At 69.8% G+C, this 94,370-nt stretch carries 81 protein-coding genes and 1 pseudogene; 48 read left to right on the top strand and 34 right to left on the bottom strand.

Going from position 1 to position 94,370, the window contains the following annotated elements; all coding sequences use genetic code 11:
• Positions 1 to 97 precede the first annotated feature (97 nt).
• From ACWC09_RS25655 to ACWC09_RS25605, 11 genes and pseudogenes are all read right to left on the bottom strand, one after another.
• On the bottom strand, positions 98 to 733 hold the full coding sequence (locus tag ACWC09_RS25655) for a hypothetical protein (protein WP_450852939.1): 636 nt from the start codon (positions 731 to 733) through the stop codon (positions 98 to 100).
• Positions 734 to 801: 68 nt separating this feature from the next.
• On the bottom strand, positions 802 to 2,526 hold the full coding sequence (locus tag ACWC09_RS25650; protein WP_450852938.1) for a S8 family peptidase: 1,725 nt from the start codon (positions 2,524 to 2,526) through the stop codon (positions 802 to 804).
• A gap of 257 nt (positions 2,527 to 2,783) precedes the next feature.
• On the bottom strand, positions 2,784 to 3,776 hold the full coding sequence (locus ACWC09_RS25645) for a PAC2 family protein (RefSeq protein ID WP_450852937.1): 993 nt from the start codon (positions 3,774 to 3,776) through the stop codon (positions 2,784 to 2,786).
• A gap of 165 nt (positions 3,777 to 3,941) precedes the next feature.
• Positions 3,942 to 4,613, bottom strand: a complete 672-nt coding sequence (locus ACWC09_RS25640) for a FadR/GntR family transcriptional regulator (RefSeq protein ID WP_450852936.1) — start codon at positions 4,611 to 4,613, stop codon at positions 3,942 to 3,944.
• Positions 4,614 to 4,712: 99 nt separating this feature from the next.
• Entirely contained in the window at positions 4,713 to 6,008 is a 1,296-nt protein-coding gene (locus tag ACWC09_RS25635; RefSeq protein WP_450852935.1) for an amidohydrolase, read from the bottom strand.
• Positions 6,005 to 6,757, bottom strand: coding sequence for a nucleoside phosphorylase (locus ACWC09_RS25630; RefSeq protein ID WP_450852934.1), 753 nt, complete (start codon positions 6,755 to 6,757; stop codon positions 6,005 to 6,007). Before ACWC09_RS25630 ends, ACWC09_RS25635 begins: the two co-directional genes overlap by 4 nt.
• Positions 6,754 to 6,971: pseudogene (locus ACWC09_RS25625) on the bottom strand (ABC transporter permease); the annotation flags it as partial. The pseudogene ACWC09_RS25625 and the gene ACWC09_RS25630, both read right to left, overlap by 4 nt.
• Positions 6,972 to 7,310: 339 nt before the next feature.
• Positions 7,311 to 8,927, bottom strand: coding sequence for an FAD-dependent oxidoreductase (locus ACWC09_RS25620; protein WP_450852933.1), 1,617 nt, complete (start codon positions 8,925 to 8,927; stop codon positions 7,311 to 7,313).
• 51 nt (positions 8,928 to 8,978) lie between these two features.
• Positions 8,979 to 10,520: a glycerol kinase GlpK gene (glpK, locus tag ACWC09_RS25615; protein ID WP_450852932.1), complete on the bottom strand. Its 1,542-nt coding sequence runs from the start codon at positions 10,518 to 10,520 to the stop codon at positions 8,979 to 8,981.
• Between the two features lie 49 nt (positions 10,521 to 10,569).
• The gene (locus ACWC09_RS25610; RefSeq protein ID WP_450852931.1) at positions 10,570 to 11,370 is read right to left on the bottom strand and encodes an MIP/aquaporin family protein; all 801 of its coding nucleotides are present in this window, start codon (positions 11,368 to 11,370) and stop codon (positions 10,570 to 10,572) included.
• Positions 11,371 to 11,764: 394 nt separating this feature from the next.
• The gene (locus ACWC09_RS25605) at positions 11,765 to 12,529 is read right to left on the bottom strand and encodes an IclR family transcriptional regulator (RefSeq protein WP_450852930.1); all 765 of its coding nucleotides are present in this window, start codon (positions 12,527 to 12,529) and stop codon (positions 11,765 to 11,767) included.
• Between the two features lie 286 nt (positions 12,530 to 12,815).
• Here ACWC09_RS25605 and metH point away from each other — a divergent pair, with 286 nt between their 5' ends.
• The 4 genes from metH (at position 12,816) to ACWC09_RS25585 (ending at position 20,879) form a co-directional block, all read left to right on the top strand.
• A complete protein-coding gene (metH, locus tag ACWC09_RS25600) occupies positions 12,816 to 16,331 on the top strand; it encodes a methionine synthase (protein ID WP_450852929.1) in 3,516 nt (1,171 codons plus the stop codon).
• A gap of 193 nt (positions 16,332 to 16,524) precedes the next feature.
• On the top strand, positions 16,525 to 17,220 hold the full coding sequence (locus ACWC09_RS25595; RefSeq protein ID WP_450852928.1) for an HAD family hydrolase: 696 nt from the start codon (positions 16,525 to 16,527) through the stop codon (positions 17,218 to 17,220).
• A 408-nt stretch (positions 17,221 to 17,628) separates the two neighbouring features.
• A complete protein-coding gene (locus tag ACWC09_RS25590) occupies positions 17,629 to 19,233 on the top strand; it encodes an ABC transporter substrate-binding protein (RefSeq protein ID WP_450852927.1) in 1,605 nt (534 codons plus the stop codon).
• Positions 19,234 to 19,298: 65 nt separating this feature from the next.
• The gene (locus tag ACWC09_RS25585; RefSeq protein ID WP_450852926.1) at positions 19,299 to 20,879 is read left to right on the top strand and encodes an ABC transporter substrate-binding protein; all 1,581 of its coding nucleotides are present in this window, start codon (positions 19,299 to 19,301) and stop codon (positions 20,877 to 20,879) included.
• A gap of 68 nt (positions 20,880 to 20,947) precedes the next feature.
• Here the strand turns inward: ACWC09_RS25585 and ACWC09_RS25580 are convergent, their stop codons facing one another.
• Together ACWC09_RS25580 and ACWC09_RS25575 are read right to left on the bottom strand one after the other, a co-directional pair.
• Positions 20,948 to 21,619 (bottom strand): response regulator, encoded by a 672-nt coding sequence (locus ACWC09_RS25580; protein ID WP_450852925.1) that lies wholly within the window; start codon positions 21,617 to 21,619, stop codon positions 20,948 to 20,950.
• A 14-nt stretch (positions 21,620 to 21,633) separates the two neighbouring features.
• Positions 21,634 to 22,635 carry a RecB family exonuclease gene (locus ACWC09_RS25575; protein ID WP_450852924.1) on the bottom strand — a complete coding sequence of 334 codons (1,002 nt, stop codon included), beginning with the start codon at positions 22,633 to 22,635 and terminating at the stop codon, positions 21,634 to 21,636.
• Between the two features lie 174 nt (positions 22,636 to 22,809).
• Between ACWC09_RS25575 and ACWC09_RS25570 the strand changes: the two genes are divergently transcribed.
• From ACWC09_RS25570 to ACWC09_RS25560, 3 genes are all read left to right on the top strand, one after another.
• Entirely contained in the window at positions 22,810 to 24,444 is a 1,635-nt protein-coding gene (locus ACWC09_RS25570) for a site-2 protease family protein (protein WP_450852923.1), read from the top strand.
• A gap of 77 nt (positions 24,445 to 24,521) precedes the next feature.
• Positions 24,522 to 25,421, top strand: coding sequence for a tRNA (adenine-N1)-methyltransferase (locus tag ACWC09_RS25565; protein ID WP_450852922.1), 900 nt, complete (start codon positions 24,522 to 24,524; stop codon positions 25,419 to 25,421).
• 219 nt (positions 25,422 to 25,640) lie between these two features.
• A complete protein-coding gene (locus ACWC09_RS25560) occupies positions 25,641 to 26,216 on the top strand; it encodes a hypothetical protein (protein ID WP_450852921.1) in 576 nt (191 codons plus the stop codon).
• 58 nt (positions 26,217 to 26,274) lie between these two features.
• Here ACWC09_RS25560 and ACWC09_RS25555 read toward each other — a convergent pair whose 3' ends face one another.
• Positions 26,275 to 26,580 (bottom strand): ferredoxin, encoded by a 306-nt coding sequence (locus ACWC09_RS25555; protein ID WP_450852920.1) that lies wholly within the window; start codon positions 26,578 to 26,580, stop codon positions 26,275 to 26,277.
• A 243-nt stretch (positions 26,581 to 26,823) separates the two neighbouring features.
• On the opposite strand from ACWC09_RS25555, the gene arc reads away from it, so the two are divergent.
• The 6 genes from arc (at position 26,824) to prcA (ending at position 33,023) form a co-directional block, all read left to right on the top strand.
• Entirely contained in the window at positions 26,824 to 28,590 is a 1,767-nt protein-coding gene (gene arc / locus ACWC09_RS25550; protein ID WP_450852919.1) for a proteasome ATPase, read from the top strand.
• A 245-nt stretch (positions 28,591 to 28,835) separates the two neighbouring features.
• On the top strand, positions 28,836 to 30,347 hold the full coding sequence (gene dop / locus ACWC09_RS25545) for a depupylase/deamidase Dop (RefSeq protein ID WP_450852918.1): 1,512 nt from the start codon (positions 28,836 to 28,838) through the stop codon (positions 30,345 to 30,347).
• 189 nt (positions 30,348 to 30,536) lie between these two features.
• On the top strand, positions 30,537 to 30,755 hold the full coding sequence (locus ACWC09_RS25540) for a ubiquitin-like protein Pup (RefSeq protein ID WP_450852917.1): 219 nt from the start codon (positions 30,537 to 30,539) through the stop codon (positions 30,753 to 30,755).
• A 50-nt stretch (positions 30,756 to 30,805) separates the two neighbouring features.
• Positions 30,806 to 31,411 carry an endonuclease VII domain-containing protein gene (locus ACWC09_RS25535; protein ID WP_450852916.1) on the top strand — a complete coding sequence of 202 codons (606 nt, stop codon included), beginning with the start codon at positions 30,806 to 30,808 and terminating at the stop codon, positions 31,409 to 31,411.
• Positions 31,363 to 32,208, top strand: coding sequence for a proteasome subunit beta (gene prcB / locus ACWC09_RS25530; RefSeq protein WP_450852915.1), 846 nt, complete (start codon positions 31,363 to 31,365; stop codon positions 32,206 to 32,208). The genes ACWC09_RS25535 and prcB overlap by 49 nt, the downstream gene beginning before the upstream one ends.
• Positions 32,209 to 32,267: 59 nt before the next feature.
• The gene (gene prcA / locus ACWC09_RS25525; protein ID WP_450852914.1) at positions 32,268 to 33,023 is read left to right on the top strand and encodes a proteasome subunit alpha; all 756 of its coding nucleotides are present in this window, start codon (positions 32,268 to 32,270) and stop codon (positions 33,021 to 33,023) included.
• Between the two features lie 59 nt (positions 33,024 to 33,082).
• Here the strand turns inward: prcA and ACWC09_RS25520 are convergent, their stop codons facing one another.
• Complete coding sequence (locus ACWC09_RS25520) at positions 33,083 to 34,099, bottom strand: LacI family DNA-binding transcriptional regulator (RefSeq protein ID WP_450852913.1); 1,017 nt, start codon at positions 34,097 to 34,099, stop codon at positions 33,083 to 33,085.
• Between the two features lie 88 nt (positions 34,100 to 34,187).
• Here ACWC09_RS25520 and ACWC09_RS25515 point away from each other — a divergent pair, with 88 nt between their 5' ends.
• The 11 genes from ACWC09_RS25515 to ACWC09_RS25465 all read left to right on the top strand — a co-directional run bounded on the left by ACWC09_RS25515 (position 34,188) and on the right by ACWC09_RS25465 (position 45,671).
• Positions 34,188 to 35,447, top strand: a complete 1,260-nt coding sequence (locus tag ACWC09_RS25515; protein WP_450852912.1) for an MFS transporter — start codon at positions 34,188 to 34,190, stop codon at positions 35,445 to 35,447.
• Between the two features lie 9 nt (positions 35,448 to 35,456).
• Positions 35,457 to 36,818 (top strand): Pup--protein ligase, encoded by a 1,362-nt coding sequence (pafA, locus tag ACWC09_RS25510; RefSeq protein ID WP_055517796.1) that lies wholly within the window; start codon positions 35,457 to 35,459, stop codon positions 36,816 to 36,818.
• A gap of 127 nt (positions 36,819 to 36,945) precedes the next feature.
• Entirely contained in the window at positions 36,946 to 37,950 is a 1,005-nt protein-coding gene (locus ACWC09_RS25505; RefSeq protein WP_450852911.1) for an FKBP-type peptidyl-prolyl cis-trans isomerase, read from the top strand.
• Positions 37,951 to 38,010: 60 nt separating this feature from the next.
• Positions 38,011 to 38,382: an FKBP-type peptidyl-prolyl cis-trans isomerase gene (locus tag ACWC09_RS25500; RefSeq protein ID WP_232654253.1), complete on the top strand. Its 372-nt coding sequence runs from the start codon at positions 38,011 to 38,013 to the stop codon at positions 38,380 to 38,382.
• 130 nt (positions 38,383 to 38,512) lie between these two features.
• Positions 38,513 to 39,466, top strand: a complete 954-nt coding sequence (locus ACWC09_RS25495; protein WP_450852910.1) for a helix-turn-helix transcriptional regulator — start codon at positions 38,513 to 38,515, stop codon at positions 39,464 to 39,466.
• 19 nt (positions 39,467 to 39,485) lie between these two features.
• A complete protein-coding gene (locus tag ACWC09_RS25490) occupies positions 39,486 to 40,523 on the top strand; it encodes a helix-turn-helix transcriptional regulator (RefSeq protein WP_450852909.1) in 1,038 nt (345 codons plus the stop codon).
• Positions 40,524 to 40,652: 129 nt separating this feature from the next.
• Positions 40,653 to 40,946, top strand: coding sequence for a hypothetical protein (locus ACWC09_RS25485; protein WP_450852908.1), 294 nt, complete (start codon positions 40,653 to 40,655; stop codon positions 40,944 to 40,946).
• Positions 40,947 to 40,976: 30 nt separating this feature from the next.
• A complete protein-coding gene (locus ACWC09_RS25480) occupies positions 40,977 to 41,171 on the top strand; it encodes a hypothetical protein (RefSeq protein WP_450852907.1) in 195 nt (64 codons plus the stop codon).
• A 262-nt stretch (positions 41,172 to 41,433) separates the two neighbouring features.
• Positions 41,434 to 41,721 (top strand): Sec-independent protein translocase subunit TatA, encoded by a 288-nt coding sequence (tatA, locus tag ACWC09_RS25475; protein WP_450852906.1) that lies wholly within the window; start codon positions 41,434 to 41,436, stop codon positions 41,719 to 41,721.
• Between the two features lie 47 nt (positions 41,722 to 41,768).
• Positions 41,769 to 42,728: a twin-arginine translocase subunit TatC gene (gene tatC, locus ACWC09_RS25470; RefSeq protein ID WP_450852905.1), complete on the top strand. Its 960-nt coding sequence runs from the start codon at positions 41,769 to 41,771 to the stop codon at positions 42,726 to 42,728.
• A gap of 87 nt (positions 42,729 to 42,815) precedes the next feature.
• On the top strand, positions 42,816 to 45,671 hold the full coding sequence (locus ACWC09_RS25465) for a DEAD/DEAH box helicase (protein WP_450852904.1): 2,856 nt from the start codon (positions 42,816 to 42,818) through the stop codon (positions 45,669 to 45,671).
• An 81-nt stretch (positions 45,672 to 45,752) separates the two neighbouring features.
• Here ACWC09_RS25465 and atzF read toward each other — a convergent pair whose 3' ends face one another.
• From atzF to ACWC09_RS25445, 4 genes are read right to left on the bottom strand one after another with little or no spacing between them, the layout of a single operon-like run.
• The gene (atzF, locus tag ACWC09_RS25460; RefSeq protein WP_450852903.1) at positions 45,753 to 47,420 is read right to left on the bottom strand and encodes an allophanate hydrolase; all 1,668 of its coding nucleotides are present in this window, start codon (positions 47,418 to 47,420) and stop codon (positions 45,753 to 45,755) included.
• A 19-nt stretch (positions 47,421 to 47,439) separates the two neighbouring features.
• Entirely contained in the window at positions 47,440 to 50,952 is a 3,513-nt protein-coding gene (locus tag ACWC09_RS25455; protein WP_450852902.1) for a 5-oxoprolinase/urea amidolyase family protein, read from the bottom strand.
• The gene (locus tag ACWC09_RS25450; protein ID WP_450852901.1) at positions 50,949 to 51,572 is read right to left on the bottom strand and encodes an urea amidolyase associated protein UAAP2; all 624 of its coding nucleotides are present in this window, start codon (positions 51,570 to 51,572) and stop codon (positions 50,949 to 50,951) included. The genes ACWC09_RS25455 and ACWC09_RS25450 overlap by 4 nt, the downstream gene beginning before the upstream one ends.
• Positions 51,569 to 52,393, bottom strand: coding sequence for an urea amidolyase associated protein UAAP1 (locus ACWC09_RS25445; protein WP_450852900.1), 825 nt, complete (start codon positions 52,391 to 52,393; stop codon positions 51,569 to 51,571). Before ACWC09_RS25445 ends, ACWC09_RS25450 begins: the two co-directional genes overlap by 4 nt.
• Positions 52,394 to 52,564: 171 nt before the next feature.
• On the opposite strand from ACWC09_RS25445, the gene ACWC09_RS25440 reads away from it, so the two are divergent.
• From ACWC09_RS25440 to ACWC09_RS25415, 6 genes are all read left to right on the top strand, one after another.
• A complete protein-coding gene (locus ACWC09_RS25440) occupies positions 52,565 to 53,191 on the top strand; it encodes a TetR/AcrR family transcriptional regulator (RefSeq protein ID WP_450852899.1) in 627 nt (208 codons plus the stop codon).
• Between the two features lie 280 nt (positions 53,192 to 53,471).
• The gene (locus ACWC09_RS25435; RefSeq protein WP_450852898.1) at positions 53,472 to 55,067 is read left to right on the top strand and encodes an ATP-binding protein; all 1,596 of its coding nucleotides are present in this window, start codon (positions 53,472 to 53,474) and stop codon (positions 55,065 to 55,067) included.
• Positions 55,064 to 55,471 carry a roadblock/LC7 domain-containing protein gene (locus tag ACWC09_RS25430; RefSeq protein ID WP_450852897.1) on the top strand — a complete coding sequence of 136 codons (408 nt, stop codon included), beginning with the start codon at positions 55,064 to 55,066 and terminating at the stop codon, positions 55,469 to 55,471. Before ACWC09_RS25435 ends, ACWC09_RS25430 begins: the two co-directional genes overlap by 4 nt.
• The gene (locus ACWC09_RS25425; protein WP_450852896.1) at positions 55,468 to 55,878 is read left to right on the top strand and encodes a DUF742 domain-containing protein; all 411 of its coding nucleotides are present in this window, start codon (positions 55,468 to 55,470) and stop codon (positions 55,876 to 55,878) included. The genes ACWC09_RS25430 and ACWC09_RS25425 overlap by 4 nt, the downstream gene beginning before the upstream one ends.
• Positions 55,859 to 56,479, top strand: coding sequence for a GTP-binding protein (locus ACWC09_RS25420; protein ID WP_450852895.1), 621 nt, complete (start codon positions 55,859 to 55,861; stop codon positions 56,477 to 56,479). The genes ACWC09_RS25425 and ACWC09_RS25420 overlap by 20 nt, the downstream gene beginning before the upstream one ends.
• Positions 56,480 to 56,539: 60 nt before the next feature.
• Positions 56,540 to 58,006 carry a cytochrome P450 gene (locus ACWC09_RS25415; RefSeq protein WP_450852894.1) on the top strand — a complete coding sequence of 489 codons (1,467 nt, stop codon included), beginning with the start codon at positions 56,540 to 56,542 and terminating at the stop codon, positions 58,004 to 58,006.
• A gap of 19 nt (positions 58,007 to 58,025) precedes the next feature.
• On the opposite strand, the gene ACWC09_RS25410 is transcribed toward ACWC09_RS25415, so the two are convergent.
• Positions 58,026 to 58,970: an RluA family pseudouridine synthase gene (locus ACWC09_RS25410; RefSeq protein ID WP_450852893.1), complete on the bottom strand. Its 945-nt coding sequence runs from the start codon at positions 58,968 to 58,970 to the stop codon at positions 58,026 to 58,028.
• Positions 58,971 to 58,981: 11 nt separating this feature from the next.
• On the bottom strand, positions 58,982 to 59,182 hold the full coding sequence (locus ACWC09_RS25405; RefSeq protein ID WP_450852892.1) for a hypothetical protein: 201 nt from the start codon (positions 59,180 to 59,182) through the stop codon (positions 58,982 to 58,984).
• A gap of 1,035 nt (positions 59,183 to 60,217) precedes the next feature.
• Here ACWC09_RS25405 and ACWC09_RS25400 point away from each other — a divergent pair.
• From ACWC09_RS25400 to ACWC09_RS25385, 4 genes are all read left to right on the top strand, one after another.
• Positions 60,218 to 61,261, top strand: a complete 1,044-nt coding sequence (locus ACWC09_RS25400) for a terpene synthase family protein (protein ID WP_450852891.1) — start codon at positions 60,218 to 60,220, stop codon at positions 61,259 to 61,261.
• Between the two features lie 26 nt (positions 61,262 to 61,287).
• Positions 61,288 to 62,616, top strand: a complete 1,329-nt coding sequence (locus ACWC09_RS25395) for a cytochrome P450 (RefSeq protein ID WP_450852890.1) — start codon at positions 61,288 to 61,290, stop codon at positions 62,614 to 62,616.
• A gap of 197 nt (positions 62,617 to 62,813) precedes the next feature.
• Entirely contained in the window at positions 62,814 to 63,395 is a 582-nt protein-coding gene (locus ACWC09_RS25390) for a GNAT family N-acetyltransferase (RefSeq protein ID WP_450852889.1), read from the top strand.
• 277 nt (positions 63,396 to 63,672) lie between these two features.
• On the top strand, positions 63,673 to 64,104 hold the full coding sequence (locus tag ACWC09_RS25385; protein WP_450852888.1) for a peptidoglycan-binding domain-containing protein: 432 nt from the start codon (positions 63,673 to 63,675) through the stop codon (positions 64,102 to 64,104).
• A 19-nt stretch (positions 64,105 to 64,123) separates the two neighbouring features.
• Here the strand turns inward: ACWC09_RS25385 and ACWC09_RS25380 are convergent, their stop codons facing one another.
• Positions 64,124 to 64,720, bottom strand: a complete 597-nt coding sequence (locus tag ACWC09_RS25380; protein ID WP_450852887.1) for a hypothetical protein — start codon at positions 64,718 to 64,720, stop codon at positions 64,124 to 64,126.
• A gap of 402 nt (positions 64,721 to 65,122) precedes the next feature.
• Positions 65,123 to 66,688 (bottom strand): amino acid permease, encoded by a 1,566-nt coding sequence (locus ACWC09_RS25375; RefSeq protein ID WP_450852886.1) that lies wholly within the window; start codon positions 66,686 to 66,688, stop codon positions 65,123 to 65,125.
• Positions 66,689 to 66,916: 228 nt separating this feature from the next.
• Here ACWC09_RS25375 and ACWC09_RS25370 point away from each other — a divergent pair, with 228 nt between their 5' ends.
• From ACWC09_RS25370 to ACWC09_RS25360, 3 genes are all read left to right on the top strand, one after another.
• Positions 66,917 to 67,534 (top strand): PadR family transcriptional regulator, encoded by a 618-nt coding sequence (locus ACWC09_RS25370; RefSeq protein ID WP_450852885.1) that lies wholly within the window; start codon positions 66,917 to 66,919, stop codon positions 67,532 to 67,534.
• A 165-nt stretch (positions 67,535 to 67,699) separates the two neighbouring features.
• Positions 67,700 to 68,716, top strand: coding sequence for an ATP-binding cassette domain-containing protein (locus ACWC09_RS25365; protein ID WP_450852884.1), 1,017 nt, complete (start codon positions 67,700 to 67,702; stop codon positions 68,714 to 68,716).
• Positions 68,713 to 69,489: an ABC transporter permease gene (locus ACWC09_RS25360; protein WP_450852883.1), complete on the top strand. Its 777-nt coding sequence runs from the start codon at positions 68,713 to 68,715 to the stop codon at positions 69,487 to 69,489. Before ACWC09_RS25365 ends, ACWC09_RS25360 begins: the two co-directional genes overlap by 4 nt.
• A gap of 34 nt (positions 69,490 to 69,523) precedes the next feature.
• Here ACWC09_RS25360 and ACWC09_RS25355 read toward each other — a convergent pair whose 3' ends face one another.
• The 3 genes from ACWC09_RS25355 to ACWC09_RS25345 form a co-directional block, all read right to left on the bottom strand.
• Entirely contained in the window at positions 69,524 to 70,369 is an 846-nt protein-coding gene (locus ACWC09_RS25355; protein WP_450852882.1) for a siderophore-interacting protein, read from the bottom strand.
• 101 nt (positions 70,370 to 70,470) lie between these two features.
• On the bottom strand, positions 70,471 to 71,400 hold the full coding sequence (locus tag ACWC09_RS25350; RefSeq protein ID WP_450852881.1) for a 5'-3' exonuclease: 930 nt from the start codon (positions 71,398 to 71,400) through the stop codon (positions 70,471 to 70,473).
• A gap of 21 nt (positions 71,401 to 71,421) precedes the next feature.
• On the bottom strand, positions 71,422 to 71,775 hold the full coding sequence (locus ACWC09_RS25345) for a hypothetical protein (protein WP_450852880.1): 354 nt from the start codon (positions 71,773 to 71,775) through the stop codon (positions 71,422 to 71,424).
• A gap of 140 nt (positions 71,776 to 71,915) precedes the next feature.
• On the opposite strand from ACWC09_RS25345, the gene ACWC09_RS25340 reads away from it, so the two are divergent.
• The 3 genes from ACWC09_RS25340 (at position 71,916) to ACWC09_RS25330 (ending at position 76,470) form a co-directional block, all read left to right on the top strand.
• Positions 71,916 to 72,965 (top strand): quaternary amine ABC transporter ATP-binding protein, encoded by a 1,050-nt coding sequence (locus ACWC09_RS25340; RefSeq protein ID WP_450852879.1) that lies wholly within the window; start codon positions 71,916 to 71,918, stop codon positions 72,963 to 72,965.
• Entirely contained in the window at positions 72,958 to 75,570 is a 2,613-nt protein-coding gene (locus ACWC09_RS25335; RefSeq protein WP_450852878.1) for an ABC transporter permease/substrate binding protein, read from the top strand. Before ACWC09_RS25340 ends, ACWC09_RS25335 begins: the two co-directional genes overlap by 8 nt.
• 321 nt (positions 75,571 to 75,891) lie before the next feature.
• Entirely contained in the window at positions 75,892 to 76,470 is a 579-nt protein-coding gene (locus ACWC09_RS25330) for a helix-turn-helix domain-containing protein (protein ID WP_450852877.1), read from the top strand.
• Positions 76,471 to 76,551: 81 nt separating this feature from the next.
• Here the strand turns inward: ACWC09_RS25330 and ACWC09_RS25325 are convergent, their stop codons facing one another.
• Positions 76,552 to 77,676, bottom strand: coding sequence for a TDT family transporter (locus tag ACWC09_RS25325; protein WP_450852876.1), 1,125 nt, complete (start codon positions 77,674 to 77,676; stop codon positions 76,552 to 76,554).
• Between the two features lie 70 nt (positions 77,677 to 77,746).
• Here ACWC09_RS25325 and ACWC09_RS25320 point away from each other — a divergent pair, with 70 nt between their 5' ends.
• Positions 77,747 to 78,685: a LysR family transcriptional regulator gene (locus ACWC09_RS25320; protein ID WP_450852875.1), complete on the top strand. Its 939-nt coding sequence runs from the start codon at positions 77,747 to 77,749 to the stop codon at positions 78,683 to 78,685.
• Positions 78,686 to 79,069: 384 nt separating this feature from the next.
• Here the strand turns inward: ACWC09_RS25320 and denD are convergent, their stop codons facing one another.
• The 4 genes from denD to ACWC09_RS25300 form a co-directional block, all read right to left on the bottom strand.
• Entirely contained in the window at positions 79,070 to 80,074 is a 1,005-nt protein-coding gene (gene denD / locus ACWC09_RS25315) for a D-erythronate dehydrogenase (protein ID WP_450852874.1), read from the bottom strand.
• 18 nt (positions 80,075 to 80,092) lie between these two features.
• Entirely contained in the window at positions 80,093 to 80,236 is a 144-nt protein-coding gene (locus ACWC09_RS25310; protein ID WP_450852941.1) for a CGNR zinc finger domain-containing protein, read from the bottom strand.
• 197 nt (positions 80,237 to 80,433) lie between these two features.
• Positions 80,434 to 81,120 (bottom strand): gamma-glutamyl-gamma-aminobutyrate hydrolase family protein, encoded by a 687-nt coding sequence (locus tag ACWC09_RS25305; protein ID WP_450852873.1) that lies wholly within the window; start codon positions 81,118 to 81,120, stop codon positions 80,434 to 80,436.
• A 115-nt stretch (positions 81,121 to 81,235) separates the two neighbouring features.
• The gene (locus ACWC09_RS25300) at positions 81,236 to 81,970 is read right to left on the bottom strand and encodes a FadR/GntR family transcriptional regulator (RefSeq protein ID WP_450852872.1); all 735 of its coding nucleotides are present in this window, start codon (positions 81,968 to 81,970) and stop codon (positions 81,236 to 81,238) included.
• An 85-nt stretch (positions 81,971 to 82,055) separates the two neighbouring features.
• Here ACWC09_RS25300 and ACWC09_RS25295 point away from each other — a divergent pair, with 85 nt between their 5' ends.
• Genes ACWC09_RS25295 through ACWC09_RS25285 form a run of 3 tightly spaced genes read left to right on the top strand, consistent with a single transcriptional unit; the run spans position 82,056 to position 85,606 of the window.
• Entirely contained in the window at positions 82,056 to 83,429 is a 1,374-nt protein-coding gene (locus ACWC09_RS25295; protein WP_450852871.1) for a glutamine synthetase family protein, read from the top strand.
• An 8-nt stretch (positions 83,430 to 83,437) separates the two neighbouring features.
• Positions 83,438 to 84,817: an aldehyde dehydrogenase family protein gene (locus ACWC09_RS25290; RefSeq protein ID WP_450852870.1), complete on the top strand. Its 1,380-nt coding sequence runs from the start codon at positions 83,438 to 83,440 to the stop codon at positions 84,815 to 84,817.
• Between the two features lie 6 nt (positions 84,818 to 84,823).
• The gene (locus ACWC09_RS25285) at positions 84,824 to 85,606 is read left to right on the top strand and encodes a 3-oxoacyl-ACP reductase (protein WP_450852869.1); all 783 of its coding nucleotides are present in this window, start codon (positions 84,824 to 84,826) and stop codon (positions 85,604 to 85,606) included.
• A gap of 270 nt (positions 85,607 to 85,876) precedes the next feature.
• Here ACWC09_RS25285 and ACWC09_RS25280 read toward each other — a convergent pair whose 3' ends face one another.
• Positions 85,877 to 87,079 (bottom strand): amino acid deaminase/aldolase, encoded by a 1,203-nt coding sequence (locus ACWC09_RS25280; RefSeq protein WP_450852868.1) that lies wholly within the window; start codon positions 87,077 to 87,079, stop codon positions 85,877 to 85,879.
• Positions 87,080 to 88,509: 1,430 nt separating this feature from the next.
• Positions 88,510 to 88,872: a hypothetical protein gene (locus ACWC09_RS25275; RefSeq protein ID WP_450852867.1), complete on the bottom strand. Its 363-nt coding sequence runs from the start codon at positions 88,870 to 88,872 to the stop codon at positions 88,510 to 88,512.
• Between the two features lie 178 nt (positions 88,873 to 89,050).
• Here ACWC09_RS25275 and ACWC09_RS25270 point away from each other — a divergent pair, with 178 nt between their 5' ends.
• Together ACWC09_RS25270 and mycP are read left to right on the top strand one after the other, a co-directional pair.
• Positions 89,051 to 89,866, top strand: coding sequence for a hypothetical protein (locus ACWC09_RS25270; protein ID WP_450852940.1), 816 nt, complete (start codon positions 89,051 to 89,053; stop codon positions 89,864 to 89,866).
• Complete coding sequence (gene mycP, locus ACWC09_RS25265; RefSeq protein WP_450852866.1) at positions 89,863 to 91,029, top strand: type VII secretion-associated serine protease mycosin; 1,167 nt, start codon at positions 89,863 to 89,865, stop codon at positions 91,027 to 91,029. The genes ACWC09_RS25270 and mycP overlap by 4 nt, the downstream gene beginning before the upstream one ends.
• 13 nt (positions 91,030 to 91,042) lie before the next feature.
• Here mycP and ACWC09_RS25260 read toward each other — a convergent pair whose 3' ends face one another.
• Positions 91,043 to 92,044, bottom strand: a complete 1,002-nt coding sequence (locus ACWC09_RS25260) for a serine hydrolase (RefSeq protein WP_450852865.1) — start codon at positions 92,042 to 92,044, stop codon at positions 91,043 to 91,045.
• Positions 92,045 to 92,205: 161 nt separating this feature from the next.
• On the opposite strand from ACWC09_RS25260, the gene ACWC09_RS25255 reads away from it, so the two are divergent.
• Complete coding sequence (locus ACWC09_RS25255; RefSeq protein ID WP_450852864.1) at positions 92,206 to 92,961, top strand: SseB family protein; 756 nt, start codon at positions 92,206 to 92,208, stop codon at positions 92,959 to 92,961.
• A 52-nt stretch (positions 92,962 to 93,013) separates the two neighbouring features.
• Complete coding sequence (locus ACWC09_RS25250) at positions 93,014 to 94,291, top strand: IS701 family transposase (protein WP_450852863.1); 1,278 nt, start codon at positions 93,014 to 93,016, stop codon at positions 94,289 to 94,291.
• Positions 94,292 to 94,370 lie beyond the last annotated feature (79 nt).

Here is a 94,370-nt window from a genome sequence, read left to right as displayed (position 1 = left end):
GTGCTTCTCGAGTAGGCCCTGTGCGCGGGGCTGTCCCGGTCGGGGGGCCGCCCCCCCGCGGGGGGGCCCCCCGCCCCTTCCGTCTGTCACGCGCCGGTCAGATCCGCTGGATCCGTACGCTGCGCAGGACGTTCGGGGACTGGGTGTCCCAGACGCCGATCACCTGGTGGCCGAAGGCGAAGGCCTCCTGGATCTGCTGGTGCAGCTGCGGGATCGGGTTGTTGAGGACCCGGAACTGACCGTTGATGCGCAGGAACACCTGCTGCGGCTGGCCCTGCAGCGGTTGCAGGATGTCGACGAAGCCGTTCGCCACGCCGGAGGCCAGCGACTGCGCCTGGACCTGCTGGATGACCTGCTGGACCACGGTCTGCGCGAGCTGCGTCAGCTGCTGCTGCGTCTGCTGCTCCTGCTGCTGCGCCTGCTGGTCCTGCTGCTGGCCGTACTGCTGCTGTTGCTGCTGCCCGAACGGCTGCTGCTGCTGACCGAGTTGCTGCAGCAGTTGGTGGAACGGCTGCTGCTGGCCGAGCTGCTGGAGCTGCGGCATCATGCCGGCGCCCGGCCAGCCGGAGGACTGTGCCTGCTGCTCCTGCGGCTGCTGTTGGCCGTAGCCCTGCTGCTGCCCGAAGCCCTGCTGACCGAACGGCTGTTGCTGGTGCTGCTGGTAGGGCGACGTGCTCGGGAACTGCTGGCCCTGCTGTTGTCCCAGTTGGCTCATCTGCGGGGTGGTGCTCATGCGGGTGTCACCTTCCCTTGATGGAGACTTGCCTTGATGGGGTCGGTCTTCGATGGTTCTGCGACACGTCAGCCCGTGACCACCAGGCCGACGATCTCGTCGTCCGAGAACCAGACCCGGACGTCGGGCCGTCCCCCCGCGAAGGCGGTGTGCACCGCCTGGCGGATCTCGGGGGACGGATGGTTGAGGTTGCGCCAGGCGCCGGCCACGAACAGCCGGATCCTGGGCGGGAGTTCACGGGGGTAGGGCAGCAGCTCGTCCCAGTACCGTTCGGCCCGGCCCGAGCCGACCGCCTGCGGCAGCAGGTGGGTGACCGCCGCCTTGATGTCGGGCCGGTTGCCGATCCGCTGCGAGGCGGGCCGGTCCGGCGCGTCCTGCTGCGGGGAGCCCGTGGCCCGCAGCGTCAGCCGGGCACGCTCCGGGGACATCGGGGGCTGGCCGGCCGCCTTCAGCATGCCCTGCAGCGCGGCCAGCGCGCCGACCACCACCGGGGAGGCGGAGGAGGTCCCGGAGAACGTGTCCGTGTACCAGGCGATCTCCTCGGGCCCGCCCTGCAGATCGCCGGGCCGGTCCCAGAAGCCACCGGTGGTCGTGACCTCGCGTCCCCAGCCCTGGGCGTCCACGCGGAAGCCGTAGTTGGAGAACGCCAGCCTCGACCGGTCCGGGCCGTGGTCGCGGCCGTGCGTGCCGGGCGGCGGCGCGCCCGCGCCGACCAGGACCGCGCCGGAGGACTGGTTGGACGGGTTGAACGGGTTGCGCCACCACGCCGGGAACTCGTCCGGGCGGCGCTCGTAGACCGCGCCGTCGAGCGACTCGGCGCCGTTGCCGGCGGCCTCCACGACCAGCACGCCCCTGGCGGTGGCGTACCGGATGGCCGCGAAGTCGTCCGGCCACCACTCGATCGCGATGTAGCCGCGCTGGTCGTCGCGTTCCGCGTACTCGAACCGCGGTCCGGGGCGGTGGAGTTCGACGAGTACGACGTCCCCGGGGCCGAGCCGGTCGGCCGCCGCGTGGATCGCGGCCGCCGTGCCGATGCCCTGGAAGGAAGCGGCCGCGGTCACCGCGTCGGGCACGATGCCGTTGACGCCGTGCTCGCCCGGGTCGCCGCCGATCACGCCGATCACGGCGGTGCCGTGATTGCGCCAGGCGAGGTCGGTCAGGGGAGTGCCGACCACGACGCCGGCGAGCCTGGCGGCCAGGTCCTCGTGGCCCAGCTGCCAGGCGCCCTCGACATCGATGATCGTCACCCCCTGACCGGACCCACCGGGCCGCTGCCATGCCCAGTGGGCGTCCACCCCCTCCGGCGCGGCGCGCAGATAACCCTGCCGGCTGCTGAAGTCCGGGGTGACCGGGGCGCCTTCCTTGAGCCGCCCGCCACCGTCCGTCACCGTCGCGGGCACCGCGCCCGGCTTCACGTACGCCGTGTCGATCCCCGGCAGCGCGGCGATCCGCGAACGCAGCTCCTGCGCACGGCTCTCGCCGCCCCGCACCCGGTAGAACAGCGCGAGGTCGGGCACGTTCTCCTCGCCCGGAACGACGGTGGACTGCTGCAGCCGCTCCTCGCTGCCGAACAGCGGCTCCAGCGTGAGCTGTTCGTCGCCGAGGAACATGTTGAGCGAGGAGACGTCGGCGCCCGCGGCCGAGCGGACCCCCTCGGCCTGGGCGCGCAGCCGGGCCTCGGGGCGGGCGACGGCGATCAGTTCCTGCTCGGTTCCTCGATAGGTGAATCCCGCTCCGTCGGGCCCGGGCCCGGATGTTCCCGGATCTTGCGGCGGCTGTACCTGGTCGCTCATCGGGTACCGCTCCCTTCGGTCCGTGCGGGTGGCCTTCCGTGCCCAACCAAGCACTCCCCGGGCACCGCGTCCAGAGCGTCTTCACCAACTCGGTTTGAAAACAAGTTGAATTGGGTAACGTGTGCAATCTGTCTCGAAGTGCGTGTCACGCCGAAATCAGGCCAAACACTGCCGAGACAACGGTCAAGTGATGGGGCAGGAGCGCAGTGAGGGCGGTGCGCCGTTCGCGCACCGCCCTCACCGACACAACCGCCGGCTCACTCCTCCGAGGACTCGTCGTCCTCCGCATCCGGCTTCGGGGGCTTCGACGGCTTCGTGCGACCACTCGGGTTGTCCCGCAGATACGACGCCGACGGGCCGTCGCCGCCGTCCGCCGTGGCGTGCCCGCCCGAGCCGGATGGGCCCGACCCGCCGTCCCGGCGGCGCAGATACCGCTCGAACTCACGCGCGATCGCCTCGCCCGACGCCTCCGGCAGCTCCGCGGTGTCCCGGGCCTCCTCCAGCGTCTGCACGTACTCGGCGACCTCGCTGTCCTCCGCGGCCAGCTGATCCACGCCCACCTGCCAGGCGCGCGCGTCCTCGGGCAGCTCGCCCAGCGGGATGCGTACGTCGATCAGGTCCTCCAGGCGGTTGAGCAGCGCCAGCGTCGCCTTCGGGTTCGGCGGCTGCGACACGTAGTGCGGTACGGCGGCCCAGAGGCTGACCGCCGGCACGCCCGCGTGCGTGCACGCCTCCTGGAGGATGCCGACGATGCCCGTGGGCCCCTCGTACTTGGTCTCCTCCAGGTCCATGCGCTGCGCCAGGTCCGGGTCGGACGTGGTCCCGCTGATCGGGACCGGACGGGTGTGCGGGGTGTCGCCGAGCAGGGCGCCCAGAATGACCACCAGCTCCACGCCCAGCTCGTGGGCGAAGCCCAGCAGCTCGTTGCAGAACGAACGCCACCGCATGGACGGCTCGATACCCCTCACGAGCACCAGGTCGCGCGGCTTGTCACCGCCGACCCGGACCACCGACAACCTCGTCGTCGGCCAAGTGATCTTGCGCACGCCGCCGTCCAACCACACCGTGGGGCGGTTCACCTGGAAGTCGTAGTAGTCCTCGGCGTCCAGCGCCGCGAACACCTCGCCCTTCCACTCCCTGTCCAGATGCGCGACCGCGGTGGAGGCGGCGTCGCCGGCATCGTTCCAGCCCTCGAACGCGGCCACCATGACCGGGTCGATCAGCTCGGGAACCCCCTCGAGCTCGATCACCCAGGCCTCCTTCCGACGTGCCCTCGCTTGACCCACCAACCTTACGGCGTCCGGCGGGGGCGCCCGCAGCCCCCTTGCACGGGGGAGTGAACGGATCACTGCCCCGTCCGAGCCCCTCGAACACCCAAGATCGCCACCCCGGACCACCCCCCGGAGCCATGATCCTCAGAGCGACGACCTGAGCCACTGCTCCACGCTCGCGATGTGCACCGTCGCCCAGGACCGCGCCGCCTCCGCGTCCCGGTCCCGCAGGGCCGACAGGATCGCCCGGTGTTCCCGCAGGGTGCGGCTGACCGCGTCCTCCTGGGTCAGGCCGCGCCAGATGCGGGCGCGGGTGGTGGGGCCGGAGAGGCCGTCGAGGAGGGAGCAGAGCACCGAGTTGCCGGAACTCTGCACGATCCCGCGGTGGAAGTCCAGGTCGCAGGCGACCAGTTCCTCCACCGACGGGGCCTCCCCGAGCCTGTCCAACTGGGCCGAGAGCGCGTCCAGTTGCTGCTCGCTGATCCGCGAGGCGGCCATCGCCGTCGCGGCCGGCTCCAGGATGCGGCGCACGGCCAGGAACTCCAGGACCGTGTCGTCGCGGTGGAAGTCGACGACGAAGCTCAGCGCCTCCAGCAGGAGCTGCGGGTCCAGGCTGGTGACATATGTGCCGTCGCCCTGCCGCACGTCCAGGATCCGGATCAGCGACAGGGCCCGCACCGCCTCCCGCAGGGAGTTGCGGGAAAGCCCCAGCTCGGAGGCGAGTTCACTCTCCTTGGGCAGCCGGTCGCCGGGGCGCAGGGCACCGGAGACGATCATGCCCTTGATCTTCTCGATCGCCTCGTCGGTGACTGCCATGGCCGGGCCTCCCTGTGGTTCACGCATGCCGTAAAGACATCCGATGTCTCACGCCATTATGGGGGTTCAGTCTGGTGAACGGGACGGCAAACGCTCAGGTCAGACCAGCGCTTCCAGGTCCACGACCACCGCCGCCTCGTCCAGCGTGGTCAGCGTCCGGTCCCGCATCAACACCCGCCCGTCCACGACGGTGTCCCGCACGTCCGCCGAGTGCGCCGCGTACGCCAGTGTCGACCAGGGGTCGTGCAGCGGCCGCAGATGCGGGGCGCCCAGGTCGAGCACGATCAGGTCGGCCCGCTTGCCCGCCTCCAGCGAGCCCAGCCGGTCGCCGAGCCCGAGCGCCCGCGCACCCTCGATCGTCGCCATCCGTACGGCCTGTTCGGCACCCACGGCCGTGGGGTCGCCGCCCGCCTTGTGCACGAGCGCCGCCTGCCGAACGGCGCCCAGCACGTCCAGCGTGTTGGAGCTGACGGCCCCGTCGGTGCCGAGGCCGACGGTCACGCCCGCGCTCAGCAGCCGCGGCACCGGCGCGATGCCGCAGCCCAGCTTGAGGTTGGACACCGGGCAGTGGGCGACGGACGTGCCGGTGCGGGCCAGTGCCGCGATCTCCGAGCCGGTGAGATCCACGGCGTGCGCGAGCAGCAGATCGGGGCCGAGCAGTCCGAGGGAGTCGAGGAGTTCGACGGGTCGCTTGCCGTACTTGACCTCGACGGTGGCGACTTCGGTGGCGTTCTCGGCCGCGTGGATGTGCAGGAGCGCCCCGAACTCCCTTGCCAGCGCCGCGATGTCGGTGAGCTGGTCGGGGGAGAGGGTGTAGGTGGAGTGCGCGAAGACGACGGGGCGGTGGCCGGGACGGGCCGGTCCACGAGCCTCCAGGTCCCGGCGGGCCCACTCCAGCCGGTCCTCGTAGGCGATGCCGTCCGGCGGCTCCGGTACGTCCATGAAGGTGGGGCCGGAGTGCAGCCGCCAGCCGGTCTCGCGGGCCGCTTGCTCGGCCGCCTCGTGGAACCAGTACATGTCGAGAGCCGAGGTCACCCCCGCCCGTACGCTCTCGGCCACCGCCAGCCGCACCGCCGCCGCCACGTTCTTCGGCGCGAGCAGCTCGGCCTCCGCGGGCAGCACCCGCTCAAGGAACCCCTGCAGGGTCACGTCGTCGGCGCGACCGCGCAGCAGGGTCATCGCGAGGTGGGTGTGCGTGTTGACGAGCCCGGGCAGGACAAGGCAGCCCGCGGCGTCCATGGCCTCCGTGGCTGTGAACCGCGCTTTCAGCTCCTCGGCCGGTCCTACGGCGACGATCTCACCCTCGTGGACGGCAACCGCCCCGTCCCGTACGACGGTTCCGGCCTCGTCGACGGTCAGTACGTCCCCGCCGTGCACCAACAGGTCGATGTTCACGCCGCACACCCCTCGGCCAGCAGTCGCAGCGCCTCCAGCGACACCACGGCACCCCGCTCGACGCCCGCCGCGACGACCTCGCGATGCGGGTCGTATCCGCCGGTGCTCTCCTCGTCGACCAGCTCGTCCGCGTTCGCCCCGTCCACGACCAGCACGCCACCGGCGACCAGGCCCCGCAGCGACGCCGTGACCAGCAGTGCGGACAACTCCATCTCGATGGCGGCGAGTCCGGCACCGTCGTAGGAGAAGAGCGGGATCAGTCCCGGCTGGAAGGCCGCCCGCGTCCAGACGATCCCCCGATGGTGCGGGGCACCCGCCTCGCGCGCCGCCCGCTGCAGCGCGAACACCGCCTCAGGGGAGGAGACCGCTGGGTACTCGGGCGGCAGCAGCTGGTGGGTGACCCCGTCGTCCCTTACGGCGGCTTCCGCGATGACGAGATCGCCGTCCCCGATACCGGGTTTCATCGCACCCGCCGTACCGAACCGCAGGAAGGTGCGGACCCCCGCGTCCGCCAGCTCCTGGAACAGCAGGATCGCACCCGGCGCACCCACCCCGTGCGAGGCCACCGTGACCGCAAGTCCCTTCCAACTCCCGCTGAACACACGGTACTCACGGTGGTACGACACCTCTTCGGCGCCGTCGAGCAGCGCGGCGACGGCGGCAGCGCGCGCCGGGTCGCCGACGACGATCGCGCGCTCGGGCAGCCCTGTGCGCGGTATTCGGGTGATGGGCAGCAGGTCCTGCGTCATGAGGCGACTCCGGTGGAAGGACGGGTACGGCGACGGCGGGCCGTCGAGAGGAACAGGGCGCCGAGCGTGACGACGTACGGCGCGGCGTCGGCCGCCTCGGCGAGACCGAACAGCAGCGCGGCGAGCAGCACACCGACGGGCGCGGCACGGCCCAGCATGACGGCCACGACGGCGATCCAGCGCGTCCCGCCGTCAGGTTCTCGGGAACGGCGGTTTCTGCGGTGCATCGGGGACCTTCCGGGGGTACGGCGAAAGAACGCTTGGCGGTGAGCGGGTGAGGGAGAGACGTGCGACGGGGCGGTGGGGGAAGGCTCAGCGTCGACAGCCGTCGCCGGATGCTGGACTGTAACACCCGTTTCCGGACACCCGCCTGACTGTCTCCCGGACCCGGTCCCGGCGTCCCGCAGGGCACTGCTGCTCGGACGCGAACTGATCGTGTGCCACGAGGAGTTGAGGAACGTGGCAGCAGTAAGGGCGCTGGCCGAAACCCCCTGGGGCACGTGAAGGGGGCGGCTCCCTGACCAAGGAACCGCCCCCTTCGACGTCGTACCGCCTACTTCTTGTCGAGCAGATCCTGCACCTTCGCCCGCACCTCGTCCGTCGCCAGCCCCCGAATGGTCAGCGTCGTCCGCCGCCGCAGCACGTCGTCCTGCGTCTGTGCCCACTCGTTGTCCCGGGCGTACACCACCTGCGCCCAGATCTCCGGAGCGTCCGGGTGGACGCGCTCGCCCAGTTCGGGGTTCTCGTTGGCCAGACGAGCGATGTCGAAGGCCAGCGAGCCGTAGTGGGTCGCCAGGTGCTTCGCCGTGTCGGCGCCCATGCGCGGCCCCGGGGCCGGATTGTCGACCAGTAGCCGATGAGCAACCGCACGCGGATTCGCGACGCCCGGCAGCGGCAGCTTCTTCGGCAGCGAGGAGATCGGCTCGAAGTCCTCGCCCAGCGGATGACCCGGCAGAGCCTCCAGCTTCTTCATGACCGTACGGCCAATGTGCCGGAAGGTGGTCCACTTGCCGCCCGCGACGGACAGCATCCCGCCACGGCCTTCCGTGACCACGGTCTCGCGCTTGGCCTTGGCCGTGTCACCGGGACCGCCCGGCAGCACGCGCAGACCCGCGAAGGAGTACGTGATCAGGTCACGGGAGAGCTGCTGGTCGCGGATGGAGAAGGCGGCCTCGTCGAGGATCTGGGCTATGTCCTTCTCGTTGACCGCGACATCCGCAGGGTCGCCCTCGAACTCCTCGTCGGTGGTGCCGAGAAGCAGCATGTCCTCCCAGGGGAGGGCGAAGGTGATGCGGTACTTGTCGATGGGGGTGGCCAGGGCGGCCTTCCAGGGGGCCGTCCGCTTCAGGACCAGGTGCGCGCCCTTGGACAGGCGGATGGACGGAGCCGCGTCCGGGTCCTCCATCCTGCGCAGGTGGTCGACCCATGGGCCGGTCGCGTTCAGCACCAGACGGGCGTTCACGCCGAACTCGTCGCCGCTCGTGCGGTCCTTCAGGTCGGCGCCCGTCACCCGCCCCTTGGTGAACCGCAGCCCGGTCACCTCGGCGTGGTTCAGGACGACCGCGCCCGCCTCGACGGCCGCACGGACCGTCATCAGGGCCATCCGGGCGTCGTTCATCTGGTCGTCGCCGTAGACGGCGACGGCCTTGAGGTTGTCGGTGCGCAGCTCGGGCACGTCCTGCGCCGCCTTCGCGGGGGACAGGAGGTGGCCGACGCCGTCACCGAACGCGGAGAGCGCGGAGTAGGCGAAGACGCCCGCCCCGAGCTTCGCGGCGCCGTGCGGTCCGCCCTTGTACACGGGGAGGTAGAACGTGAGCGGGTTCGCCAGGTGGGGAGCCACCTGACGGGACACCGCACGGCGCTCGAAGTGGTTCTCCGCCACCAGCTTCACCGCACCGGTCTGCAGGTAGCGCAGACCGCCGTGGAGCAGCTTGGAGGAGGCGGAGGAGGTGGCGCCGGCGAAGTCGCCGGCGTCGACCAGAGCCACCCTGAGGCCGGACTGCGCGGCGTGCCAGGCGGTGGAGATGCCCAGGATGCCGCCGCCGATCACGAGAAGGTCGTACGACGCCTTGGCGAGCTGCTCCCGGGTCTCGGCGCGGCTCGGGTTGGAGCCGGAGGCCGGGCGCGTACCGAGGGCAGGCACGGACTGCAGGGTGGTCTGACTGGTCATTTCGGGTTCTTACTCCTCATCAGAGCGTGCTGAGCCGTCGGGTGGCTCTCGTCAGCTCTCTTCGTCCTCGAGCCAGCCCATCGTCCGCTCGACGGCCTTGAGCCAGCTCTTGTACTCACGGTCGCGGGCGTCCGCGTCCATGCGGGGGGTCCACTCGGCGGCCCGCCGCCAGTTGGCGCGCAGGTCGTCGGTGCTGGTCCAGAAGCCGACGGCGAGACCGGCGGCGTAGGCGGCACCGAGGCAGGTCGTCTCGGCGACCATCGGGCGCACCACGGGGGCGTCCAGGAAGTCCGAGAGGGTCTGCATCAGCAGGTTGTTGGAGGTCATGCCGCCGTCGACCTTGAGGGCCGCGAGCTCGACGCCCGAGTCCTTGGTCATGGCGTCCGTGATCTCACGGGTCTGCCAGGCGGTGGCCTCCAGGACGGCGCGCGCGAGGTGCGCCTTGGTGACATAGCGGGTCAGACCGGCGATCACACCGCGGGCGTCGGAGCGCCAGTACGGGGCGAACAGACCGGAGAAGGCCGGCACGAAGTAGGCGCCGCCGTTGTCCTCGACCGAGAGCGCGAGCGTCTCGATCTCGGCGGCGGTGGAGATCAGGCCCATCTGGTCGCGCATCCACTGCACCAGCGAACCGGTCACGGCGATGGAGCCCTCGAGGGCGTAGACCGGCTTGTCGTCACCGATGCGGTAGCCGACCGTGGTCAGCAGGCCCGAGTACGAGTTGATGATCTTCTCGCCGGTGTTCAGCAGCATGAAGGTGCCGGTGCCGTAGGTCGACTTGGCCTCGCCCTCGGCGAAACAGGTCTGGCCGAACAGGGCCGCCTGCTGGTCGCCGAGCGCGGACGCGACCGGGATGCCGCCGAGCAGGTCGCCCAGCTTGCCGCCGGTGACCTCGCCGTAGACCTCGGCGGAGGAGCGGATCTCGGGGAGCATCGCCAGCGGGACGCCGATGGACTCGGCGATCTTCTCGTCCCACTCCAGCGTGTGCAGGTTCATCAGCATGGTGCGGGAGGCGTTGGTGACGTCGGTGTAGTGCTTGCCGCCGTCGACACCACCGGTCAGGTTCCAGATGACCCAGGTGTCCATGGTGCCGAAGAGGATGTCGCCCGCCTCGGCGCGCTCGCGCAGGCCCTCGACGTTGTCGAGCAGCCAGCGGGCCTTGGGGCCGGCGAAGTAGGAGGCCAGCGGAAGGCCGGTCTCGCGGCGGAAGCGGTCCTGGCCGACGTTGCGGCCGAGCTCCTTGCAGAGCGCGTCGGTGCGGGTGTCCTGCCAGACGATGGCGTTGTGGACGGGCTCACCGGTGTTCTTGTCCCAGAGGAGAGTGGTCTCGCGCTGGTTGGTGATACCGATGGCCTTGATGTCGTCACGCGTGATGCCGGCCTTCTGGATGGCCCCGGCGACGACCTCCTGGACGTTGGTCCAGATCTCGTTGGCGTCGTGCTCGACCCAGCCCGGCTTCGGGAAGATCTGCTCGTGCTCCTTCTGGTCGACGGAGACGATACGTCCGTCGCGGTCGAAGACGATGCAGCGGGAAGAGGTGGTGCCCTGGTCGATGGCGGCGATGAAGGGGCCGGCGGTGTGGGCGTCGGTCACTGTGTACTCCTGGGGTTCCGTGGGTTGAGAGGACTGTTCTACCGATGCTTCAGGCGAAAGCGACGTTGTAGATGCCTGCCGCGATGGCGCCGCCGATCAGCGGACCGACCACCGGGACCCAGGCGTAGCCCCAGTCGGAGCCGCCCTTGTTGGGCAGGGGCAGGACGGCGTGCACGATACGCGGACCGAGGTCACGGGCCGGGTTGATCGCGTAACCGGTCGGACCACCGAGGGACAGACCGATGGAGACGACGACCAGCGAGGTGATCAGGGCGCCCAGGACGCCCAGGCCGTTGCCGTTGTCGTTCAGGCCCTGCGTGAGGACCGCGAGGACCAGCACGATCGTGCCGATGACCTCCGTGGCGACGTTCTGCCAGGCGACCCGCACCTCGGGGCCGGTGGAGAAGATGCCCAGAACCGGTCCCGCGCCCTTCTCCTGCGCCTCGACGGCCTTGGCCGCGGTGGCCTGCGCACCCGGACCGCCGACGATCTCCTTGTCGGTGAGGTGCGCGTGGAACTGGCCGTAGTAGGCGACCCACACCAGGGCCGCACCGATCATGGCGCCGAGCAGCTGCCCGCCCCAGTAGACCGGGACCTGGCTCCACTCGATGCCGTTCTTCTTGAGCGCGAGCGCGAGCGTCACGGCGGGGTTGAGATGGGCGCCGGAGAGCGGCGCCGAGGTGTAGACCGCCGTGAGCACTGCGAAGCCCCACCCGAAGGTGATGGCGAGCCAGCCGGCGTTGCGGGCCTTGGAGGCCTTCAGCGTGACGGCGGCGCAGACGCCACCGCCGAGCAGGATGAGTACGGCGGTACCGATGGTCTCGCCGATGAAGATGTCGGAGCTGGACACCCGCGACTCCTTTGTCCTTCGTCCAGGGACCGAACCCCGGGTCCCTCCGGAGGTTCGAGCTGCCCTCGGGGGTGAGAGCGATGGCCGGCCCTTGGCGTTGTCACACTCTAGCGCGTATTGCCGGTAGGTGTTCGACAATGCCGACCGATGGACGGGAGTCTTGCTGCGGCGTTACACGCACGTCAAGAGTTCTGTTGTCGAAAACACGATCGTTACTGATTGCTGCGAGGTGTCGATCTTGCTGGTCAGATGCGTACCGCCGGGTAACAGCCGCTGCCCGTACCGGCTGGACGGTCCGCCCGTTATGTCAGGGTACGGAGAAGGCCGGAACGCGCCACCGCGTCCCGGCCTTCCCTGTGTGTCTCTCAGGCCGCCCAGACTGTTCCGCGACCGCTCAGAACCGTCCCGCCCCCAGGTCCCGGGAGACCGCGCGGGCGCAGTCCCGCACCGCCGCGATCAGCTCCGGCCGCAACTCGCCGTCCCGGCACAGCCGCTCCACCGCGCCCGTGATGCCCACCGCGCCCACCGGCATCCGCCGCCGGTCGTGGATGGGCGCGGCGACGGACGCGACGCCGTCCCAGGTCTCCTCGACGTCGGCCGCGTAACCACGCGCGCGCGTGATGTCGAGGATGTGCTCGAAGTCCTCCAGCTCGCACGTGGTGCGGTCGGTGAAGGGCTTGCGGTCGGCCTCGATGACCTCGCTGTGGGCGACCGGGTCGTAGGCCGACAGGACCTTGCCCAGGGCCGTGGAGTGCAGGGGCTGCATGGCCCCTATCTCCAGCACCTGCCGGCTGTCGTCGGGCCGGAAGACGTGGTGCACGATCAGCACGCCCTGCTGGTGCAGGACACCGAGATAGACGCTCTCGCCGCTGGACCGGGCCAGGTCGTCCGTCCACACCAGGGCACGCGCGCGCAGCTCGTGGACGTCCAGGTAGGTGGTGCCCAGGCGCAGCAGCTCGGCGCCCAGCTGATAGCGCCCGGAGGCGTCGTCCTGCTCGACGAAGCCCTCCTGCTGGAGCGTGCGCAGTATGCCGTGGGCGGTGCCCTTGGCGAGGCCCAGCGACGAGGCGATGTCCGAGAGGCCGAGCCGCCGCTCGCCGCCCGCGAGCAGCCGCAGCATCGCGGCCGCCCGTTCGAGCGACTGGATGTTCCGTGCCATCGCCGTACTGCCTCCGTCCCCGTCGACCGCCGACGTAACGCCGTCGATACTGTCGTTCGGCAATGTCGAACACTACCGGTCCATGCCGACCCACCGCTAATACTCGTACGGCATCTGTTGTGTCACGCGTCTCCCCCCAGGTGCCTGTCCGCCATCCCGGTCCGTCTCGTGGACGCTCCGACCACCGGGGAGCGGACCCGGTTACCCTGGCCAGGTGCGCCCACCGGGGAGAGTTCCACGGGCCGCGCAAAGCCGACAGCCGTCGCACTATAAGGGAGCCCCTTTCATGGCCTCGTCGCCACTGACCCCTTCCGCCGACAGCCGGACCCGTGCGTCCGCGCTCCGGGACGCGCTCGCCACCCGAGTGGTGGTGGCCGACGGAGCGATGGGAACGATGCTCCAGGCCCAGGAGCCGACCCTGGAGGACTTCCAGCAGCTGGAGGGCTGCAACGAGGTCCTCAACGTCACGCGTCCGGACATCGTCCGTTCCGTGCACTCCGCCTACTTCGACGCGGGCGTCGACTGCGTCGAGACCAACACCTTCGGCGCCAACCTCACCGCCCTCGGCGAGTACGACATCCCCGAGCGCGTCCACGAGCTCTCCGAGGCCGGTGCCCGCATCGCCCGCGAGACGGCCGACGAGTACGCCGCCCGGGACGGCCGGCAGCGCTGGGTGCTGGGCTCCATCGGCCCCGGCACCAAGCTCCCCACCCTCGGCCACACCACGTTCACCGCGATCCGCGACGCCTACCAGCAGAACGCCGAGGGCCTGCTGGCCGGCGGCGCCGACGCGCTGCTCGTGGAGACCACCCAGGACCTGCTGCAGACGAAGGCCTCGGTCATCGCCGCCCGCCGGGCGATGGAGAGCGCCGGCTACGAGGTCCCCCTGATCGTCTCCGTCACGGTCGAGACCACCGGCACCATGCTCCTCGGCTCCGAGATCGGCGCCGCGCTGACCGCGCTCGAGCCGCTCGGCATCGACATGATCGGCCTGAACTGCGCGACCGGCCCCGCCGAGATGAGCGAGCACCTGCGCTACCTCGCCCGCCAGGCGCGCATCCAGCTGTCGTGCATGCCGAACGCCGGCCTGCCGGTCCTGGGCAAGGACGGCGCCCACTACCCGCTGACCGCGCCGGAACTCGCCGACGCCCAGGAGACCTTCGTACGCGAGTACGGCCTCTCCCTGGTCGGGGGCTGCTGCGGCACCACCCCGGAGCATCTGCGCCAGGTCGTCGAGCGCGTCCGCGCCCTCGCCCCGACCGAGCGCCACCCGCAGCCCGAGCCAGGCGCCGCCTCTCTCTACCAGACCGTGCCGTTCCGTCAGGACACCTCGTACCTGGCCATCGGCGAGCGCACCAACGCCAACGGCTCGAAGAAGTTCCGCGAGGCCATGCTGGAGGCCCGCTGGGACGACTGTGTGGAGATGGCCCGCGAGCAGATCCGCGAGGGCGCCCACATGCTGGACCTCTGCGTGGACTACGTCGGTCGCGACGGCGTCGCCGACATGGAGGAGCTGGCCGGTCGCTTCGCCACCGCCTCCACCCTTCCGATCGTCCTCGACTCCACCGAAGTCGACGTGATCCGGGCCGGGTTGGAGAAGCTCGGCGGCCGCGCGGTCATCAACTCCGTCAACTACGAGGACGGCGACGGCCCGGAGTCCCGCTTCGCGCGCGTCACCGAGCTGGCCCAGGAGCACGGCGCCGCGCTGATCGCGCTGACCATCGACGAGGAGGGCCAGGCCCGCACCCCGGAGAAGAAGGTCGAGATCGCCGAGCGGCTCATCGACGACCTCACCGGCAACTGGGGCATCCACGAGTCGGACATCCTCATCGACACCCTGACCTTCACCATCTGTACCGGTCAGGAGGAGTCCCGGGGGGACGGCATCGCCACCATCGAGGCGATCCGCGAACTCAAGCGCCGCCACCCGGACGTCCAGACCACGCTGGGCCTGTCGAACATCTCCTTCGGCCTCAACCCGGCCGCCCGCGTCCTGCTCAACTCCGTCTTCCTGGACGAGTGCGTCAAGGCGGGCCTGGACTCGGCGATCGTGCACGCGTCGAAGATCCTGCCGATCGCCCGGTTCAGCGAGGAGGAGGTGCAGACGGCCCTCGACCTGATCCACGACCGCCGCAGCGAGGGCTACGACCCCCTCCAGAAGCTCATGCAGCTCTTCGAGGGCGCCACCACCAAGTCGCTCAAGGCGGGCCGGGCCGAGGAGCTGGCCGCCCTCCCGCTGGAGGAGCGTCTCAAGCGCCGCATCATCGACGGCGAGCGCAACGGCCTGGAGGCCGACCTCGACGAGGCACTCCAGGAGCGCCCCGCCCTCGACATCGTCAACGAGACCCTCCTGGACGGCATGAAGGTCGTCGGCGAGCTGTTCGGCTCCGGCCAGATGCAGCTGCCGTTCGTCCTCCAGTCCGCCGAGGTCATGAAGGCCGCGGTCGCCCACCTCGAACCGCACATGGAGAAGTCGGACGCCGAAGGCAAGGGCACCATCGTGCTGGCCACCGTGCGCGGCGACGTGCACGACATCGGCAAGAACCTCGTCGACATCATCCTGTCCAACAACGGCTACACCGTCGTCAACCTCGGCATCAAGCAGCCGGTCTCCGCGATCCTGGAGGCCGCCGCCGAGCACCGGGCCGACGTCATCGGCATGTCCGGGCTCCTGGTCAAGTCCACGGTGATCATGAAGGAGAACCTGGAGGAGCTCAACCAGCGCGGCCTGGCGGCGGACTACCCGGTCATCCTGGGCGGCGCGGCCCTCACCCGCGCGTACGTCGAGCAGGACCTGCACGAGATCTACGAGGGCGAAGTCCGTTACGCCCGCGACGCGTTCGAGGGCCTGCGCCTGATGGACGCCCTGATCGGCGTGAAGCGGGGCGTGCCCGGGGCGAAGCTGCCCGAGCTCAAGCAGCGCCGGGTGCGGGCCAGTGCCGTGGCGGTCGAGGAGGAGCGCCCCGAGGAAGGGCACGTCCGCTCCGACGTCGCCACCGACAACCCGATCCCCGAGCCGCCGTTCTGGGACACCCGCGTCATCAAGGGCATCCAGCTCAAGGAGTACGCGTCCTGGCTGGACGAGGGCGCGCTGTTCAAGGGCCAGTGGGGGCTCAGGCAGGCCCGCACCGGTGAAGGACCGTCGTACGAGGAACTCGTCGACACCGACGGCCGGCCGCGCCTGCGCGGACTGCTGGACAAGCTGCAGACCGAGAACCTGCTCGAAGCGGCCGTGGTCTACGGCTACTTCCCGTGCGTCTCCAAGGACGACGACCTGATCATCCTGGACGAGCAGGGCAACGAGCGCACCCGCTTCACGTTCCCGCGCCAGCGCCGTGGCCGCAGGCTGTGCCTGGCGGACTTCTTCCGGCCGGAGGAGGCGGGGGAGACCGACGTCGTCGGCCTCCAGGTCGTCACCGTCGGTTCGAGGATCGGCGAGGAGACCGCGAAGCTCTTCGAGGCGAACTCCTACCGCGACTACCTCGAACTGCACGGCCTGTCCGTCCAGTTGGCCGAGGCGCTCGCCGAGTACTGGCACGCGCGCGTGCGTTCGGAGCTGGGCTTCGCCGGGGAGGACCCGAACGAGATCGAGGACATGTTCGCCCTGAAGTACCGTGGCGCCCGGTTCTCGCTCGGCTACGGAGCATGCCCGAACCTGGAGGACCGCGCCAAGATCGCCGACCTGCTCCGGCCCGAGCGCATCGGCGTCCAGCTGTCCGAGGAGTTCCAGCTGCACCCCGAGCAGTCCACGGACGCGATCGTGATCCACCACCCCGAGGCGAAGTACTTCAACGCCCGCTGATCCCGGCTTCCCGAGGGCACGTCTGCGCACATCGGCGCACGTCAGAGCGTCCCCCGGCGGTCTACACGGTGTGCCCCGGACCGCGCCGGATAAACGAGGCGCTTCGCTCGCGGGCGACGTACACTGGTCGGTCCACTGCAGGCCGGTTCCCCAGCGGGAACCGGCCTGCTCGTCCCTCAAGGAGGTGCGTCGGATGACCAGTACGGTCCCCGCGCTCGGAACCCGTACGGCCGAAGGCTCAGCCCTGCAGGCCGTGCTCCTCGACATGGACGGAACCCTGGTGGACACCGAGGGCTTCTGGTGGGACGTCGAGGTAGAGGTCTTCGCGTCCCTCGGCCACGCCCTCGACGACTCCTGGCGCCATGTGGTGGTCGGCGGTCCCATGACCCGCAGCGCGGGGTTCCTGATCGAGGCCACCGGCGCCGACGTCGCCCTCGCCGAGCTCATGGTCCTGCTCAACGAGGGGTTCGAGGACCGTATCGCCCTTGCTCTGCCGCTGATGCCGGGCGCCGCCAGGCTGCTCGCCGAGCTCGCCGAGTACGAGATCCCGACCGCTCTGGTCTCCGCCTCGCACCGGCGCATCATCGACCGGGTGCTCGGCTCGCTGGGGTCCCAGCACTTCGCCCTGTCGGTCGCCGGCGACGAGGTGCGCCGCACCAAGCCGCACCCCGACCCCTATCTGGTCGCCGCCGCCGGACTGGGAGTGGATCCGGCCAGATGCGCGGTCGTCGAGGACACCGCGACCGGTGTCGCGGCGGCCGAGGCCGCGGGCTGCCATGTCGTCGCCGTGCCCTCGGTGGCCCCCATCGCGCCCGCCGTCCGACGCACCGTCGTGACCTCTCTCGAAGAGGTCGACCTGGCATTTCTGCGCGGATTGATCACCGCCTGATCGTCCTCTGCGGATCGGGAATTGGCGGCGCGGCGTACGAAGGAATTCGAACCGCACAGGACGGCTGAATTCCGCTGCCGATACGCGCCTTTGGACATGTGAGGTTCCCCACTTGCGCGAGGGTCGACAGGTGGGGGGACGTGTGCTGCCCGCCCCGGTTTCGGGGGTCGTGCCGTGCCCTTGTGTCCCGATTGGTGGAATGCTGCACTAATCCTTCCTCCGTCGGGTTTTCGGTCTGTCCACGCCCGGTTTCGCTGCGTGATGGCATCTCAACTCCGGTGACCTCGGGCCCCCGTGCAGGTGCGGACTAATCTCGTCGCGAGAACCACCGCCCTTACCCCCGTGTTCCGCCGCGACACCCCTGCATGCCGGATACACGGACCTGAACAGCTCTGGAGAAACACGAGCATGAACCGCAAGACTTTGGTGCTGCCGGCCGTGGTCGGTCTGCTCGCGCCCGTGCTCGCCGCCTGTGGCGGCTCCGACAGCGGCAGCGGTGGTGGAAGTGCGATCGTCGTCGGTACGACCGACACGTTCGCCGCGACCAAGGACGCCCCGGCACCGCTCGACCCGGCCTACGCCTACGACGTCGGTTCCTGGAACATCCTGCGCCAGACCGTGCAGACCCTGATGATCCAGCCCAAGGGCGAGGGCGACCCGGTGCCCGAGGCCGCCGAGAAGTGCGGCTTCACCGACAGCGGCAACGAGCGCTACGCCTGCACCCTGCGTGACGGCCTCGAGTTCTCCAACGGTGACAAGATCACCGCGGCCGATGTGAAGTACTCCATCGATCGTGCGCGTGCCATCAACGCCGAGGGCGGTCCGGTCGGCCTGCTGTCGACCATCGACACCGTCGAGACACAGGGCGACAACGAAGTCATCTTCCACCTCAAGACCGCCGACGCCACCTTCCCGTACAAGCTGTCGACCCCGGTCACCGGCATCGTCAACCCCGACGACTACGAGAAGAACAAGCTGCGCGACGGCTTCGACGTCGACGGCTCCGGCCCGTACACGCTGTCGGCCGACGTCAAGGACGACGCGATCGTCAAGGCCACCTTCACCAAGAACCCCAACTACAAGGGGACGTTGAAGGTGAACAACTCCAAGGTCGAGATGGTGTCCTACAAGGACGCCGCGGCCATGGGCGCCGCCCTGGACAAGGGTGAGATCGACGTCATGACCCGCACGATGTCGCCGGAGCAGATCCAGAAGCTGTCCGATGGTGCGAACGACAACGAGGACCTGGTCGAGATGTCCGGCCTGGAGATCCGCTACCTCGCCTTCAACACCGACGCGGTCTCGGTCAAGGACAAGGCCGTCCGCCAGGCGATGGCCCAGCTGATCAACCGCGGCGAGCTCGTCTCCAAGGTCTACGGCACTCAGGCCGAGCCGCTCTACTCCCTGGTCCCGGCGAGCATCACCGGTCACTCCAACTCGTTCTTCAACAAGTACGGCGACCCGAGCACCGCCAAGGCCAGGGCCCTGCTGACGAAGGCGAACATCACCACCCCGGTCAAGCTGACCCTGCACTACACGACCGACCACTACGGCTCCGCCACGGAGAAGGAGTTCAAGGTCCTGCAGACGCAGCTCAACAGCAGCGGGCTGTTCGACGTCAGTATCAAGGGCGCGCTCTGGAAGAGCTTCGTGCCGGCAGAGCGCAAGGGCGAGTACGACGTCTGGGGCATGGGCTGGTTCCCGGACTTCCCGGACGCCGACAACTACCTCGCGCCGTTCCTCGACACGGACAACTTCCTCAAGCTGCCGTACAAGAACAGCAGGATCATCAACACCCTGATCCCGGAGTCCCGCCGCGTGGCCGACCGGCTCGCCGCCTCCTCCAGCCTCACCACGATCCAGGACCTCGTCGCCGACGACGTCCCGATCCTTCCGCTGTGGCAGGGCAAGCAGTACGTCGCCGCCCGCGACGACGTCACGGGCACCGCGTACGCGCTGAACTCGTCCTCCACCCTCCAGCTGTGGGAGCTCGGCCATGGCGTGAGCGGCTGATCTCCCGTGCCCGTGGCCTGGGACGTGGCCTCGGGGTCCAATTAACCGACGACAAAGGCATATGCATGCGTTTGCGCAACCAGTGGCCAGTCCTGCCCATCGTGGCGGGGCTGGCTTCCGGCCTGCTGACCGGCTGCGGAACGGACAGCGGCGATTCCGGGGGAACCGGCTCCAAGGTGGTCATGGGGATGTCCGACGACGTCCTCGCCACCGACCCCGCCTCCGGCTACGACCCCGGCTCCTGGCTGTTGTTCAACAACGTGTTCCAGTCGCTGCTCAGCTTCCCCAACGGAGGCACCGAGCCCGAGCCGGAGGCCGCCAAGTCGTGCGCCTTCACGGACGCCTCGACCAAGGTCTACCGGTGCACGCTGAAGGACGGCCTGAAGTTCAGCAACGGTGACTCGCTCACCTCCGAGGACGTCAAGTTCTCCTTCGACCGGATGCTGAAGATCAACGACGACGCCGGTCCGGCGATCATGTTCCCCATGCTGGACAAGGTCGAGACGCCGGACGAGAAGACGGTCCTCTTCCGGCTGAAGGTCCCCGACGCGACCTTCCCGAGCAAGATCGCCTCCGGCGCGGGCTCCATCGTCGACCACAGCCAGTACGACGGGAACAAGCTGCGCAAGGACGGCAAGGCGATCGGCTCCGGCCCCTACAAGCTGGACTCCTACGGCCACGACGAGGCCGTCTTCTCGGTCAACGAGAACTACAAGGGCACCGCCAAGGTGAAGAACTCCGGCGTCACCCTCAAGTTCTTCCACGGCGACCAGGCCAAGCTGAAGAAGGCCCTCCAGGACGACAAGATCGACATCGCCTACCGGGGTCTGACCGCGAACGACGTGGCCGACATCCAGAACGCCGACAACAACTCGGGCGTCGAGGTCGTCGAGGGCAGCAGCGCCGAGGTCCAGCACCTGGTCTTCAACATGAAGGATCCGGTCGTCGGAAAGCTCGGCGTACGCAAGGCCATCGCCTACCTGCTCGACCGCGACGCCCTCATCAAGGACGTCTACCAGGGCACGGCCACCCCGCTGTACTCGATCATCCCGGCGGGCATCGCCGGCCACAACACGGCCTTCTTCGACACCTACGGCGCCAGCCCCTCACCGGCCAAGGCCGCCGCGGCCCTGAAGGCCGAGGGCGTCAGCGGCAAGGTCAAGCTGACCCTCTGGTCCACCCCGTCCCGCTACGGCCCGGCAACGGACCAGGAGTTGAAGGAGATCGCCAAGCAGCTCAACGCCAGCGGCCTGTTCGACGCCGACGTGAAGTCGGTCGCCTTCGGCCAGTACGAGAAGGACATCGCCGACGGCAAGTACGGCGTGTACGTGAAGGGCTGGGTGCCGGACTACCCCGACGCCGACAACTTCACGGCGCCCTTCTTCGGCAAGGGCAACGTGCTGAGCAACAACTACAGCAACAACACGATCACCGGCACACTGATCCCGCGCACCGCCGCCGAGAGCGACCGGGCCGCGACCGACCAGGACTTCGCCCAGCTGCAGGACATCGTCGCCGACCAGCTGCCCGTCCTCCCGATCTGGCAGGCCAAGCAGTACGCGGTCACCCGCGAGAACGTCTACGGCCTCGAGTACTGCCTGGACGCCTCGACGGTCTTCCGCTTCTGGGAGCTCAGCAAGGGCTGACGGACGGTCCCGTACGACGACGGAGGGCGCCCCTTTTCCACCAGGGGCGCCCTCCGTCGTCGTGGGCCCTACTGCGCGCCGGGGCGCACCAGCCCGCTCTCGTACGCGTACACCGCGGCCTGCACCCGGTCGCGCAGCCCCAGCTTGGTGAGCACGTGCCCGACATGCGTCTTGACCGTGGTCTCGCTGACGAACAGGTCGGCGGCGATCTCGGCGTTGGACAGCCCGCGCGCCACCAGCTTGAGCACCTCCACCTCGCGCTCGGTGAGCGTGTGCAGTGTGTCCGGCACGGGCTCGTCGCCGGACGGCAGGTGGGCGGAGTACTTGTCGAGCAGCCGCCGCGTGATGCTCGGCGCGAGCATGGCCTCGCCCGCCGCGACCACCCGGATCGCCTGGACGAGCTCGTTGGCCGGCGCGTCCTTGAGCAGGAAGCCGCTCGCCCCCGCCCGCAGGGCCTCCACCACGTACTCGTCGAGGTCGAAGGTGGTCAGGACCAGCACCTTCGCCGGGCCGTCCCGCCCGGGTCCGGTGATCTGCCGGGTCGCCTCCACGCCGTCCATCCGGGGCATCCGGATGTCCATCAGGACCACGTCGGGCTGCAGCGCCCGCACCTGGTCCAGAGCCTGGAGGCCGTCTCCGGCCTCGCCGACGACCGCGATCTCCTGCTCCGCCTCCAGAATCATCCGGAAGCCGGTGCGCAGCAGCGGCTGGTCGTCGACCAGTAGGACGCGGATGGCCACGTAAGTCTCCTTCGCTAGTCCGGCCCCATTCTGCCCTGCGGCACGTCACCCGACCCGACCGCCCTCACCGGCAGGGGGTAGGGCGGGGGAGTGCCGCCGAACTCCGGGCAGTGCGCCTGGTGGTCGCACCAGCCGCACAGCTTGGTCTGCCGCGGCCGCCAGTCGCCGGACTCGGTGGCCTGGCGGATCGCGTCCCACAGCGCGAGCAGCTTGCGCTCGACCCGCTCCAGGTCGGCGAGGACGGGGTCGTAGGTCAGGACGTCCCCGCTGCCGAGATACACCAGCTGGAGCCGGCGCGGGATCACCTTCTTCAGGCGCCACACCACCAGGGCGTAGAACTTCATCTGGAACAGCGCGCCCTCGGCGTACTCGGGCCGGGGCGCCTTGCCCGTCTTGTAGTCGACGATCCGCACCTCGCCCGTGGGCGCCACGTCCACCCGGTCGATGATCCCGCGCAGCGTCAGCCCGGAGTCCAGCTCGGCCTCGACGAACAGCTCCCGCTCGGCGGGCTCCAGCCGGGTCGGATCCTCCAGGGTGAACCAGCGCTCGACGAGCTGCTCGGCCTCGCCGAGCCAGCGCGCGAGCCGCTCCCCTTCCGGATCGTCGGCGAACAGCTCCACGACCTCAGGCCGATGCTCCCGCAGCCGGTCCCACTGCCCCGGAATCAACGACTTGGCGCGCGGCGCCGTCCGCTCCGTGGCCGGGGCGTCGAAGAGCCGCTCCAGCACCGCGTGCACCAGCGTGCCCCGGGTCGCCGCCTCGCTCGGCTTCTCGGGCAGCCGGTCGATGACGCGGAAGCGGTAGAGCAGGGGGCACTGCATGAAGTCACTGGCACGGGACGGGGACAGACTGGCGGGCGGTATGGCGGGGCGGTCCGCGCCGGCCGTCCCGGTCGTCGCCGCCGCCGTCACCGTCGTAGTCGCTGTCGCTGTCGTCGGTTCGGCCGCGACGGACTCGTCCGCCGGCACCGCACCCCCGTCGTGGGCCTCCGCCACGCGCTCCGCACTCGTCTCCATGCCCCAGACCTTACGACCCGCCACTGACAGTGACCCACTCGCGGCCGTGACAGCTGAGACGGGTGGTGAAACACAGGGGGTGCCGGGGCGGAACGTGATGCGACGGCCGCATACCATCGACCCCAGACCCTTCCGCCCGGCAGGCGCGGGAGACGCTTCGAACGAGGGGACATCGTGGACGAGAGCGGCGGGAGCGGGCAGCCGCGCCCCGGCACCGACGAGCCGACGCCGGCCGACGCGCAGCCCACGGACGCGCGACGGCCCACCACGACCAGGGACGCCGCCAAGGGAGACCCCTCGATGGGCCACAGCACGGAAGCGCCGACCACGCCCACCGACGACACCCCCACCGACGGCGCCCCTGCCGACGACACCCTCGTGGACGGCACAGAACCTCCGGACACGGGCAACTCGGATCACCGTGACCGCGTCGTACAGGGCGTGGACAGTACGAACGCCGGTGAGACGGTCTCCCAGGACGCGGACGACGTCGATTCCGACAACACTCCGACGCACCCCGCAGACACCCCCACCGACGCCCCCTCGGCCCCCCGGACGCCAGTCGGCGACGCCGATCACCACGTCACCTCCGACCTCCACCCCGACCGCACCCTCGCCCACTCCGGCGCCAAGACCCCGCCACCCCAGCGCCCCGAATCCCCGCGAGGCGGCCTCCTGATGGGCCGCCCCTTCGGTGTGCCGGTCTACGTCGCCCCCAGCTGGTTCCTCGTCGCCGCCCTGATCACCTGGGTGTTCGGCGGACAGCTCGACCGTGTGCTGCCCGAACTCGGCGCCGCCCGCTACCTGGTCGCCCTCTTCTTCGCGGTCGCCTTCTACGCCTCCGTGCTCGTCCACGAACTCGCCCACACCATCGCCGCCCTCCGCTTCAAGCTCCCGGTCCGCCGCATCCAGCTCCAGTTCTTCGGCGGTGTCTCCGAGATCGAGAAGGAGGCCGAGACCCCGGGCCGCGAGTTCTGGCTGGCCTTCGTCGGGCCGCTGCTCTCCCTCGTCCTCGCCGGGATCTTCTACGTCGCCATGCAGCCCGTCGAGCCCGGCACCGTCCCCGGCGTCCTGCTGGCCGGCCTCATGATCTCCAACCTCATCGTGGCCGCCTTCAACCTCCTGCCCGGCCTCCCCCTCGACGGCGGCCGCATGCTCCGCGCCGTCGTATGGAAGATCACCGGCAAGCCCATGAGCGGCACCATCGCCGCCGCCTGGGTCGGCCGCGCCCTCGCCGTCTCCGTCCTGATCGGCCTCCCGCTGCTCACCCAGTCCGGCGCCCTCGGCTCCACCGCCGAGGACAGCGTCGGCATGGACACCGTCACCGACGCCCTGCTCGCCGCGATCCTCGCCGCGATCATCTGGACCGGCGCCGGCAACAGCCTCCGTATGGCCCGGCTGCGGGAGCACCTGCCGGAGCTGCGCGCCCGCAATCTCACCCGGCGCGCGGTCCCGGTCGAGACCGACACCCCCCTGTCCGAGGCCCTGCGCCGCGCCAACGCCGCCGGCGCCCGCGCCCTGGTCGTCGTCGACTCCGACGGCAACCCCCTCTCCCTGGTCCGCGAGGCCGCCATCGTCGGCGTACCGGAACACCGCCGCCCCTGGGTCGCCGTCAGCGGCCTCGCTCAGGACCTCACCGACGGCATGCGGGTCTCCGCCGAACTGGCGGGCGAGGACCTCCTCGACGTCCTGCGGGCCACCCCGGCCACCGAGTACCTGGTGGTCGAGGAGACGGGCGAGATCTACGGCGTGCTGTCGGCGGCGGACGTGGAGCGGGCCTTCGTCAAGGCCATGGCCCGCCCCAACTGAGACAACCGCTCTCCCGAAGCGGTTCTCCGGCCTTCTCCGTGGTCGGCGGCCCCCACAAACCCCGGTAGTCTGTTCACATGTCCGAACCGACCGGTGCCGCCCGCAGGCGCGGGCCCTTCAAGGTCGGGGACCAGGTTCAGCTGACCGACCCCAAGGGCCGCCACTACACGTTCACGCTCGAGGACGGGAAGAACTTCCACACCCACAAGGGTTCCTTCCCGCACGACGAGCTGATCGGCGCTCCCGAGGGCAGCGTTGTCCGCACCACCGGTAACGTCGCCTATCTCGCGCTGCGCCCCCTGCTCCCCGACTACGTCCTGTCCATGCCCCGCGGGGCAGCCGTCGTCTACCCGAAGGACGCGGGGCAGATCCTCGCCTTCGCCGACATCTTCCCCGGCGCGCGCGTCGTGGAGGCCGGCGTCGGCTCAGGCTCGCTCAGCAGCTTCCTGCTGCGGGCCATCGGCGACCAGGGCATGCTGCACAGCTACGAGCGCCGCGAGGACTTCGCGGAGATCGCCCAGCAGAACGTGGAGCGCTACTTCGGCGGCCCGCACCCCGCCTGGCAGCTCACCGTCGGTGACCTCCAGGACAACCTGTCCGACACCGACGTCGACCGCGTCATCCTCGACATGCTCGCCCCCTGGGAGTGCCTGGAGGCCGTCTCCAAGGCGCTCGTCCCCGGCGGCATCCTGTGCTGCTACGTGGCGACCACCACCCAGCTCGCGAGGACCGTCGAGTCCATCCGCGAGATCGGCTGCTTCAACGAGCCGACCGCCTGGGAGACGATGATCCGCAACTGGCACATCGAGGGCCTGGCCGTCCGCCCGGACCACCGGATGATCGGCCACACCGGCTTCCTGCTCACCGCCCGCCGCCTCGCGGACGGCGTCGAGCCGCCCATGCGCCGCCGCCGCCCCGCCAAGGGCGCCTACGGTGAGGACTACGCCGGACCCAACGCCGACGCAGGCGGCCGCTGACGCAGCCGCGTACGCAGCCAACACACGGGCGCTGCGGCCGAGTTCCCGGAAACCCACCGGAACTCGGTCGCAGCGCCCTTTGGTTGACACAGTGCCACAAACCGGACCATCCCGGTGGGTCGTGTTCGTCATCCCGCACCCCGCCGTTCCACCGCACTGTGACGTGTGGCACGATGCGTGCCACCCCCACCGGCACAGCCCTCACAGGAGACACTCCTAGTGCAGCAATCCGCCGTCCCGGAACTGGCACACACGCACACCCGTCCGATCCACTGGGTCGCCACCGCCACAGCCGTGGCCGGAGTGATGGCCCTCTCGTCGGTCCTGCAGCCCAACTCGGCGACGGCGGCCCAGACGGCCGGCCACCAGACCAAGACCGCCGCCCATACCGCGGCCGCGCCCGGCACCACGGGCGTCGACTTCCCCATCACCTGCGGCCCGGTGAAGGCCGTCGTACAGAAGAAGGCCACCGGGGACCTCGACGGCGACGGCAACCCGGAGACGGTCGCCGTGGTCCACTGCGACGCCCCCATGGGCACCCCACCCGACGGCGTCTACGTCATCACGCGCGCGTCGGACGGCAAGCCCCGCGTCGTGGCGACCCTGATCGCACCCAAGACCGGCGACACGGTGAGTGACTTCGCCGTACGCGACGGAGCCGTCACCGCCACCCTGCTCGGCTACTCGTCCGAGGACATACCGCGCTGCTGCCCGGACGTCACCGACCACGCTAAGTGGCAGTGGAAGAACGGCGCGTTCGTGCGCTCGACACCCGCCGGCGCCCACAACGTCTGAGTAATGCCCCCGAGGTGTGTGAGAAATCAGACAGTCATAACGCGCCGTACCCGGCAGGTCACTCCGCGTCCGGACCGTAGACCTCGACCTTGTCTGAAACCCGCCGTACGTGGATGCAGTCGCCCGGACACTCCTTCGCCGAGTCCACCACATCCGTGAGAAGCGGCAGCGGTACGGGCGTTGTGGCGCCCCTGTCCTGCAGCAGTTCGTCGTCCGCGCCCTTCACATAGGCCAGACCGTCGATGTCGAGCTCGAACACCTCGGGCGCGTACTGCGCGCAGATGCCGTCGCCGGTACAGAGGTCCTGATCGATCCAGACCTCCAGCTCCGCGGCGCCGATTCCGGCCTCCTTCTGCACGCTCATGTCTCCTGCCGTTTACAGGTCGAGCCGACGGGAATCCCACCAGCTCTGACGGGTGTTGAACAGTTCGACCCTACCTCCGGCAGCTTTCCAATCATGTTCGGTGGGTATTGAGCTGGCGTGAGGGAGAGCGCAAGGGTGAAGATCGGACACACCTCGACAGTCTTTGTGATCTAGGGGTTTCAATCGACACCCACCCAGGTAGGGTCTGGAAGCGTCCAGCTCCCCTTGGAGGAGGTGAGGACCGTGGCAGCCCACGACGACGACATGAACCGCGGCATCCGCCCGGGACGAGGGTCCGACGACCCGGCCGGGCAGATTGCCTACCTTGAGCAGGAGATCGCCGTCCTGCGACGCAAGCTCGCCGACTCTCCGCGACACACGAGGATTCTCGAAGAGCGGATCGTCGAGCTGCAGACCAACCTGGCCGGCGTGTCCGCCCAGAACGAGCGACTCGCCAACACGCTCCGTGAGGCCCGCGACCAGATCGTGGCCCTCAAGGAAGAGGTCGACCGGCTCGCCCAGCCGCCGGCCGGCTTCGGCGTCTTCCTGCAGGCCAACGAGGACGGCACCGCCGACATCTTCACCGGGGGCCGCAAGCTCCGGGTGAACGTCAGCCCCAGCGTCGACCTCGAAGAGCTCCGGCGCGGCCAGGAACTGATGCTCAACGAAGCGCTCAACGTGGTCGAGGCCATGGAGTTCGAGCGCGTCGGGGACATCGTCACCCTCAAGGAGATCCTCGAGGACGGCGAGCGCGCCCTGGTGCTCGGGCACACCGATGAGGAACGGGTGGTACGGCTCGCCGAGCCGCTGCTGGACGTCAACATCCGCCCCGGTGATGCCCTGCTGCTCGAACCCCGCTCCGGCTATGTCTACGAGATCGTTCCGAAGAGCGAGGTCGAAGAACTCGTCCTGGAGGAAGTGCCGGACATCGGCTACGAGCAGATCGGCGGTCTGGGGGGCCAGATCGAAGCCATTCGCGACGCGGTCGAGCTCCCGTACCTCTACCCGGACCTGTTCAAGGAGCACGAACTGCGGCCGCCCAAGGGCGTCCTGCTCTACGGGCCCCCCGGATGCGGCAAGACACTCATCGCCAAGGCCGTCGCCAACTCGCTGGCCAAGAAGGTCGCCGAGGTCACCGGTCAGGCCCAGGGCAAGAGCTTCTTCCTCAACATCAAGGGCCCCGAGCTCCTCAACAAGTACGTCGGAGAGACCGAGCGGCAGATCCGCCTGGTCTTCCAGCGTGCCCGTGAGAAGGCCTCCGAGGGCACACCCGTCATCGTCTTCTTCGACGAGATGGAGTCCCTCTTCCGCACCCGTGGCTCCGGTGTCAGCTCGGACGTGGAGAACACCATCGTCCCCCAGCTGCTCGCCGAGATCGACGGTGTCGAGGGCCTGCAGAACGTGGTCGTGATCGGCGCCTCCAACCGCGAGGACATGATCGACCCCGCCATCCTGCGCCCCGGCCGCCTGGACGTGAAGATCAAGATCGAGCGTCCCGACGCCGAGGCCGCCAAGGACATCTTCGGCAAGTACCTCACCGAACGCCTCCCGCTGCACGCCGACGACCTCGGCGAGCACGGCGGCAGCAAGACGACCACCGTCGAGAGCATGATCCAGACGGCCGTCGAGCACATGTACGCGGAATCCGAGGAAAACCGCTTCCTGGAGGTCACCTACGCCAACGGTGACAAGGAAGTCCTCTACTTCAAGGACTTCAACTCCGGCGCCATGATCGAGAACATCGTGGGCCGGGCCAAGAAGATGGCGATCAAGGACTTCCTCGACCACAACTCCAAGGGCCTTCGGGTCTCCCACCTCCTCCAGGCCTGCGTGGACGAGTTCAAGGAGAACGAGGACCTGCCCAACACCACCAACCCGGACGACTGGGCCCGGATCTCCGGAAAGAAGGGCGAGCGGATCGTCTACATCCGTACCCTCATCACCGGAAAGCAGGGCGCCGACACCGGACGCTCCATCGACACGGTGGCCAACACCGGTCAGTACCTGTAAAAGCGGGGCGGCTGCGGGTGCCCTTACCGGGGTACCCGCAGCCGACTGTTTTTCAGGCAACTAATCGGAACCAAGGCGAGCAAGGCAATGACGCAAATGATCTCCCCACCAGCGCAAAGCCGTTCTAGGCTCTTCGGTACCGCCGAGTCGCGCAGTGCGGGGACGGGCACCGCACACGCACCGGAGCGCCAGCGGTACTTGAGCGCCGCCCCCGACCGAGGGCGCCGCCGGGCAAGGAGGGCCGCATGACCGTACGGCGAGTAATGGGCATCGAGACGGAGTACGGGATTTCCGTCCCCGGCCACCCCAACGCCAATGCCATGCTCACCTCGTCCCAGATCGTCAACGCCTACGCGGCGGCGATGCACCGGGCCCGCCGGGCCCGCTGGGACTTCGAGGAGGAGAACCCGCTGCGGGACGCGCGGGGCTTCGACCTCGCCCGCGAGGCCGCCGACTCCAGCCAGCTCACCGACGAGGACATCGGCCTCGCCAACGTGATCCTCACCAACGGCGCACGGCTCTACGTCGACCACGCACACCCCGAGTACAGCGCCCCCGAGGTCACCAACCCGCGCGACGCCGTCCTCTGGGACAAGGCCGGCGAGCGCATCATGGCCGAGGCCGCCGAGCGCGCGGCCGCGCTCCCGGGCGCCCAGCCGATCCACCTCTACAAGAACAACACCGACAACAAGGGCGCCTCCTACGGCACGCACGAGAACTACCTGATGAAGCGGGAGACCCCCTTCTCGGACATCGTGCGCCACCTCACGCCCTTCTTCGTCTCCCGTCAGGTCGTCACCGGAGCGGGCCGCGTCGGCATCGGCCAGGACGGGCACGAACACGGCTTCCAGCTCAGCCAGCGCTCCGACTACTTCGAGGTCGAGGTCGGCCTGGAGACCACCCTCAAGCGCCCCATCATCAACACCCGCGACGAACCGCACGCCGACGCCGAGAAGTACCGCCGACTGCACGTGATCATCGGCGACGCCAACCTCTCCGAGATCTCGACCTACCTCAAGCTGGGCACGACCGCCCTCGTCCTGTCCATGATCGAGGACGGCTTCATTGCCGTCGACCTGGCCGTGGACCAGCCCGTCCGCACGCTCCACCAGGTCTCCCACGACCCGACCCTCCAACGCCTGGTCACGCTGCGCAGCGGCCGCACACTCACCGCGGTCCAACTGCAGATGGAGTACTTCGAACTGTCGCGCAAGTACGTCGAAGAGCGCTTCGGCTCCGACGCGGACGAACAGACCAAGGACGTCCTGGCGCGCTGGGAGGACACCCTCAACCGCCTGGAGAACGACCCGATGAGCCTCGCCGGCGAGCTGGACTGGGTCGCCAAGCGAGAGCTCATGGAAGGCTACCGGCGCCGTGACGGCCTCGACTGGGACGCCGCGAAGCTGCACCTCCTCGACCTCCAGTACGCGGACGTGCGGGCCGAGAAGGGCCTCTACAACCGTCTGGCGGCCCGCGGCCGCATGAAGCGCCTGCTGGACGAGGCCGACGTCGAGCGGGCCCGTACGAAGCCGCCGGAGGACACACGCGCGTACTTCCGCGGCCGCTGCCTGGAGCAGTACGCCGACGACGTCGCCGCGGCCTCCTGGGACTCGGTCATCTTCGATCTCCCCGGCCGGGACTCCCTCCAGCGTGTCCCAACCCTCGAACCACTACGCGGAACGCGAAATCACGTCAAGGAGCTCCTCGACCGCTGTCGCACGGCGGAAGACCTGGTCAGGGTACTTTCCGGCGGCTGACCGGGTAACCGGGCGGTCCGGGCCGGACAGGGTGGAAAGTCCGCCGTCCGGGAATCATCGAGATGGTCCTCGTACGTTGGAGAAACTGCAGGGCCATTGTCAGACCCGGCTTGTAGGGTCTGATCACCACCGATCGGCAGGAATGCCGACCTGTCGACCATGTCGGGCGAACTGAGCGGGGTGAGGGTTATGGCAACCAAGGACACCGGCGGCGGCCAGCAGAAGGCGACGCGCACCAACGAAGAGGTCGAGGAGCAGGCGGAGGAAGCGCAGGGCTCGGAGGACCTCAAGGAGCGCCACGAGAAGCTGAGTGATGACGTGGACTCGGTTCTCGATGAAATCGATGATGTGCTCGAGGAAAATGCCGAGGATTTCGTGCGCTCATTCGTGCAAAAAGGTGGAGAGTGAGGGGTCACTTGGTCGCTTTGCCTTCGAATTGAAAGTCGGTGGGGGCGAGGGTGGCTGACGAGGCCAATGCGAAGCAATGCAGGAAGTGCGGGCGAGAGCTGCCGCTTGCTGCATTCGCGCGGGACAAGAATCGGCGTGACGGCCTCCAGGTGCACTGCCGGGAGTGCGTGGCGGAGTACAGCGCCGCGCACTCCCGGCGGCGCCAGGAGGCGCTGGGCCGGGCGGTCCGGGAGAAGGTGGATGTTCCGGCCGGGCACAAGCTCTGTCGGACATGTGGCGAGGTCAAGCCGCACAGCGAGTGGCATCGAAACGCAACCGCGTCCGACGGACTGTCGACGCGCTGCAAGGCGTGCCGGGCAGTCCAGGGCAGGCAAGACCATCTGAAGCGTCAGTACGGCATCACGGAGACCGAGCGGGACGAGCTGGTCGCCTCTCAAGGGGGCGTCTGCTGCATATGTTTGGCGGCGTTGCCCGAGCATGTGGATCACTGCCACAAGACGGGTAGGGTCCGAGGCGTACTGTGCTTCAGCTGCAACGCTGCACTGGGGCAGTTCAAGGATCGGCCCGACGTCATAAGGCGGGCTGCAACATACGTGGAAGGAATCGCGTGGAAGCCAACACTCGTAGCACCGGGCGTCTACCAGCTGCCTTCCTGACGCCTGGGTCCTCTTCGTTCATGGACTTTCTCTCCGAGCATCAGCCCGAGATGCTGCCCGGCAAGCGTCAACTGCCGCCCACGCAGGGCGTGATCGAGGCGCCGCACGGCACGACGATCGTCGCCGTGACCTTCCCGGGCGGTGTGGTGCTGGCCGGTGACCGTCGGGCGACCATGGGGAATGTGATCGCCCAGCGGGACATCGAGAAGGTGTTCCCGGCGGACGAGTACTCGGCCGTCGGGATCGCGGGCACCGCGGGTCTCGCCGTCGAGATGGTCAAGCTGTTCCAGCTGGAGCTGGAGCACTTCGAGAAGGTCGAGGGTGCGCAGCTGTCCCTGGAGGGCAAGGCGAACCGTCTGTCGACCATGATCCGTTCCAACCTCGGCATGGCCATGCAGGGCTTGGCCGTGGTCCCCCTCTTCGCCGGTTTCGACGTGGACCGTGACAAGGGCCGCATCTTCTCCTACGACGTGACGGGCGGCCGTTCCGAGGAGCACGGCTTCGCGGCGACGGGCTCGGGCTCGATCTTCGCGCGGGGCGCCATGAAGAAGCTCTACCGCGGCGACCTCACCGAGGCCGAGGCCACGACCCTCGTGGTCCAGGCCCTGTACGACGCGGCAGACGACGACTCGGCGACCGGCGGTCCCGATGTCGCCCGCCGGATCTATCCGATCGTCACCGTGATCACCGAGGACGGCTTCCGCCGGCTCACCGACGACGAGTCCTCCGAGATCGCCCGCTCGATCCTGGAGCGGCGGCTGGAGCAGCCCGACGGCCCGCGGGCCGCGCTGCTGTAGCGGCGACCGGTCTTATCAAGGTGATCCAGTTGACCTCGACAGAAAGGGACGGATAACCGGTGTCGACGCCGTTCTATGTCTCCCCCCAGCAGGCGATGGCCGACCGGGCGGAGTACGCCCGCAAGGGCATCGCCCGCGGTCGCAGCCTGGTCGTGCTCCAGTACGCCGACGGCATCGTCTTCGTCGGCGAGAACCCGTCCCGCGCGCTGCACAAGTTCAGTGAGATCTACGACCGGATCGGCTTCGCCGCTGCCGGCAAGTACAACGAGTACGAGAACCTGCGGATCGGTGGTGTGCGGTATGCCGATCTTCGTGGTTACACCTATGACCGTGACGACGTGACCGCCCGCGGTCTCGCCAACGTCTACGCCCAGACGCTGGGCACCATCTTCTCCTCGGCGGGCGAGAAGCCGTACGAGGTGGAGCTGGTGGTCGCCGAGGTCGGTGAGACGCCGGACGGCGACCAGATCTACCGGCTGCCGCACGACGGCTCGATCGTGGACGAGCACGGTTCGGTCGCGGTCGGCGGCAATGCCGAGCTGATCAGCAACTACCTCGACCAGCAGCATCAGGAGGGCATGAGCCTGGCCGAGGGGCTCAAGCTGGCCGTGCAGGCCCTGTCCCGCGAGTCGAACGGCACGCAGCGGGAGATCCCCGCCGAGCGCCTGGAGGTCGCGGTGCTGGACCGTACGCGCCCGCAGGCCCGCAAGTTCAAGCGCATCGTGGGCCGCCAGCTCGCCCGCCTCCTGGAGGCGGACGGAGCGGCGACCGAGGCCGAGAGCAGCACCGAGGACGAGAGTTCCGACGAGGAGTAGCCCGTCTCATCTCACCCCTTGTGCGCCCCGGCCGTCGACACGGCCGGGGCGCAGGGCGTTCAGGGGCCGCTGGGTGGCGCCGTGGAGCCCCGCACGACCAGTTCGACGGGGATGTCCCCGGCGTCGGGTGTGCGGCCCTCCAGGACCGCCAGCAGGGCTCGCATGCCGCGTTCGCCGACCGCCTCCGCGTCCAGGCGCACGGTTGTCAGCTCCGGGTCGATGGCCGTGGCCAGGGCGAGGTCGTCGAGGCCGGTGACGGAGACGTCGTCGGGGACGCGCAGGCCCAGGCGGCGGATCGCCTTGTAGGCGCCGGCCGCCAGTTTGTCGTCGTCGCAGACCATGGCGGTGGGTCGGGGGCCGGGCTGTGCGAGGGCGGTTCCGACGGCGGCGAGGGCGGCCTCGATGGAGAGTGGGGAGTGGATCGTGCGCACGGAGGTTCCGGGGACGGCTCCGGCCCTGGCCGCCAGTTCCCGGGCGCGTACCTCGAAGGTCCAGGACGCCACGTCCGCCGCGACGTGGAGGAAGCGGCGGTGGCCCAGGGTGAGGAGGTGCTCGGTGACCTGGCGGATCCCGTCGGTGATGTCCAGGTTGACGGTGGCCGCGCCGAGGCTGCCCTCGGGGTCGCTGTCCAGCATCACGAGGGGCAGTTGGTCGCCGCGGATGTCGGTGACGGCGTCGGCGGCCATGGAGGAGGCGATGACGCCGTCGAGGGCCGCCTGGGCGGAGGCGAAGGGGTCGCGGGCCGGGCCGATCCCCGCGGGTGAGGGGTAGAGGACCACGCCGAAGCCGTGGTCGGCGGCGACGCGGGCGGCGCCGGTGTAGACGCCTGCGAAGAATTCGTTGGTGAGTGCCGGGACCACGAGCAGAACGGTGCGGGTGCGGCCCAGGCGGAGGTTGCGGGCGGCGAGGTTGGGCCGGTAGCCGAGGTCGCGGGCGGCCTCCCGTACGCGTTCCGCGGTCGTCGCCGAGACGCGGCCGCGCCACTTGTCGCCGAGGACGAGGGAGACCGCGGCCTGGGAGACTCCCGCCGCCTGTGCCACGTCACGGCTGGTCGGGCGCGTGCTGCTGCGTGCCACCGGGGACCTGCTCCTTCGTCTGGACGTGTGAACAGCGCACATGGTACGTATGGGAAGCGGGGTTATACGTAAAACTTGGAGGCGGGACATGGCGGCGGGGTATGCGGAGATTCTCAGGACCAGGCATGCCGCGCGTCTGCTCACGGGCACCCTGGTGGGCCGGCTGCCGTGTGCCGTGGCCGCGATCGCCATCGTGCTGTTCGTCCGGTCGGAGGGTGGCACCTACAGCCTGGCCGGCGGGCTGGCCGCGGTGTACGGGGTCGCCAACGCCGTCGGGCAGCCGCTGTTGGGCCGGCTCGTGGACGTGTACGGGCAGCCGCGCGTCCAGCTGCCCGCGGCGCTCGTCTCCGCGCTGGCCATGTCCGCCTTCGCCGTCGCCGGTACCGATGCGCTGGCGCTCGCGTACGCGTGCGTGGCGCTCTCCGGACTGTTCACACCGCCTCTGGAGGGCGGCCTGAGGGCGCTGTGGTCCTCGGTCCTGAAGAGCGAGGGCCAGGTGCAGACGGCGTACGCGATGGACGCGGTCGCCCAGGAGGTCATGTTCACCGTCGGCCCGTTGTTGGTGACCCTGTGCGTGTCGCTGTGGTCGGCACAGGCCGCGCTCGTGCTGGTCAACGTGGTCGGTGTGCTGGGGGCTCTCTCCGTGGTGCTCTCGCCGCCCTCGCGCGCGTGGCGTTCGGAGCCGCGAGAGGCGCACTGGCTCGGCGCCCTGCGCTCGCCCGGACTGCTCGTCCTGCTCGGCGCGTTCCTGGCCGTGGGGATGGCGCTCGGCTCCATCGCGGTCGCCGCCGTGGCGTACGCCGACGACCACGGCGGGGACGCGGTGTACGGCTGGCTGATGGCGGCCATCGGCCTCGGCGCGCTCGTCGGTGGTACGGCGTACGGCGCGCGGCAGTGGGGTGGTGCGCCGGAGCGGCGACTGCGGGTGCTGGTCGCGCTTCTGGCGGTGTGTTACCTGCCGCTCACGCTGACGCCGGGTCCGGTGGCCATGACGGCGCTCACGGCGGTCGCCGGTCTCTTCCTCGCGCCCTGCCTCGCCTGCGCTTTCGTGCTCGTCGACCGGCACGCGCCGCGCGGGACGGTCACCGAGGCGTTCTCCTGGATCGTGACCACGTTCACCGTGGGTTCCTCGGTCGGAACGGGCCTCACGGGCCCGGTCGTCGAGCGGGGTGGGGCGGTGTGGGGTTTCGCCGTGCCGGGTGTCGCGGGCGGCGTGTCGCTGTTGGTTCTGCTGGCCACCGGGCGGGTCCTCGCAGCTCCCGGCGCACGGCGGGTGGTTGCGGCTTCATCGGAAAATGATCCAAACCGTGCTGCCGAACCCCGTTTCAGGTCAGGGGATCGGGCGTAATGTTCACTCATGGACCGCCGCATTTTCGGGCTGGAGAACGAGTACGGCGTCACATGTACGTTCAGGGGACAGCGCCGCCTGTCTCCCGACGAGGTGGCGCGGTACCTCTTCCGCCGTGTCGTGTCATGGGGCCGCAGCAGCAATGTCTTTCTGCGAAACGGGGCCCGGCTCTATCTCGACGTGGGCTCACATCCGGAATACGCGACACCCGAATGTGACAACGTGACCGAACTGGTCACCCACGACAAGGCCGGCGAACGCATTCTGGAAGGACTCCTGGTAGACGCCGAACGACGCCTGCACGAGGAAGGAATCGCGGGCGACGTCTACCTCTTCAAGAACAACACCGACTCGGCGGGCAACTCCTACGGCTGCCACGAGAACTATCTCGTCGCGCGTCACGGGGAGTTCTCCCGGCTCGCGGACATCCTCATTCCGTTCCTGGTCACCCGCCAGCTCCTGTGCGGGGCGGGCAAGGTGCTGCAGACCCCGCGCGGAGCGGTGTACTGCGTCAGCCAGCGGGCCGAGCACATCTGGGAGGGCGTCTCCTCGGCGACGACCCGCTCGAGGCCCATCATCAACACCCGCGACGAACCGCACGCGGACGCCGAGCGCTACCGCCGCCTGCATGTCATCGTGGGTGACTCGAACATGTCCGAGACGACCATGCTGCTCAAGGTCGGCGCCACCGACCTGGTGCTGCGCATGATCGAGGCGGGCACCGTGATGCGCGACCTGACCCTGGAGAACCCGATCCGGGCGATCCGCGAGGTCAGCCACGACATCACCGGCCGGCGCAAGGTGCGCCTGGCCAGCGGCCGGGAGGCCTCCGCGCTGGAGGTGCAGCGCGAGTACTTCGAGAAGGCCGTGGACTTCTGCGAGCGCCGCGGCATCCGCACCGGCACCGTGGAGCAGGTCCTGGAGCTGTGGGGCCGCACGCTGGACGCGATCGAGGCCGAGGACCTCGACCGGATCGGCACCGAGATCGACTGGGTCATGAAGTACAAGCTCATCGAGCGGTACCGGGCCAAGCACAACATGACCATGTCCCACCCGAGGGTCGCGCAGATAGACCTCGCCTACCACGACATCCACCGCCGTCGTGGCCTCTACTACCTGCTGGAGAGGAAGGGCCAAGCAGCCCGAATCTGCAACGACTTGAAGATCTTCGAGGGCAAGTCCGTTCCCCCGCAGACTACTCGGGCCCGGCTGCGCGGCGACTTCATCCGCAGGGCCCAGGAGCAGCGCCGGGACTTCACCGTCGACTGGGTCCACCTCAAGCTCAACGACCAGGCGCAGCGCACGGTGTTGTGCAAGGATCCGTTCCGATCGGTGGACGACCGGGTGGAGAAGCTCATCGCAGGAATGTGAGCAACGCGTTCCAGTGAGACACCGGAACGCAACACGGGCGCCGTACGTTTCCAGTGCGGCGCCCTTCTCACGCCGTAGAGTTGCGCGCACGCCAGTCCACAAGATCGACCGATACGAGGCCCCAACCGTGCGCCGACGCTCCCTACTCATCGCCGTACCCGCAGGATTTGCCACGCTCGCCGCATGCGGCGACGACAACAAGTCCGACTCGGCCAAGGCCAGCGACAGCGCGTCGCCCTCCGCCTCGGCCACCTCCGCCGCGCCGCCGCCGAAGATCGTCGACGGTCCGCTGCCGGCGATCACCGCGGGCACCAAGTTCGGTGAGAAGCCCACCGTCGCCAAGGGCAGCGGCGATCCGTCGAAGAACGTCGCGGTCAAGACGGTCATCGCGGGCGGTGGCCGGACCGTCGCGGAGAACGACTACATCCAGGCCCACTACCTCGGCCAGATCTGGGACACGGCGAAGGTCTTCGACAACTCCTACGACCGTAAGACCCCGCTGCTCATCCAGTTGGCCCAGGGCAGCATCATCGACGGCTGGCGCTATGCGCTGGCGGGCAAGAAGGTCGGCAGCCGCGTCGAGTTCTCCATCCCGCCCACCTGGGCCTACGGCACCGAGGGCAACTCGCAGGCGGGCATCAAGGGCACCGACACGCTGGTGTTCGTGGCCGACATCCAGGGCACGTTCAACGCGACGAGTTCCGCGAAGGGCACGAACGTCGCACAGAGCGACGCGAACCTCCCCAAGGTCGGCACCAACACGGACGGCAAGGCGCCCTCCATCGACGTGCCCAAGACCGACGCGCCCACCAAGCTGGTGGCGGAGTACGTCATCGAGGGCGACGGTGACGAGGTCGCCGCGAAGGACACGGTGCTCGTCCAGTACAAGGGCGTGCTGTGGGACGGCGGCAAGGAGTTCGACTCGACGTACAGCCGCAAGGCCCTGACGTCGTTCTCGCTGCAGCAGGTCGTCAAGGGCTGGGCCGAGGGCCTGACCGGCAAGAAGGTCGGCAGCCGCGTCCTGATCGTCATCCCGCCGAAGCTGGGCTACGGCGACAGCCCGCCGGCCGGCAGCGGCATCAAGAAGGACTCCGTGCTGGTCTTCTCGGTCGACATCCTGGCGAAGATGTAGCGCCCGATAGGTGTAAGACTGTGCGTGTTGCCTTTCCGCAGACAAGCAGGAGCTAGAGACGTGAGCATCGAGAAGCCCGAGATCGACTTCCCGGGCGGCGAGCCCCCGGCGGACCTCGAGATCAAGGACATCTGGGAGGGCGACGGCGCCGTTGCGCAGGCGGGTCAGACCGTCACCGTCCACTACGTGGGCGTGGCCTTCAGCACCGGCGAGGAGTTCGACGCCAGCTGGAACCGCGGCACCCCCTTCCGCTTCCCGCTCGGTGGCGGCCGGGTCATCAAGGGCTGGGACCAGGGCGTGCAGGGCATGAAGGTCGGCGGCCGCCGCCAGCTGACCATCCCCGCGCACCTCGCCTACGGCAACCAGAGCCCGACCCCGGCGATCAAGCCGGGCGAGACCCTGATCTTCGTGGTCGACCTGGTCGCCGTCTGATCGCCGGATCCGACTGGACCCGATCACCTGGGGCCCATGCCTGCTCGGGCATGGGCCCTCGGCTTTTGCCACGCCACCGCGGGGCGGTACGGTCATCGTTCGTAAGCACATAGGGAGGCGAAGGGCGTCGATGGCCATTGCCAAGGCCGAGCGGCTGATGAACCTGGCGCTGTGTCTGCTCGGGACCCGACGGCCGCTCAGCAAGCGCGAGCTGCGTGAGTCCATCGAGGCGTATCTGGAAGCCAATTCGGACGACAGCTTCAGCCGGATGTTCGAGCGCGACAAGGACGATCTGCGCGAACTCGGCCTGGTCATCGAGACGGTCGAGAACCTCGACGGCGAGATGGGCTACCTCGCCCGCCGCGACAGCAACCGCCTCCCGCCCATCACCCTCGACGCCGAAGAGGCGGCCGCCCTCGGTCTCGCCGCCAAGGTGTGGCAGCAGGCCCGGCTCGCGGGCGCGGCCAGCGGCGCCCTGCAGAAGCTGCGCGCTGCCGGGCTGCCCGAGGACGTCGACCCGTACGAGGCCCACGGCGCCCTGGAGCCCCGTATCCCCGTGCACGAGGTGGCGTTCGAGCCGCTGATGCTCGCCTGCCGCGACCGCCGCCCGGTCGTCTTCGACTACCGCAAGGCCACCGCCGCGCACCCGGAGCCCCGACATGTCGAGCCATGGGCGCTGGAGTGCTGGCGCGGGCACTGGTACCTGGCCGGCTGGGACCGCGACCGGGGCGCCGAGCGGGTGTTCCGGCTGTCGCGGATCACCGGCAAGGTGCGCAGCCGCAGCGGGCAGTTCACCGCCCCGATCCCCGATGTCGTCACGGTCCGCGAGACCGTCGCGAGCTGGGCGGGGGAGACCGCCGACCGCTCCGCGCTGATCCGGCTGCGTTCCGGGGCGGGGTACCCCCTTCGGGCGAAGGCCTCGGCGGTGCGGGAACTCGGGGACGGCTGGGACGAGTTGGAGATTCCGTATGGGCACGGACTGGACGCCTGGCTGGTGGAGTTCGGGCCGGACGTGATGGTCCTGGAGCCGGCCGAGCTGCGTGCGGACGTGGTGGACCGGCTGCGTGCCGTGGCCAAGGGCTGAGGGGGAGCGGAGCAGGACAGTGGCAGGTAAACCGGTCAGGCCCGTGAACGCCATCGACCAGACCCGGCGGATGCTCAGCTTGGTGACCTACCTGAAGGAGCGCCCCGGAGCCCGGGTCGAGGACGTCGCGCGTGCCTTCGGCATCACCGAGGACGAGCTGGTCTCCGACCTCGACGTGCTGCCCATGTGCGGCACCAGCTTCCGCGGCGGCGATCTGCTCGACATCGACACCGACGGTGAGCGCATCTGGTGGCACAACCCCGCCGCGCTCGGCGAGGAGACCGCCGAGCCGCTGCGGCTGGCCGCCGACGAGGCGACCGCGCTGCTGGTGGCCGCCCGCGCGGTGTCCACCCTGCCCGGGCTCCGGGAGGGCGACCGGCAGGCGCTGCTGCGGGCCACCGCCAAGGTGGAGACGGCGGCGGGCGAGGCGGCCGGAGCCAGCGCGCGGCTGTCCGTCACCTTCGAGGCCGAGGGAGGCGTCTTCGCCGACGTCGACCGGGCCATCTCCGAGCGCCGCCGGCTGTGGATCCGCTACTACTCGCCGGCCCGCGACGAGGTCACCGAGCGAGAGATCGACCCCATCCGCCTGGTCAGCGTCGGGCACACCTACGTCGAGGCCTGGTGCCGCCGCTCCGAGGCGCGCCGCACCTTCCGGCTCGACCGGGTCGCCGAGATCAAGATCCTGGACGAGCCCTCCGTGCCGCCCGAGATAGAGCTCAGGGACCTCTCGGAGGCGCTGGTGCAGCCCGCCGCCGAGGACCCTGAGGTCGTCGTCGAGGTCGGTCCCGGCGGCCGCTGGGTCGCCGAGTACTACCCGCACGACAGTGCGGATGAGCTACCGGACGGCGGGCTGCGTATTACCCTGCGCACCCCCGACCCGACCTCGCTGCGCCGCCTGGCGCTGCGGCTGGGGCGCGACGGCCGTATCGTCTCGCCGCCCGACCTCGCCGACAGCGCCCGCCGGGCGGCCCGTGAGGCGCTTGCCGCCTATGACGGGGTCGAGGTGCACACGGTTCGCGAGGGGCAGAACGACAGGCCGTACGACAGGCCGGAGTGAGCCGGAGGGGCTCGCCGGTGTCGAGGGGGCGACCGCGCGGAGGCCCGAAGGGCTGAGCACGGCCGCGGCCTCGACACCGGCTCGGAGCGCCCCGCAGGGAGAACGACCCATGGGAGAGGAGCGGGAGCTTTGAGCGAGTCGTCGGTGTCCGGGGTGCAGGGGATTTCGGTGGCGGCCGCCTTCGCGGGGATGAGAAGTGTGTCCCCGGTGGTGTTCAAGGCCGGGTGCCCGGACTGCCGCGGCAGCTTCGAGCTCACCGCGGCCGCCCTGCGGCTGGCCATCGGCGCCACCAGCAAGAGCACCTTCTACTCCTTCACCTGCCCCGACTGCGGCGTCCTGGTCCGCAAGCCGGCGGGGGAGCGGATCGTCGAGCTGCTCACCGGCGGCGGGGTGCGCACCCTGCGGCTGCACTCGGCGACGTAGCGGAGCCGGGGAGGGTCTAGGCTCGTCGGCATGTTCTGGCCGATGTTCGCGGTAGCTGTGGGTTTTCTGGGCCTCGCCGTCCTCGGGGTGCTCGCCGTGCGGGTGTTCCTGGAGGCGCAGCGCCTCGGCAGGCAGGTCAGCGACTCGGCGCGCCGTATCAACAGGGCTGCCGAGGACCTCGAGCGGGCGGCCGGGAGTACCGCCCGCGCTGTCGACTCACTGTGACCGCCGCTGTGTGAGACGTGTGAGTCCTGGGCCGGAGGCGTTTTGGGTCACTTCGACCTGTCACCCGGACCACACTGGCAGGTACGCTGCTGGTCGCGGACCGGAGAACGAGGCCCGGGCCGCGGACCGGGAGTACGCACGGGGATTGCCTCACGTTTACCCCTGAGCGTTACGATCGCTGACAACACGATCGATCGGACAAGTGTCCGACCGGTCGGACAGCACCCCACCCCCAGCCGCCTCGGTGAGAAGGTAAAGACTTATGTTCGGAAGGCTCGGCGCCCCCGAGATCATTCTCATCCTCGTCGTCGTCATCCTGCTGTTCGGCGCGAAGAAGCTTCCCGACATGGCGCGTTCGCTCGGCAAGTCCGCTCGCATCCTCAAGAGCGAGGCCAAGGCGATGAAGGAAGAGGGCAGCAGCACGGCCACCCCGGCCGGCCCGCCGAACACCGGTGAGCAGCCCCCCGCCCAGCGCACCATCCAGGCCTCTCCCGGCGACGTGACCAGCTCGCGCCCGGTCACCGAGCCGACGGACACCACCAAGGCCTGACGCCGGGCCGGACCCGTCCGGCCTGCCGCACGAGATGAGGACGTGGGTTGCCCAAGTCTGCCCGCAAGCAGGAGAAGGATCCCGAGGGGCGGATGCCCCTTGCGGATCACCTTCGTGAGCTCCGCAACCGGCTCGCGAAGGCGATGCTGGCCATCGTCATCGTGACGATCGTCGCCGCCTTCTTCTACAACGACATCATCAACTTCCTCACCAAGCCGATCCTCGACTCGGTCGGCTGTGGGAAGTCCTTCGCGGAACTGGCGAGCGCCGCCAAGTCCACCGACACCAGCCAGCAGTGCGCGCGGATCACCATCAACGGTCTCCTCGCGCCCTTCACGCTGGCCCTTCAGGTCTCGCTGATGGCCGGTGTCGTGTTCGCCTCGCCGATCTGGCTGTACCAGCTGTGGGCCTTCGTCGCCCCCGGCCTGCACCGGAACGAGAAGAAGTACGCCTACGGCTTCGTCTTCACCGGCGTCCCGCTGTTCCTGGGCGGCGGTTTCTTCGCCTACAAGGTGCTGCCGACCACGGCCAAGGTGCTGATCGACTTCACCCCGCACGGCGTGGACAACCTGCTGCCGCTGGACGACCTGCTGCAGCTGGTCACGCGCATGGTGATCGTCTTCGGCCTCTCCTTCGAGCTGCCCCTGCTGCTGGTCATGCTGAACCTCACCAGGGTGCTCACCGGCAAGCGGATGCTCGGCTGGTGGCGCGGCATGATCATGGGCATCACGGTGTTCGCGGCGATCGCCACGCCCAGCACCGACCCCATCTCGATGCTGGCCCTCGCCGGACCGATCTGGGTGCTGTACTTCGGCGCGGTCGCCTTCTCGCTGACCAACGACAAGCGCAGGCGCCGGCGTGAGGAGGAGGGCCCCGACGACGACGAGGCCTCCGATCTGGACCTGACCCCCGAGGACATCGGCGAGGTCGAGACGGTCTCCGCGAGCCGGGCGCTGCCGGAGCAGGCGAGCACGGACCGGGTCAACGGTTATGACGACGTGACCTGAGACCCCGCCCGCATCAGACACCGAGAGGTGCCCACGTCCCCCGTGACGTGGGCACCTCTCGGTGTTTGAGGGCCCTTGTTCCGGATAATGATCGTCCTGTTGTCAGTGGGGCCCGGTACGCTCGAAAGCACGATGACAGAGGACCTCACTCCGGCCGAGCGGTATGCCGCTGCCCGTCAGCGCGCTGTCGAGCAGGCCACCGCGCTCGCCTCCTTCCGCGAGATGTACGACTTCGGCCTCGACCCCTTCCAGATCGAGGCCTGCCAGGCACTCGAAGCGGGCAAGGGAGTGCTGGTCGCGGCGCCCACCGGCTCCGGCAAGACGATCGTGGGCGAGTTCGCCGTCCACCTGGCCCTGCAACAGGGCAAGAAGTGCTTCTACACGACACCCATCAAGGCGCTGTCGAACCAGAAGTACGCCGACCTGTGCCGCCGTTACGGCGCGGACAAGGTGGGGCTGCTCACCGGCGACAACAGCGTCAACTCCGAGGCGCCGGTGGTCGTGATGACCACCGAGGTGCTGCGGAACATGCTGTACGCCGGATCGCAGACGCTGCTCGGGCTCGGGTACGTGGTCATGGACGAGGTGCACTACCTCTCCGACCGGTTCCGGGGTGCCGTATGGGAAGAGGTGATCATTCATCTTCCCGAGTCGGTCACGCTGGTCTCGCTCTCCGCGACCGTGTCCAACGCCGAGGAGTTCGGGGACTGGCTCGACACCGTGCGCGGTGACACCCAGGTCATCGTCTCCGAGCACCGGCCCGTGCCGCTGTTCCAGCATGTGCTCGCCGGGCGGCGGATGTACGACCTCTTCGAGGAGGGGGAGGGCAGCAAGAAGGCCGTCAACCCCGATCTGACGCGGCTGGCGCGGATGGAGGCCAGCCGGCCGTCGTATCAGGACCGGCGGCGTGGGCGGGCCATGCGGGAGGCCGACCGGGAGCGGGAGCGGCGACAGCGGTCCCGGGTGTGGACACCCGGGCGGCCCGAGGTCATCGAGCGGCTCGATGCCGAGGGGCTGCTGCCGGCGATCACCTTCATCTTCAGCCGGGCCGCTTGTGAGGCCGCCGTCCAGCAGTGCCTGTACGCGGGGTTGAGGCTGAACGACGAGGAGTCGCGGGAACAGGTGCGTGCTCTCGTCGAGGAGCGTACGGCTTCGATTCCGACCGAGGATCTGCATGTTCTCGGGTACTACGAGTGGCTCGAAGGGCTCGAGCGGGGGATCGCGGCCCACCATGCGGGCATGCTGCCGACCTTCAAGGAGGTCGTCGAGGAGCTGTTCGTACGGGGGCTGGTGAAGGCCGTCTTCGCGACCGAGACGCTGGCGCTGGGTATCAACATGCCTGCTCGGTCCGTGGTGTTGGAGAAGCTCGTCAAGTGGAACGGCGAGCAGCACGCGGACATCACGCCGGGCGAGTACACGCAGTTGACCGGGCGTGCGGGGCGGCGCGGGATCGACGTCGAGGGCCATGCCGTCGTGCTCTGGCAGCGCGGGATAAGTCCCGAGCATCTGGCGGGGCTCGCGGGTACGCGTACCTATCCGTTGCGGTCGAGCTTCAAGCCGTCGTACAACATGGCGGTCAACCTGGTGGAGCAGTTCGGGCGGCACCGGTCGCGGGAGCTGCTGGAGACGTCGTTCGCGCAGTTCCAGGCCGACAAGTCGGTGGTCGGGATCTCCCGGCAGGTGCAGCGCAACGAGGAGGGGCTGGAGGGCTACAAGGCCTCCATGACCTGCCACCTGGGGGATTTCGAGGAGTATGCGCAGCTGCGGCGGGATCTGAAGGACCGGGAGACCGAGCTGGCCCGCCAGGGAGTGGCGCAGCGGCGGGCCGAGGCCGCGGTGGCCCTGGAGAAGCTGAAACCGGGGGACGTCATCCATGTGCCCACCGGGAAGTACGCGGGGCTCGCGCTGGTCCTGGATCCGGGGCTGCCGGCCGGACGGTCCAACGGGCACCGGGGATTCGAGCATCATGACGGGCCGCGGCCGCTGGTGCTGACCGCTGAGCGGCAGGTCAAGCGGCTGGCCTCGATGGACTTTCCGGTGCCGGTCGAGGCCTTGGAGCGGATGCGGATTCCCAAGTCCTTCAATCCGCGCTCACCGCAGTCGCGTCGGGACCTCGCGTCCGCGTTGCGGACCAAGGCCGGGCACATTCCGCCGGAGCGGGCGCGGAAGCAGCGGTCGCAGGCGGCGGACGACCGGGAGATCGCCCGGCTGCGGACCGCTCTTCGGGCGCACCCCTGTCATGGGTGCAGCGACCGTGAGGACCATGCTCGGTGGGCCGAGCGATATCACCGGCTGCTTCGGGACACCTCGCAGTTGGAGCGACGGATCGAGGGGCGGACGAACACGATCGCGCGGACCTTCGACCGGATCGTGGCTCTGCTGACCGAGCTGGACTATCTGCGCGGGAACGAGGTCACCGAGCACGGGAAGCGGCTGGCCCGGCTGTACGGCGAGCTGGATCTGCTGGCCAGCGAGTGTCTGCGGGCCGGGGTGTGGGAAGGGCTCGCGCCGGCGGAGCTCGCCGCTTGTGTCTCGGCGTTGGTGTACGAGGCGCGGGTGGGCGACGATGCGATGGCCCCGAAGCTGCCGTCCGGGAAGGCCAAGGCCGCGCTGGGGGAGATGGTGCGGATCTGGGGGCGGTTGGATGCCCTGGAGGAGGACTTCCGGATCACGCAGAGCGAGGGTGTGGGGCAGCGGGAGCCGGATCTCGGATTTGCCTGGGCCGCGTACATGTGGGCCTCCGGGAAGGGGCTCGATGAGGTGCTTCGGGAGGCGGAGATGCCTGCGGGGGACTTTGTGCGGTGGTGCAAGCAGGTGATCGATGTGCTGGGGCAGATTTCGGCGGCGGCTCCCTCCCGGGAGGGGACGACTGTGGCGAAGGCTGCGCGCAAGGCGGTCGATCAGTTGCTGCGGGGTGTTGTGGCCTACTCGTCGGTGGGGTGAGGGTTCGGCGGCGGGTGCGGGTGGTGTGCGGCTGGTCGCGTCCACGCGGCGGCAGCCGCACATCGATACAGCCCCGCGCCCCTAGGGCGTTGCCTCCCCCCGGCGACGCAGATACGAGCGCCAGCCGCCGTACGACGTGATGTCCTCGGCGTTCGCCAGCGCGCTCGGCTCGCACAGGAAGCCGGGGGTTCGGGTGCCGTCCGCCAGTTCGACGCTGCCCAGGGCCATGGGGCGGGGGAGTGCCGTCAGGAACTGGCCCAGGGCCTGCGCCGGGAGGCGCCATACCTCCGTCTCGATCTCGGCCCCGCCTTCTCCGACGTACACGAGGCCGGGCTTCGGCGGGTCTGTCGGCAAGGCGTGCAGTCGGTACAGCGGGGCCGTCGTGGTCGTTCGGTCCAGACGGGCTCCAAGAGCCAGAAGCTGTGGGTTCAGCGGCTGACCGGCCAGGTGGGCGCCCACCACCGTCAGTCGGGTCTCCGGCTGGAGCAGTGCGGCGATTCGGGTCAGGCGTTCGTCCGTGAAGGCCGGGCCGATCAGCATGACGCCGAAGGGGAGGCCGTTGACTTCGGTGGCCGGGACGGCCGCCGCTGCCAGGTCGAAGAGGTTGGTGGAGTTGGTGAAGCGGCCCAGGCGGGCGTTGGCGCCCAGGGGGTCGGCTGCCACGTCGGCGAGGGTGGGGTGGCCGGGGGCGGTGGGCAGCAGCAGGGCGTCCGCGTCCGACAGTTCGGCCAGGGCGTGGGCGCGGAGGGTCTCCAGGCGGTCCTGGTCGGCGTAGAGCTGGTGGGCCGGGATGTCGCGGGCCCCGGTGATGATGGCGGCGACTGTGGGGTCCAGGTCGTGGGGGTCGGAGGCCAGCGCCTTGTCGATGAACGGGCCCACCGCTGTGTAGCGCTCGGCCACGAACGCGCCCTCGTAGAGCATGGCGGCCGCTTCGGTGAAGGGGGTCAGGTCGAGGGTGCGGATTTCGGCGCCTGCCTGGCGGAGTTGGGCCACCGCCGCCTCGTATGCCTCCGCCCAGCCCTCGTCGAGTTCGCCCAGCTGGCCGGGTCGGGGGATGGCTATGCGCCAGGGGCCCGGGGCGCGTTGAGGGAGGGGCGGCAGGTCACGGGCCGGCGGGGCCGTCATGTGGGAGAGGGCCTGTTCGGCCTCGGGGAGCGTGCGGGCGAATACGGTGACGCAGTCTATGGAGGCGCAGGCCGGGACCACGCCCGTCGTGGGGACCAGGCCCCTTGTCGGCTTGAGGCCGACTATGCCGTTGAAGGCGGCCGGGACCCGGCCCGAGCCCGCCGTGTCCGTGCCGAGGGCGAAGTCGACGAGGCCGAGGGCTACGGCGACCGCCGAGCCCGAGCTGGAGCCGCCGCTGATGCGGGTCGGGTCGTGGGCGTTGCGGACCGCTCCGTGCGGGGAGCGGGTGCCCACCAGGCCCGTTGCGAACTGGTCGAGGTTGGTGGTGCCCAGGACTATCGCGCCTGCCGCTCGCAGGCGGGCCACCACCGGCGCGTCCGCCTGGGGCTCGTAGGCGTACGACGGGCAGCCTGCGGTGGTGGGCAGGCCGGCCACGTCTATGTTGCCCTTGGCCGCGAACAGGCGTCCGGCGAGGGGGAGTCGATCGCCTGCCGCCAGGCGGTCATCGATCGATCGGGCCTCCGTCTCGACCTCCGACCGCGGGCGCAGGTCGATCCAGATCTCGGGGCGGTCCACCGCCTCGATACGGGCATAGGCGGCACGGACACGGGTCACTGCGGACATCTCTTGCTCCTCGGGTGTTTCAGTGCGCCGCCGGGGCGAGTACGACCAGTGCCGTTCCCGCCTCCACCTGGTCGCCCGGTCTGGCCAGGATCTCCGTCACCACGCCGTCCATCGGTGCGTGCACCCTGGACTCCATCTTCATCGCCTCCAGCGCGAGCAGTGGCTGGCCCGCTGAGACCGAATCGCCCGGTTCCACGTTCAACTGCCATACGGATGCGGCGAATTCGGCTTCCACCAGGCGACCGCCCGCAGGGATGCTCACCTCGGCGGGGGGAGCCGGCGGCGCTGAGGCCGCTTCCGCCCGAGCGAACTCGCCCGCCGCTTCCCAGGCGTCCCGTTCCGCCGAGAAGGCGGCCTGCTGGCGGGACCTGAACTCCGCTATGGAATCCGCCTGTTCGGTGAGGAAGGTCTGGTAGTCGGCCAGGGAGAAGGTGCCCTCTTCGATGGCGGGGACGAAACGGCCGGATGTGATGTCGGCCCGTAGGGCGAGGAGTTCGTCCGCGTCCACGGGATACCACTTGATGCGGTCGAAGAAGCGGAGCAGCCAGGGGGAGCCCGGTTCGAAGGCGCCGCGTTGCTGCCAGGGGGACCAGACCTGGGTGGTGCGGCCCACGAACTGGTAGCCGCCGGGCCCCTCCATGCCGTAGATGCACAGGTAGGCGCCGCCGATGCCCACCGAGTTCTCGGCCGTCCAGGTGCGGGCCGGGTTGTACTTGGTGGTGACGAGGCGGTGGCGGGGGTCGAGAGGTGTGGCCACGGGGGCGCCCAAGTAGACGTCTCCCAGGCCCAGTACGAGGTACTCGGCGTCGAAGACCGTGCGGTGGACGTCGTCGACGGTGGCGAGGCCGTTGACCCTGCGGATGAACTCGATGTTCCAGGGGCACCACGGGGCGTCGTCGCGGACGCCCGCCATGTAGCGGGCCGTCGCCTCGCGGGTCGCCGGGTCGTCCCAGGAGAGGGGGAGACGGACCGTGCGGGAGGGGACGACCAGTTCGTGGGTGGGCGGGAGAGCGGTCGCCATCTCCCTTACGGAGGTGAGGAGTTCGTCCAGTGGGAGGCGGGTGGGGTCCGTCTGGATCTGGAGGGAGCGGATGCCGGGGGTGAGGTCCTTGATGCCGTCGGGGGCGTCCGCCGCCACCGCTTCCATCAGGGCGTGGACACGCATCCGCAGGGCCAGGTCCAGGTGCATGGGGCCGAACTCGACCAGCAGGTTGTCGTCGCCGCTGCGGCGGTACGTCACGTCGCCGTCGCGGGCCAGGATGCCGCCGTCGACGATCGCGGGGCGCGGTGAGCCGTCGGTCCGTACCGGGGTGAACTTCACCGTGTCGCCCGGGCGTAGTTGGCCCAGCTTCCAGCGTTCGGTGCTGAGTACCGTTGCCGGGCAGACGAAGCCGCCCAGGGAGGGGCCGTCCGGGCCCAGCAGGACCGGCATGTCGCCCGTGTAGTCGACGGCGCCGACCGAGTACGGGGTGTCGTGGATGTTGGACGGGTGCAGGCCGGCCTCGCCGCCGTCGGTGCGGGCCCAGCGGGGCTTGGGGCCGACCAGGCGGACCCCGGTACGGGCCGAGTTGAAGTGGACCTTCCAGTCGGCCGCGTAGAAGTCGCGGACGTCCTGCTCGGTGAAGAACTCCGGTGCCGCGTGCGGGCCTTCGGTGGCGCCGAGGTGCCAGACGGCACCGCATTGCGGGCGGTCCTCGGTCGGCACCGGGGAGCCGTCGGTGACCGTACCGCCGTGCAGGACGTCGCCCGTGCGCAGTGCCCGGCCGCCGTGGCCGCCGAAACGGCCGAGCGTGAAGGTGCTCGCGCTGCCCAGGAAGGGCGGTATGTCCAGGCCGTCGGCGAACAACACATAGGTCCGCAGGCCGTGTTCGGTGGGTGTGCCGATCTCCAGTACGGCTCCCGCCGGCACGGTCACCGGCTCCCACTGGGGCACCGGTGCGCCGTCGATGCTCACCGGTGCCGGTGCGCCCGTCACACAGACCGTCGTGGGGTGCGTGAACCTCAACGTCGGCCCCTGGAGCGTGCATTCGAGGCCCGGGGCGCCCTCACGGTTGCCCAGCGCGCGGTTGCCGAGCCGGAAGGAGCGGTCGTCCATCGGGCCGCAGGGGGGTACGCCGACCTGCCAGTAGCCGGTGCGGCCCGGCCAGTCCTGCACGGTGGTGAGGGTGCCGCCGGATATGACCTCGATGCGCGGGGTCGGGTCGGTCACCGAAGCGAGCGTCGCCGTGGAGTGGGCGGCGGCCCGGAACGCCCGGTCCGCGAGCGCCGCGCGGACCAGACCCAGGTTCGTCTCGATGCCGTCCACCCGGGTGCGGGACAGCGCCTCGTCCAGACGGTGCAGGGCGTGGGCGCGGTCGGGGCCGTAGGCGATGACCTTGGCGAGCATGGGGTCGTACGACGTCGTCACCTCGGTGCCCGTCTCGACCCAGCCGTCCACGCGTACGCCGGGCGGGAACTCGACCCTGGTCAACAGGCCCGCGCTGGGCCGGTGTTCGCGTGAGGGGTCCTCCGCGTAGAGGCGGGCCTCGACGGCGTGGCCGCGGGGGGTGCCCGGGTCGGTCACCACGTCGTGCTCGCCCCGGGCCAGGCGCAGCATCCAGGCGACCAGGTCGACGCCGTAGATCTCCTCGGTGACCGGATGTTCCACCTGGAGGCGGGTGTTGACCTCCAGGAAGTAGGCCTCCTCGCGTGCGGCGTCGTAGACGAACTCGACCGTTCCCGCGGAGCGGTAGCCGACCGAGGCGCACAAGTCGCGGGCCGAGGCGGCGAGTCGGGTGCGCACGTGGGTGGGGAGGCCGGGGGCCGGGGCCTCCTCCAGGACCTTCTGGTTGCGGCGTTGCAGCGAGCAGTCGCGGTCGCCGAAGGTGACCACTCTGCCCTCGCCGTCGCCGAAGACCTGCACCTCGACATGGCGGGCGTGCTCCACCAGGCGTTCCAGGAAGACGCCGGCGGAGGAGAAGGAGGCGGCGGCGACGCGGTGGACGCGGTCCCAGGCGTCGGTCAGTTCGTCGGCCGATCGACATGCCGACATACCGATTCCGCCGCCTCCGCCGGTCGCCTTGAGCATGACCGGGTAGCCGATGGCCGCAGCCTGGGACAGGGCTTCGTCCAGTGAGTTCAGAAGTCCTGTTCCGGGTGCGAGGGGGACTCCTGCCGCCTCGGCCGCCGCACGGGCCGTGTGCTTGGCGCCGAAGAGGTCGAGCTGTTCCGGCGTCGGGCCCACGAAGACGATTCCGGCCTCCTCGCAGCGGCGTGCGAAGAGCGCGTCCTCGGAGAGGAAGCCGTAGCCGGGGTGGATCGCGCCCGCGCCGGTGTCCTTGGCCGCCTTCAGGACCAGGTCGGCGTCGAGGTACGACTCCTTCGCGGGCGCCGGGCCGAGGCGGACCGCCTCGTCGGCCAGGCGGACGTGCGGTGCCGAGCGGTCGGGGTCCGCGTACACGGCGACTGTGCGCAGGCCCAGTTCGCGCGCGGTACGGATGATCCGTACCGCTATCTCACCTCGGTTGGCGACCAGGAGCGTCTCGAAGCTCATCCGGCCGCCCCGATCGTCATCTCCACCGCCGTCGGGTCGAAGCCGTTGCAAGGGTTGTTGATCTGGGGGCAGTTGGAGACCAGGACCAGAACGTCGCGCTCGGCGCGGAGGGTCAGCCTGAGACCGGGGGCCGAGATGCCGTCGACTATGCCGAGGGTGCCGTCCTTCTCGACCGGCACGTTCATGTACCAGTTGATGTTGGACACCAGGTCGCGCTTGCCGAGGCCGTGACGAGAACCCTCCGCGAGGAAGTTGTCCACGCACGCGTGCTGTGACCAGGTGTGGTGGCCGTAGCGGAGGGTGTTGGACTCCTTGGAGCAGGCGCCGCCCACCGTGTCGTGGCGGCCGACCTCGTCGTCGACGACGGTCATGAGGGGGGTGTGCTCGTTGGAGAGCAGGACGCTGCCCGTGGTCAGGAAGATGTTGCCCTGCGCGTGGATCGTGTCGGGCGCGCTGTAGCGGACCGATGTGTCGTGGGCGTCGTAGACGAGGAAGTCGACCGCCTGGTTGCCGTGCAGGTCGGCGATGGTCAGGGTCTCGCCCTCGTGGATCACGGACGACCAGGCGGCGCGCGCCGCAACGACGGTCGTGCGCACGGGCGTTGGTGTGTTCGTGGTCATGCGAGCCCCCTCGCGGCAAGGAATTCGGCGGTGTTGAGGAAGGCGCGGCGGCCTTCGGGGGTGGCGTCCCACAGGGGGTCGCCCGGTGCGGTCGGGGCCGCGCGCCAGGCCAGGACCTCCAGGGGGGTGCTCGTGTACTCGGGGCGCGGGTCGGCCGGGTGCGGGACGTTGGCGATCAGCACCGTCACGTCCTGCTCGGCGCGGAGTGTGATGCTGCCGCCGGGGCCCGTCGAGCCGGTGAAGTCGAGGGAGCCGTCGTCGCGGACCTCGACGCCCTGGAAGAACGAGAGGGACGGGGGCAGGTCGCGGGGCTCCAGGCCGTTCTTCGCCGCGGCCAGCTTGAACAGCTCGCGGCCGGCGGGGGACGGGGACTGCGGGGTGCCGTCGCCGTAGCGCTCGGTGTTGCGTACGAGGGTGGAGGTGCCGCACAGCGCGTCGTGGCGGCCGGCGGTGTCGGCGATCACCGACGCCAGGACGCGGCCCTGGTCGGAGAGGAGGAGCCGGCCCTCGGACAGGTAGGCGTTCCACTGGACCTTGACCGTGTCGGCCACGTTCAGGCGCTCCCAGGGGCGGTCTGCCACGAAGAGGAGCAGATGGGCGCAGGCGTCGCCGCGCAGGTCGGTGAGGCGCAGTTCGGTGCCGCGGGCCAGGACGCGGTGAGTGTAGTTGCCGCCCGCGACCGTCTCCGCCCAGACCAGGTGGCCCGCCTCGCAGGGCGGGGCCGGCCAGTCGGCGGCCGGGACGACCGGCATCGCCTCCGCACGGGCGCCCTCCTGGGCGCGGGCGTGGTCTCGGGCTCCGTATGTGGTCGCTGTCGCCATCGCGGACCTCCGGCTCCGGGGTCGATTCCAGTACTGCATTTCTGTCGCCCGACAGAAATTAGGAGCCGGCCGGGTCGGCGGCGTTGCCCGGGTGTTGCCGGTCGGTTACCGAGCCCTCACCAAGATCACCCGGAGATCGCCGTGGGGGGGCGGTGTGCGAGGATCGAACGCATGGGGACGACAGGTGGGCGCCGGGTCGGCCGGCCGAGGGCCGCGCAGCGGCCGGACAGCGGGCTCTCGCCGCGGGACGAACTCCTCGCCGCCGCCGCCGAGTTGTTCACCACCCGCGGCTACGCGGCCACCACCACCCGGGCGGTCGCCGAGCGGGCGGGCATGCGGCAGGCCTCCATGTACCACTACGTCTCCGGCAAGGAGGAACTCCTCGCCGACCTCCTCGAGTCCACGGTCACGCCCTCGCTCGCCTACGCCCGTGAGCTTCTCGCCGACGACGCGAGCCCGGCCGAGGAGCGGCTGTGGGAACTGTGCCGGACGGACGTGGAGCTGCTGTGCGGCGGGTCGCACAATCTCGGCGGGCTGTATCTGCTGCCCGAGGTGCGGGCCGAGCGGTTCGCCGGGTTCCATGCCGTGCGCGCCGAACTCAAGGACGCCTACCGGCAGTTGCTGGCCGCGACCGCGGCGGGCGGTGCGCTCGCCAAGAACGAGCTGGATCTGCGGACCGATCTGCTCTTCGGGTTGATCGAGGGTGTGATCCTCGTGCATCGATCCGACCCCGAGCGCCCCGTGTCGGTGTTTGCAGAGGCCACCGCGGACGCCGCGCTGCGCATCGCGGGCGTCTGAAACGACGTCCGCGTCCCTGCCGGAAGGCGATCTTCACTCATCACGGTGAGTGATTTTCGTACGCTCATTCGCTGTAACGCGTTGTGTTCGAGTGGGGGCGCAGTGTGCAAATGGAGCTGAGAGTACTCGCTTCGCGCGCCCCTTTTCAGGTGCTTGCTGAATATGACACGGCGATGATCCGGTCGGACTAAGCTCGCCCGCGGCGCACCGAGTTGAGGTGTATTCGTGCGCTTGTTCCCCATATGCGCGACTCCCAGCCGATTCGTTTCAGAGGGCCTACATGGTGAGTGTTCAGTCCCCGCCCGGGCGCCGTGAACTTCCTTACGCGCGCGTGCTGTTGTTCCCCGCCATACTGATGGCCGCGGTGACCGGAGCCGCCGTCGCGGCGGTGGCCGAACCGGCCCGCGTCGCCGTCGGATGGTGCGGCGCCGTAGCGACGCTGCTGGTCATCGCGACGGCGGCCGAGGCGGTACGACGCGGCCGCGCCCTGCGCACGCTGCGTGACGAGGGCGCCCGTCACACTGCGTATCTGGAACGGCGCATCGCCGGCCACGACCAGGAGATGCTCCGCCTCGCGGAGGAGATCGCACCGGTCGCCATCCACTGGTTGCGCTCCGGGAATTCTCCCGCGGAGGTGATTCGCCAGCTGGGCAACGTCGACCCCAGCTACGGTCAACTTCCCGAGGGGCAGCTCCGGTTGCTCAGGAGGGTGCTCGACATCGTCGACACCGAGGAAGCCCTGCGGGACTCCTCACAGCGCTCCTTCGTCAGCATCGCCCGACGCGTCCAGGCGATCGTCCACCAGCAGAACAAGGAACTGCGGGAGATGGAGGAGGACCACGGGCGCAATCCCGAGGTCTTCGACGACCTGCTCCGCATCGACCACGGCACCGCGCTGATCGGCCGCCTCGCCGACTCCATCTCCGTGCTCGGCGGCGGCCGGCCCGGACGCCAGTGGCCCGCACCCGTCCCGCTGTACAGCGTGCTGCGCGGTGCCATGTCCCGCATCCTGGAGTACCGGCGCATCTCGCTCGACAACATCGCCAAGGTCAACATCGCCGGAATCTCCGTCGAGCCGGTCATCCACGCCTGCGCCGAACTCCTCGACAACGCCACGCGCTACTCGCCCCCGCAGACCAAGGTGCACGTCATCGCCAGCGAGGTGCAGACGGGCATCGCCATCGAGATCGAGGACGCCGGCGTCAGCCTCAGCGAGGAGGCCCGCGCCAAGGCGGAGACCATGCTGGAGCGCGCCATGGCCGGTGTCGATCTCCAGGAGCTCGGCGACTCCCCGCGCCTGGGCCTCGCCGTCGTGGGCCGGCTGTGCAAGGCGTACGACATGCAGATCTCGCTGCGCTCCTCGGCGTACGGCGGCGTCCGCGCCGTCCTCGTCGTGCCGCGCGCGATGATGACCACCGATCCCGCGCCCGGCCTCGCCCACGGCGTCGGCGCGGCCGCGGCACCCAAGGTCGAGTTCGGGGGCCCGGAAGGTCCCAAGCGGGCCCCGAAGCGACGCCGCCCCACCAGCCCGCGCATCCCGGCAGGGGTGTCCATGGAGGACGAGGTCCCCGTCGTCACCGAATGGACCGCGGGCGGACTGCCCCAGCGGCGCAGCCGGGTCAAGACCCCGCTCAGCGTGCGGATCGCCGAACAGGCCGCCGCCGAACGCGCCGAGCGTGAGGCCCGCGAGGCCCGGCCCGCCTGGGCGACGCCCGCGCCGGAGCCGGAGCCCGAGAAGCAGGACGAGCCCGAACCGGGGCTCTGGGTCGAGGCGTTCTGGAACGGACTCAAGGGCACGCCCGACCCGTTCGACACCCCCCAGCCGACCAACGAGCCGGCCCGTGTTGAGGCCGACGACGAGAGGGACCACAAGTGATCCAGCAGCGAGCCAACTTCGACTGGATGCTCAAGGATCTCGCCGACGGAGTGCCGGGCATCGAGATGATCGTGGTGCTCTCCGCGGACGGCCTGCGCATCGCTCGCTACGGGGGTGATCCGGACGCGGCCGACCGCGTGGCCGCGGCGTGCGCGGGCCTGCAGAGCCTGGCGAGCGCCGTGGCCCACGAGATCCCGGACAGCGACGGCCGGATGAAGATGGTGCTCATCGAGATCAACGGCGGCTACTTCTATCTGATGGCCGCGGGACCCAACGCCTACCTCGCGGTCCTCTCCGACGTGGTCGCCGAACCCGGGCTCATGAGCAACCGTATGCGCGACCTCGTCGTGAGAATCGGCGCCCATCTCACCAGTCCGCCGCGGCGCAACGGGCAGACCGTATGACTCCTCCGCAACGCCGACGGCGACATACCAGAGAAGAGCCACCCCCGACACCTCTTGTCACAGAAGGCAAAGAGGGCGATCCGAAGGCCCCGGAGCGGCTCTACGTGGTCGCCGGGCCGGACGGGCAGCGAGCCGACCTCGATCTGGTCACCTTAGTCGTGGCCGGCGCCGACCCGCCTCCCTCCGCCACGCCGGAGCAGTCGGCGATCCTCCGGCTCTGCACGGCCCCCCTGTCGGTGGCCGAGCTCTCGGCCTATCTGAACCTGCCGTTCAGTGTGGTGACCGTGCTGCTCACCGAGATGCTGACGGCCGAACTGGTGCAGGCGCGCGCCCCGATCGTCCGGCAGGCGACGCTCCCCGACCGTTCCCTTCTCGAAGCGGTGATGCATGGACTTCAAAGGCTCTGACACCATCCCCGGACCACGCACAGAGGATCACCTGCCGCAGACGGCCCAGGCCGCGGTGAAGATCGTGATCGTGGGCGGCTTCGGAGTCGGCAAGACGACGATGGTCGGTTCGGTCAGCGAGATCAGGCCCCTGACCACCGAGGAAACCATGACGCAGGCCGGTATCGGGGTCGACGACAACTACGGTTCCGACACCAAGACGGCCACCACCGTCGCCATGGACTTCGGCCGCATCAGCATCACCGACCAGCTGGTGCTCTATCTCTTCGGCACCCCCGGCCAGGAACGCTTCTGGTTCCTGTGGAACGGCCTGTTCGAGGGCGCGCTCGGCGCGGTCGTGCTGATCGACACCCGCCGTCTCGAGGTCAGCTTCGACGTCATAGGGCGCCTGGAGGAGCGCGGTGTGCCCTTCGTGGTCGCCGTCAACTCCTTCCCGGACGCGCCCCGTTACCCCATCGACGACCTGCGCACCGCCCTCGACCTGTCCAAGGAGATCCCGATCGTCGAGTGCGACGCGCGCCGCCGTGCCTCCAGCCGGGATGTCCTGATGACGCTGATGCACTTCCTCCACTCGCTGGCCACGGCGAAGGCCAACGCATGAGCCACGGGGACCCCCTCACCTCTTGTACACCGGATCCACTTCAGCTTCGGAGCGACCATCGTGACCCGTGAACCCCTCTTCCCGGCCGGTACCGACGAGCCCACGGCCGCCCCGCCCCCCGGCTGCCCCGCACACGGCATCGGCCCCGGCGGGCTGCGTCGGCTGTACGGCCCCGACGCGGAGGACCTGAGGGCCGTGTACGAGAAGCTGCGGGCTGAGCACGGAAGCGTGGCTCCGGCGCTGCTGCACGAGGATGTGCCGATCTGGGTGGTGTTGGGCCATACCGAGAACCTGCACATGGTGGGTACGCCCACGCAGTACAGCCGTGACACCCGGTTGTGGACCTGCCTGCAGGACGGCACGGTCAAGCCAGATCACCCGCTCATGCCGATCGTCGCATGGCAGCCCATCTGCTGCCATGCCGAGGGGGACGAGCATCTGCGGCTGCGCGGGGCGGTCACCGGCGCCATGTCGACCATCGACCACCGCGGTATTCGCCGCTACATCAACCGCGCCACCCAGCACCTCGTCAACAAGTTCTGCGAGGAGGGCCGGGTCGATCTGGTCAGCCAGTTCGCCGAGCACCTGCCGATGGCGGTGATGTGCGAGATCCTCGGTATGCCGGACGAGTACAACGACCAGATCGTGCATGCCGCCCGCGACCTGCTCAAGGGCACCGAGACCTCGATCGCCAGCAACGCATACATCATGGATGCCCTGATGCGGCTCACCGTCCGCCGCCGGGCCGAACCCAAGGACGACTTCACCAGCCATCTGATCAACCACCCGGCGGGGCTCGACGACGACGAGATCGGCCAGCACTTGCGCGTCGTCATGATCACCTCGTACGAGGCCACCGCCAACCTCCTCGCCAACGTACTGCGGGTGGTGCTCACCGACCCCGGGTTCCGCGCCCGGCTCAACGGCGGCCAGATGACGGTGCCCCAGGCGGTCGAGCAGTCCCTCTGGGACGAGCCGCCGTTCAGCACCATGCTGGGCTACTTCGCCAAGCAGGACACCGAGCTTGGTGGTCAGCGCATCCGCAAGGGTGACGGCCTCCTCATGGGTATCGCCCCGGGCAACGTCGACCCACGCGTGCGCCCTGATCTCAAGGCCAACATGCAGGGCAACCGCTCCCACCTCGCCTTCAGCGGCGGTCCCCACGAATGCCCGGGCCAGGACATCGGTCGCGCCATCGCCGACGTGGGTGTCGACGCGCTGCTGACCCGCCTCCCGGACGTCGAACTCGCCTGCGAGGAGCACGAACTGCGTTGGAGGACGTCCATCATGAACCGGCACCTCGTGGAACTGCCTGCGAAGTTCGCGCCGAAGCCCCAGCAGGACGTCATGCAGTGGCCATCCAGCAACCCGATGCCGCGGCAGTGCCCGAACGACTGGCAGGTCAGCACGCCGCAACCGGAGTCCACAGCTCAGGAGCCCGCCCCTCCGACGCCGGCGGCGATGCCCGAACCGGCCCGGCGGCCGGGCATGTTCCGGCGCCTTCTGTGCTGGTGGCGCGGCGAATGAGCCGACCGGGGCACCGGGCCTAATCGGCCCATTCCTCGTACGACGACCAGGCCTGCAGCACACGCGGGCTGACGAACCGGTGCTCGTGCCCCGTGACCGGATCGGTGAACTCCAGGACCCGTGCCAGCAGTTGGAGCGGGCGCCGGAAGTCATCGTCCGCCACGGGGCCGGTCACCACGGGATAGAGGGGATCGCCGAGGATCGGCACCCCCAAGGTCCTCATGTGCACCCGGAGCTGGTGCGTCTGCCCGGTGCGGGGTCTCAGCCGATAGCGAGCCAGCCCGTCGTCCCGTTGTTCCAGCAACTCCACGTCGCTGACGGCATTGGGCTCGCCCTCGACCTCGCGCGCCGCCATGACCCCACGCTCCTTGACGATCCGGCTGCGCACGGTGCGCGGTAGGGCGAGCGCCCGATCGTACGGGGCGACTGCCTCGTATTCCTTGGCGATGAGCCGGTCGCGGAACAGCGACTGGTACGCGCCGCGCTCCGCGGGGCGCACAGTGAACAGGACCAGTCCGGCGGTGAGCCGGTCCAGGCGGTGGGCGGCGCCCAGCGTGGGCAGGCCCAGCTCCCGGCGCAGCCGCGCGAGGGCGGTCTCCGTGACATGGCTGCCGCGTGGTGTCGTGGCGAGGAAATGCGGCTTGTCGACGACGACGATGTGCTCGTCTCGGTATACGACGTTCAGCGCGAACGGCACCGGCACCTCGTACCGCAGCTCCCGGTGGAACCACACGAACATGCCTGGCACGTATGCCATGTCACGCGGCACGGGACACCCGTCGGCGTCCACGATCAGCCCTGCGTCCAGCATCCCGTCGATCACATCCGCCCCGGCCGCGAGTCGATCCACCAGATGATCACGCACCGTCGCCCACGCCGCCCCCTGCGGCAGTTTCACCCGCACCGGATCGACCCCGTCACGTTGCGGCAGGGGAGAAGGGGGGATTGGGCTTCTGTGTCTCATCGCGATCAAGCTTACGAGGGCGCACTGACAGCGCGCTGTTGGATCGACGGGGGACTCAGGGACTGGTCGGGCGATGACGACGCACGGTGGGCCGTCACCGGCGCGGGGAAACCGACCGGCCGCCGGGGCGTGGTGTCGCCCCGCGCGCGACGGCGATCCTGACTCGCCGGGCTCTCGACGAGATCGGCTTCCACCGCCTCGAACTTCTCCATGCACCCTCCTCCATCCGGTCGGCCGACACGGCATGGATCTGCACGCGCATGCAGGGCGATTGACGCTACGCGCGTATCGAGCTGTTCCGGTCTCCGACTCAGCTCGGCCGACGCTCAGACCCCGACCGCAAGGGGGGCGCGCGCGTCCTGATCAGGCGACTGTCAAATGTGAGTGCAACACGTTCGTGGCTGAATCAACGGTGGCCACTTCCGGTCTGGACCGAACTGCGATGTGATAAAGGGTCTACGGCCGAAGGTGGCGCGTCCTGTTTGCGCCGCTGTGGAAGGGGGAGTCCGTGGTGCCACTCGTTCCGTCATCGCCCACCGCGGCCGCCAGTGTGTCGGCTCTCTTGGAGCAGGCTCGAGCGCGGGCACGCCAACAGCGCACATGGACATGGCCTCCGGCCGGCAGATCCACGAGGCCTGGCAGGGCAAGGAACTCCTGCGCGCCCTCCTGGGCCTGACCGTCACTCGCAGGCACGTCATCCCCGACCACTCCGCAATCTCCACCGCCCGCCATCGCTTCTTCGCCCATGCCGCCGACCACGCTCACCTGCCCGAACTCCTCACCTCGCCGAGCCCGCAGCATGTAACGCCTTCGGCTTCCGGAACCGAGCGAACCAACACCTCCGCTCGCCCTGTGCAACCACCCGACGGAACCGACGGGAGGCACACCCCAGTGAATGCGAAGACTCCACCCGCTGCCCCGGCGTCTGCCGCACCACGGTGGTCTCACGCCGGACTGGAGCATGTACCGCCCCGGCTTGTTGAGTCCGAGCCTGGCCGGTTGATCCCGCGCTGTGAATCGGGGCCATCCGTCGGTGATGTGGCTGGCCACATGCTCTCCCCGTCCGGGAATCCGCCGCGGCTGATGTTGCTGCGCCGCGCCCCCGCATCGCCAGAGCCTCGCCAGGTTGCCGGGGTGCATCTGCTGTCGTCCGGAGGTTCTTCCCGGGTTACGTCGAGACCGTGTGCGCGGCAAGACGGCGCAGCACACCTCGCGAGGAACAAGCCGACCAGAAAGAGGTGCTCAGCATGGACAAGAACGCGATGGGCGCGCGCATACGCCTCGCCGGGGGAGAGGATTTACGGCACGGGGCAATGGATCGCGTTCATGCTCACCTCCGTGGCACTCTGGACAGCCTGACCACACCCTTTGTGGTACGGGAGAACGCCTGGGCTCGCGACGTCTTCACTGCTTCTGTGCAGTGGATGCAGGAACACGGGCTACTGACCGGCGAACGGCGTCAGTGGCTGGAGAATTGCGACATCGGGGCACTGCTCGGTCTGACCAATCCGCACGCGGATCGCCGTCTCCTCCGGCTTGCCGGGGACTGGTACGTATGGCTGTACGCCTTTGACGACGGTGTGTGCGATGAAGCGTTCACTGGTGCCCAGGCGTGGGACATGGCCCATCTGACACTGCGGCTCAAGCGATCCGTGACGGGCTTCGCGCCCGGCGAGGAGCCCGAAGAGAACTACGCGCGTGCTCTGTTCGACCTGCGGTGCCGTATCGCCGAACACGCCACACCCGCCCAACTCGTCCGCTGGACGGAAGCAGTCCGTGACTACCTGAACGGGCAGCTGTGGGAAACCATGTATCGCGCCACCGGACACACTCCGGCTCTGGACGACTACATCACGATGCGTGAGTCAGCTTCCGGCTGTCTTACGTGCTTCGCGCTCTTCCCCATGCTCAACCGCTACCACATGTCTGAGGAAGAACGCGCTCATCCGGACGTGGAGCAGCTCTCCCGGTCCGCCAACCGAATTATTGCCTGGGACAATGACCTGTTCTCCTATCGGAAAGAACAGGGAGACCACTCAGCGATTGCCAACCTCATCACCGCAGTGGCGCAGCAATGGCAGTGCGAGACCGCTAGGGCTATCACATACGCCCGAAAGCGGCGCGACGACGAACTGGCCACATTCCTGCACACCGAGAAGCGTATCGCCCGCCACCTCAGCACGGAGGGAAAGTACTACATTGCCAATCTCAAGAATTGGGTGAGCGGAAGCCTGGAATTCCACAAGACGAGCCGACGCTTCGCCTCCGCGCCCCGCGTCGTGCACCTCTGATCCCTCGCAGCCCCAGGGAGGAACACATGACTAACCGGACCGGCATTCCTCGGGCGCCAGGATCCTTTCCGCTGGTCGGCCACGCGCCGTCCCTGTTGCGCTCCCCGCTGCCGTTCCTCAGTTCGCTGGCTTCGCACGGCACCCTGGTAGAGGTCCGAATCGGCCCGATGGCAGCCCTGGTCGTGTGCGACGCACAACTGACACGTCAAGTCCTGCTCAACGACAAAGTGTTCGACAAGGGTGGCCTGCTGTATGACCGGGTCAGGGAAGGGTTCGGCAACGGGCTGGCCTTGTGCCCGCATTCATCACATCGACGTCAACGCCGCCTGATTCAACCAGTCTTCAACAGTGAAAGCCTAGCTCACTATGCCGACACGATGGCCGAGATGATCTACTCGACCATCAACGGATGGACGGACGGCCAATCCATCGACATCCTCGCGGAGATGCAGGGGGTCACTGCGCGGACCATCGTCGCGTCGATACTGGGTCAGACCTTCAGGGAACATGAGATTTCCACAATGCTTCGGGACTTCGGAACGCTGTCCCGCGGCAGTTACCGGAGGATGTTTCTGCCACCGTCCATGGCGAAACTCCCCACTCCCGGAAACCGGAGCTACCGCGCCGCGCGAGCTCGCCTCCGTCAAGCGCTGACCGGAGCCGTCCATACGCGCCGCACTGGGGTCACTACCCACAAGGACTTCCTGGGGGCGCTCCTTGAGACATCGCAAGAGGGAGAGAGTCTGACGGATGACGAGGTAGTCGACCAGGCAATGATCTTCTTCTTCGCCGGCATGGAATCCACCGCAGCAACACTCGCCTGGTCTCTGTATCTCATAGCCGCTCAGCCTGACATCGAAGGCGCACTGCACAGGGAAGTGGACGCCGTGCTGGCCGGGGCGCCGGCTACGGGCAGTTGCCTGGCCGACCTGGTGTACACCCGAAACATCATCACGGAAACCCTGCGGCTTTACCCACCCGGGAGTCTCTTCACTCGCGTGACCACCGCCCAAACAGACTTGGGCGGCTACGAGATAGGGATGGGAACGACGATTATTTGCAGCCCGTACCTCATACATCATCAGCCTGAGAATTTTTCCGCGCCACACGTCTTCGATCCGAGCCGCTGGAGCAAAGCGCCACGGACCGAGGCGGAGAGGGCGACGTTCATTCCCTTCGGCGGAGGACCCCGAAAATGCATCGGGGACAATTTCGGCATGATGCAAGCCGTTCTCGCACTGGCCGCCATCGCATCCAGGTGGAAACTCGCTCCTGTACATGGAGCCAAGGTGCGTGCCGGAGTCCGGACTGTGGTTAATCCGCAAGGACTACTTATGACTGCAATATCGCGGTGAAGGCGCCGCCCGAGTGCTCGGCGGGCTTCGGTGACGATGACGGCAACCTGTTGCTTCCCCGTCAGGGCCGGCGATGCTCTGCCCAAGAACACGACTGGGCGGTGCTGTGGTTGGAGCACGTGTACCCGTTGCGCTTTGGGAACATGGCGCCGGAAAACCGGTGGGTCTGTGGGCGGCAGGTTGGCAGGATGCGGACCATGCCTTACACCACTGACCCCCTTCTGCCCGCCGGAACCCTCTCTCGCACTCCGCAGCCCGTGCTCCCCACCGGTGACGGGCTGGTCCTGCGGCCCTGGCGGGCCGAGGACGTACCCGCCGTGCACGAGGCCTTCCAGGACCCGCTCATGCATCAGTGGCACATCCGCCGCAGCGACTCCGAGGCGGAGGTCGCCGGCTGGCTCGAGGAGTGGGGCAAGGAGTGGGACGGGGAGCGGGACGCTCAGTGGGCCGTGGTCGATGCCGGCACCGACCGTCTGCTCGGCCGGGTGGCGCTGCGGAACATCTACCTCGTCGACGCCGTGGCCAAGGTGGCCTACTGGACCACGGCGGCGGCCCGGGGGCGGAGCGTGGCCTCCCGTGCGACGATCGCCCTGACCAACTGGGCCTTCGAGGAGATCGGCTTTCATCGTCTTGAGCTCCTGCACGCGGTCGCCAACGAGGCGTCGTGCCGCGTCGCTGAGAAGGCGGGATTCGCCCTGGAGGGCATCAAGCGCAGTGCCGCGTTCCATCAGGACGGGTGGCACGACATGCATCTGCATGGGCGGGTGCAGGGAGATTGACCTAGACCGCAGCGCCTGAACCACCGTCTCCGATACGGCACTTCGGGCACCGACCCGGTTCCCCGTGCACCCTGAATCCGGCGCCCACCTCCAGCGTCGCCGCCCGGAACAGCACCGTGAACCACTGGAGGCGATTGGACCTTGCCGTTGTAGGGCCGTCTTGGGGCCCGGATCTCGCACAGCACGGATGGCCCGGGCTGCCCTGTCCTGAGATGCAACACGACTGACGGAAGCGCACGATGAGAGAAGGGCTCCCCCCTCCTTGGAGGTGATGAGGATGCGACGCGCACTCGGCGCAGCCGCGGCCCTGATTCTCCCCATCGTCCTGGCAGGCGCCGCTTCCGCGGCACCGCCTGACACCGCGCGGTCAGCGACTGTCCAGGCCGTCAACGCAGGGGCCACACAGAAGTTGAACCATCCAAGAATCCTCCCGGCCCAGGGCCCGGATGACGTGTGCAACTACACGATCAGTCGCCCCAGCCTCCACCGTGGATCCTCGGGGCGTGCGGTCCTTCAACTCCAGTGCTACCTGAACCAGGCCATTGACGCCGGCATCGACGAGGACGGCAGTTTCGGCGGCGTGACACGAAGCACGGTGCGTGACTTCCAGCAATGCGCCGACATCACCGTCGACGGGCGCGTCGGAGCTCAGACTTGGTCGTTCCTGGCCTTCTGGGCCAACTCGCCAGACGCACCTTTCTCCTGCTGAAGTCGGTACCCCGGTCGCCTCACTCCGAGGGTTGCGCCCCCATCCGGGCCGCCATCCGTGCGGCCTCCTCCGGGGGCACCAGCCGCACCTTGTGGCGGAACGCACCCTTGACCTCGAAGAAGCACGAGAACCTGCCATACGGGCCGATCTCCCTGCACTCGTACAGGCCAGCCCCGGCCAGCGGCCAGCCGAAAGGCTGCTCCCGGCTGCGGTTGAGGAAGGTGCGCGCGTACACGTACTGCTCGTTCGTGCCGCGGATCCTGGCCACCCAGCCGCCCAGGGCCTCGCAGACGAGCCGCTGTGGCGTGATGGACACCCCGGGAAACACGGCGGCGGGATCCGACGTTGCGACGTCGAGGGGGATGTCCAGCGCCGCTGTTGAGGCCGCCTTCAGTTCCGGCGTGGCGTGCAGTTCGCAGACCTGCGGACGAGGACCGATGCCGTACCAGACCATCAGCGGCTTACGGCAGCGGGTCCCTCTGGTCGTAGTCGTCGTGCACTGGCTCATGTTGTCCTCGCCGGTCATGTTGGAGCCGGGCCTATCGGAGGCCCCCCGGCGGTCGCGGACACCCCCGTGCCGGGACGGCGGCACCGCACTCGGCGACAGTGAGGACATCGCCCTGGACGCTGTGTAGGAGATCACCTACGAGATCCACGGCGACGAGTCCGGCCCAGTCATGGAGACGGCCGAGCTGGCGGACCAGACGGGCCTGAACTACACGCCGTCTCTGATCAGCGCTGCATCGGCAAGTAGGAAGACATCCGTGGAGATCACCGACGTCTCGGCCCAAGGGGGATGACGTCCCATGCTCCATCAGGCCCCGCTCCGGGATGATCCGGGCGGGGCCTTCGCCATGTGGCGGGGCTCCTGCCTCAGCTTGCGCGCAATCACAACGCCCCCGTGCACACAGGCAGAGGCAGGAGCCCGTCCAGGTACGCCTCGGTCACTCCATGCCGAGCACCATGCTCGACAAGTGCACCGGCCTCTGGCCGACCGGAGACGACACCACAGCGGACACTATCGAGTCGGTTCCGGGAGAGATTCCGCAGCAGCGGGTTTCTGAGCCGAGTGCCCTCGTTGTGCCCTCGCAGCCCGGTACGCGAGCCCTATCCCTATCGTGACCAACAAGAACAGCACCGTGAACCACTGGAAGTACCAGTGCCCGCCCGCCGGGTCGTACACCGTGGCCCGTGGCCAGGCCAGGTTGATGGTCATGAGGAGGCCGTAGAGGAGGGCGAGGGCGTTGACGGGGATGCCCCAGCGGCCCAGGGAGAAGAGCTTGGCGCCCGTCTCGTCGGTGCCCTCCGAGGTGAACTCGCCGCGCAGGCGCCGTAGGAGAAGGGGGCCGGTGACCATCGCGTAGGCCAGGTACAGCATCACGATGCAGGTGGTGCCGATGGCCAGGAACGCGTCCGGCGAGGCGAAGTTGAGCAGGAGCAGGGCCGCCGCCAGGACGCCGACGACCAGGGCGGGCGCGCTGGGCATGCCGGTGCGGGGGTTGACGTGTGCGAGGCGCCGGGAGAACGGGAGTTGGCCGTCTCGGGCCATCGAGAACAGCATCCGGCAGGCCGCCGTCTGGATGGCCAGGGTCGCCACCGCGATGGCCACCACCACGTCGGCGAGCAGGGCCTTGCCGACTCCGTCGCCCAGGCGGCTCGTCAGGACGTAGCTCAGGCCGTCGACCCCGAGGTGGCCGTCGGTGAGGCTGGGCGCGGCGAGCAGGCCGCCGAGGATGACCAGGCCGCCCAGGAGGCCGGCGGCGGCGAGCGCGGTGAGGATCGTACGGGGCGCCGTACGCCTCGGGTTGTGCGTCTCCTCGCTCATCTCGCCCGCGCTGTCGAAACCGATCATCACGTACGCCGCCGTGAACGAGCCGACGAGCAGTGCGCCCAACAGGCCGGAGCTCGCCGCGCCTTCGGTGTGGAAGGTGATGCCGGGCGAGCGCTTGGAGTGGGTCAGCAGGAGGACGATGATCAGGACCGCGCCGATGATCTCGGCGGTCACGCCGACCCGGTTGATCACGGACATCACGCGGTTGTCGACGATGTTCACCACAGTGGTGAGCACCAGCAGGATCACGCCGAGCACCGCCGCGTTCGCCGCGCCGTCCTGCGACGTCACCGCCGGGTCGGTGCCCACCAGTTGGAAGCCCGACCAGATCGCCGGCAGCACCATCTGGAGCGCCAGGGCCGCCGCGGCGACCACCACGATCTGGCCGATCACCATGATCCAGCCCGCGAACCAGCCGAAGGTCATGGTCGAGAGGCGTGAGGACCACTGGTAGATCGCGCCCGAGATCGGGTAGCGGGCGGCGAGTTCCGCGAAGCACGCGGCCACCAGCAGCTGTCCGGCCAGCACCGCCGGCCAGGCCCAGAAGAAGACGGGGCCGCCGAACGCGTACCCGAAGGCGAAGAACTGGAAGACGGTCGTGAGGACCGAGATGAAGGAGAAGCCGGCCGCGAAGGAGGCATAGCGGCCGAGGCTGCGGTGCAGCTCCTGCCGGTAGCCGAACTCGGCGAGGGAGCTGTCGTCGGGGGAGTGCGGCGGGTCGGGGCGTACGTCGGAGGGGGCGGTTGTCGTCACGGCGGCACCTGCCTTCGGCGCGGATCCTGCGAGTGGATTCCTGTCAGGCGACAGAAATTAGGGAGCGGCTGTTTCACGCGCGTCACGCCGGCATGTCGGGGGCGGGCCCAAGTCCTCACGTACTTGCTATGCACATCAAAACGCGATACATCGTGAGTGTTGACGAGCTTCGAAGGGTCGCGATATGTTCGTCCACGGATATTCGTAAGCGAGGTGATCGGCAGGGTGATGAAGCGTCGCAAGCTCAGCAATCCGCTGGCACTCGCCGTGCTGGTCACGCTCTGGCAGAAGCCCATGCATCCGTACGAGATCGCCCAGACCCTGCGCCACCAGGGCAAGGACTCCAGTACGAAGATCAAGTACGGCTCGCTCTACACGGTCGTGCAGAACCTGGAGAAGCACGGCTTCGTCGAGGTCGCCGATGTCGAGCAGCGGGGCAACCGCCCCGAGCGCACGGTCTACCGGGTGACCGAGGCCGGTCGCGAGGAGACGACCGAGTGGATGTCCGACCTGCTGGCCGAGCCGGCCAAGGAGTTCCCGATCTTCGAGACCGCGCTGTCCCTCATCGGTGTGATCCACCCCGACGAGGTCGTGCGGCTGCTGACGGAGCGGGTGAAGGCCCTGGATGTACAGGCGGCGAGCGCCCGTGGGGCGTTGGAGAAGCTGTACGAGTCCGTCCCTCGGCTCTTCCTGGTGGAGGTCGAGTACCAGTTGCACATGATCGAGGCGCAGGCGGAGTGGGTCCGCGGCTTCCTGGAGGAGATCAGGAAGGGCTCGCTGCCCGGCGTCGACGGATGGCGGCACCTGCATGAAACGGGGGAGCTGCCACCGGAGTTCACGCAATGAAGAAGGACCCCGGCCGAGCTGTTGCAGCAGCCTGGCCGGGGTCGCGAACCCCGAACTGACTCCGCCGTGCGGCAGGCCAGGCGATCGAGGTGCGGCACACCCAGGATAGCCCGGCGCTGCTCACGCGGATCAGTTGTCATCCGCTCACACAGGAGAGCTGTCGTCATGAGCAGTACCCGTGCGCCCGCCGTGGAGGCGTGCCAGCTGATCAAGACCTACCCCGGCGACGTCACCGCCCTGAACGGCATGGACGTCACCGTCGAACCGGGCACCGTCTTCGGCCTCCTCGGCCCGAACGGCGCCGGCAAGTCCACCACCGTCAAGATCCTCACCACCCTGGCCGAGCCCGACTCGGGCACTGCCACGGTGGCCGGGCACGACGTGCTGCGCCACCCCGACCGGGTGCGCCGCGCGATCGGAGTGGTCGCCCAGAACTCCGGCGCCGACCCGGTCGCCACGGGTCGCGAGAACCTCCAACTCCAGGGCAGGCTCTACGGGGTGAAGGGCGCCGCCCTGAACAGGCGTGTGGACGAGTTGCTCGACCGCTTCGGCCTCACCGAGGCCGCCCGGCGCCCGGTCAAGACCTACTCCGGCGGTATGCGGCGCCGCCTCGACGTCGCCCTCGGGCTCGTGCACCGGCCCGAGGTGCTGTTCCTCGACGAGCCCACGACCGGTCTGGACCCGGAGGCCCGCACCGCGATGTGGGACGAGATCGACCGACTGGCGGGGGAGGAGGGGCTGACGATCCTCCTCACCACGCACTACCTCGACGAGGCCGACCGGCTCGCCGAGCGCATCGCGATCGTCGACCGGGGCAGGGTCGTGGTCGAGGGCACCCCGGACTCCCTCAAGGGCGAACTCCGCGGTGACGCCGTCCACCTGGAGCTGCGGGAGGCCGTCGGGGAGGCCGGGCGCACCCTGCTCAAGGGAGCCATCGGTCAACTGCCCGGTATGCACGAAGTGTTGATCGACGGCCACCGCATCAGCGTCCGCGCCGACGACGGTGCGGCCGCCGTACCCGCACTGCTCGCGGCCCTGGAGCGGGCCGGAGTCGGTGTCGCCGCCGCGACCGTCGCCCGCCCCTCCCTCGACGACGTCTACCTCCGCTACGCCGGCCGCCGTTACTCCGAGGCCGACACCGAAGCCACCGAGAACCTCGTCCTCGCCGGAGGTGCGCGATGAGCACGGCCGTCTCCCAGACCTGGTACATGACGCAGCGTCAACTCATGGTGTTCACACGGCAGCCCGCGTACGCGATCATCACGCTGATCCAGCCGGTGATCTGGCTCTTCCTGTTCGGCAACCTCTTCAAGAAGGTCGTCGAGCTGGGCGGCTTCGGCACCACGACGTACCTCACCTATCTCGTCCCGGGGGTGGTGGTGATGAGCGCGCTCAGCTCCAACATGTGGGCGGGCATGGGCACGTTGGAGGAGATCCAGCGCGGCACCCTCAACCGGTTCCTGACCACGCCGGTCAGCCGGGCCGCGCTGATGAACGGCAATGTCGTCAACAACGGCCTGGTCACCGCGTTCCAGTCGGTCGTCATCGTGCTGCTGGCCCTGGCCGGCGGCGCCGACTACCCGGGCGGGGTCGGCGGCGTCGCGATCCTGGTCGTCGCCGCCGTACTGCTCGGCACGATCTTCGGGGCGCTGTCCAACGCGCTCGGCATGCTGGTGCGGGAGCGGGAGTCGATCATCGGCATCAACACCTTCCTGCTGCTGCCGCTGACGTTCCTGTCGAGTGCCTTCATGGCGCCGTCCCAGATGCCCTCCTGGATGCGGCACATCGCCGACTTCAACCCGCTCAACTGGGCGATGGTCGCGGGCCGTTCGGCACTGTCCGACAACCCGGACTGGGGCGATGTGCTCAGCCGGGGAGGGGCGCTGCTGGCGCTCGCGATCGCGGCGGTGTGGCTGTCGATCCGGACGTTCCGGTCGTACCAGCGGTCGGTGTGAGCACGGCGAGGGGGTGCCACCCCCTCGGGGCGTCTCAGGCCGCAGAGGCCCCCTCCTGCTCGACCTCGATGCGCGCGTTCCACTCCCGCTTCGACGCCTGCCAGCCGTCCTCGTTGTGGCCGAGGCGCCAGTACCCGGAGATCGACAGGTCCTCGCGGGGGATCTGCAGCTCGACGCGCAGCAGCTGGCGCAGCTCCTTCACGAAGTGCGCCTCGCCGTGGACGAAGGCGTGCATCCGGCCCTCGGGGAACTCCAGTGCCCGTACGGTCTGAGCCAGCAGCTCGCCGACGGGCCGGTCCCCGCGGTGCAGCCAGACGACCTCCACAGCGGAGTCGATCTTCTGCTCCTCCTCGGGGCCGGACACCTCGACGAAGGCGTGCGCGGTGACGCCCTCGGGGAGCGACTCCAGGGAGCGGGCGATCGCGGGCAGCGCGCTCTCGTCACCGACGAGCAGATGCCAGTCGGCGCCGAGGTCGGGGGCGTAGGCGCCGCCGGGGCCCATGAAACGCACGGTCTCGCCCGGCTGGACCCGCGCCGCCCACGGTCCGGCGAGGCCCTCGTCGCCGTGGACCACGAAGTCCAGGGTCAGTTCGAGGGATTCCGGGTCGAAGGCCCGCACGGTGTACGTCCGCGTCACCGGCCACTGCTCGCGCGGGAGTTCCTCGCGGATGCGCTCCATGTCGAAGGGCTCCGGATAGGTCACGCCCTCGGCCGGGGGGAACAGCAGCTTCACGTAGTGGTCGGTGCAGGTGTCGGCCGCGAAACCGGCCAGCCCCTCGCCGCCGAGGACCACGCGCTGCATGTGCGGGGTCAGCCGTTCTGTGCGGACGACCTGCGCGGAATGGGGCTTCCGCGGCCTCCGAGCCGGACGTTCTGCCATGACGGCCTCCCATGCTTCCTTGCTTAGGCTTACCTAAGTTAGCACCCCTCCCCCGGGTAACACTCTAAAGAGAGTTATATTTCCGTAAACGAGAACAATGTTTACGCGTCGAGCGTGCTCAGCAGCCGGTGCAGCGAGCCGCCCAGTCCCCAGCGCGCCCCCAGCTCCGCCAGCCCCGACGGGTCGCGCGGGGCGTGCGGCAGAGCCGTGTCCACGTCCGGCAGCGGGACGTCGTCGGCGACCTTGACGACCTTCGGTGCGACGGCGACGTACGGCCGCGCCTCGTCGAGCCGCTTGCGCTGCGACGGCGTCAGCTTCGCCTTCGGGTCGTCGACCGCGGCCATGATCCCGGTCAGGTCCCCGAACTCGGCGAGCAGCTTGGAGGCCGTCTTCTCGCCGATGCCGGGCACCCCCGGCAGGCCGTCGCTCGGGTCGCCGCGCAGCAGCGCCAGATCCGCGTACCCCGGCCCGTCGACCCCGTACTTCTCGCGCAGCCAGGCCTCGTCGGTCAGCTGCAGCGTGCCCACGCCCTTGAGCGGGTTGAGCACGCGCACCCCGCGCTTGTCGTCCACGAGTTGGTAGAGGTCGCGGTCGCCGGTGACGATGTCGACCGGCATCTTCGCGCGCGCCGTGAAGGTGCCGATCACGTCGTCCGCCTCGTACGGCTCCACGCCCACGCGCGCGATGCCGAGCGCGTCCAGGACCGCCTCGATCACCGGCACCTGCGGCGACAGCGTGTCCGGCACCTCCTCCTCGTCCGGGCCTGCCTCGTGCTCCTCGGCGACGCGGTGCGCCTTGTAGGAGGGGATGAGGTCGACCCGCCACTGCGGGCGCCAGTCGGCGTCCATGCAGGCCACCAGATGGCTGGGGCGATGGTCCCTGACCAGGCGGTCGATGAATTCCAGCAGCCCGCGCACGGCGTTCACCGGCGTGCCGTCCGGGGCCTTCACGGACTCCGGGACGCCGAAGTAGGCGCGGAAGTAGAGCGAGGCGGTGTCGAGGAGCATCAGTCGTCCGGTCACGTCTCGCATCATGCCGTACGGGACTGACAGTCACCCGGCGGCGAGCAGCCACCGCCAGCGTGGAACCTCGGTGACCAGCGTTGACGCGACCAGCAGGGACACCAGGACGGCAGCCCAGACCGGCATCAGCCACCACGCGGAGACGACGGCCGCGGCGAGTTGCAGCAGCACGAGCAGGATCGTGACCCGGCCCGGGACCGAGACGATCACGTTCGCCTTGTCGCCGGGCGTCGAGAAGACGGTCGGCAGACCGATCAGCACCAGCACGGACAGCACCGCGAGCGGCCAGGAGTACGACCACAGTGCCCAGGGCGTCGCGACCCATGCCACCAGCTCTGTCGCGAAGCGCAACACGGACGCACGTCTGTCGTCAGGTCGTTCCACCGTCGTCCCCCCTGCACGGATGTGAAGCACCGGCGGCGATCCTACGCACTGGTTGTGAACTGAACCACTGCCACGTTTGCCCTGGTCGGCCGGGGGCAGGCGCCGCCCCGTTCACCCGCCCCCCGAGACGAGAGAAGCGCGTGTCAGCCAGACTTGAGGCCGAACAGCTCTGCAAGGTGTTCGGCAGACGACCGGACCAGGCAGTCGAGAGGCTGCGCCAGGGAGCCGACCGCGAGGAGTTGCGCGCCGACGGCACCACCGCCGCCGTGATCGACGCCTCCTTCACCGTGGAACCCGGTCAGATCTTCGTCGTCATGGGCCTGTCCGGCTCGGGCAAGTCCACGCTGCTGCGCATGCTCAACGGCTTGCTGGAGCCCACGGCCGGCCATGTCCGCTTCGACGGCGACGACCTCACCGCCCTCGGCGCCCGCGAACTGCGCGAGGTGCGCGCGAAGAAGATCAGCATGGTCTTCCAGCACTTCGCGCTCTTCCCGCACCGCAGCGTCCTCGACAACGCCGCCTACGGCCTGGCCGTGCAGGGCGTGCCCCGCGCCGAGCGCGAGAAGCGCGCCGGCGAGGCGCTGGCCCTGTGCGGACTGGCCGGCTGGGAGAAGTCCTGGCCCGACGAGCTGTCCGGCGGCATGCAGCAGCGTGTCGGCCTCGCCCGCGCCCTCGCCACCGACGCCGACCTGCTCCTCATGGACGAGTCCTTCAGCGCCCTCGACCCGCTGATCCGCCGCGACATGCAGAACCAACTCCTCGAACTGCAGCGGACGTTGAAGAAGACCATCGTCTTCATCACCCACGACCTCAACGAGGCCATGCGCCTGGGCGACCGGATCGCCGTCATGCGCGACGGCCGTATCGTCCAGATCGGCACCGCCGAGGACATCCTGATCCGGCCCGAGAACGACTACGTCGCCTCCTTCATCCAGGACGTCGACCGCTCCCGTGTGCTGACCGCGTCCGCCGTCATGGACACGGACGTGCGGGGCGACGAGGCCGACTGCGGCTGCGAGAGCGGCTGTCGGACGGCCACTCCGGAGACGCCGTTCACCGAACTCTGTGCGATCAGCGCCCGGTTGACACACCCGGTGGCCGTCCTCGACGCGGAACGGAAACTCGTGGGAGTCGTTCCGCAACAACGGCTGGTCGCCTTCCTCGGCAACGGGGAGGTCACCCATGCCTAGGATCCCGCTCGGCGACTGGGTCAACGACACCGTCGACTGGCTGCTCGGCCATGTGTCCTGGCTCTTCGACTTCCTCAAGACCGTCTTCACCGGGACCTACGACGGCATCGACGCCGTCCTCCAGGCCCCCGAACCCCTGCTGCTCGCGGGCATCTTCGCCGTGTTCGCGTTCTGGCTGCGCGGCACCCTCGCCGGTGTCCTCACCTTCGTGGGCTTCGCCTTCATCGACTCCCTCGAACTGTGGGACGACGCGATGATCACCCTGTCGCTCGTCCTCGTCGCCACGATCATCGCGCTGGTGATCTCGGTACCGGTCGGCATCTGGGCCGCGCGCTCCGGCCGGGTCAGCGGAATCGTCCGCCCGGTCCTGGACTTCATGCAGACGCTGCCCGCGATGATCTACCTCATCCCCGCGATCCTGTTCTTCGGCACCGGCGCCTCCGCGGGCATCGTCGCCACCCTGATCTTCGCGCTCGCCCCCGGTGTCCGCATGACCGAGCTGGGCATCCGCCAGGTCGACAAGGAACTGGTCGAGGCCGCCGAGGCGTTCGGTACGACACCGCGCGACACGCTCCTGCGCGTCCAACTCCCCCTCGCGCTCCCGACCGTCATGGCCGGCGTCAACCAGGTCATCATGCTCGGCCTGTCCATGGCCGCGATCGCCGGCATGGTCGGCACCGGCGGTCTCGGCGGCGACGTCAACGAGGCCATCGGCCAGCTCAACGTCGGCCTCGGCTCCGAGGCGGGCGTCGCCATCGTCATCCTCGCCATCTACCTCGACCGGATGACCAGCGCCCTGGGCACCCATGTCTCCCCGCTGGGCCGCCGAGCCGCCGCCAAGGCCCGGGCGGCCCAGGGGGGCCTCAAGATCTGGTCGTACCGTCCCCGTCCCCAGGTCGCCGTGGTCGGCGTCGTGGTCCTCGCGCTCGTCGCGGGCGGCATGGGCATCTTCGGCAGCAAGCCGGGAGGCACCGCGGTCACCGACGCCAAGAACGTCGGCCAGGGCAAGAAGATCAGCATCGGCTACATCCCCTGGGACGAGGGCGTCGCCTCCACCTACCTCTGGAAGGAGGTCCTCGAACAGCGCGGCTACCAGGTGGACGCCAAGCAGTTCGAGGCCGGCCCGCTCTACACCTCCCTCGCCGCCGGGAACGTCGACTTCCAGACCGACGCCTGGCTTCCCACCACCCACGAGCAGTACTGGAAGAAGTACGGCAGCAGGCTCGACGACCTCGGCGCCTGGTACGCGCAGACCTCGCTGGAGCTGAGCGTGCCGTCGTACATGAAGGGCATCGACTCCCTCGACGACCTCAAGGGCAAGGCGGGCACCTTCGGCGGCAGGATCACCGGCATCGAGTCCAGCGCCGGCGAGATGGCCCTGCTCAAGAGCAAGGTTCTCAAGGCGTACGGCCTCGACAAGGAGTACCAGGTCGTCGACAGCTCCACGCCCGCGATGCTGGCCGAGCTGAAGCGGGCGTACAGCCAGAAGGACCCGATCGCCGTGACGCTCTGGTCGCCGCACTGGGCGTACAACGACTACCGGCTGAAGAAGCTCAAGGACCCCAAGGGCGCCTGGGGCAAGGGCGATGCGGTGCACACCGTCTCCCGCAAGGGCTTCGCCGGCGACAACCCGGTCGTCGCCACGTGGCTGAAGGACTTCCGTCTGAACGAGAAGCAGCTCACCAGCCTGGAAGCCGAGATCAACAAGGCGGGCAAGGGCAAGCAGCAGGACGCCGTGCGGACCTGGCTCGAGCGGAACCCGGGCCTGGTCGACAAGCTCGCCCCGGTGAGCGGCACCTCCAGCCCCGCCGAGGCCAAGCGGCCGGTCGACGTGGCCTGGTTCCCGTGGGACGAGGACATCGCCGTCACCTACCTCTGGAAGAACGTCCTGGAGCGGCGCGGCTACCGGCTCAACCTCAAGCAGATGGACGTCGGCCCGGTCTACACGGGCCTCGCCTCCGGTGACCTCGACGTCAACTTCGACGCCTGGCTGCCGTACGCGCAGAAGAACTACTGGGACAGGAGCAAGGACGGACTCAGGGATCTCGGCACCTGGTATCGGCCGACCTCGCTGGAGGTCGCCGTGCCCTCGTACGTGAAGGGCGTGAAGTCCTACGAGGACCTCAAGGGCAAGGCGAGTCTGTTCGGCGGGAAGATCATCGGCATCGAACCGGGCACCGGCGAGATGAACCTGCTCAAGACCAAGGTGCTGCCCGGCTACGGCCTCGACAAGGAGTACGAGGTCGTCGACGGCTCCACGCCGGCGATGCTCGCCGAGCTCAAGCGCGCCTACGCCAAGAAGCAGCCCGTGGCCGTCGTGCTCTGGTCGCCGCACTGGGCGTACAGCACATACGACCTCACCCAGCTGAAGGACGACAAGAAACTCTTCGGGGAGGGCAACACGATCCGCACCATCGCCAACGAGAAGTTCCCGTCGCGGTACCCGCAGCTCACCAGGTGGATCAAGGGTTTCCATATGAGCGAGAGCGAGCTCGGCGGTCTGGAGGCCGAGATCAACCGGCGTGGCCAGGGGCACGAGGAGGAAGCGGTCGCCGCCTGGCTGAAGGAGCATCCGGGGATGGTGAGCCGGATGACCCCGCAGTAGCGGGCCCGCACGGTTCGTGTCCACGCACACGAAAAGAATCCGGCCAACCACACAACGCTACATCAACCCCCAAGCCCGGCCGCCCACCTCACCGTCCCCGCTGTTCACCCTCTTCAGAACGAAGGAGAAATCCGGACCCGAAGCGTCCGCGGAACTGGTCTACTGACGAGAGTTGGCGAATTGACGGCACGCACTGTTTACGGGTGTGTGACGGTCGCATGAAACGGTTTGCCGAACCTGCGTAAGGTGCAGAGAACTCTTCAGAAGTAGAGAACTCCTCAGGAGTGTCGGGACCGACGAGCGAGGGAGGGAGCCGGAGCGATGGGCGACCACAAAGACGACCACAAGGAACAGCCGCTGCGCGTGGGCGCGGCCGTACGGCGCAGGCGCCGGGCGCTGGAACTCACCCTGGCCGTCGTGGCCGAGCGCAGCGGCCTGTCGGTCCCCTTCCTGAGCCAGATCGAGAACGACCGGGCCCGCCCCAGCCGTACGTCCCTGGAGAAGGTCGCCGACGCCCTGCGCACGACGGCCGTCGAACTCCTCGCCGCCGCCGACCCGGCGTGCAGCGTGGACGTGGTGCGCGCGGAGGGCACGGAGATCGGGCTCGAACCGCGCGTGCGCTCCCTGGTGCGCGGTCACCACCAGATGCACGCCTCGGAGTTCATCGGCGACCACGACGCCGGCCGTGAATTCCAGTACCGCAACGACCAGTTGATGTACGTCGCCGACGGCGCGGTGGAGATCGAGGCGGAGGGCCGCGCCTACCGGCTCGGCCGCGGCGACACGCTGTACCTGACGGGCGGCGTCCGTCACCGCTGGCGGGCGACCGTGCCGGACACGCGCCTGCTCGTCGTCGCGGTGGCCGAGCACATCGAGGCGGTCCAGGACCGGTCGCGGTAGTGCGCCGGCGGGTTGTCTCGCTGGTCCCGTCCCGCACAGAGGCGGTGGCGGTGTCGATCCCGGGGCTGAGCTGTGCGCTCGTCAGCGGACGGCATCTGACGTGGCACGGACCGTCGTTGACGGAAGCACCACGCGTACGGGGCGAGGCCCTGCGAGCAGCGCGCCGCTGAGCAGACCCCGCGCGGTGTGTACGGCGGCGGTGCCCCACGCGGCGACGAGGACGACGTACAGCCCGACCGCGAGCCAGTCGTACACGGCGAGCCCGAGGTGCCGGGCCAGCGCTTCCGCGCCCGTGACGCACGTACCGATCGGAAACGTGAACGCCCACCAGGTCATCGCGAACCCCATCCCGTGCCGGCGGGCGCGGACGACATGAGCGGTCGCGAACACCAGCCACAACAGGGCGAAGCCCATGACCGGCACGCCGTACAGCACGGCGAGCACACCGAAGCCCTCGCCGTACGGCGCCGGTACGACCCCTGGTGCCACGTCGGCGAACTTGCCGACGGCGGTCGTGGACTGTCCGAGCGGGCCCAGCACCAGGAACAGCGTCGGCGTGAGGGCGACGGGCAGGGGCCCGCCGGTGACCAGCCGGGCGAAGACCAGCGGCAGCATGAGCAGCGTCGCGAACAGACTCAGCCCGAACAGCGCGACGCATGCGAGAAGCAGGGTCTCCCGCGGCTGCCCCGGCGGCAGATACGGCACGAGAAGCGGACCGAGCGCCGCGGACACCATGGGCGCGACGAGGGGCAGCAGCCACACGGGCGTTGCCTGCTGAGGCTCCACCTTGTGCCGTACGGCCATGAGGTACGGGACCGCGACGGCGGCCGCCAGCCCCACCACGGTCCCGGCGGTGAACAGCGCGGCGTCGAGCGCGAGGGCGGCGTCGAGGCCGATCCAGTCCCGGCCCACGGTGAGCGCACCGCCGCCGACGGCCAGCAGGGCCATGGCGAGGCAGCCGTAGAAAGGGGCCGTCGCCGGGTCGAGGAGGTGGGCGCGGGCCTGGTCGTGGTGGTGCGTCCAGTGCAGGGCGCGGGCGACGAGCAGCGTCAGGAGGAGGGCGAGGGAGAGGAACCAGAAGGCGCCGCAGACGGTGCGGAGGCCGGGGACGCCGAGCGGGAGGGTCACTCCCGCGGTGGCGACGATGGCGGTGCCCATGACGGTGGCGTACCAGTTGGGCCCGAGGTGACGGACGGCGGTGACCATGTGTCCACACTCTCGCCGGGAGACCACCGCTACCAGGGACTCTGTCTCTATGGGGACATAAACTGGGGTTATGAGCGAGTCGGAGCAGCGATCGGACACCGCCCGTTCCGTGCCTGGGGGGTCGCTGGCGCACCGGGTGCCGGATCTCGGGGCGCTGGAGCTGTTGCTGGCGGTGGCGCGGCTGGGGAGTCTGGGCGCGGCGGCTCGTGAGGTGGGGATCACCCAGCCGGCCGCCAGCAGTCGGATCCGGTCGATGGAGCGGCAGCTCGGGGTGGCCTTGGTGGACCGTTCGCCGCGAGGGTCGCGGCTGACGGACGCCGGGGCGCTGGTGACGGACTGGGCGCGGCGGATCGTGGCGGCGGCGGAGGCCTTCGACGTGGGCGCGCAGGCGCTGCGGGACCGGCGGGACTCGCGGCTGCGGGTGGCGGCGAGCATGACGATCGCGGAGTATCTGCTGCCGGGCTGGCTGCTGGCGCTCCGTGCCGACCGGCCGGACACGGCGGTGTCCCTGCTCGCGGGGAACTCAGCGGCGGTGGCGGAGCGGTTGCTGTCGGGGGAGGCGGATCTGGGGTTCGTGGAGGGGGTGAGCGTCCCCTCGGGGCTGGACTCGGCGGTCATCGGCCACGACCGCCTGATCGTGGTGACGGCGCCCGGGCATGCGTGGGCTCGGCGCCGACGGCCGCTGGAGGCCTCGGAGTTGGCGGCGACGCCGTTGATCCTGCGGGAGAAGGGCTCCGGGACGCGGCAGGTGCTGGACGCCGCGCTGGGCGGGCTGGCCCGGCCGTTGATCGAGCTGTCCTCGACGACCGCGGTGAAGGCGGCGGCGGTGAGCGGAGCCGGTCCTGCGGTGCTGAGTGAACTGGCCGTGGGGGAGGAGCTGGCGATGCGGCGGCTGGTGCGGGTGCCGGTGGAGGGGGTCGCGCTGGCGCGGGAACTGCGGGCGGTGTGGCCCACGGGGCATCGGCCGGTGGGGCCGGCTCGGGAGTTGTTGTCGTTGACGCGGGGGTAGGTGTCCTCGCTGCCGCATGGGGGCCGCGCCCCCAGACCCCGCTTCGGCTTTGTGTGGGCTTCGGTCTGGGACGCCGCTTCGGCTTTGTGTGGGCTTCGGTCTGGGGCGCCGCTTCGGCTTTGTGTGGGCTTCGGTCTGGGGCGCCGCTTCGGCTTTGTGTGGGCTCGGTCTGGGGCGCCGCTTCGGCTTTGTGTGGGCTTTGGTCTGGGGCGCCGCTTCGGCTTTGTGTGGGCTTTGGTCTGGGGCGCCGCTTCGGCTCTGCGTGGGCCTCGGCCCCGGACGCCGCTTCGGCCCTGCGCGGGCTCGGCCTGGGACGCCGGACGGGCTGAACTTCCTGACCGGCGCTGGGAGGTGGCCGCGGCCTGCGGGGATCGGCCGGGCTCCTCAACCGGCCGACGCCGCCTGGTCGTTGATGTGGTCCCGGATGATCGACTCGAAGTCCGGGTCGGGACGCAGGCCCAGTGCGGCGGCCCGGGTGTGGTCCACGGCCGCCGGCCAGGAGCCGACGATGGCCTCGGTCGCGGGGTCGGGGGCGAGTGTCACCAGGTCGGCCACCTGCGACCCCGCCACGCGGCGCAGGGTGGTCAGCATGTCCGCCACCGTGACCGTGAGGGCGGGGAGGTTGACCGGGAGGGTGCCGTCGAGGTGGCCCGGGGCCGTGCCGCGTTCCACCTCTGCCAGGCGGAGCAGTCCCTCCACCGCGCGGCGTGGTGAGGACAGGGCCACCCGGAGGTCGGGGCGGACGGGGCAGATCGCCGGGGCGCCGGACAGGGGCTCTCGGACGATGCCGGACAGGAAGCCCGACGCGGCCGCGTTCGGCCGGCCCGGGCGGACCGTGACCGTCATCAGACGGGCCACGCGTCCGTCGACGAACCCCCGGCGCGTGCAGTCCGCGATCAGCTGCTCGCAGACCAGCTTCTGGGTGCCGTAACTCGTGCGGGGCACGGGGAGTGTCGACTCGCTGACCCTCGGCGGCAGCGGGAGTGTCGGGTCGCCGCCGTAGACCGCGACGCTGCTGGAGAAGACGAGACGCGGCACCGGCCCGCCGGACGCCGACTGGGTCCGGGCGGCTTCCAGCAGGGCGCGCGTCACATCGACGTTGGCGCTCATACCGAGGTCGAAGTCCGCCTCGCACGCGGCCGACACCGCCGCCGCGAGATGGATCACCAGGTCGACCCGCTCCGCGAACACCTCGTCGAGGCGGTCGGCCAGGTCGCCGTGCACCACCTCCACGAGCGGGTCGGCGCACACCGGCGCCTTGGGCCGTACGACCTGGTCGACGAGCACCAGCCGGTCGATCGGCTCCCCACGGAAGGTGCGCCGCGCGAGCAGGGCGGCGGCCACCCGGCCTCCCAGAAAACCGAAGCCGCCCGTGACGACGATCCTCATGCGCTGTCTCCTCGCTGTCTACTGCCCCGCACGTGAACGGGCCTGGTGGAGGCGGACCTTGGTGCGGTTGCCGCAGCGGGCCATCGAGCACCAGCTGCGGTCGCCCGCGGGGGAGCGGTCCACGAAGCGCAGGGCGCAGCGCCCGGAGCCGTAGACGCGCAGCTACCGTATCCCCGCGGAGAGCAGGAACTCGATCGCCGGCCTCGCCGCCGGCCGGGCCGACGCCGCCTCCGGCGACACCCTCGCCCACGGCGACCTGCGCGCCGGCACCATGCTCCTCACCGCCGACGGCCGCGTCGTCTTCGTCGACTGGCCGCACACGGTGCGCGCTGCCCCGCTCGCGGCACTGGCCGGATTGCTCAGGACGCGGCTCGGACCAGGGCCTGCATGACCCGGAGGTCGTCACCCATCTCGGGGTGCCACTGGACGCCGAGCACCCAGCAGTCGGCGGACGGCACCTCGATGGCCTCCACCGTCCCGTCGGCCGCGTACGCCGAGGGCATCAGGCCCGAGCCGAGCCGGTCCACGGCCTGGTGGTGGTACGTCGGTACGGAGACCTCCTCCGGGGCGATCTCGGCGTACCGCGTCCCCGGCACCGGCTTGACCGGGTGCCGGCCGAAGACGCCGACGACCTCGGCGTGGCCGTCGATGTGCTGGACGAGGGTGCCGCCGACGGCGACGTTCAGCAGCTGCATGCCCCGGCAGATGCCGAGCAGCGGTACGCGGGCCGCCAGGGCCGCGTCGATCAACGCCAGCTCCCAGGCGTCCCGGGCACGGGCCGGCGGGCCGGTGCGGGGGTGGGGCTCGGCGCCGTAGTGGACGGGCTCGACGTCCGGGCCGCCCGCGATGACCAGGCCGTCGAGCCGGGCGACGGTCGCCGCCGCCAGCTCGGGTGAATCCGGCGGCAGCATCGCGACCAGGCCACCGGCCCGCTGCACCAGCCGTGGATAGCCGACCGGCAGCAGCGCGGCCTCCAGCTCCCACATGCCCCAGCGCGCCCCGGCCTCCAGATACGTGCTGACACCGATCAGCGGCCTGCCCGCCATGCGCCCTCCCGATCCCCTAATGGACTACTCCCATACCTTTTCTCAGGAGTGCCCCACAGGGCAAGGCTCTCTGGAGTGCCCGACAGGGCGAGACCGGCCCCGGTCCTTCGGCCGGTCACGCCAGGAATCCCCGCAGCAGCGCCGCCGTGCCCGCGCAGTGTTCCCGCATCATCTCCCGCGCCCCGTCCGCGTCCCCGTCGAGGACCGCCTCGACCAGGGCGATGTGCTGGCGCTGGGAGTGCTCGAGGTTGCGGACGAGGAGCGGTATGCAGTCGAGCAGGTCGTTCACCGAGGCCCGTACCGCCGCGTACTGGGCGGTGAGCGTGGGCGAGCCGCAGAGCTCCGCCAGTGTCAGGTGCAGCAGGGTGTCCAGGCGCCGGTAGTCGGCGAGCGGTGCGTCATGCGTGCGGGCCAGTGCCTCGCGCAGCCGGTCCGCCTGCTCGTCCGTCAGCCCGTGCGTCGCGCACAGCCCGGCGGCCCCCACCTCCAGCACCTCCCGGAAGCGCAGCACGTCCTCGATGTCGACCTCGGTGATCCGCCGTCGCAGCTCGTCCTCGCCGCCCGCGTCCGACTTCGGCAGCACGAAGGTCCCGCCGTATCGCCCGCGCCGCGACTCCACCAGCCCCTGGTCCTGGAGCACCTTGAGCACCTCGCGCAGGGTCACCCGGCTGATCCCCAGCCGCTCCGCCAGCTCCCGCTCGGCCGGCAGCCGCTCGCCCCCCGGCACCAGGCCCAGCCGTACGACCTGCAGGATCTGCTCCAGCGCCTCCTCGAAGCCGTTGCCCGCCCGCACCGGCCGCAGCACCGGCGTCAGTCGGTCGTCGAGACTGCCGTCCTGATCGAGCGACATCCCGCCGCACCCCCTTCCCAAGCAATGGTTCTCGCGAATACCTTATGGCTTCCGGCTGACCGTAGAAGCCGAAGGAGGCTTTCCCGTGGCAGACCGCACACCCCCGCTCTCCGTCGAGGAGCTGCACGCCCTCGTCGCGAGCGGTGAGATCGACACTGTCGTCCTGGCCTTCCCCGACATGCAAGGGCGGCTCCAGGGCAAGCGGTTCGCCGCACGCTTCTTCCTCGACGAGGTCCTCCACCACGGCACCGAGGGCTGCAACTACCTCCTCGCCGTGGACACCGATATGAACACGGTGGACGGCTATGCCATGTCCTCCTGGGACCGGGGATACGGCGACTTCGCCATGCATCCGGACCTCAGCACCCTCCGGCGGGTTCCCTGGAACGCCGGTACGGCGATGCTCATCGCCGACCTGGCCTGGAACGACGGCTCCCCGGTCGTCGCCGCCCCGCGCCAGATCCTGCGCCGCCAGCTCGACCGCCTCGCCGAGCACGGCTTCACCGCCAAGGTCGGCACCGAGCTGGAGTTCATCGTCTTCAAGGACACCTACGAGCAGGCCTGGGACGCGGGCTACAGAGGGCTGACGCCGGCGAACCAGTACAACATCGACTACTCGGTGTTGGGCACCGGCCGTATCGAGCCCCTGCTCCGCCGTATCCGCAACGAGATGGCGGGCGCGGGGCTGACCGTCGAGTCCGCCAAGGGCGAGTGCAACCCCGGCCAGCACGAGATCGCCTTCCGCTACGACGACGCCCTGGTCACCTGCGACCAGCACGCCATCTACAAGACCGGCGCGAAGGAGATCGCCTCCCAGGAGGGCGTCTCCCTCACCTTCATGGCCAAGTACAACGAGCGCGAGGGCAACTCCTGCCACATCCACCTCTCCCTCGCCGACGCGGCCGGCAACAACGCCATGCCGGGAGGACCGGAAGGGGGCGAGGGCGGCATGTCGGACGTCATGCGGCACTTCCTCGCCGGGCAGTTGGCGGCCCTGCGGGACTTCTCGCTGCTCTACGCCCCCAACATCAACTCTTACAAGCGGTTCCAGCCTGGCTCCTTCGCCCCGACCGCCGTCGCCTGGGGGTACGACAACCGCACCTGCGCGCTGCGGGTGGTGGGCCACGGACGCTCTCTGCGCTTCGAGAACCGTCTGCCCGGCGGTGACGTCAACCCGCACCTCGCCGTAGCCGGGCTGATCGCGGCCGGGCTGCACGGCATCGAGCAGAAGCTGGAGCTGCCCGACGCCTGTCCGGGGAACGCGTACGCGGCGGAGTTCGAGCACGTCCCGACCACCCTGCGCGAGGCCGCCGAACTCTGGGAGAACAGCCCGATCGCCAAGGCCGCCTTCGGCGACGAGGTCGTCGCGCACTACCGCAACATGGCACGCGTCGAGCTGGACGCCTTCGACGCCGCGGTCACCGACTGGGAGCTGCGCCGCTCCTTCGAACGCCTGTGAGGCCCTTCTTGTCTGCCGAGTCCGCACCTGAAGTGCTCGAAGTACTCAACCCCGCCACCGAGGAGGTCGTCGCCACCGTCCCGGCCGCCACCGCGGCCGACGTGGACGGGGCAGTCGTACGCGCCACGGCGGCACAGGCGAAGTGGGCCGCGCTGGCGCCGGCGGACCGCGCACGGCTGCTGCGCCGGTTCGCCGCGAAGGTCGACGAACACCTCGAAGAGCTGGCCCGGTCGGAGGTCCGCGAGGCCGGGCACACCGTCGGGAACGCCCGCTGGGAGGCCGGCAACGTCCGCGACCTGCTGGACTACGCGGCCGGGGGAGTGGAGCGGCTGACGGGACGGCAGATCCCGGTGGCCGGCGGCCTCGACGTCACCATCCTCGAACCGCTGGGTGTCGTGGGCGTGATCGCGCCCTGGAACTTCCCGATGCCGATTGCCGCCTGGGGCACGGCTCCCGCCCTGGCGGCAGGCAACGCCGTCCTCCTCAAGCCCGCCGAGACGACCCCGCTGACGGCGCTGCGGCTGGCCGAACTCGCCCTGGAGGCGGGCCTGCCCGAGGGCCTGTTCCAGGTGCTCCCCGGTCACGGCCCCGTCGCGGGAAACGCCCTCGTCGAGCACCCGGGCGTCGCGAAGATCGTGTTCACCGGGTCGACGGCCGTCGGTAAACAGGTGTTGGCGAAGGGCTCGGCGCTCCTCAAGCGCGTCACCCTCGAACTCGGCGGCAAGAGCCCCAACATCGTCTTCGCCGACGCGGATGTCGAGGCCGCCGCCGCAGCGGCTCCGATGGCCTTCCTCGACAACTCCGGCCAGGACTGCTGCGCCCGCACCCGCATCCTCGTCCAGCGCTCCGCCTACGACCGGTTCCTGGAGCTGCTGGCCCCCGCGATCGAGGCGGTGACGGTCGGCGACCCGGCCGACGAGACGACGGACATGGGCCCGTTGATCTCCAAGGTCCAACTGGAGCGCGTCCGTTCGTACGTCGGCGACGACCTGAAGGGCATCCGCGGCAAGGCCCCCGAGGGCCCCGGCTTCTGGTTCCCGCCCACCGTCCTCACCGATGTCGACCCGCACGCGCGCGTGGCCGTCGAGGAGGTCTTCGGCCCCGTCGCGGTGGTCCTCCCCTTCGAGGACGAGGCGGACGCGATCCGGCTCGCCAACGCCACCGACTACGGCCTCTCCGGCTCCATCTGGACCCGTGACGTCGGCCGCGCCCTGCGCGTCTCGGGGGCCGTCCGCGCGGGCAACCTGTCCGTCAACTCCCACTCCAGCGTCCGCTACTGGACCCCCTTCGGCGGCTTCAAGCAGTCCGGCATCGGCCGCGAGCTCGGCCCGGACGCGCTGACCGCCTTCACCGAAACCAAGAACGTCTTCATCAGCACGGAGGCCTGACCGCTCATGACCGAAGAGAACATGTGCCGCCGGTTGGCCGGCCGTACCGCCGTCATCACCGGAGCCGGCAGCGGCATCGGCCTCGCCACCGTGCGCCGGCTCGCCTCCGAGGGCGCGCACGTCGTCTGCGGCGACGTCGACGAGGCCCGCGGCAAGGCGGCCGCGGACGAGGTCGGCGGGATCTTCGTGAAGGTCGACGTCACCGACCCGGAGCAGGTCGAGGCGCTGTTCAAGACGGCGTACGACACCTACGGCAGCGTCGACATCGCCTTCAACAACGCCGGCATCTCCCCGCCCGACGACGACTCCATCCTGGAGACCGGCCTGGAGGCCTGGAAGCGCGTCCAGGAGGTCAACCTCACCTCCGTCTACCTGTGCTGCAAGGCCGCCATCCCCTACATGCGGCGGCAGGGCAAGGGCTCCATCATCAACACGGCGTCCTTCGTGGCGCGGATGGGCGCGGCCACCTCCCAGATCTCGTACACCGCCTCCAAGGGCGGCGTCCTCGCCATGTCCCGCGAGCTGGGCGTCCAGTTCGCCCGCGAGGGCATCAGGGTGAACGCCCTCTGCCCGGGCCCGGTCAACACCCCGCTCCTGCAGGAACTGTTCGCGAAGGACCCCGAGCGGGCCGCCCGCCGCCTGGTCCACATCCCCGTCGGCCGGTTCGCCGAGGCCGAGGAGATCGCCGCCGCGGTGGCCTTCCTGGCGAGCGACGACTCCTCCTTCGTCAATGCCACCGACTTCCTGGTGGACGGCGGAATCTCGGGCGCGTACGTCACGCCTCTGTAGGCCCGAGGGGGGCAAGAGGGTACGGTCCACGCGAATGCGACAGCTTCTCGCGTGGACCCTGGCCGCGGCCGCCCCCACCGCAGCCCCCAGCCGCCCCCGCCTGACCGCCCGTTGGTACGGGCGACAACCGCGCCCACCTCCAGCCCGCCGCCGACGTCGGTGACGCCACGGGCGCGCGTCTCGTCGTCAACCGCAACAAGCCGGAGCTGACGTGCCGTGCCTACGACGACCGGACCAGAGTGACACCGTGTACTGATCCGGGATCATCGGCTAAAGGAACGTGTGGCCTTCCCCGCGGTACGTCGGGACGGTCGCCGTCACCGCGTCCCCCTCCACGAGGTGCAGCACGTCGAAGCGCTCGCACAGCTCACCGGCCTTGGCGTGCCGGAACCACACCTTGTCACCGAGCAGCAGGTCGTCGGCGGGGGAGCCGAGCAGCGGGGTCTGCACCTCGCCGGGCCCTTCCTGGGGGTCGTAGCGGAGCCCCTCGGGCAGGTAGGGGACGGGGAGCCGGTCACGGCCGGGCGCGCCGGAGGCGGGATACCCGCCGCCGAGGACCGTCACGACCCCCACCCCCGGCCGCCGTACCACCGGCTGGGCGAAGAGGGCGGCCGGACGCCCGCTGAAGGACGTGTAGTTGTCGAAGAGCCGCGGCACGTACAGCCCGGACCCCGCGCCGATCTCGGTGACGGCGTCCTCGGAGGCGGTGGTCTGCACACTCCCCGTACCACCGCCGTTGACGAACTCCAGATCGGGTACGACGGCCCGCACGGCGCGCACCACCTCACCGCGCCGCTCGGCGAGTTCACGGCGGGCGGTGGCCTGCATCAGCCGTACGGCACGGGACCGGAAGGGCTGCCCGGCGACGGAGTCGCCGACGCCCGCGATATGGCCCTCGTAGGCCATGATCCCGACGACCTTGAAGCCGGGCCGCCGGGCGACGGTACGGGCGAGGTCGGCGACTTGGGCGGGCGAGTGCAGCGGCGAGCGTCGCGCACCGACCCGCACCCGCCCCCCGAACAGCTTCAGTGAGGTGTCCAACTCCAGGCAGACACGGATGACTTCACGGCCTCCGTCGCGGGACTCGTCGATGAGCCGGAGCTGCGCGGGGTCGTCGATCATGACCGTGACGGCCGCGGCCAGCTTGGGGTCGGAGGCCAGCTCGGCGAACCGGGCCCGGTCGGCGGACGGGTAGGCGAGGAGGATGTCGTCGAAGCCGCCGCGCGCCAGCCACAGCGACTCGGCCAGTGTGAAGGACATGATCCCCGCGAAGCCGTCCCTCCCCAGCACCCGCTCCAGCAACGCCCGGCAGCGCACGGACTTGCTGGCGACGCGGATCGGCTTGCCGCCGGCCCGGCGGACGAGGTCGTCCGCGTTGGCGTCGAAGGCTTCCAGGTCGACGATCGCGAGAGGAGCGTCGAGGTGGGCGGTGGCCCGGTCGTAACGGGCCCGGTCGGAGGCGCGCGCAGTCATGAACGAAGCCTGCCAGACAGGATTACCGCAGGGTAGGGGGACGTTCCGGGCAGATGCCCCGGGGGTGTGGACTGGTTCCCGTTCTGACAGTGGCAAGCCGTAGAGTGACGCGCACGTACGGCGGAACGGCTGCGGTCGCAAAGCCTGCACCGGGATGGCGGTCCGTCCGCGCGGGTATGCGTGCCCGGGACGGACCGACCGCGCCGGCCCGGCGCAGATCGATTGAGCGCAAGGACGACGGCCCACGTACGACTAGTCGGCCCGGGGGGACGAGGAAACGGGGGGTGCATGAGCAGGGAAGCGCAGCACGCCTCCTTTCCGCCTCGCCCGTCCCGGCCGCCGACAGTGGGCGACGGCACGGAGGCCGAGGCACGGGGTGCCGGGGCCTCGGAGTCGCCCGAGCGACCGGTTACCGAAGCCAAGGGAACGAACGCAATGACCGACCGGCCGTCGCCGGAGGCTTCGACGCCGCGGGGCGCGGGTGCGTCGGCGCCCGCGGGAGGTTCCGGCGGGGTGTGGTCACCCTGGCGGGGCGCCGAGCCCTTCGACGCCTTCGGAACCCACACGGCCCCGACCGTTTCGCGCGCGGGGAACGAGAGCGAGACCACCTGGACACCGTCCCACCGCGCCGGCGGCGAGCGCCCGGCGGGTGCGGGGGGAGAGGGCGGCAGGGGGACGGGCGCGCGGATGAGTGCGGGTAGGGGCGTGGACGGCGGCGCAACTCCGGGTGCGGGTTCGGGAGCGGAGCCGGGCACGGGCACAGGGCCAGGTGCGAGCACAAGGGCAGGCGCGGGCGCACGCGCGGGCGCGGGTGCCGGGGCAGCCGCGAGCGCGAGCGCACGCGCGGGGTCGGGCGCAGAGTCGGGTGCGAGCGCACGCGCGGGGTCGGGCGCAGAGTCGGGTGCGAGTGCACGCGCAGGCTCGCGCACCGACTCAGGTACGGGCGCCCGCGCAGGTACTGACACCAGTGCAGGCGCAACCGCGGAGGGAACCGGAGCCCACTCCCCGGGCAGCCAACCTCACGTCCCCCACCGCCCGGCACGCACGCCCAATTCCATGAACCCGCAGAACCCGCCCCCGCCACAGGCCTCGGCCCGCTTCCCGGACACCCCGCCGTCGGTGCGCCGCGAGCCACACGCCGACAGCACCGCTGCTGCATCGCCACCGGACACCGCCGTACCCCCGCGCCCGCCCCACCGCCCCACGGCGGCCCCCACCGACGCCACACAGCACCGGAGTGCCACCGCGCCGCCGCCCCCGGGCACGACCGCCCCACCTCCCATACCGACGCCCCACCCGGCTTCCGCCCAGTCCGGCTCGGCCCACCGTCCTGGTTCGGTCACGCCGCCGATGCCGCAGGAGCGGCCTGTTTCGGCGTCTGGTGAGGGGGTTGGCCGTCCGGGTGCTTCCGTGCCGCCGCCCAGCAGCGCTCACCCGGACGCGGCGAGGCCTCCCATGCCCTCCCCGCGTCCGGCCTCCACCCCGCCCGCCCCGGTCCGCGCTCCGGGCTCGGTCACCCCGCCGATGCCCAGGACCCGCCCCGATTCCGTGCACGCCGACGCCGTGCGTCGCCCCGCCCCGACCGCGCCTCCCAGGCCGGAGACCCGCCCAGGGGCTGCGGGTCCCATGCCGGAGGCCCGCCCGGGTTCCGCGGGCCCCATGCCGGATGCCCGAGTGGGGTCCACGCCTCCGGTGCCCGAGGGCCGACCCGGCTCGGCCGGCTCGGTGTCGGAGGGGCGCGGCGGCTCCATGCCGCCCGTGCCGGGGGCCCGTTCGGTTTCCGCGGGGCCCATGCCCGAGGTCCGTCCGGGCTCCGCCGCCGGTTCCGTCGGGGTCGGTGTGCCGCCCATGCCCGCTGCGGCGCCCGAGGTGCGGGGCGGTTCGCAGGCCGGGGGGGTGACGCCCGATCCTGCGCTGTCCTGGAGCGCCCCCATGGCCCCCGGTGGGGTACCCGGAGCCAGTAGGCCCGTTGTGTCGTTCGGAAAGCCCGAGGGCTATGACGAGCGGGCTCGGCCTCGGGTGCTCGGGCGGCGGCTGCGGTCGCGGGGTGCCGGGGTCGCCGCCTGTGTGGTGCTCGGGCTGGGGCTCATCGGGGGTGCTGTGACCGGGAGTTGGCTCGTGGGGGGTGATGGGGACGGGGGGAAGCAGGACACCTTCGTCGCCGCGCGGGGGCTCTGGCACAGCGTGCCCGTCGATGAGTTGTTCCCGAAGACCGTGGACGGAGAGGGCGCCGGGCCCGGCGGTGCCGACCGGACCTGGACGCGGATCGCCGTCGCGCCGGACACCGGGTGCGAGGGGGCGTTCGATCCGCTGCTGAGCAAGGCGCTCGCGCCCGTGGGGTGCCAGCGGCTGGTCCGCGCCACCTACACCGACGCCACCCAGAGCTTCGTCACCACTGTCGGGCTCCTCTTCACCAAGGCGGACCAGGCTTCCATGTCGTCCCTCGCCAAACGCTTCCAGGACGAGGACCTCGCCACCCGCACCGACCTCATGCCCCGCCCCTTCGCCGCGAAGAACACCATCGCCGCCCGCTTCGGGACGAAACAGCGCGCCTCCTGGACCGTCTCCGTCCTCACCGACGCCCCCGTCGTCGTCTACTCCGTCTCCGGCTGGGCCGACGGCCGCACCGTCGACACCCCCCAACCCGCCGAACAGGCCGAGCAGTCCGGCGCCACCACACCCCCCGCCCAGGCCGGCCTCGGCAACGAGGCCCAGGGCCTCGCCGACCGCATCGAACGCGCCCTGAGGAAAGACGTGAGCACCCCGCCCTCGGAGCGGCCGTCATGAGACGTCGCTCCGCCGCCCTGAGCGCCCTCCTCGCCGCGTCCCTCGCGCTCGTCCCCTCCACCGCGGCGCACGCCGACGGCATACGCGCCCAGCAGTGGGCCCTCGACGCCATGCACACCCAGCAGGCCTGGCAGACCACCAAGGGCAGGGGCATCACCGTCGCCGTCCTGGACACCGGCGTCGAGGCCGACCACCCCGACCTCGTCGGCAACGTCCTGCAGGGCAAGGACATGATCGGCTTCGGGGCGAAGGAGGGGGACCGTGCCTGGGCCCGGCACGGGACCGCCATGGCCGGCATCATCGCCGCGCACGGACACGGCCCCGGCGACGCCGACGGCGTCATGGGCATCGCCCCGGAAGCCAAGATCCTTCCCGTCCGCGTCATCCTGGAGGACGGCGACACCGCCCGCGGCAAGGCCCGCTCCACCCGCGGCAACGCCCTCGCCGAAGGCATCCGCTGGGCCGCCGACCACGGCGCCGACGTCATCAACCTCTCCCTCGGCGACGACTCGGCCTCCGCCCACCCCGAGCCCGCCGAGGACGAGGCCATCCAGTACGCCCTGAAGAAGAACGTCACCGTCGTCGCCTCCGCGGGCAACGGCGGCAAGAAGGGCGACCACGTCTCCTACCCGGCCGCCTACCCGGGCGTCATCGCCGCGACCGCCGTGGACCGCTTCGGCGTCCGCGCCTCGTTCTCCACCCGCCGCTGGTACGCCACGGTCAGCGCCCCCGGCGACGACATCGTCATCGCCGACCCCGACCACAAGTACTACCAGGGCTGGGGCACCAGCGCGGCCTCGGCCTTCGTGTCGGGCGCGGTGGCGCTCATCAAGGCCGCCCACCCGGGCCTGACCCCGGCCCAGATCAAGCAGCTGCTGGAGGACACCGCCCGCGACGCCCCGGTCGGCGGCCGCGACGACTCCCGCGGCTTCGGCATGATCGACCCGGTCGCCGCCCTGAAGGCCGCAGGCCGGACGGACCCGAAGCGCCTGCAGCCGGCCTCGTACGGCGAGAAGTACTTCGGCTCCGGCCCGGACGCCGCCAAGTCCGATGCCGACACCAGCGACTGGGCCGCCCCGCTCGCGGGCAGCCTCGGCGGGGTCCTGCTGGTGGTGGCCGTGGTGCTGTGGCGGGGCCGCCGCCCGCGGTACGACCGCTTCTGAGCGGCGGACTCCCTTACGAGACGGAAGCCGTCGCCGAGGCCGACGGGGACACCGACGAGCCGTCACCGTCCCCCGCGAACACCGAAACCGCCGCCTTCGCCGCCGCCTCGACCAGGGAAATCCCCTTCGCCTGCGTCGAGTTGCCCTTGGAGAGCGCGGCCACCAGGTACGCGTGGCCGTCGACCGTCACACGGCCGATGCTGTTGATGTCCCACAGACCGGTGGCGCTCCGTGCCAACCAGCCGTTCTTCAGGGCCCACTTGGAGCCGTCCGCGGCGGCGGACACACCCCAGTGCTGGTCGGCCTCTATCTGCCCCATCAGCTCCTGGACGTACGCCCGCGAGGCCTTGCTCAGCTTCGAGTCGTCCCCGAACACCTGCTGGAGCAGGGTGAGTTGATCGGCCGCCGTGGTCTGGGTCAGCCCCCACAGCGCACCGTCGCCGCCCTCGGTGCCCGTCAGCCCGAGCCGCTTGTTCGCGGCGTCCAGCCCGTCGGCCTTCCCGATGGTGTCCCACAGCGCCGAAGCGGCCGTGTTGTCACTGTTCTCGATCATCGTGGTGGCGTACGACTTCTCGGTCGCCGTCAGATGCCGGCCCGCGTCCTGCGCCTGCAGCAGCAGCGTCGCCAGGATGTCGACCTTGACGATGCTCGCCGTGTCGAAGGCACCGCTCCCGTACGTGGCGCTGTCGCCGGAGTCCAGGTCCAGCACCGCGACGGAGACCTTCGCCTTGCCCGCGACGGCCACCGACTTCAGCGCCTCGGCGAGCAGCGCGTCGTGGTCCACCGCCGGCTCCGCCACGGGTTCCACCGATTCCTCCACGCCGGCCGTGGTCGAGGAGGAGGCCGACGCCGCCGACGATACGGGGCTCGCCCCCGAGTGCGCCTGCGCCTTCACATACACCGTCCCGGCGGCCGTACCGCCCACGACGGCGACCACGGCGAGGGCGGTGTAGAGCAGAGGGCGCGTCCGGGACGGACGAGCGCGGCGGCTTCGGCGGGCTCTGGAGGACTCCATGCCCGCGATGCTCGGGGCGGCGACTGTGCGCGCCGTTAGACGGAAGTTAGATGTGTGTCAGGGAAATCTGAGAAAGCCGTGAAGTCTGTGAACCCCCGGTTTCCGGGACCGCACAAGCCCAGCAGCATCCCCCCGATATCGGCCCGATAGGGTCGGTGACCGTGGCGAACAAGAACATTCCCGACCCCGGCTTCTCCGACGACGACGGCTCCGCCGACCCCCGGCTGAGCGCGGCGCTCGCCGCCTGGGCCGAGGACCGCACCGCCGTCGGCCCGGTCCTGGAGGCCCTCAGGGGCGCCCGGCTGCTGGTCCCCGTGGTGGCCGTGCTCGGCGAGGTCGAGGAGGACGAGAACGGACTGCGCCGCGAGAAGACCAGCGACATGGCCGTGCCGACGCTGAAGGCCGGATCCCGGACCGCCCTGCCCGCCTTCACCTCCACCGACTCGCTGGCCCGGTGGGACCCGGCGGCCCGCCCCGTCGCCGTACCCCTGCACCAGGCCCTGCAGGCCGCCGCGCACGAGAAGGCGGACACGGTGGTGCTGGACCTGGCCGGGCCGGTGCCCTTCGAGCTGGCGGGACCCGCCCTGCTCGCGCTCGCCGAGGGCCGTACGACGACCGACCCGCTCGCCGACCCGGCCGTACGGGAAGCGGTACGGGAGGCGGTCGCCGCCGAGTCCGCCGTACTGCGCGCGCACCTCGGGCCCGGACAGGCCGACGGCACCCTGGCCCTCGTGCTCGATCCCGCTGTCGCTCCGGCCGAGGCGGCCCGGGCGGTCGCCGAGCGGCTGGCCGCCGACGAGACACTGAGGGCCCGCCTGGTGCGCGGCCTCGACCTGGCCCTGCTGCCGGCCGGGGCGACGCCGCCGGGCGAGCCCTTGTACGTACGGGAAGGCAGTGAATCCACCGCCCTGGACTAGTAGTGCTTCGTTAGGTGTAGGCGTTTGTGCTGATCAAGAGCATCTTGAAAGTGTGGACACGCATGAAGTGAACCGATTACGGGCTGCGTTGGGGCTGTTCGTGGCGGATGTGTTCGCCTCGGTGCCGCGTACGGATCAGCGAGCCAAGGGTGAGTGCTATCTGCGTGGGCTGATGCTGGATGGCCGGCGCAAGTCGATCCAGCCGATGGCCGCGCGTCTGCCGGATGGGAACATGCAGGCCCTGCAGCAGTTCGTGAACCAGTCGCCATGGGATCCGCTGCCGGTCAGGCAGCGGATCGCTGAGCGGCTGTCCGAAGTCGTCAGGCCCGAGGTGTGGGTGATCGACGACGTGTCGTTCCCCAAGTGCGGCAGGGCGTCGGTCGGGGTGGCCCGTCAGTACTGCGGAGCGGTGGGCAAGCGGGCGAACTGCCAGGTCGCAGTCAGTGTCCATGCCGCCACCGACACCGCCTCGTGTCCCTTGGAGTGGCAGTTGTATCTGCCGCGGGAGTGGACGGACGAGACGGATCGCTGCCGCAGGGCAGGCGTCCCCCAGGAGGTGGTGGTGCATCGGGAGAAGTGGCGCCTGGCGCTCGGCCTGCTGGACACACTCGCCCAGTGGCAGTTGAAGGCTCCGGTCGTGGTTGCTGACGCCGGCTACGGCGTCAGCACACCGTTCCGGCTCGGTCTCCAGGAGCGAGGGCTGACCTATGTGCTGGCCCTGCAGGGGAAGGAAGTCGCTCATCCGGAGGATGCCGAGCCGCACCAACCGGCTTATGGCGGGCTCGGGCCGCCCACCCTTCCCCGCTACCGCACCCCGCCGCGAGCCCTCTCCACCCTCGCGGCGGAGGCGGGTGCGGAGCGATTCTCCGAGGTGACCTGGCGGCAGGGCAGCAAGGGCGTGATGACCTCGCGGTTCGCGGTGCTGAGGGTGCGGCCCGCGGGCAAGCAGTCCCTGGCCGCCGCTCAGGAGGCGGGCGGGGGCCGCAGCCGGTGGGACGGTGTCCTGCCGGTCCAGACCGTCCTGGTCGAATGGCCGGACGGCCAGGACACTCCGACGGACTACTGGATATCGAACCTTCCTGCCACCACACCGACCGCTGACCTGGTGCGGTGGGCGAAGATGCGCTGGCGGATCGAACATGACTACCGCGAGCTCAAACACGGCCTGGGACTCGACCACTTCGAAGGCCGCACCTGGCGCGGCTGGCACCACCACGTCACCCTCGTCACCGCCGCGCAGGCATTCCTCACCCTTCGCAGGCTCGACCCAAAAGTCGAGGCACCGGCCCGAGCCTCTACCAGACCCTCGACGCACTACAAGACTTGCTGAGGTGCTGGACCGGCACCTGCAGCACCTGCGGCCGCCCCCTCAAAACCGGCAGAACCAGAACCTAACGAAGCACTACTAG

The organism is Streptomyces sp. NPDC001617 (genome assembly GCF_053596855.1).
This window is presented reverse-complemented; position numbering and strand designations above follow the sequence as displayed.

What these genes read in the sequence shown, in the direction of transcription:
- ACWC09_RS25655 (WP_450852939.1), bottom strand. Translation starts at nt 733, where the DNA reads ATGAGCACCACCCCGCAGATGAGCCAACTGGGACAACAGCAGGGCCAG.
- ACWC09_RS25650 (WP_450852938.1), bottom strand. Translation starts at nt 2,526, where the DNA reads ATGAGCGACCAGGTACAGCCGCCGCAAGATCCGGGAACATCCGGGCCC.
- ACWC09_RS25640 (WP_450852936.1), bottom strand. Translation starts at nt 4,613, where the DNA reads ATGGCAGTCACCGACGAGGCGATCGAGAAGATCAAGGGCATGATCGTC.
- ACWC09_RS25630 (WP_450852934.1), bottom strand. Translation starts at nt 6,757, where the DNA reads ATGACGCAGGACCTGCTGCCCATCACCCGAATACCGCGCACAGGGCTG.
- ACWC09_RS25620 (WP_450852933.1), bottom strand. Translation starts at nt 8,927, where the DNA reads ATGACCAGTCAGACCACCCTGCAGTCCGTGCCTGCCCTCGGTACGCGC.
- ACWC09_RS25605 (WP_450852930.1), bottom strand. Translation starts at nt 12,529, where the DNA reads ATGGCACGGAACATCCAGTCGCTCGAACGGGCGGCCGCGATGCTGCGG.
- metH (WP_450852929.1), top strand. Translation starts at nt 12,816, where the DNA reads ATGGCCTCGTCGCCACTGACCCCTTCCGCCGACAGCCGGACCCGTGCG.
- ACWC09_RS25595 (WP_450852928.1), top strand. Translation starts at nt 16,525, where the DNA reads ATGACCAGTACGGTCCCCGCGCTCGGAACCCGTACGGCCGAAGGCTCA.
- ACWC09_RS25590 (WP_450852927.1), top strand. Translation starts at nt 17,629, where the DNA reads ATGAACCGCAAGACTTTGGTGCTGCCGGCCGTGGTCGGTCTGCTCGCG.
- ACWC09_RS25585 (WP_450852926.1), top strand. Translation starts at nt 19,299, where the DNA reads ATGCGTTTGCGCAACCAGTGGCCAGTCCTGCCCATCGTGGCGGGGCTG.
- ACWC09_RS25575 (WP_450852924.1), bottom strand. Translation starts at nt 22,635, where the DNA reads ATGGAGACGAGTGCGGAGCGCGTGGCGGAGGCCCACGACGGGGGTGCG.
- ACWC09_RS25565 (WP_450852922.1), top strand. Translation starts at nt 24,522, where the DNA reads ATGTCCGAACCGACCGGTGCCGCCCGCAGGCGCGGGCCCTTCAAGGTC.
- ACWC09_RS25555 (WP_450852920.1), bottom strand. Translation starts at nt 26,580, where the DNA reads ATGAGCGTGCAGAAGGAGGCCGGAATCGGCGCCGCGGAGCTGGAGGTC.
- dop (WP_450852918.1), top strand. Translation starts at nt 28,836, where the DNA reads ATGACCGTACGGCGAGTAATGGGCATCGAGACGGAGTACGGGATTTCC.
- ACWC09_RS25540 (WP_450852917.1), top strand. Translation starts at nt 30,537, where the DNA reads ATGGCAACCAAGGACACCGGCGGCGGCCAGCAGAAGGCGACGCGCACC.
- ACWC09_RS25515 (WP_450852912.1), top strand. Translation starts at nt 34,188, where the DNA reads ATGGCGGCGGGGTATGCGGAGATTCTCAGGACCAGGCATGCCGCGCGT.
- pafA (WP_055517796.1), top strand. Translation starts at nt 35,457, where the DNA reads ATGGACCGCCGCATTTTCGGGCTGGAGAACGAGTACGGCGTCACATGT.
- ACWC09_RS25495 (WP_450852910.1), top strand. Translation starts at nt 38,513, where the DNA reads ATGGCCATTGCCAAGGCCGAGCGGCTGATGAACCTGGCGCTGTGTCTG.
- ACWC09_RS25480 (WP_450852907.1), top strand. Translation starts at nt 40,977, where the DNA reads ATGTTCTGGCCGATGTTCGCGGTAGCTGTGGGTTTTCTGGGCCTCGCC.
- tatA (WP_450852906.1), top strand. Translation starts at nt 41,434, where the DNA reads ATGTTCGGAAGGCTCGGCGCCCCCGAGATCATTCTCATCCTCGTCGTC.
- ACWC09_RS25465 (WP_450852904.1), top strand. Translation starts at nt 42,816, where the DNA reads ATGATCGTCCTGTTGTCAGTGGGGCCCGGTACGCTCGAAAGCACGATG.
- atzF (WP_450852903.1), bottom strand. Translation starts at nt 47,420, where the DNA reads ATGTCCGCAGTGACCCGTGTCCGTGCCGCCTATGCCCGTATCGAGGCG.
- ACWC09_RS25455 (WP_450852902.1), bottom strand. Translation starts at nt 50,952, where the DNA reads ATGAGCTTCGAGACGCTCCTGGTCGCCAACCGAGGTGAGATAGCGGTA.
- ACWC09_RS25450 (WP_450852901.1), bottom strand. Translation starts at nt 51,572, where the DNA reads ATGACCACGAACACACCAACGCCCGTGCGCACGACCGTCGTTGCGGCG.
- ACWC09_RS25445 (WP_450852900.1), bottom strand. Translation starts at nt 52,393, where the DNA reads ATGGCGACAGCGACCACATACGGAGCCCGAGACCACGCCCGCGCCCAG.
- ACWC09_RS25440 (WP_450852899.1), top strand. Translation starts at nt 52,565, where the DNA reads ATGGGGACGACAGGTGGGCGCCGGGTCGGCCGGCCGAGGGCCGCGCAG.
- ACWC09_RS25435 (WP_450852898.1), top strand. Translation starts at nt 53,472, where the DNA reads ATGGTGAGTGTTCAGTCCCCGCCCGGGCGCCGTGAACTTCCTTACGCG.
- ACWC09_RS25425 (WP_450852896.1), top strand. Translation starts at nt 55,468, where the DNA reads ATGACTCCTCCGCAACGCCGACGGCGACATACCAGAGAAGAGCCACCC.
- ACWC09_RS25420 (WP_450852895.1), top strand. Translation starts at nt 55,859, where the DNA reads ATGGACTTCAAAGGCTCTGACACCATCCCCGGACCACGCACAGAGGAT.
- ACWC09_RS25410 (WP_450852893.1), bottom strand. Translation starts at nt 58,970, where the DNA reads ATGAGACACAGAAGCCCAATCCCCCCTTCTCCCCTGCCGCAACGTGAC.
- ACWC09_RS25405 (WP_450852892.1), bottom strand. Translation starts at nt 59,182, where the DNA reads ATGGAGAAGTTCGAGGCGGTGGAAGCCGATCTCGTCGAGAGCCCGGCG.
- ACWC09_RS25400 (WP_450852891.1), top strand. Translation starts at nt 60,218, where the DNA reads ATGGACAAGAACGCGATGGGCGCGCGCATACGCCTCGCCGGGGGAGAG.
- ACWC09_RS25395 (WP_450852890.1), top strand. Translation starts at nt 61,288, where the DNA reads ATGACTAACCGGACCGGCATTCCTCGGGCGCCAGGATCCTTTCCGCTG.
- ACWC09_RS25390 (WP_450852889.1), top strand. Translation starts at nt 62,814, where the DNA reads ATGCCTTACACCACTGACCCCCTTCTGCCCGCCGGAACCCTCTCTCGC.
- ACWC09_RS25385 (WP_450852888.1), top strand. Translation starts at nt 63,673, where the DNA reads ATGCGACGCGCACTCGGCGCAGCCGCGGCCCTGATTCTCCCCATCGTC.
- ACWC09_RS25380 (WP_450852887.1), bottom strand. Translation starts at nt 64,720, where the DNA reads ATGTCCTCACTGTCGCCGAGTGCGGTGCCGCCGTCCCGGCACGGGGGT.
- ACWC09_RS25370 (WP_450852885.1), top strand. Translation starts at nt 66,917, where the DNA reads ATGAAGCGTCGCAAGCTCAGCAATCCGCTGGCACTCGCCGTGCTGGTC.
- ACWC09_RS25365 (WP_450852884.1), top strand. Translation starts at nt 67,700, where the DNA reads ATGAGCAGTACCCGTGCGCCCGCCGTGGAGGCGTGCCAGCTGATCAAG.
- ACWC09_RS25360 (WP_450852883.1), top strand. Translation starts at nt 68,713, where the DNA reads ATGAGCACGGCCGTCTCCCAGACCTGGTACATGACGCAGCGTCAACTC.
- ACWC09_RS25355 (WP_450852882.1), bottom strand. Translation starts at nt 70,369, where the DNA reads ATGGCAGAACGTCCGGCTCGGAGGCCGCGGAAGCCCCATTCCGCGCAG.
- ACWC09_RS25350 (WP_450852881.1), bottom strand. Translation starts at nt 71,400, where the DNA reads ATGCGAGACGTGACCGGACGACTGATGCTCCTCGACACCGCCTCGCTC.
- ACWC09_RS25335 (WP_450852878.1), top strand. Translation starts at nt 72,958, where the DNA reads ATGCCTAGGATCCCGCTCGGCGACTGGGTCAACGACACCGTCGACTGG.
- ACWC09_RS25330 (WP_450852877.1), top strand. Translation starts at nt 75,892, where the DNA reads ATGGGCGACCACAAAGACGACCACAAGGAACAGCCGCTGCGCGTGGGC.
- ACWC09_RS25325 (WP_450852876.1), bottom strand. Translation starts at nt 77,676, where the DNA reads ATGGTCACCGCCGTCCGTCACCTCGGGCCCAACTGGTACGCCACCGTC.
- ACWC09_RS25320 (WP_450852875.1), top strand. Translation starts at nt 77,747, where the DNA reads ATGAGCGAGTCGGAGCAGCGATCGGACACCGCCCGTTCCGTGCCTGGG.
- denD (WP_450852874.1), bottom strand. Translation starts at nt 80,074, where the DNA reads ATGAGGATCGTCGTCACGGGCGGCTTCGGTTTTCTGGGAGGCCGGGTG.
- ACWC09_RS25305 (WP_450852873.1), bottom strand. Translation starts at nt 81,120, where the DNA reads ATGGCGGGCAGGCCGCTGATCGGTGTCAGCACGTATCTGGAGGCCGGG.
- ACWC09_RS25300 (WP_450852872.1), bottom strand. Translation starts at nt 81,970, where the DNA reads ATGTCGCTCGATCAGGACGGCAGTCTCGACGACCGACTGACGCCGGTG.
- ACWC09_RS25285 (WP_450852869.1), top strand. Translation starts at nt 84,824, where the DNA reads ATGACCGAAGAGAACATGTGCCGCCGGTTGGCCGGCCGTACCGCCGTC.
- ACWC09_RS25280 (WP_450852868.1), bottom strand. Translation starts at nt 87,079, where the DNA reads ATGACTGCGCGCGCCTCCGACCGGGCCCGTTACGACCGGGCCACCGCC.
- ACWC09_RS25275 (WP_450852867.1), bottom strand. Translation starts at nt 88,872, where the DNA reads ATGGGCCCCGCGGAAACCGAACGGGCCCCCGGCACGGGCGGCATGGAG.
- mycP (WP_450852866.1), top strand. Translation starts at nt 89,863, where the DNA reads ATGAGACGTCGCTCCGCCGCCCTGAGCGCCCTCCTCGCCGCGTCCCTC.
- ACWC09_RS25260 (WP_450852865.1), bottom strand. Translation starts at nt 92,044, where the DNA reads ATGGAGTCCTCCAGAGCCCGCCGAAGCCGCCGCGCTCGTCCGTCCCGG.